The organism is Arthrobacter sp. 260 (assembly GCF_013116745.1).
Taxonomy (GTDB): domain Bacteria; phylum Actinomycetota; class Actinomycetes; order Actinomycetales; family Micrococcaceae; genus Arthrobacter_D.
On sequence record NZ_JABFOE010000004.1, the window covers coordinates 1 to 115,343 of the forward strand.

At 65.4% G+C, this 115,343-nt stretch carries 100 protein-coding genes; 50 read left to right on the forward strand and 50 right to left on the reverse strand.

The annotated features are described in order from the left end of the window. Positions 1-87: 87 nt before the first annotated feature. Positions 88-525 carry a VOC family protein gene (locus tag HMI57_RS06000; protein ID WP_171585040.1) on the reverse strand — a complete coding sequence of 146 codons (438 nt, stop codon included), beginning with the start codon at positions 523-525 and terminating at the stop codon, positions 88-90. A gap of 108 nt (positions 526-633) precedes the next feature. Between HMI57_RS06000 and HMI57_RS06005 the strand changes: the two genes are divergently transcribed. Continuing rightward, on the forward strand, positions 634-2,688 hold the full coding sequence (locus HMI57_RS06005) for a DNA/RNA non-specific endonuclease (RefSeq protein WP_171585041.1): 2,055 nt from the start codon (positions 634-636) through the stop codon (positions 2,686-2,688). A 46-nt stretch (positions 2,689-2,734) separates the two neighbouring features. Here HMI57_RS06005 and HMI57_RS06010 read toward each other — a convergent pair whose 3' ends face one another. The 7 genes from HMI57_RS06010 to nhaA (HMI57_RS06040) all read right to left on the reverse strand — a co-directional run bounded on the left by HMI57_RS06010 (position 2,735) and on the right by nhaA (HMI57_RS06040) (position 11,312). Then, positions 2,735-3,490 (reverse strand): ZIP family zinc transporter, encoded by a 756-nt coding sequence (locus HMI57_RS06010; RefSeq protein ID WP_171585042.1) that lies wholly within the window; start codon positions 3,488-3,490, stop codon positions 2,735-2,737. Positions 3,491-3,613: 123 nt separating this feature from the next. Then, positions 3,614-4,687 carry a DNA polymerase IV gene (locus tag HMI57_RS06015; protein ID WP_171585043.1) on the reverse strand — a complete coding sequence of 358 codons (1,074 nt, stop codon included), beginning with the start codon at positions 4,685-4,687 and terminating at the stop codon, positions 3,614-3,616. 61 nt (positions 4,688-4,748) lie between these two features. Beyond that, positions 4,749-5,462 carry a GAF and ANTAR domain-containing protein gene (locus tag HMI57_RS06020; protein WP_171585044.1) on the reverse strand — a complete coding sequence of 238 codons (714 nt, stop codon included), beginning with the start codon at positions 5,460-5,462 and terminating at the stop codon, positions 4,749-4,751. Between the two features lie 32 nt (positions 5,463-5,494). Continuing rightward, positions 5,495-6,169 carry an ANTAR domain-containing protein gene (locus HMI57_RS06025; RefSeq protein ID WP_171585045.1) on the reverse strand — a complete coding sequence of 225 codons (675 nt, stop codon included), beginning with the start codon at positions 6,167-6,169 and terminating at the stop codon, positions 5,495-5,497. Between the two features lie 227 nt (positions 6,170-6,396). Then, complete coding sequence (locus tag HMI57_RS06030; RefSeq protein ID WP_171585046.1) at positions 6,397-7,758, reverse strand: MFS transporter; 1,362 nt, start codon at positions 7,756-7,758, stop codon at positions 6,397-6,399. Between the two features lie 100 nt (positions 7,759-7,858). After that, positions 7,859-8,584 (reverse strand): hemerythrin domain-containing protein, encoded by a 726-nt coding sequence (locus tag HMI57_RS06035; protein ID WP_171585047.1) that lies wholly within the window; start codon positions 8,582-8,584, stop codon positions 7,859-7,861. Between the two features lie 97 nt (positions 8,585-8,681). Further along, entirely contained in the window at positions 8,682-11,312 is a 2,631-nt protein-coding gene (gene nhaA / locus HMI57_RS06040) for a Na+/H+ antiporter NhaA (protein ID WP_171585048.1), read from the reverse strand. A 144-nt stretch (positions 11,313-11,456) separates the two neighbouring features. Here nhaA (HMI57_RS06040) and HMI57_RS06045 point away from each other — a divergent pair, with 144 nt between their 5' ends. Next, positions 11,457-11,915: an SRPBCC family protein gene (locus HMI57_RS06045; RefSeq protein ID WP_171585049.1), complete on the forward strand. Its 459-nt coding sequence runs from the start codon at positions 11,457-11,459 to the stop codon at positions 11,913-11,915. 39 nt (positions 11,916-11,954) lie between these two features. Here the strand turns inward: HMI57_RS06045 and HMI57_RS06050 are convergent, their stop codons facing one another. After that, entirely contained in the window at positions 11,955-12,908 is a 954-nt protein-coding gene (locus tag HMI57_RS06050) for a nucleoside-diphosphate sugar epimerase (RefSeq protein WP_228720963.1), read from the reverse strand. A 268-nt stretch (positions 12,909-13,176) separates the two neighbouring features. Beyond that, on the reverse strand, positions 13,177-14,304 hold the full coding sequence (locus HMI57_RS19500; protein ID WP_171585051.1) for a nucleotide disphospho-sugar-binding domain-containing protein: 1,128 nt from the start codon (positions 14,302-14,304) through the stop codon (positions 13,177-13,179). 323 nt (positions 14,305-14,627) lie between these two features. Here HMI57_RS19500 and HMI57_RS06060 point away from each other — a divergent pair, with 323 nt between their 5' ends. Then, positions 14,628-15,386, forward strand: a complete 759-nt coding sequence (locus HMI57_RS06060) for a metallophosphoesterase family protein (protein ID WP_171585052.1) — start codon at positions 14,628-14,630, stop codon at positions 15,384-15,386. 24 nt (positions 15,387-15,410) lie between these two features. Here HMI57_RS06060 and HMI57_RS06065 read toward each other — a convergent pair whose 3' ends face one another. After that, positions 15,411-15,980 (reverse strand): DinB family protein, encoded by a 570-nt coding sequence (locus tag HMI57_RS06065; RefSeq protein WP_171585053.1) that lies wholly within the window; start codon positions 15,978-15,980, stop codon positions 15,411-15,413. A 54-nt stretch (positions 15,981-16,034) separates the two neighbouring features. Next, complete coding sequence (locus HMI57_RS06070) at positions 16,035-17,285, reverse strand: MFS transporter (RefSeq protein WP_171585054.1); 1,251 nt, start codon at positions 17,283-17,285, stop codon at positions 16,035-16,037. A 75-nt stretch (positions 17,286-17,360) separates the two neighbouring features. Here HMI57_RS06070 and HMI57_RS06075 point away from each other — a divergent pair, with 75 nt between their 5' ends. Next, positions 17,361-17,903, forward strand: coding sequence for a helix-turn-helix domain-containing protein (locus HMI57_RS06075; protein WP_171585055.1), 543 nt, complete (start codon positions 17,361-17,363; stop codon positions 17,901-17,903). 58 nt (positions 17,904-17,961) lie between these two features. Here HMI57_RS06075 and HMI57_RS06080 read toward each other — a convergent pair whose 3' ends face one another. Then, on the reverse strand, positions 17,962-18,606 hold the full coding sequence (locus tag HMI57_RS06080) for a hypothetical protein (protein ID WP_171585056.1): 645 nt from the start codon (positions 18,604-18,606) through the stop codon (positions 17,962-17,964). A 147-nt stretch (positions 18,607-18,753) separates the two neighbouring features. On the opposite strand from HMI57_RS06080, the gene HMI57_RS06085 reads away from it, so the two are divergent. The 3 genes from HMI57_RS06085 to HMI57_RS06095 are packed head-to-tail and all read left to right on the forward strand — an operon-like array spanning position 18,754 to position 21,237. Next, the gene (locus tag HMI57_RS06085; protein WP_171585057.1) at positions 18,754-20,049 is read left to right on the forward strand and encodes an FAD-dependent monooxygenase; all 1,296 of its coding nucleotides are present in this window, start codon (positions 18,754-18,756) and stop codon (positions 20,047-20,049) included. Between the two features lie 10 nt (positions 20,050-20,059). Further along, positions 20,060-20,566 carry a GNAT family N-acetyltransferase gene (locus HMI57_RS06090; RefSeq protein WP_171585058.1) on the forward strand — a complete coding sequence of 169 codons (507 nt, stop codon included), beginning with the start codon at positions 20,060-20,062 and terminating at the stop codon, positions 20,564-20,566. Positions 20,567-20,622: 56 nt separating this feature from the next. Next, positions 20,623-21,237 (forward strand): SRPBCC domain-containing protein, encoded by a 615-nt coding sequence (locus HMI57_RS06095; protein WP_171585059.1) that lies wholly within the window; start codon positions 20,623-20,625, stop codon positions 21,235-21,237. Positions 21,238-21,286: 49 nt separating this feature from the next. Here HMI57_RS06095 and HMI57_RS06100 read toward each other — a convergent pair whose 3' ends face one another. Then, a complete protein-coding gene (locus HMI57_RS06100; RefSeq protein WP_171585060.1) occupies positions 21,287-22,726 on the reverse strand; it encodes an APC family permease in 1,440 nt (479 codons plus the stop codon). Between the two features lie 183 nt (positions 22,727-22,909). Here HMI57_RS06100 and HMI57_RS06105 point away from each other — a divergent pair, with 183 nt between their 5' ends. From HMI57_RS06105 to HMI57_RS06115, 3 genes are all read left to right on the forward strand, one after another. Further along, a complete protein-coding gene (locus HMI57_RS06105) occupies positions 22,910-23,623 on the forward strand; it encodes a GNAT family N-acetyltransferase (protein WP_171585061.1) in 714 nt (237 codons plus the stop codon). After that, positions 23,556-24,578 carry an FAD-dependent monooxygenase gene (locus HMI57_RS06110; RefSeq protein ID WP_346655142.1) on the forward strand — a complete coding sequence of 341 codons (1,023 nt, stop codon included), beginning with the start codon at positions 23,556-23,558 and terminating at the stop codon, positions 24,576-24,578. The genes HMI57_RS06105 and HMI57_RS06110 overlap by 68 nt, the downstream gene beginning before the upstream one ends. 80 nt (positions 24,579-24,658) lie before the next feature. Then, positions 24,659-24,796: a hypothetical protein gene (locus HMI57_RS06115; protein WP_171585062.1), complete on the forward strand. Its 138-nt coding sequence runs from the start codon at positions 24,659-24,661 to the stop codon at positions 24,794-24,796. 352 nt (positions 24,797-25,148) lie between these two features. Here HMI57_RS06115 and HMI57_RS06120 read toward each other — a convergent pair whose 3' ends face one another. Further along, positions 25,149-25,358, reverse strand: coding sequence for a hypothetical protein (locus HMI57_RS06120; RefSeq protein ID WP_171585063.1), 210 nt, complete (start codon positions 25,356-25,358; stop codon positions 25,149-25,151). A gap of 231 nt (positions 25,359-25,589) precedes the next feature. Here HMI57_RS06120 and HMI57_RS06125 point away from each other — a divergent pair, with 231 nt between their 5' ends. Next, entirely contained in the window at positions 25,590-27,983 is a 2,394-nt protein-coding gene (locus tag HMI57_RS06125) for an HAD-IC family P-type ATPase (RefSeq protein WP_171585064.1), read from the forward strand. On the opposite strand, the gene HMI57_RS06130 is transcribed toward HMI57_RS06125, so the two are convergent. After that, positions 27,965-28,360 carry a hypothetical protein gene (locus HMI57_RS06130; RefSeq protein WP_346655143.1) on the reverse strand — a complete coding sequence of 132 codons (396 nt, stop codon included), beginning with the start codon at positions 28,358-28,360 and terminating at the stop codon, positions 27,965-27,967. The genes HMI57_RS06125 and HMI57_RS06130 overlap by 19 nt on opposite strands. A gap of 134 nt (positions 28,361-28,494) precedes the next feature. Then, positions 28,495-28,848, reverse strand: coding sequence for a MerR family transcriptional regulator (locus HMI57_RS06135; RefSeq protein ID WP_171585245.1), 354 nt, complete (start codon positions 28,846-28,848; stop codon positions 28,495-28,497). Between the two features lie 236 nt (positions 28,849-29,084). On the opposite strand from HMI57_RS06135, the gene HMI57_RS06140 reads away from it, so the two are divergent. Further along, positions 29,085-30,608, forward strand: a complete 1,524-nt coding sequence (locus HMI57_RS06140; protein ID WP_171585065.1) for a SulP family inorganic anion transporter — start codon at positions 29,085-29,087, stop codon at positions 30,606-30,608. 95 nt (positions 30,609-30,703) lie between these two features. On the opposite strand, the gene nhaA (HMI57_RS06145) is transcribed toward HMI57_RS06140, so the two are convergent. Together nhaA (HMI57_RS06145) and HMI57_RS06150 are read right to left on the reverse strand one after the other, a co-directional pair. Further along, positions 30,704-32,119: a Na+/H+ antiporter NhaA gene (gene nhaA, locus HMI57_RS06145; RefSeq protein ID WP_171585066.1), complete on the reverse strand. Its 1,416-nt coding sequence runs from the start codon at positions 32,117-32,119 to the stop codon at positions 30,704-30,706. 341 nt (positions 32,120-32,460) lie between these two features. Next, positions 32,461-33,921 (reverse strand): DUF4389 domain-containing protein, encoded by a 1,461-nt coding sequence (locus tag HMI57_RS06150; protein WP_171585067.1) that lies wholly within the window; start codon positions 33,919-33,921, stop codon positions 32,461-32,463. 187 nt (positions 33,922-34,108) lie between these two features. Between HMI57_RS06150 and HMI57_RS06155 the strand changes: the two genes are divergently transcribed. Further along, on the forward strand, positions 34,109-36,025 hold the full coding sequence (locus tag HMI57_RS06155) for a heavy metal translocating P-type ATPase (protein ID WP_171585068.1): 1,917 nt from the start codon (positions 34,109-34,111) through the stop codon (positions 36,023-36,025). Here HMI57_RS06155 and HMI57_RS06160 read toward each other — a convergent pair. After that, positions 35,970-36,392: a pyridoxamine 5'-phosphate oxidase family protein gene (locus HMI57_RS06160; protein ID WP_171585069.1), complete on the reverse strand. Its 423-nt coding sequence runs from the start codon at positions 36,390-36,392 to the stop codon at positions 35,970-35,972. The two genes, HMI57_RS06155 and HMI57_RS06160, sit on opposite strands and share 56 nt — an antisense overlap. A 221-nt stretch (positions 36,393-36,613) precedes the next feature. Here HMI57_RS06160 and HMI57_RS06165 point away from each other — a divergent pair, with 221 nt between their 5' ends. Both HMI57_RS06165 and HMI57_RS06170 read left to right on the forward strand, forming a co-directional pair. After that, the gene (locus tag HMI57_RS06165) at positions 36,614-36,886 is read left to right on the forward strand and encodes a hypothetical protein (RefSeq protein ID WP_171585070.1); all 273 of its coding nucleotides are present in this window, start codon (positions 36,614-36,616) and stop codon (positions 36,884-36,886) included. After that, positions 36,883-37,533 carry a universal stress protein gene (locus HMI57_RS06170; RefSeq protein WP_171585071.1) on the forward strand — a complete coding sequence of 217 codons (651 nt, stop codon included), beginning with the start codon at positions 36,883-36,885 and terminating at the stop codon, positions 37,531-37,533. The genes HMI57_RS06165 and HMI57_RS06170 overlap by 4 nt, the downstream gene beginning before the upstream one ends. A 12-nt stretch (positions 37,534-37,545) precedes the next feature. On the opposite strand, the gene HMI57_RS06175 is transcribed toward HMI57_RS06170, so the two are convergent. Together HMI57_RS06175 and HMI57_RS06180 are read right to left on the reverse strand one after the other, a co-directional pair. Beyond that, complete coding sequence (locus tag HMI57_RS06175) at positions 37,546-40,155, reverse strand: DUF4153 domain-containing protein (protein ID WP_171585072.1); 2,610 nt, start codon at positions 40,153-40,155, stop codon at positions 37,546-37,548. Positions 40,156-40,157: 2 nt separating this feature from the next. Beyond that, positions 40,158-40,853: a response regulator transcription factor gene (locus HMI57_RS06180; RefSeq protein WP_171585073.1), complete on the reverse strand. Its 696-nt coding sequence runs from the start codon at positions 40,851-40,853 to the stop codon at positions 40,158-40,160. A gap of 227 nt (positions 40,854-41,080) precedes the next feature. On the opposite strand from HMI57_RS06180, the gene HMI57_RS06185 reads away from it, so the two are divergent. The 3 genes from HMI57_RS06185 to cydD all read left to right on the forward strand — a co-directional run bounded on the left by HMI57_RS06185 (position 41,081) and on the right by cydD (position 47,177). Continuing rightward, positions 41,081-42,676, forward strand: a complete 1,596-nt coding sequence (locus tag HMI57_RS06185; protein ID WP_171585074.1) for a cytochrome ubiquinol oxidase subunit I — start codon at positions 41,081-41,083, stop codon at positions 42,674-42,676. 101 nt (positions 42,677-42,777) lie between these two features. After that, positions 42,778-43,797, forward strand: coding sequence for a cytochrome d ubiquinol oxidase subunit II (gene cydB, locus HMI57_RS06190; RefSeq protein ID WP_171585075.1), 1,020 nt, complete (start codon positions 42,778-42,780; stop codon positions 43,795-43,797). Then, the gene (cydD, locus tag HMI57_RS06195; protein ID WP_171585076.1) at positions 43,794-47,177 is read left to right on the forward strand and encodes a thiol reductant ABC exporter subunit CydD; all 3,384 of its coding nucleotides are present in this window, start codon (positions 43,794-43,796) and stop codon (positions 47,175-47,177) included. Before cydB ends, cydD begins: the two co-directional genes overlap by 4 nt. Here cydD and HMI57_RS06200 read toward each other — a convergent pair. Together HMI57_RS06200 and HMI57_RS06205 are read right to left on the reverse strand one after the other, a co-directional pair. Further along, the gene (locus HMI57_RS06200) at positions 47,174-47,575 is read right to left on the reverse strand and encodes a DUF1304 domain-containing protein (RefSeq protein WP_171585077.1); all 402 of its coding nucleotides are present in this window, start codon (positions 47,573-47,575) and stop codon (positions 47,174-47,176) included. The genes cydD and HMI57_RS06200 overlap by 4 nt on opposite strands. Further along, positions 47,572-48,027 (reverse strand): cupin domain-containing protein, encoded by a 456-nt coding sequence (locus tag HMI57_RS06205; protein ID WP_171585078.1) that lies wholly within the window; start codon positions 48,025-48,027, stop codon positions 47,572-47,574. Before HMI57_RS06205 ends, HMI57_RS06200 begins: the two co-directional genes overlap by 4 nt. Before the next feature lie 86 nt (positions 48,028-48,113). On the opposite strand from HMI57_RS06205, the gene HMI57_RS19505 reads away from it, so the two are divergent. Both HMI57_RS19505 and HMI57_RS06215 read left to right on the forward strand, forming a co-directional pair. Further along, the gene (locus HMI57_RS19505; RefSeq protein WP_171585079.1) at positions 48,114-49,187 is read left to right on the forward strand and encodes a helix-turn-helix transcriptional regulator; all 1,074 of its coding nucleotides are present in this window, start codon (positions 48,114-48,116) and stop codon (positions 49,185-49,187) included. 30 nt (positions 49,188-49,217) lie between these two features. Then, on the forward strand, positions 49,218-50,660 hold the full coding sequence (locus HMI57_RS06215; RefSeq protein ID WP_216607179.1) for an APC family permease: 1,443 nt from the start codon (positions 49,218-49,220) through the stop codon (positions 50,658-50,660). An 11-nt stretch (positions 50,661-50,671) separates the two neighbouring features. On the opposite strand, the gene HMI57_RS06220 is transcribed toward HMI57_RS06215, so the two are convergent. Further along, positions 50,672-52,015, reverse strand: coding sequence for a Y-family DNA polymerase (locus HMI57_RS06220; protein ID WP_171585080.1), 1,344 nt, complete (start codon positions 52,013-52,015; stop codon positions 50,672-50,674). Between the two features lie 8 nt (positions 52,016-52,023). After that, on the reverse strand, positions 52,024-52,455 hold the full coding sequence (gene umuD, locus HMI57_RS06225) for a translesion error-prone DNA polymerase V autoproteolytic subunit (RefSeq protein WP_318779266.1): 432 nt from the start codon (positions 52,453-52,455) through the stop codon (positions 52,024-52,026). A 149-nt stretch (positions 52,456-52,604) separates the two neighbouring features. Between umuD and HMI57_RS06230 the strand changes: the two genes are divergently transcribed. Then, positions 52,605-53,042 carry a hypothetical protein gene (locus tag HMI57_RS06230; protein WP_171585081.1) on the forward strand — a complete coding sequence of 146 codons (438 nt, stop codon included), beginning with the start codon at positions 52,605-52,607 and terminating at the stop codon, positions 53,040-53,042. Positions 53,043-53,060: 18 nt separating this feature from the next. On the opposite strand, the gene HMI57_RS06235 is transcribed toward HMI57_RS06230, so the two are convergent. From HMI57_RS06235 to HMI57_RS06245, 3 genes are read right to left on the reverse strand one after another with little or no spacing between them, the layout of a single operon-like run. Further along, a complete protein-coding gene (locus tag HMI57_RS06235) occupies positions 53,061-53,627 on the reverse strand; it encodes a GNAT family N-acetyltransferase (protein ID WP_171585082.1) in 567 nt (188 codons plus the stop codon). A gap of 7 nt (positions 53,628-53,634) precedes the next feature. Further along, a complete protein-coding gene (locus HMI57_RS06240; RefSeq protein ID WP_171585083.1) occupies positions 53,635-55,158 on the reverse strand; it encodes a CYTH and CHAD domain-containing protein in 1,524 nt (507 codons plus the stop codon). A 54-nt stretch (positions 55,159-55,212) separates the two neighbouring features. Continuing rightward, entirely contained in the window at positions 55,213-55,833 is a 621-nt protein-coding gene (locus tag HMI57_RS06245; RefSeq protein WP_171585084.1) for an L-threonylcarbamoyladenylate synthase, read from the reverse strand. A gap of 234 nt (positions 55,834-56,067) precedes the next feature. Between HMI57_RS06245 and HMI57_RS06250 the strand changes: the two genes are divergently transcribed. Together HMI57_RS06250 and HMI57_RS06255 are read left to right on the forward strand one after the other, a co-directional pair. Beyond that, positions 56,068-57,279, forward strand: coding sequence for a S8 family serine peptidase (locus tag HMI57_RS06250; RefSeq protein ID WP_171585085.1), 1,212 nt, complete (start codon positions 56,068-56,070; stop codon positions 57,277-57,279). Between the two features lie 20 nt (positions 57,280-57,299). Then, positions 57,300-57,530 (forward strand): ketohydroxyglutarate aldolase, encoded by a 231-nt coding sequence (locus tag HMI57_RS06255; protein ID WP_171585086.1) that lies wholly within the window; start codon positions 57,300-57,302, stop codon positions 57,528-57,530. 10 nt (positions 57,531-57,540) lie between these two features. On the opposite strand, the gene HMI57_RS06260 is transcribed toward HMI57_RS06255, so the two are convergent. From HMI57_RS06260 to HMI57_RS06270, 3 genes are all read right to left on the reverse strand, one after another. Next, entirely contained in the window at positions 57,541-58,581 is a 1,041-nt protein-coding gene (locus HMI57_RS06260; RefSeq protein WP_171585087.1) for a hypothetical protein, read from the reverse strand. Between the two features lie 8 nt (positions 58,582-58,589). Beyond that, complete coding sequence (locus HMI57_RS06265; RefSeq protein WP_171585088.1) at positions 58,590-59,360, reverse strand: BTAD domain-containing putative transcriptional regulator; 771 nt, start codon at positions 59,358-59,360, stop codon at positions 58,590-58,592. A 183-nt stretch (positions 59,361-59,543) separates the two neighbouring features. Continuing rightward, positions 59,544-60,032, reverse strand: coding sequence for a hotdog fold thioesterase (locus HMI57_RS06270; protein WP_171585089.1), 489 nt, complete (start codon positions 60,030-60,032; stop codon positions 59,544-59,546). A 19-nt stretch (positions 60,033-60,051) separates the two neighbouring features. Here HMI57_RS06270 and polA point away from each other — a divergent pair, with 19 nt between their 5' ends. The 3 genes from polA (at position 60,052) to rpsA (ending at position 65,908) form a co-directional block, all read left to right on the forward strand. After that, the gene (gene polA, locus HMI57_RS06275) at positions 60,052-62,808 is read left to right on the forward strand and encodes a DNA polymerase I (protein ID WP_171585090.1); all 2,757 of its coding nucleotides are present in this window, start codon (positions 60,052-60,054) and stop codon (positions 62,806-62,808) included. 47 nt (positions 62,809-62,855) lie between these two features. Next, a complete protein-coding gene (locus HMI57_RS06280; RefSeq protein ID WP_171585091.1) occupies positions 62,856-64,181 on the forward strand; it encodes a GNAT family N-acetyltransferase in 1,326 nt (441 codons plus the stop codon). A gap of 224 nt (positions 64,182-64,405) precedes the next feature. Continuing rightward, a complete protein-coding gene (rpsA, locus tag HMI57_RS06285) occupies positions 64,406-65,908 on the forward strand; it encodes a 30S ribosomal protein S1 (protein WP_171585092.1) in 1,503 nt (500 codons plus the stop codon). Between the two features lie 152 nt (positions 65,909-66,060). Here the strand turns inward: rpsA and HMI57_RS06290 are convergent, their stop codons facing one another. From HMI57_RS06290 to HMI57_RS06305, 4 genes are read right to left on the reverse strand one after another with little or no spacing between them, the layout of a single operon-like run. After that, positions 66,061-66,807: a hypothetical protein gene (locus HMI57_RS06290; RefSeq protein ID WP_171585093.1), complete on the reverse strand. Its 747-nt coding sequence runs from the start codon at positions 66,805-66,807 to the stop codon at positions 66,061-66,063. Positions 66,808-66,810: 3 nt separating this feature from the next. Then, positions 66,811-68,166 carry an APC family permease gene (locus HMI57_RS06295; RefSeq protein WP_171585094.1) on the reverse strand — a complete coding sequence of 452 codons (1,356 nt, stop codon included), beginning with the start codon at positions 68,164-68,166 and terminating at the stop codon, positions 66,811-66,813. 59 nt (positions 68,167-68,225) lie between these two features. Next, positions 68,226-69,353, reverse strand: coding sequence for a methyltransferase (locus tag HMI57_RS06300; protein WP_171585095.1), 1,128 nt, complete (start codon positions 69,351-69,353; stop codon positions 68,226-68,228). Continuing rightward, positions 69,346-70,017, reverse strand: a complete 672-nt coding sequence (locus HMI57_RS06305) for a YigZ family protein (protein ID WP_171585096.1) — start codon at positions 70,015-70,017, stop codon at positions 69,346-69,348. The genes HMI57_RS06300 and HMI57_RS06305 overlap by 8 nt, the downstream gene beginning before the upstream one ends. A gap of 58 nt (positions 70,018-70,075) precedes the next feature. Here HMI57_RS06305 and coaE point away from each other — a divergent pair, with 58 nt between their 5' ends. The 4 genes from coaE (at position 70,076) to HMI57_RS06325 (ending at position 76,533) form a co-directional block, all read left to right on the forward strand. Next, positions 70,076-71,293 carry a dephospho-CoA kinase gene (coaE, locus tag HMI57_RS06310; RefSeq protein ID WP_171585097.1) on the forward strand — a complete coding sequence of 406 codons (1,218 nt, stop codon included), beginning with the start codon at positions 70,076-70,078 and terminating at the stop codon, positions 71,291-71,293. Positions 71,294-71,344: 51 nt separating this feature from the next. Beyond that, positions 71,345-73,435: an excinuclease ABC subunit UvrB gene (gene uvrB, locus HMI57_RS06315; protein ID WP_171585098.1), complete on the forward strand. Its 2,091-nt coding sequence runs from the start codon at positions 71,345-71,347 to the stop codon at positions 73,433-73,435. A 5-nt stretch (positions 73,436-73,440) separates the two neighbouring features. Beyond that, entirely contained in the window at positions 73,441-75,333 is a 1,893-nt protein-coding gene (locus HMI57_RS06320) for a hypothetical protein (RefSeq protein WP_171585099.1), read from the forward strand. A gap of 150 nt (positions 75,334-75,483) precedes the next feature. Beyond that, positions 75,484-76,533 carry a TerC family protein gene (locus tag HMI57_RS06325; protein ID WP_171585100.1) on the forward strand — a complete coding sequence of 350 codons (1,050 nt, stop codon included), beginning with the start codon at positions 75,484-75,486 and terminating at the stop codon, positions 76,531-76,533. 116 nt (positions 76,534-76,649) lie between these two features. Here the strand turns inward: HMI57_RS06325 and HMI57_RS06330 are convergent, their stop codons facing one another. Beyond that, positions 76,650-77,921, reverse strand: coding sequence for an alpha/beta fold hydrolase (locus HMI57_RS06330; protein WP_228720973.1), 1,272 nt, complete (start codon positions 77,919-77,921; stop codon positions 76,650-76,652). Positions 77,922-77,974: 53 nt separating this feature from the next. Beyond that, positions 77,975-78,457, reverse strand: a complete 483-nt coding sequence (locus tag HMI57_RS06335; protein WP_171585102.1) for a GNAT family N-acetyltransferase — start codon at positions 78,455-78,457, stop codon at positions 77,975-77,977. Between the two features lie 75 nt (positions 78,458-78,532). Here HMI57_RS06335 and HMI57_RS06340 point away from each other — a divergent pair, with 75 nt between their 5' ends. Both HMI57_RS06340 and HMI57_RS06345 read left to right on the forward strand, forming a co-directional pair. Then, positions 78,533-78,850: a hypothetical protein gene (locus HMI57_RS06340; RefSeq protein WP_171585103.1), complete on the forward strand. Its 318-nt coding sequence runs from the start codon at positions 78,533-78,535 to the stop codon at positions 78,848-78,850. Between the two features lie 755 nt (positions 78,851-79,605). Further along, positions 79,606-80,079, forward strand: a complete 474-nt coding sequence (locus HMI57_RS06345) for a DUF222 domain-containing protein (protein WP_346655144.1) — start codon at positions 79,606-79,608, stop codon at positions 80,077-80,079. A gap of 22 nt (positions 80,080-80,101) precedes the next feature. Here the strand turns inward: HMI57_RS06345 and HMI57_RS06350 are convergent, their stop codons facing one another. Then, complete coding sequence (locus HMI57_RS06350; RefSeq protein ID WP_171585104.1) at positions 80,102-81,454, reverse strand: IS256 family transposase; 1,353 nt, start codon at positions 81,452-81,454, stop codon at positions 80,102-80,104. A gap of 80 nt (positions 81,455-81,534) precedes the next feature. Between HMI57_RS06350 and HMI57_RS06355 the strand changes: the two genes are divergently transcribed. Continuing rightward, the gene (locus HMI57_RS06355; RefSeq protein ID WP_346655150.1) at positions 81,535-82,548 is read left to right on the forward strand and encodes a DUF222 domain-containing protein; all 1,014 of its coding nucleotides are present in this window, start codon (positions 81,535-81,537) and stop codon (positions 82,546-82,548) included. Positions 82,549-82,965: 417 nt separating this feature from the next. On the opposite strand, the gene HMI57_RS06360 is transcribed toward HMI57_RS06355, so the two are convergent. Further along, the gene (locus HMI57_RS06360) at positions 82,966-85,488 is read right to left on the reverse strand and encodes a DEAD/DEAH box helicase (RefSeq protein WP_171585105.1); all 2,523 of its coding nucleotides are present in this window, start codon (positions 85,486-85,488) and stop codon (positions 82,966-82,968) included. Positions 85,489-85,562: 74 nt separating this feature from the next. On the opposite strand from HMI57_RS06360, the gene HMI57_RS06365 reads away from it, so the two are divergent. Then, positions 85,563-86,348 carry a trans-aconitate 2-methyltransferase gene (locus HMI57_RS06365; protein WP_171585106.1) on the forward strand — a complete coding sequence of 262 codons (786 nt, stop codon included), beginning with the start codon at positions 85,563-85,565 and terminating at the stop codon, positions 86,346-86,348. A gap of 235 nt (positions 86,349-86,583) precedes the next feature. Here HMI57_RS06365 and HMI57_RS06370 read toward each other — a convergent pair whose 3' ends face one another. After that, complete coding sequence (locus tag HMI57_RS06370; RefSeq protein WP_171585107.1) at positions 86,584-87,222, reverse strand: MBL fold metallo-hydrolase; 639 nt, start codon at positions 87,220-87,222, stop codon at positions 86,584-86,586. Positions 87,223-87,358: 136 nt separating this feature from the next. Here HMI57_RS06370 and HMI57_RS06375 point away from each other — a divergent pair, with 136 nt between their 5' ends. The 14 genes from HMI57_RS06375 (at position 87,359) to HMI57_RS06440 (ending at position 101,942) form a co-directional block, all read left to right on the forward strand. Then, complete coding sequence (locus tag HMI57_RS06375; RefSeq protein ID WP_171585108.1) at positions 87,359-87,754, forward strand: GntR family transcriptional regulator; 396 nt, start codon at positions 87,359-87,361, stop codon at positions 87,752-87,754. A gap of 130 nt (positions 87,755-87,884) precedes the next feature. Continuing rightward, positions 87,885-90,740: an excinuclease ABC subunit UvrA gene (gene uvrA / locus HMI57_RS06380; protein ID WP_171585249.1), complete on the forward strand. Its 2,856-nt coding sequence runs from the start codon at positions 87,885-87,887 to the stop codon at positions 90,738-90,740. 73 nt (positions 90,741-90,813) lie between these two features. Beyond that, entirely contained in the window at positions 90,814-91,506 is a 693-nt protein-coding gene (locus tag HMI57_RS06385; protein WP_228720974.1) for an HAD hydrolase-like protein, read from the forward strand. Then, a complete protein-coding gene (locus HMI57_RS06390; RefSeq protein ID WP_171585110.1) occupies positions 91,493-92,161 on the forward strand; it encodes a lysophospholipid acyltransferase family protein in 669 nt (222 codons plus the stop codon). The genes HMI57_RS06385 and HMI57_RS06390 overlap by 14 nt, the downstream gene beginning before the upstream one ends. Further along, positions 92,161-94,167: an excinuclease ABC subunit UvrC gene (uvrC, locus tag HMI57_RS06395; RefSeq protein WP_171585111.1), complete on the forward strand. Its 2,007-nt coding sequence runs from the start codon at positions 92,161-92,163 to the stop codon at positions 94,165-94,167. Before HMI57_RS06390 ends, uvrC begins: the two co-directional genes overlap by 1 nt. A 63-nt stretch (positions 94,168-94,230) precedes the next feature. Continuing rightward, positions 94,231-95,133, forward strand: coding sequence for an RNase adapter RapZ (gene rapZ, locus HMI57_RS06400; RefSeq protein WP_171585112.1), 903 nt, complete (start codon positions 94,231-94,233; stop codon positions 95,131-95,133). After that, a complete protein-coding gene (gene yvcK / locus HMI57_RS06405; protein WP_171585113.1) occupies positions 95,133-96,164 on the forward strand; it encodes a uridine diphosphate-N-acetylglucosamine-binding protein YvcK in 1,032 nt (343 codons plus the stop codon). Before rapZ ends, yvcK begins: the two co-directional genes overlap by 1 nt. 19 nt (positions 96,165-96,183) lie before the next feature. Beyond that, a complete protein-coding gene (gene whiA, locus HMI57_RS06410; protein WP_171585114.1) occupies positions 96,184-97,164 on the forward strand; it encodes a DNA-binding protein WhiA in 981 nt (326 codons plus the stop codon). A gap of 136 nt (positions 97,165-97,300) precedes the next feature. Next, the gene (locus HMI57_RS06415) at positions 97,301-97,927 is read left to right on the forward strand and encodes a superoxide dismutase (RefSeq protein WP_171585115.1); all 627 of its coding nucleotides are present in this window, start codon (positions 97,301-97,303) and stop codon (positions 97,925-97,927) included. Between the two features lie 98 nt (positions 97,928-98,025). After that, entirely contained in the window at positions 98,026-99,036 is a 1,011-nt protein-coding gene (gene gap / locus HMI57_RS06420; RefSeq protein ID WP_171585116.1) for a type I glyceraldehyde-3-phosphate dehydrogenase, read from the forward strand. Between the two features lie 15 nt (positions 99,037-99,051). Next, positions 99,052-100,296, forward strand: coding sequence for a phosphoglycerate kinase (locus HMI57_RS06425; RefSeq protein WP_171585117.1), 1,245 nt, complete (start codon positions 99,052-99,054; stop codon positions 100,294-100,296). A 9-nt stretch (positions 100,297-100,305) separates the two neighbouring features. Further along, on the forward strand, positions 100,306-101,121 hold the full coding sequence (gene tpiA, locus HMI57_RS06430) for a triose-phosphate isomerase (RefSeq protein WP_171585118.1): 816 nt from the start codon (positions 100,306-100,308) through the stop codon (positions 101,119-101,121). 55 nt (positions 101,122-101,176) lie between these two features. Next, a complete protein-coding gene (secG, locus tag HMI57_RS06435) occupies positions 101,177-101,422 on the forward strand; it encodes a preprotein translocase subunit SecG (RefSeq protein WP_171585119.1) in 246 nt (81 codons plus the stop codon). 133 nt (positions 101,423-101,555) lie between these two features. After that, entirely contained in the window at positions 101,556-101,942 is a 387-nt protein-coding gene (locus HMI57_RS06440) for an RNA polymerase-binding protein RbpA (RefSeq protein ID WP_171585120.1), read from the forward strand. Positions 101,943-101,954: 12 nt separating this feature from the next. Here the strand turns inward: HMI57_RS06440 and pgl are convergent, their stop codons facing one another. Genes pgl through tkt form a run of 6 tightly spaced genes read right to left on the reverse strand, consistent with a single transcriptional unit; the run spans position 101,955 to position 110,255 of the window. Beyond that, positions 101,955-102,803 (reverse strand): 6-phosphogluconolactonase, encoded by an 849-nt coding sequence (pgl, locus tag HMI57_RS06445; RefSeq protein ID WP_171585121.1) that lies wholly within the window; start codon positions 102,801-102,803, stop codon positions 101,955-101,957. Next, a complete protein-coding gene (locus HMI57_RS06450) occupies positions 102,793-103,734 on the reverse strand; it encodes a glucose-6-phosphate dehydrogenase assembly protein OpcA (protein ID WP_171585251.1) in 942 nt (313 codons plus the stop codon). Before HMI57_RS06450 ends, pgl begins: the two co-directional genes overlap by 11 nt. Then, on the reverse strand, positions 103,731-105,275 hold the full coding sequence (gene zwf / locus HMI57_RS06455) for a glucose-6-phosphate dehydrogenase (protein ID WP_346655145.1): 1,545 nt from the start codon (positions 105,273-105,275) through the stop codon (positions 103,731-103,733). The genes HMI57_RS06450 and zwf overlap by 4 nt, the downstream gene beginning before the upstream one ends. Next, positions 105,275-106,930 carry a glucose-6-phosphate isomerase gene (locus HMI57_RS06460; protein ID WP_171585122.1) on the reverse strand — a complete coding sequence of 552 codons (1,656 nt, stop codon included), beginning with the start codon at positions 106,928-106,930 and terminating at the stop codon, positions 105,275-105,277. Before HMI57_RS06460 ends, zwf begins: the two co-directional genes overlap by 1 nt. Before the next feature lie 5 nt (positions 106,931-106,935). Continuing rightward, entirely contained in the window at positions 106,936-108,048 is a 1,113-nt protein-coding gene (gene tal, locus HMI57_RS06465; RefSeq protein ID WP_171585123.1) for a transaldolase, read from the reverse strand. 26 nt (positions 108,049-108,074) lie between these two features. Beyond that, positions 108,075-110,255 carry a transketolase gene (gene tkt / locus HMI57_RS06470; protein ID WP_171585124.1) on the reverse strand — a complete coding sequence of 727 codons (2,181 nt, stop codon included), beginning with the start codon at positions 110,253-110,255 and terminating at the stop codon, positions 108,075-108,077. Between the two features lie 366 nt (positions 110,256-110,621). Between tkt and HMI57_RS06475 the strand changes: the two genes are divergently transcribed. Together HMI57_RS06475 and HMI57_RS06480 are read left to right on the forward strand one after the other, a co-directional pair. Next, a complete protein-coding gene (locus HMI57_RS06475; protein ID WP_171585125.1) occupies positions 110,622-111,566 on the forward strand; it encodes a heme o synthase in 945 nt (314 codons plus the stop codon). Between the two features lie 63 nt (positions 111,567-111,629). Then, complete coding sequence (locus HMI57_RS06480) at positions 111,630-112,535, forward strand: dihydrodipicolinate synthase family protein (RefSeq protein ID WP_171585126.1); 906 nt, start codon at positions 111,630-111,632, stop codon at positions 112,533-112,535. Here HMI57_RS06480 and HMI57_RS06485 read toward each other — a convergent pair. Genes HMI57_RS06485 through HMI57_RS06495 form a run of 3 tightly spaced genes read right to left on the reverse strand, consistent with a single transcriptional unit; the run spans position 112,519 to position 115,215 of the window. Next, complete coding sequence (locus HMI57_RS06485; RefSeq protein ID WP_171585127.1) at positions 112,519-113,520, reverse strand: COX15/CtaA family protein; 1,002 nt, start codon at positions 113,518-113,520, stop codon at positions 112,519-112,521. The genes HMI57_RS06480 and HMI57_RS06485 overlap by 17 nt on opposite strands. A gap of 4 nt (positions 113,521-113,524) precedes the next feature. Continuing rightward, positions 113,525-114,268 carry an ABC transporter permease gene (locus tag HMI57_RS06490; RefSeq protein ID WP_171585128.1) on the reverse strand — a complete coding sequence of 248 codons (744 nt, stop codon included), beginning with the start codon at positions 114,266-114,268 and terminating at the stop codon, positions 113,525-113,527. Next, entirely contained in the window at positions 114,265-115,215 is a 951-nt protein-coding gene (locus HMI57_RS06495) for an ATP-binding cassette domain-containing protein (RefSeq protein WP_171585129.1), read from the reverse strand. Before HMI57_RS06495 ends, HMI57_RS06490 begins: the two co-directional genes overlap by 4 nt. Positions 115,216-115,343: the final 128 nt, after the last annotated feature.

The following is a 115,343-nucleotide window of genomic DNA, read 5'->3' on the forward strand; positions in this document are numbered from 1 at the left end:
GAAATACCTCGTCAAAGGCATCGCCACCACCGGCGGCAAATAACCCCACCGCACGAGAAAGGTGTGTTCCCGGCAGCGGCGGATCAGTCAGTCAGTCGCCAGTTTCTCGGCCAGCATCACGATGATGTCGCTGGGTCCTCGCAGATAGGTGAGCTTGTACTCGGCGCCGTACGTCGCCACACCGCGCAGCGGGTAACAGCCATGCTTCGCGGCCACCGCAAGCGCAGAGTCGATGTCATCGACGGAAAAGGCCACCCGGTGCATGCCGATATCGTTGGGTCGCGTCGGATCCGACTCGATCGCTGCGGGATGGATGTACTCGAAGAGCTCAAGTTGACCATGTCCATCGGGGGTCTGAAGCATCGCGATGTGGGCGTGGTTGCCATCCAGCCCTACGGCGGTATCTGCCCACTCGCCGCTGACGGTGTCACGGCCAATGACGGTAAGCCCCAGCTCGGTGAAGAAGGCGATTGCTGCCTCCAGGTCGCGAACGGCGATACCGATATTTTCCAGTTTGATCGTCATGCGGCGAACCTACCATCCCCCGAAGATCGGACCTCAGTAACGCCGCTATAACGGGAGTTGCGGCATTATTGGGGCAGTTGTTCGTTAGCCTGAAGTGAAAGAAAGCACGTGGCAGAGCTCCTTAGCCGCCTCAGGGCGGCTAATGCCCAGATGGAACGCCGGGATTCTCTCCTTGGTGAGGAACTGCTCGAACGACGGGCGGCACAGGCTTCGCGGGTAGGCTCCACCGTTCGCGGCGTCGATGGTGACCGATCCGATTCCAGCCCATTAACCGACGTCGGACGATCAGTTGACCGCAGCGCCCTAGCGCAGGAAACAATCGTCTTGCGGACCGGGCGGCCGGTGCTGGCCGTGGTCGGTGACGAAACGCAGCTGGTGTTCTCCGATCCCGAGAGCAGTGTCTGGGCGGCGCGGCTGAAAGCTGCCTCGGCCTTCCTCGTGAGCGCTGCCCGCTCGGTCGGCCGGATCGAAGTTGAGGGCCACGACCTGGCCTGGGTCGGCACGGGATGGCTGGTGAGACCCGATGTGGTGGTGACTAACCGCCATGTGGCGGCAGAATTTGCCCGCAGCGACGGCGGATCCTTCGTCTTCCGACGCGGCGCCGGGGGTGCCAAGATGACAGCGTCGATCGACTTTCTGGAGGAGATGGGAAGCACCTCCGAAAAGGCGTTCCGGCTGGAACGTATCCTCCATATCGAGGACTCGAGCGCACCCGACCTGGCGTTCCTCCAACTCTCCTCGGAAGGGACCAGCCCACCCGCCGGTCCCGTTGCGCTCTCCGCTCAAGCTGACGAGGACGAACTGGTGGCGGTGATCGGCTACCCCGCCAGGGATAGCCGCGTGCCGGATCGACAGCTGATGGATGAGATCTTTGGGGACGTCTACGACAAGAAGCGGCTCGCGCCCGGACAGGTGACCGGATCGGATTCCACGACGATCCGGCATGACTGTTCGACCCTGGGCGGCAACTCCGGCTCGGTGGTGGTGTCGCTCATCACGGGGGAGGCGGTGGGCCTGCATTTCGCCGGGCGTTTCCTCAGCGCGAACTTCGCGGTGCCGAGCTGGATCGTGGGGGAGCGGCTCGACGAAATCCTCAGCCATCACCCTCGACCGAAGGCCCAGCGGCCTCTCCCGGACCGCCGGATACCAAGGGTTGAGCGGCCGCTACCGGCTGCGGGGCGGGATCCCGGATTCTCGTTCGTGGTTCCGCTCCGGGTGACCGTGATGGCTGGGACCCCGTACCTGGAGGAACTCTCCCCACCGGGTCGGACGCAAGATGTGCCGCCGGCGGCCGCCGACCCCGATGGCGAGGTTTCCACTGAGGCCCTTCCGGCCGACTACCGCGACCGGCACGGGTACGACGAGACCTTTCTGGGGCCACCCGTGCCGTTGCCCACGCTCACGCGGGGGGTCGACGATGTGCTTACCTTTGCCATCGACAATGCCGACGACGCCACCGAGGATGTGCTGCGGTACGAGCACTTCTCGGTGCAGATGAGCCGGAGCCGACGACTGTGCCTGTTCAGCGCTGCCAACATCGACGGGCTGCATTCCCTGTTGATGCCACGCGTGGGCTGGCGCACTGACCCCCGCATTCCGCGCGAAGCCCAGATCATCAAGGAATGCTATGGCGCCGAACCCAGGTTCTCTCGCGGTCACATGACCCGCCGGGAAGACCCGGTGTGGGGTCCGCAGGACGTCGCGTCAACGGCCAACGCCGACTCCATGCACGTCACCAATGCCGTCCCGCAGATGCAGCCTTTCAACGGGGGAGTATGGCTTGAGTTGGAGAACTACGCCCTGCAGAACGCACGGAGGGATGACATGAAAATCTCGGTGTTTACCGGTCCGTTCCTGACCGCCGAGGACCCCGTGAGGTTCGGCGTTCAGATACCCACCGAATTCTGGAAGGTCATCGCCTTCATCCACGATGAGACAGGGCAGCTCTGTGCCACCGGGTACACCATGTCTCAGGAGGATTTCCTGCGGGACGAAGAGTTCGTCTTTGGGAGACACAAGACTGCGCAGCGTTCGATCACGTCGATCGAACACCGCACCGGGTTCTCGTTCGGACCCCTCGCCGGGCTCGACCCCTTCGAGGAGACCGAAGGAATGGATTCCGAGCTGACCGACGTCCGTCAGATCCGGTTCATCGGGCGGTAGCACTGACCAGGAAGGCGTTCATCACATGAGGAACGGCTCGTGGCGCTTATCCGCCGAGGTGGCTGATGATGAACGCGGTCAGGAACCCAACGGCTGTCACCAGTCCGGTCAACAGGTGATGTTCCTCGAAAGCTTCGGGGATCATGGTGTCCGCGATCATCGCGAGTATCGCGCCGGCTGCCACAGCCGTGATCCCGGCGACCAGGCTATCTGGCGCCCCTTGCAACGCCACGTATCCGATCAGCGCGGAGACCCCTGACAGTACTGCGATTCCTCCCCAGACCCCGAAGACATAGGCCGCGCTTCGGCCCGCCCGCTTCATGCCGGCCGCACTGGACAGTCCCTCGGGGAAGTTCGAAATGAAGACTGCTGCGAGCATCGCCGGGTTGACGGCACCAACAGTCGCAATTCCCACGCCGAGGACCACCGATTCGGGGACGCCGTCGAGCAGCGCGCCCACAGCGATAGCTGTCCCGCTACCTGTTTGTTGCTGCTCGGACGGCTGGCGACCTCCTGAGCGTTTACGATGTCTGGCACCGGCCCGTGTGAGGAGGGCATTGGCTCCCACATAGGCCACGGCGCCCGCCAGGAACCCGGTCATGGATGGAAGCAGGCCTCCCACTGTCACTGCTTCGTCCATCAGGTCGAAGGACAGTGCCGAGATCAGCACGCCCGCACCGAAGGCCATGATCGAGGAGATGATCTTGGGTGGGATGGTCCATTTCCAGGCGACGGTGCATCCGACCACCAGGGCCGCGCCACCAAAGGTTCCCCAGATCAGGGCCGTGAGCCACAATGGCATGTCTGTCTTCCTTCATCCGTTTGACGACGCGGCCGACGCCAGGACCTATTCTCGCGGATCCGGCGGCCTTTCAACGATCTCCGTCGGTGGGCACCACCATGGGAGCGAATGCCAGGCAATGACCTACCAGCCACCGCGCGTCGGGGTGTGCCCAGTGCGGGCGTCGTCGGGCATCGCCATCTCGGCTCGGAGGCCGAGCAGACGGATGGGTCGACCCACCTCGATAGCGGCGGCGAGGTCGCGGGCCCGGGACAGCACCTCGTTCCGGTCGAAGGTCTCTGGGATCTTCCGCGCGTGGGTTTTCGTGAAGAACGGCGCGTAGCGGACCTTGAGCGTCAGCCCAACCACCGGACGGCCTTCGGCCTCGACGTCATCTAGGACCCGCGTTGCCAGCTCCCGGATGGCCTCATCCACCTGTGCGGGCTGAGTGAGATCCTGTTGGAAGGTGGTCTCCCGGCTGTGCCCCCGTGCCACCCACGGCGTGTCGTCAACAACGCGGGCGCCGTCGCCGCGCCCCAGTTCCGCGTACCACGGCCCCATTCTCGGACCGAACTCCGGGACCAGATCTGTGGGGTCGCAAGCGGCGAGCTCCGCCACCGAATGGATGCCGAGCTTCGCCAACCGGGCCGACACCCTGGACCCCACACCCCACAGGTCCTTCGTGGGGCGGCTGCCCATCACCTCAAGCCAATTCGCTTCGGTCAGACGAAAGACGCCGGCTGGCTTGCCAAACCCTGTGGCCACTTTGGCCCGGACCAGCGTGTCGCCGATACCGACGCTGCAATGCAACAATGTTTCGCCAAGGACGGCGGCCTGCACTTGCCGCGCGTATGCTTCCGGGTTCTCGGTTTCGACGCCGACAAACGCCTCATCCCACCCAAGCACCTGCACCGTGGAGCCTGGCTGTGCCCGCAGGCATCCCATCACCTGCTCGGACGCCTCGAGGTACGCTTCCTGATCGACGGGCAGGATCACAGCATCGGGCACCTTGCGGGCCGCGATGCGCAGTGGCATGCCGGACCCGACGCCGAATGCCCTCGCCTCGTACGAGGCGGTCGACACGACGGCCCGTTCGGTGGGATCGCCCCGACCTCCGACGATGATCGGTTTACCGGCCAATTCCGGCCGTCGAAGAACCTCGACCGCAGCGATGAACTGGTCGAGATCGACGTGCAGTACCCAGGGGATTCCGCTCACAGCTCCAGTCTGCCCCAAAGTTCCGGCGCAGGCATCAGGTAGCTCCTGATCCCGTTGGTGGCTACACCTTCAATGACCGGTTCAATACCGCCTCCGCGGTATCCCGGAGGTTCTGGTTGGTGGATCGGGCATGGCTGCGCAGCCGCTGGAAAGCTTCGTTTGTGTCAATGTTGTCGATCTGCGCGATCATTCCCTTCGCCTGTTCGATCAGGATCCTGCTGTTCAGGGCGTCCTGCAGTTGCTGATTGACGACGGCGGATTCCGAGGCCGTCCGCTTCTGCAGGATGCTGATGGTGGATACGTCCGCCAACGCCTGCCCGACGGCGATCGCCTCCTCGGAAAGTTCACCGGTTTCGGTTCGGAACAGGTTCATTGCCCCAATCGTCCGGCCCCGCACCCGCATGGGGAACGCATGGACAGAGCGGAAACCCTGTGCGGTCGCTGCATTCTTGAACTGGGCCCACCGGTCGCCAGTTCCGGCAATGTCACGGACAGTCACAGGTAGGCCGGTGACGTAGCAATCTACGCAGGGGCCAGCTCCGGATTCCTGCTGAAGCGCCTCCACCAGCTGGCTTTCCTCACTGGTGGAGGCAAGGACCTGCAGATTGCCGTCGGCGCCAGCCAACATCAGTCCGGCCGCGGCGGCGTCGAGCAGGTCAACTGATTCCTCGACAAGGGTGTGCAACAATTCCAACACGTCGTAATCGCCGACCAGAGTATCTGCGATTTTTACAAACGCCGCACTGACCCGAATGGAACGGGCCCCCATTTCCATGGGGACATGCTAGCAAACCCGACACTTATTGCTTAGCCCCTATCGGAACCAAAATCCAGCGTTCGGGCGAGCACTGCGTCGCACGTTTCGCGGAGGGTCAGCCCGTTCGCGAAGGCATGTGCGCGAAGCATGAGCAACGCGTCGGCGGCGGATCCGCCGGTCTGCGCCAGCACCATCCCTGTCGCCTGATGGATCTCCCGACGGGACAGCACCGAGTCGGACTCTCCCGAACCGTCGACGGAGCCCAGAGCCAACATGCTGCCCAGGAGCGACCACGCCGCACGGTCACTCAAGCCGCGGGCGGTCACGAGATCCGCCGGACTGAGCGGGCCCTCGAGGGCACGATAGAGTTCCACCACTCCCACATCGACGGCGCCGACAACCAGCGGAAAAACAAACAGCGCCTGCGCGTTCGTTTCCAGCAGGGCCTTCCCGAACACCGGCCAGCGTTCGTGAGAGGCGTCGTGTACCCCCGGGATGAGGACGGGGGAGCGGGAGCGAATGGCGGCCCACCGTGGGCCCTCGCCGAGATCGAACTGCAGCTCGTCCAGTCGGCCAGCCAAGGCATCGGTCGCCCACAGGGTGGTCTCCTGAAGGGATCCTCCGAGTGCTGACAAAGCTGCCCCGGTCACTGGTAGTGCGTCGAGGTATGAGGCGCACATCTTCGCAGCGAGTATTTCCAGTTCGGGCACTGTCTTGTTAGCCATGGCCCGAACATCCTATGCCCGAAAGAGCGGAGGACAGCATCTTCATACCCTTCCCCCGGCCGCCACCATTCTGGGGGTAACTGGCCGGTATGAACTGGCAGTTTCCGCTTCATTCTAATCCGGAAGCGCAGTACATTCCCAGCAACAATTCTGTACTGCAGCTTCCGTGAGCCAACTGATCCGACGTCGCGCCTCAGCTGCTCAAGGCAAGGCACGACGAGGCCGGCTCAGGGCTTCTGAGCCTCCTCGTCGGAAAGTTGGTCGATCTCCACGTTGGCGCTCCTGAAACCGGACGACCACAGAATAACGGCCGAGAGCAGCATTATTGCGGCGGCTGCCCAGAGCGCGATGGGCGAACTGGTGAGGAGGGCCAGCGCTCCTCCGAGCGGTGCGCCGAGGACAATCATCGCGCGGTTCATTGAACGCTTTGTGGCGCTCATGCGGGCAATCATCCGTTCCGGTGTGACCGCCTGCTGGTATCCCATCTCCAACGGTCCTTCGACCCCCATGGAGAGCCAGAACAGGAACTGTCCTCCCGCAGCCACAGCAAAGGCAGCCCAGACAGCTACCGGCCAAGCGGTGGGCAAGCCACCCGCGTGGTCATCCAATGCTCCAATCGCCAGAGCCGACCCCACAGCGGGGGACAAGGCGATCACTGCGAGCGCTACCGGTTGAATCAGGCGAGCGACGAGCATCGTTGTGCCGGTACCCCAGCGCTCCCCGAGCCTGATCGACAGGAGGGTCCCGACGACGGATCCGATCCCCGCACCGCTCAGCACCAGGCCAAGCCCCAGCGGCCCCAGCCGGAGATCGTTCAGCACGAGTGCCGGAAGGACTGCTCCCATCATGGCCGAACCAACGAACCACAGATGGCTTGACCAGGACAGTGGCCCCAGCCGCGGATGGCCGTACACCCAGTGCAGCCCCTCACCGATCTGTTGTGGGAGGGAGCCACCGGCAGGGCGGGGCGGACGGTTGGTGGCTGTGTCCTTGAGTGAGACCAGGACTGCCCCTGACAGGAAGTGGGTCAGGGCGCCCACGAGGAGGGCGAATGGTGCGGTCACGAGCGCGACCAGTCCGCCCGCAATCGCGCTACCTGCGGTCTGCGCAACTGTGTCGCTCTGCTGAAGGCGTGCGTTCGCCCGGGTGAGGAGCGGCCGGGGGACGAACTGCGGCAGGAACGATTGATAGGCCGCATCACTCATCAGCGCCAACGTGCCGAAGGAAAACATCAACAGCATCACGGTGGGAACGCTGAGGACACCCGCTGCGCCGAGCACGCAGAGCAGCATCAGGACCACACCCCGACCAACGTCGCCCACGATCAGGACAGTACGGCGTCGGAAGCGGTCCACCCAGATTCCGGCGAGCAGGCCGAACAGAAGGTAGGGGGCCCACCGGGCGGCATTGACCAGCCCCTGATCCAACGCCGTACCATCCAGTGACACCAGGACCAGCACCGACAGAGCCACCGTCGTGATGTACGTGCCAAAATCGGACACGGTTGAGGAGGCCCAGAACCGGACGAACGCCTGGTTGTCCCGGAGTTTTGACGGGCGAGCTGGGAACGAACCCGGTTCTGTTCCCACCGAGACCGCCCCTCCCGCCGCGCGTGTAGGTCACGTCTTACCGGTCGTATGCCTCACATAGTACCGACCGGCAGATGGGCCACCGAGTGTTCGCCCATGGCTACAGGGTGTCGGGAACTACCCGCTCGGGGAACAGCGTCGCATACTGTTTCCGGTACATCGCCCGACCCACGACCCGGTAGGCAAGCCGGACGGGCAAGGGAATGTCCTTGATCATTTCCCTCTGGTCAGCCGGCGGATTCGAAGCCAGCACCATTCCGAGGTAGGCGACCAGAAACTTCTTGTCGAACTGTTTGATCCCGTGCTCGCCCACCATCTGGGCCTCCGCTGCTGTCAGAACCCGATCCACGACCGGCATCACCTCGGTGACCTCGCGGCGCAGGTGCACCTTGAGGACAGCGGAGAGATGCTCGTACCGTTCAGCCAGTTCATCTCCTATGTCTCCCTCGGCAGTCTTCATCCAACGGCGTCGGACCGGTTCTATTCCCTCCAGCAACTCGCCAACCTGTCGGTGCTGCTCAAGCATCTGCGCCACATGCAATGCGCAGGCTGGTGCTCGTTCCGCGAGAGGCGGGTACATGAGCTGGTCCTCACCCTCGTGGTGCATGTGCAGGACCTTGTCGAAGTTCCCAAGCACCACACCCACATACGGGGCGCGTTCGGTGTCACCGGGCCGCGCGGAACGGACAAGTCCCGGTGCCTCGTCGTAAGCCCAGAGGAAGAATCGATGGATGCGCCGCATTGACGCGGACCCGGTACAAAGGACTGGCCCCGGTGGCAGCGGGGCTGCAGTTTCCCCGGGTCGCATAGTGAAGAAGTCGGTCATTTGAGGTGCTCCTAACGGACGAAGCGAGACCACAGCTCCTCCCCGGCAGCATCCTATTGGCTGGCAACACCTGGCACAACGGGTTGGTCCACCCTCCCTACGTGGGTGGATCGGACCGCTGGGGTAGCTCCCGATCCAGCTCGGCATCATCGGGGTTGTAGAGGACCCGGCCGGTACGCGATACCACGACAGGAAGGTCGGATTCGGTGGCTCCCAGGTCGGCCAGCAGGCGGTGGCCGTCGTCGTCCGCTCCCAGTTCGACGACGTCGGTGGTGAGCCGTCGCGCCCTCGCATAGGCCAGGAGCCTCGGGAGGTCTGGGGAGCCCACCCGGCCAAGAATGCGCAGGTCTGCGGTGCTCTCCAATCGCATAGCGCGGCGCACGAGAAAAGCGCGGAGCACCTCCTCCCGAAATGCCTGGTCCTGCCTGAAGACGCCCCGGAGCTGCTCAAGGGTAAGCCGAAGGACTTCGCCGTCGCGGATCACCTGCGCGGTCCGCGACACCGGCTGGACGCTGAACAAATCCAGTTCACCAAGAAACCGCCGTCCTTCGTGGACTCTGATGATCGGGCGGTACCCGGCCGCCAGCTGGCCGAAGACGGCCACGGCCCCCGACAACACCACATGGAAGTCATACCCCGGATCACCCGGTCGGTAAAGAATATCGCCGCGGGACACGGCCAGGCGCGTGCCGGCCCGTTCGAGACGGATCAACTGGTCGTCGGTGAGACGCGGGTGGTCGCCCCCGCGGTCCGGGGTTTCCGGGAGCGACGACGGCGGCACCGGTTTGACCGTTGACCGGTCCTGCCCGGGATGGTCCTGAACAAGGCGTAGCAGGGGTAGTGCTCCGCCACCGGTCATCCTGCGGGGTTCGGGCACGGCGTCCATTCCGGCAGCGGCGAGTAGTGCTCGGGCGAGGGAGCCGGCGTCGAAGGGGCCGGAGTGGAGCAGCCCGCCAATGAAGAAGGTGGGCGTCCCGCTGACCCCGCTGGCCTGGGCGGACTCAAGGTCGTCCTGCACCCGACGGGTATACCTGCCGCTTCCGAGATCCCGCGCGAAACGTTGAACGTCCAGGTTGAGGGCGGCGGCGTGGTCGAGGAGGTCGGTGGACGACAGCTGGTCCTGCGCGGCGAACAGCCTGTCATGCAGCTCCCAGAACTGGCCCTGCGCTGCGGCCGCTTCGGCGGCCTCGGCGGCCAGCTGGGCGTGAGGATGAAACTGGGGTAGCGGTGAGTGCCGGAATACGTACCTGAACTGGTCGCCAAACCGGTCGTGCAAATCCTGCACAGCACCCGTGGCGCGGCTGCAGAAGGGGCATTCGAAGTCCCCATATTCGACCAGGGTCAGGGGAGCGTCCAGGGGACCCCGGATGTGGTCACGCTCGGGGTCGACTGGCGGGTCAAGTACGTTCGACTGGTCATCGCCGCCGTGCTGCCGACGCGCGACAAGGCGGAGGACAACACACCCGAGGAGGGTTGCCAGTACCGAAGCGGTAAGCACTCCCACCCGGGCCTGATCCGCCGAGGCTTCATCATCGAAGGCCAGGTCCACGATAAACAGCGAAATGGTGAACCCGATTCCGGACAGGGCCGCTCCGCCCGCCAGCTGACCCCAGCCAAGGCCGGGCGCGAGATCTCCCAGCCGCAACCGCACAGCTAGTGTGGCACCAAGCAGGATGCCAGTGAGTTTGCCGAGGACCAGTCCCGCCACCACCCCCAGGGTAATCGGCGAGACCACAGCGGCCCGGAGCGTATCGCCGGTCAAGGGGACGCCTGCGTTGGCCAGGGCGAACAGCGGGACAATGACCATGCTGGTCCACGGGCGCCACAGCTGTTGTAAGCGTTCACCGGGAGGGACGGATCGCGCGATCGACAACCGCGCGGCGTCGGCAAATTCAGGGCTGGGGGACTGCAGGTAGGCACGCGCCCGCTGGGCGGCGGTGTCCACTTCCTGGCGACGTGGTGCGTAGGCGGGGGTGATGAGCGCGATCGTAACGCCGAGCAGGGTTGCATGCACCCCGGATGCATAGAGGGCAACCCACGAAAAGACGGCCAGCACCAGGTATGCCGGGCCGCGCCACACCTTCAGCCACCGTAGGGCCAGCATCAACAGCACGCCTGCAACAGCCAGCGCCAACGGACCAAAGGACAGATCTTCGGTGTAGAAGAGGGCGATGACGGTCAGTGCCCCGACGTCGTCAGTGATGGCGAGGGCCAGAAGGAAGACGCGTAACTGGGGAGGACAGGCGGAGCCAAGCAGCGCCAGGACCCCGATCAGGAAGGCTGTGTCGGTAGAGATGACGACTGCCCAGGCGGATGCCGCCTCGTCGCCGAGGTTGAACCCGATATACACCAGGGCGGGCAGCGCGAGACCGGCGAGCGCGGCCAGGAGTGGAACGGCGGCCCTGCGCCGGTCGGCGAGTCCGCCGAGGACCAGTTCACGCTTCACTTCCAGGCCCACCACAAAGAAGAACAGGGCCATCAGCCCATCGTTTACCCAGTGCTGTAGGTCCAGCGCGAGTTCGCTTCCACCCACCTGTACCGAAAGCTCGGTGCCCCAGAAAGCTTGGTAACTGGAGCCCCAGGGCGAATTGGCCCAGGCCAGGGCGAGTATCGTGGCAGCCAGAAGCAGGCCGGCGCCCCCGGCCTCGGAGCGAAGTCGTCTCCCCATGGGTGCCGCACGGGCAAACCAGCCCGGCTCATCCTCGGTTGATCGATCGACAAAAGCCATTGGAAAGCTCCTTACCTCGCGCTGTCAAGAAAGCTCCTTACCTCGCGCTGTCAAGAAAGCTACTACAGCGCGCAGCGATGGGGGAGTGCCATGGATCGACGAGATGTCCCACAGGATTGAACCTCACGGACTAGGCTCAAGGACATGGACCACACCGTCAGCCTGACCCAGCACATCAACGCTTCCGGGGAGGAGGTGTGGGCTGTCATCTCTGACATCCCCGGTTCGGCTTCGACCCTTTCGGGCGTTCAATCAGTCCAGATGCTCAGCGAAGGACCCTACGGGGTGGGAACCCGCTGGAAAGAGACACGCACCATGATGGGCAGGACCGAGACCGTCGAGATGTGGGTGGCCCAGTCCGACGCGCCCCACAGCACCACTGTGAAGGCGCTGCAGGACGGCGCCGACTACACCTCCCGCATGACACTGGTCGAGCGCGACGGCGGCACCGACCTCACCATGACCTTCGGAGCGGAACTGGCCAACCCCTCGCGGCTGACCAGGCTGGGAATGGCAATCTTCGGCCGGCTCGGATTGCGAATGACCCGCAAGGCTCTAGCGAAGGACCTCGCGGAAATAGCGGCGAAGGCCGAATCGCTTTAGCAACCGGTCAACCGCGCCACGGGTTTCCGCTACGCCAGGCTAGGCCTGGCGACCCCTGACGAGCTGCCCGACCACCCAGTCGATTTCGTCGTGGAGGAGCTCCACACCGGTACCGACCGGCTGGTAGCCGAGGCGTTCGGAGGCCCCGGTGTCCAGCACGATGGGGTGAGGGGTGAACCACGGGTGTGCACCCGGGCCAGGGTCCGAAGATTCTGCCTGGAGATCCAGGGAACCGGTCCATCCCAACCGGGTGGCTATCACCCGAACAATCTGCTCCGCCGTCGGCGCGTCGGGATCGGCACTGTTCAGTACACGTGCTTCGGGTGCGACGGCGACGGCAGTTATAAGAGCGGCGGTGTTCGTGGCCGCCGTCAGATGGTCCACTGTGGCACCTCGATGGGCGAGCGCGATGGAGCCGTCGCCGCGCAGCATACGCTCGATGAAGAACCGGGTACGCGGGTTCCTCGCCCAGCGTCCGTGCACTTTCGATGGCCGGATCACGGTGAACGGTAGTCCGCTGTTCAGCGCCACCAGCTCAGCGGCGACCTTGGATGGCGCATATCCCTCACGAGTGAAGGGATCGACGCCGTCGCCAGCAGCCGGCAGCGTCGGCGTCTGCTCGCTGATCGGACCTGCGAAGCGTGGAGGGACGTCGCCATTGAGGTGCCTGCCGGCCGGGTCGACGTAGACAGCCCGGCCGGAAATCAGGACGGGGCACGCAACGGACGAGAGCGCGGGCAGCAGCGCGTCGACGTCGGCACCCCGGTAGGCGAGCAGATCCACCAGAACCTCGGCCCCAGTGCCGACGAGCCGTTCAATGGCATTCACATCGCTTCGGTGAACCGAGTGGAAACGGACCCCCGCTGCGGCGAGCTCGTCCGGCATTGATGCCTGATCCCGCCCGGTCACGTCAACGTCCCAACCGTCGGCAGCAAACCGTGCCGCCGCGGCACCTCCGATTGCACCGGTACCACCGAGAATAATGGCCCGCACCAGCACTCCTTCAGGGTCAAGGCCCGATCGGTCACCGCGAACCGGTTTGCGGGCAGCTCCGACACTACCCCCCCGCCGCCCCTTGGTGAGAAAGGATCTCGGCTGCTGGCTCGTCGCGATTGAGGTCTGGACTGCCTGCCACCCGCGCCGTCGGCGCGCCGAATCCTCACGAGGTCAATAGTGCCTTCGAGCAAGCGTTTCGATCATGGCTGCTCGATGGGGCGGCATCATACGACCAGTGGACCGACACCCGGATGCGCGGGTCCAACTACTTACGGGAAGCCACAACACGCTCGACGACGGCCGCGACGGCCGCGGCGCCATTCTCTCCGGCGTAGGCGCGCTTGACACGGTCGGCAGCGTCCCGCATAGCCGGGTCTTCAAGAGTCCGCCGAACTGCCCGGCCAAAGAGTGGGGCGCCGATCTGACGGGGACGAATACTGATCGCATTGCCAAGACGCTCACACACGCTCACGTTCCACCGCTGCTCAGGCTGCAATCCCATTCCGACAAAAGGAATGCCGGTTGCACACGCTGTCTGGACGGTTCCTTGACCACCGTGAAGCACTGCCGCATCGACGAATTTCCCCAGCTGGTGTGCCGGTAGGAGACCGGTGACGGTGACGTTCCCCGGAAGTTCCTTCAGATCCTCATTGGTCAGGTAATGACGAAGCGGAGCAACCACATTGACTGGCAGGGATCCGAGGGAATGAATGGCGGACACCGTCAGGCGTCTACTGGCGGACGAACCCAGAGCGAGATAAACCAGAGGACGTGGCGAGGACGCCAACTCATGGATCCAGTCCGGCACGTCCCCGGGCAGCTGTGCGTAGATGGGGCCGACCCGCTCATACCCGGCCGGCAAAGAGTAGGCGTCCAGCTCCCACTGCATGACGGTGAGGAGATTGTGATCAGCCTCAAACATCGAGGCCATGCTGCGGAGCGGGGTCACTCCGTTTTCCCGTGCAACGACGGTGAAGGCCCGCGGAACCAGGGGAGCAAAGTTGTAGAGCGTCCTGAACACGGACATGAACGTGGGCTCGATCCGTCGTGGAACGGCCAACAGACCGGTCCGGGTTTGGCTTACGTGGGGGCGGGTCAACGCAAAAGGCACCGGGTAGAAGAGTGGTACCTTCTCGGCACGGGAAGAAATTAGGGAGGTGAGATTCGTTCCGTGAATCACTGCTACCGCCCCCGTATCACGGATCAGCTGGCGCTCGGCGGACACCCTGCGGCGCACCAGCTCGAGCGTGAACGGGTTCCGTACGCCGCGTCCCTGATCCAGCGCCAGCGCACGTGCCTTCTCCACGTCACTCCACACCGGTTCCAGCGGGTAAAGGCGGAACCCGGCAGCGGTGATCAGGTGGAAAAAATCGGGTTCGTAGCCGAGGAACACGCACTTGTGGTTTTTCCGGAGGACCTTGGCACCTCGATCATGCGTGTTGTCTCAGCGAGGTTAAAGGTGACAGGGGCGAAGAGAAGTACAGCCACGGTAGGACCTCCCGGGTAGCTTCAAATGTGATTGGACCCTTCGATGGCATCCGCCCTAGAGCGAGCCTACTAAATCCTCGATTAAACACCGGGGATGAGCGTGGATTGCTCGGGAATGCGGAATAGGATCGAACCGTGGGTGACCGAGGCAAAGGAACTGACCTCTTGACCGAAGCCCCCACTGGAGCAAGGGTTTCCGAAAGCGGCGGGGGCGGGCATACTCGGCAAATGATCCGAACTGTTGCAGTCCTGTCCGATATCCACGGGGTGCTGCCGGTGCTCGAGGCGGTCCTCACTGAGCCGGCGGTAGCGTCAGCCGATCTCATTGTTGTCACCGGTGACCATGCGTCCGGCCCGCAGCCGACCCAGGTGCTTGATCGGCTGGCCGCTCTCGGAGACCAGATAGTCCTCGTTTGCGGAAACGCCGACCGTGAGTTGGTTGCCGCTGCAAAGAACCCGCCTGTTGACGGAACCGACGACGTCACGCTCTGGGCTGCCGCGCAGCTTTCAACCGACCAAGTGGCGATCCTCGCCGGCCTGCCCCACCCCGTGACGATCGACGTCGAAGGGTTTGGCCCTGTCCTGTTCTGTCACGGTTCGCCGCGCGATGACGATGAAGTGGTGCTGGTCGACACTCGATTGGAACGGTGGGCAGAAGTGTTCGCCGGGCTGCCTCCCGCTGTGCAGACAGTCGTGTGCGGGCACACCCACATGCCGTTCATTCGGTTGGTCGACCGACGGCAGGTCATCAATCCCGGCAGTATCGGCATGCCCTATGGCGGGTCTGGAGGGCACTGGGCGCTGCTCCACGGTGGGTCGGTCACGTTGCACCGCGTCAACGTCGACGTCGAACAGGCAATAGCGCAGGTGGTCGCTGGATCCGATTACCCGAACCGCCAGGAGTGGGCCGAGTACTACCTTCGATCGGCCGCAAGCGACGCCGAGGCCCTGGCCACCTTCGGTCCCCGCGATGGGAGACCCACCTGACCCAGGGTGAGGATTGACGATCAGTCACTGACCGACGCGACCGTCAATGCATTCCCTCAGCAAATCCGCGTGCCCGCAATGCCTCGCGTACTCCTCAATTCGGTGAACGAGCAACTCCCTGACCGCGATACCGTCGCTGCCTAACCGCTCACCCAGGTCCAGATGAGCGGCAAGCTCTTCATCGGTGGCGGCCTGCTCGCGAGCGAGATCAGCATAGGCGGCATCAACCATTGATTGTTCGGGGAGAACCCCTTCGAAGTCGGTGTCCCGCGGGCCATAAAGCTTTGACAGCGGGGCACCGGGTGCAATCCAGTTGCGCCAGTCGCGTTCCACCTCAGCCAGATGGCGGAGGAGGCCCAGAAGCGACATGGTCGACGGCGGCACCGACCGTTGCGCCAGCTGCTCCGGGGTCAGGCCGTCGCACTTCATCCTGAGGGTGAGACGATAATCCGACAGGTAGTCCTGGAGCGTCGCCAGCTCGCCGTCGCGGCTGACCCCCGCCGAATTGCGGGGATCGTCGTCGGGATTGACCCACATATCGGGGTAGACGATGGCCTTGGTCCATCGCTTGATCTGTTTTTCCACACTGGTCATCCTTGCCTACTGATCATCCGTACGCCAGAAAAATGTTCGGGAAACTACCCGAGGCTACGATTCGACGTCGGCCGCGTCGATTGCCTTGTCCGTGAGGATTGGCATCAGTCCGAGGAGCGCAACGGTCAGGAGGCCCATGATGCCGAACATAGCCTGCAGTCCGAACCAGTGAGCCAGCAGCCCCCCGGTGGCCGCACCCAGAGGCATCGTCCCCCACGCCAGGAGACGGTAGGCGCTGTTGACCCTCCCCAGCAGGCGGTTCGGGGCGATGCGCTGGCGAAGGGACACCGTGATCACGTTCCAGAGCATGATGAGCATTCCGCCCACGAAGAAGATGCCGCCCAGAACATAGGGGTTATCGGTGATGGCGGGCGCGCCGACAAACAGCGCGCCGCCAGCAATGGTCAGCGCCAACGACCTCGACCTGCCCAGCCGGGACTCCGCCCACTCGGAGATGAACGAGCCCGCGAACGCGCCGAGAGCCGATGCTGTCAGGAGCACACCGAATCCCACCTCGGACAGCCCCATCACCGACGCAGGCCCGACAGCGAACAGGACGAAAACGGCAAAAGCGGCGCTGGCTGCAAAGTTGAACACCCCAGTCATGACTGCCAGAGTCCGCAGGATCTTTTGGTTCCATAGGAACCGCAGACCTTCAGCAACATCGAATCGCAGCGTCGTCTTTTGCTCACGTTCGATGCGGAAACTGCCCGGCACCAGGAAGAGTGCGCCGACAGCGAGCAGCCACAGGGCGGCCGGCACGATGAAACCGAGGGCTACGCCGGCTGCCACCAACAGGCCACCAAGCGGGGGACCGACGAACTGATTGGCGGTGAGCTCGACGGCGTAGAGCCGGCCATTGGCGCGCGACAGCTGATCCCGCCGCACAATCTGGGGCATGATCGATTGCGCTGACGTGTCGTAGAGAGTTTCGGTGACCCCAACCAGGAGGGCGATCACGTAGAGCCCCCACAGTGCACCAAGATCCAGCAGGATGATCGCCGTCAAAATGGCCAGCAACGCCGAACGGGTGAGGTTGGCCGTGAGCATGAGCTTGCGCCGATCCAACCGGTCAGCCAACGCACCTGCCGTCAGCGCGAACAGCAGCCAGGGAAGTGAGGCGGCGACGGCGAGCCCGGCGATCAGCGTGGGGGATTGGGTGAACTGGATCGCGAGCAAGGGCAGCGCGATCTTGAAGACACCGTCGGCGAGGTTGGACAGACCTGTCGAGGTCCACAGTCTCCAATATGATGCGCCCAGGGGTACCCGGCTTCGCTCCTGCACCTGCTCTTTGTTTCTGGACATGTGTGAACGATGTCACGGTGATGTAGAAAACTCAAGGCGATTCTATTTCTATACATCACCAGATATGCTGGCTGAATGACTGAAGGGTCCCCGGCGGCCAGGGCCGCCATGAATCCCGCGGCGAGCGCCCGCGAAATTAAAGCGTTAGCCCACCCACTGCGGCTGAGAATTCTGCGTCTGTGCGGACTCAATGAGCTGACCAACAAACAACTCGCTGACCGTTTGGGCCAGGACCCGGGCACCATGCTGTACCACGTTCGGCAGTTGGTTTCGACGGGCTTCCTGGAACCGGGAGAAGTCCGCACAGGGGAGAGCGGTGCGCTGGAAAAGCCTTATCGCTCAACGGGACGATCCTGGCATCTGGACACCGCGCTGGACGAGGCCGGTTCCAACGGTCCGCTGGCACCAATCGACGCCTTACGTGAGGAACTGGCGGAATCCGGACCGCATGCACTCGCCAGCCTTTCACGCTTTGTCCTGCATCTGTCGAAAGCCGATGCCGATGACCTCATCTCCAGGATTTACGGCGTCCTGAAGGAATACACCGCGACTGATACCTCGCGTGCGGGTGAGCCCACCTATGGCGGAATGTTCGTGCTTCACCGCTCACCGGACTAGGAACCCGCTCTATTGGCTGCGGGTCGAACGCGCCCAACCGAGGATCGGCATGTGGTCGTCACTGATGGTCGTCGGTTTTGAGCGCCGGCCCGTCCTCGGTCTCGCGAAGGAATTGGCCGGCTGACCGAAACTCGCGGATGACCTGGACGGCAGCGATCAAAGAAAACGGGATAGCTGACGCAACCAGCCACCACAGACCGCCCGAAACGGCGAACAGGTTTGACGTAACGCAAAATAGCAGCATCGGCAGGATCATCAGCGAGGTGGCTAGGCTTTTCCGTAGTTGTACTGCGGCCGCCCTGCTGACCGCCAGCTGCGTTGTTTCGGGGAGAATCTTGCGCAGTATCTGCCGGCGTACTTTTTTCTGCTCGTCGCTTTCAAGCGCCATCAGCACGCTGAGGGTCCCCACCTCGGCGGCCGGGCGGATTCGATAGGCGTTGTAGACCAACCCGAGGATCAGGGTTCCGATGCCGGCCAGAAGAAATCCGAGCTGGAAGCTCGTGGGATCATTCCACGCAAGTCCGAAAATCAGCGACGAGGCTACCGCGCCTCCAGCCATCAGGACCAACAGGATGGCTGGAAAGTACAGCGTGAAGTAGCGGGTCAGGGCTTTCCCGAGACCGTGGTCGGCTATCCCTCGCGCACGACGTTCCGCTTTCGCCCACCGGGCAGCTTCAGCGGTACTGCTGTTGACCTCGTGCACAGTTTCCCCCTCGGATCCCGCATCCCGGGGCTGACGTCCCGGCCACCACTCCTGATGCTAGCGTCCCGTTTCTACTGCAGGCGAAAGGCCAGAACCCGGGCGCACCCCATCACTGTACGATCAAGCAAACCGACTGAGGGTGGGATTGTGCGGGTAATTGTCATTGGCGGCGGCATTGGCGGGTTGGCGCTTGCCCAGGGCCTGATGCGATACGGCCTGGATGTAATCGTCGTCGAACGCGATCAGGACCTTGCCGATACGGGCGGATACAAGCTACATCTGGGTGAGCCGTCGATCGATGCGCTACGAAAACTGCTCGTGCCGGAATCCGTGGAACTCCTCCACGGATCGGCGGTGGGCACCCTGGGCTTCAGCCTCGCAGTGCGAGACCACCGGGGCAGGCTCCTGATTCGAGCCGACGACGGGTCCGGCGGGCTATCCCTCGACGTGGACCGTGTGACCTTGCGGCTGGTGCTTGCCGAGGGCCTGGGAGCGCGGCTACTCACCGGCAGGTCGTGTCTGAAATGGTCAGCGGAAGAGGACTCGGTCAGGGTGGAGCTCGACAACGGCCAGTCCCTCACCGGGGACCTCCTTGTTCTCGCCGATGGGCCGAACTCGCGCCTGGTCCGACAACTGGCCACACGCCCGACGACGTTCCCCACCGGATTGGTAGGTGTGGCGGGACGAACCCAGTGGAAGGACCTGTCTCCCGCGAGCAGGAAATTGCTCGAGCGATGGCCGATGCTGGCAATTGGCCCCGGCGGAACAGGGCTGTTCGCCACAGCCCACGACCCGGTAGGTCGTCCAGCGCTTCGGGCCCGACGCAATCTGGCAGCCTCCCGTGAACCACTCGCCATCTGGGGTCTGATGACCGTTGAAGGAACCATCCCGCTCCGCCCCGATCCGTCCGCGCCTGTTGACCTGAGCGGCGCGGCAGCAGACCTCCTTCGTCAACGCGGCTGGACAGCGGCCGCCGTCGATATTGTCAGGCATTCGGTGAAAGATTCGGTGGGAGCTTTTCGGCTTTACGGATCGGACCCGGACCGGCTGGCCCCGTGGCCCGCCAGCCGGGTGACTGCCCTCGGCGACGCCGTGCACGCTATGCCGCCCACGGGAGGACAGGGCGCTGCAACAGCAATCCTCGACGCGGCGGCCCTGGCCGATCGGCTCGGCGCAGCCGCGCGTGGCGGAACGACCACGGTCATGGCTATCCACGATTATGAGGCAGCGATGCGCGGCTATGCAGCGGAGGCGGTGCGTGAATCGCTGCAACCGGTCCGGTGGATTCTCGGTACCGCATCACCTGCCGGATCCCAGCTGACCCGGCTGGCGCTACCCGCCGTCGCAGCCGCCGCCCGGCTGGGCCGGGTCGTACGGCCCTACAGGCGCGAGGGGAGAAAGAAGTTGGCGGACAGACGGAATAACTTCAGCGGGGTTCGGTAGCGTTAGGCGGATGATCGAACTACCCGTTCCCGCAACCCTCAGTCCACCGTCCACCCGGGTCAGGACGTCCTACCTCGTCGGTGAGCAAGCCGACATGATCGATCGCGGCACCTCCACCGACTGGCTCCGGGACGCCAGCCTGGACTTCGAGGCTTTCGTCAACGAGCGGACAGGCGTCCGCGACCGTTGGGGTGTTCCGTCCGAGCTGTTCTGGTACACGTCGGATGAGTACTATTTGGGATCGCTCGTGATCAGGCACCAGCTGACCGAGGATGAAGGTGGCGGTCATATTGGATACCACGTTGTCTACCCCTGGCAGCGACAGGGTCACGCCACCCACATGCTGCAACACGCTCTCGCGAAGTGCAAGGTGTTGGGGCTGGAGCGCATTCTCCTGACCGTCTCACCCGACAATGAGGCCTCACTCACCGTTGTCCGCCGCAATGATGGGATTCCGGACGGAGTCAATCACGAAGGCGAGCTCCGCTTCTGGATTGATATCACCGAGGCACGCTAGCGAACGCTCACATCTAAAAGGCCCCCACGAAAGTCCCATCCCGAAGCGGAGTACCGATGAAGATTGACGACCAGCTCAATGCAGTCACTCGCCGGGTGGCGTCCTCCACCGCATCCCACAGTGTGATTCTCGAGCAGACCTTTACAACTACCTTGGGTGAGCTTTGGGCAGCCTGTACCGATCCTGCGCTCCTCGTCCGCTGGTTTGAGCCAGTGGAAGGGGAGTTGCGCCAGGGCGGGAGATATCGCCTGTCTGACAGCTCCACCGAAGGGACAATCACTCAGTGCGAACCACCCACGAGCCTCCGGATCACCTGGGAGTACGAAGGGGACATCAGCGAGGTTGTGGTGAAGATGAGGGACTCCGGGGGGCAGGTGACCCTGGTCCTCGAGCATCTGATGGCTGACAGCGAACACTGGCGGGTCTTTGGGCCCGGCGCAGCCGGCGCCGGCTGGGACGAGAGCTTTTTCGCGCTGGCCCTGTTCCTGGCTGGTGATCCGCAATCAACCCCTGAAGAAATGGCGCAGGTCAACGCCACGCCAGAAGGAAAACAGTTCCTCCTCGACACCACAGCCGCCTGGGCGACGGCGCACATCGCCTCCGGGGCAGACCCCCGCGCTGCTGAGGAAGCATCACAGCGGACCCGGACTGCTTATGGCGCCCAGACCTGACACACAGGAGCGGTGGGTGGTGGCGGGCTGACCTGGAAGCGGGCTGCTCCTAGCTTTTCTTCCGGGCCAGTTTGGCGAGGAGATCCTCTTCAGCGTCCGCTCCGGGCTTGATACCGGTAGGGATTCTGGACAGGAAGAGCATTCCGAGGACCCACCACAAACCAAACAGGATCCACGGCGGTGGGGTGAGCGACGCGGGCATCCCCGGCATGTACAGGCTGAGCAGTCCGACGCAAAGCACCACAGCCGCGAAACCGATAATTACGCCACCGTTACCGGTTCCGCCAATGCGCAGCGGCCGGTCCATCGCTGGCTCTTTCCGACGAAGGATGATGAACACGATTGCCACCAGGAGGTAAGCGATCACAATGCTTGGTGCGCCCGAGTCGACCAGCCACACCAGCATTGCCTCACCGAAGAAGGGAGCGAGGAAGGATAGTCCGCCAATGAACAGGAGCGCGTTCGATGGGGTGCGGTACTTCGGGTGCAGCTTGCCGAACCAGCTGGGCAACATACCGGAGCGGGCCATTGAGTACATCAGGCGGGAAGCTCCGAGCAGCAGCGAGTTCCAGGACGTGAGAATGCCCGCGATGCCTCCGGCAATCAACACCTTGGCCATGATATCGGTGCCAAACAGTGCGCCCATCGCATCCGCCGTCGCGATGTCGGCCTGAGCGATCTCGTTAGCCGGCATGGCTGACGACGTCGTCAGCACGGTCATGACATACCAAATGGTCGCGAGAATCACCGCGATGACCACCAGACGGCCGATCTGGCGCGCCGGGATATTCACTTCCTCGGCCGACTGCGGAATGACGTCAAACCCGACGAAGAGGAACGGCACCACCACCAGGACGGCGAAGTACCCACCCATGCCCCCGGTGAAGAAGGGTTCCATGTTCTCGGTCGAGCCACCCGTGAACGAACCGAAGATCAGCATCAGTCCGATGATCAGGAGCAGTAACACAACGAAAGTCTGTGCCACTCCGGCAAGTTTTACGCCCAGGATGTTGACGCCGGTAATGACGACGGCGGCCACGGCGCCGACGAGAGCCCATGTCAGGTGGACCTGACTTCCCGCAACCTCCCAGAGCGGCACCTGATTGAGGTTAGGAAAAAGGTAAAGCGCGGTGCGGGGGAGAGCTACGGCTTCGAACGCGACAATCGTGACGTAGCCGCCGGTAATTGCCCACGATCCGATGAAGGACCAGCGCGGGCCCATTCCCCGGAGCAGAAAGTTGTGCTCGCCACCGGCCTTCGGCATCGCCGCTGTGAGCTCGGCATAGGTCAGGCCGACCACGCCCATGATGACACCACCGGTGATCATTGCCAGGGTGGCCCCCATGGTGCCCGCGTCAGCGATCCAGCCACCGGTCAGGACTACCCAGCCGAACCCGATCATCGCGCCGAAGCCCAGTGCGAGGGCGTCCCAGTTGCCCAGAACCTTCAGCAGGGAGGTGTCGGTCGGTGTTGATGATTCAGTAGCCATGGGAGCCTCTCCTTGGTGCTTGTCTGATGGCGATTACGATCAGAGTAGTGCCGGAGGGAGCTACCGGCCCCAAGGAAGCCCCACATTTCTTGGCGCCGGCGGATGAGTTGCAGAATGAGGCTTTGCTGGTTATATTCCCGGACGCCTTTCCCAGGTCCGACCCTGAGGTGGGAAACTGTTCGCATGAGTTTTGCCCGCGCCCGTGAGCATGACCCCAATCCCGACGATAGCCCTCACGATGACACCGACGCTGACACAGCTGCGGAGGCGTTGTCCCCAGTTTCTGTGCCCTGGCCGTCACAGGACCCAGTCCATGGCCGGATTCGGCTCCGTCGATTCATCGACCAGGATGCCGACATGGCGATAGAACTTTCGCAGGACGACTACATCCCCCGTATCGGAAGCCTGCCACACTGCAGCTCCCCGGAGGAGGGACTGGCATGGGTGCACCGGCAGCGTGAACGCCATGCGAACGGATCCGGGTTCTCGTTTGCCATCGTTGACGAGGAAGCGGGCCGGTCGGTGGGGAACATAGGTTTGTGGATCAAAGAGCTGGCCGAGGGGAGGGCCCAGGCCGGGTACGGGATCATCCCCAGCGCGCGGGGACGGCGGAACGCGGCAGACGCCCTGACAGCCCTGCTGAAATTCGCCTGGACCATCCCAAACCTGCACCGGGTGGAACTCCATATTGAGCCGTGGAACGTGGCCTCCGTAAGAACTGCCGAGCTGGCCGGGTTCGAGGAGGAAGGTCTGCTTCGAAGCCATCAGGCGATCTCCGGCAGAAGGGTCGACATGCTGGTCTTCTCCGCGGTCCGGGAACACGGTTCAAGTGGAGCACAGCCCATCCCAGCCCTCCCGCTGGGTGGACCAGGCGGGCTGGACCTTCACCATGGCTAGCGGTGACGACACCCGCGTGCCGGCCAGCACAACCTGCGCGATTGTTGGCGGCGGACCGGCAGGACTGGTGCTGGGTCTGCTCCTTGCCCGCGCGGGTATCCGGGTGACCGTTCTGGAAAAACACGCTGATTTCCTCCGCGACTTCCGTGGGGACACAGTCCACCCGAGTACCCTCAGCCTCCTCGACGACCTCGGCTTGTTCGAGCGGTTCAATGCGCTCCAGCAGTCGCACCTGACCCGGGTATCAGTCCCCGGCGCCGACGGTGGGCAGGTAGTGCTCGCAGACTTCGGCCGCCTTCCCCTCCGACACCCTTATATTGCGATGGTCCCTCAATGGGACCTCCTCAACCTTCTTGCTGACGCCGCGGGTACTGAACCGGGCTTCACCCTTCTCAAGGAACACGCGGTGACACGAATTGTTCGCGACGGCAACCGGGTCGCTGGCGTCGACTATGACTCTCCCGAACTGCTTCCCGACCTGGCGGCAGGCCTCACCGGCCTGTTGTCGATGGATGACGTGAAACACCTCGACGTGCGCGTCGATCGGCTACGGCGCTGGTACGCGCCGGGGGTACTCTGCATCGGCGACGCCGCGCACGCCATGTCGCCGGTCGGTGGGGTCGGCATCAACCTTGCCGTTCAGGATGCGGTAGCTGCAGCCCGATTGCTGGCACAGCCACTTCGAGAAGGCAGACTGGGCCGCAGACACGGCACTCGTTACCTGGCCCGTGTCCAGCACAGGCGGATGATTCCGGCCGCGGTGCTGCAACGCCTGCAGCGGGCTATTCACACGCTGGTCATCATGCGCGTCCTGCGTGGAGAGGTCACCACGCCACCGCCACTGCTCGGCAGGGTGCTTGAGCGTGTCCCAGCCCTCACCGCGATTCCGGCGTTCCTGATCGGCGTCGGGCCCCGCCCCGAGAGGGCTCCGGGGTGGGCGCGGCGATCGGCCTAACCAGCTGAATCCCTATCTGTAGGGTGGAAGGCCCAGCCAGCTACGGACCAATAGGGATCAGCTCAGATCCGGGCGGCACGGTGAGCTTCTGGTCCCTAGGAGTGGGAATCCTGCTGTTGGCGATCTCGGCTGGGTTCCGATATGTGGAGCAGATTGAAGCGGCCGGAGCGGGCGTCCCGACCGGCCGCAGCACCTCAACCCCTGAGGTGCGTCAGTAAGCCAAGGACCGGAAACGGACGAGCCAAGACGCTGTGCCCGGAGCATTTCGTTGCTGGTGAGTAAACTTCCGTGCCGCGTGGCGTCCTTCCTTCTCCAAAATGTCGGAAGGTGGTGGCATAATTCCGGTAATGCGGCGGTACCCTCCGTCGCCGTTCACCATGGGGGAAACATGGATCACAGTCTGAGTTCCGCTACGCCTGGCCACTCTGAGGAGTCCATCCGGGACGACAACAGACCGCCGCAAGATCAGCAGGGGCAGGTCGCGAAGGTCCCGGATGTGCCTCCTTATGCGCCGGATTTCCAGCGTCAATACTGGCCCTGATCCCACTACCGGTCCCGGACCTGGGACGGCTAGGTTGGACGTCCCTTTGACCGACGGTGGATTGCGATTGACCCGATGACAATGAGTGCGTTCGCCGCAACGAAAATCCACCATCGACTCCACATCTGCTGCACCAGAATCCAGTAGAGCGTGAGAAAGAGGAAGGTAATTCCAGCTGCCAGGAAGCACCAGCCAATCAGGGCAACCCATCCCGGCGCGGGCTCACTTTTGTCTGGCACCGCTGAGCCCTCCTTCCGGGTGATGCGTGCATGACCTGGGTTGGTCTTGCCCTCTGGCGTGTGATGGCTGCTGCAACCCATGTTCCTCCAGTTCCTCCCGCTCGACCAGCAGGGTGACCCGGCGCCCTTAAGAAAGTGCTACGGAACCGGTATCGTAGGCTCACGCACCCCTGATCTGCCGAGATTCTGGGTCCTCGTACGGTGCTCGTATCGCATCTGGGGGTAGATGGAATGAATGTTGCTTCTGGCCAGGGACTAAGCGCTTCTGAGGTTGCGACGCGGATAGCCGACGGGCGAACCAATGCGTTTGTCCAGGACACGAGCCGCAGCGTGCGGAGCATCATCCGGGCCAATGTGCTGACCCTGTTCAACGGCATCATTCTCGCCTGTTTCCTGGTGCTGTTCGCGATCGGGCGATGGCAGGATGCCCTGTTTGGCTTTAGTGCCATCGCGAACGCGGTCATCGGCAGTGTCCAGGAATACCGTGCTAAACGTGCACTCGACCGTCTGGCTCTGCTCAACGCGCCGACAGCACGGGTGGTACGCGACTCCGGCGAAGCCGAGATTGACGTGGCACAGGTGGTGATGGATGACCTGCTCGTCCTGCGGGCAGGAGACCAGGTTCCCGCGGACGCAATTGTCGTTGGCTCCGGCGGGCTTCAGCTGGACGAATCGATGCTGACCGGCGAATCGGACGCGGTCGACAAGGTGCAGGGGGACCGAGTGCTCTCCGGATCAGTGGTCGTCGGCGGGGAAGGAACGGCCACCGTGGACCGGGTGGGCGCGGAGTCGTTCGCGAACTCGCTGGCCGCCGAAGCCAAGCGGTTTTCCCTGGTGGCCTCCGAACTGCGCTCCTCAATTGACCGGGTCCTTAAATGGGTGAGCTGGATCATCGGGCCGGTCACCCTGCTGGTGCTGAACGCCCAGATGGCGGCGTTGGGTGGGTGGGACCAAGCCCTGTCGACTGGTGCATGGCGGGACGCGGCCACCGCCAGCATCGCCTCCGTGGTTGCCATGGTGCCGCTTGGTCTGGTCCTGATGACCAGCATCACCTTCGCTGTGGGCGCGGTGAAGCTGGGGCGGCAGCAGGTGCTGGTCCAGGAACTACCCGCCGTGGAAGGGCTGGCGCGGGTGGACATGATCTGCCTCGACAAGACCGGGACCCTGACCCAGGGGGACATCGTCTTCGATGAGGCGCACCTGTTGACGGCAGCGCCGGGGTGGGAGCGGGTCCTGGCTTGGTATGGAAGGCAGAATGACGCCAACGCGACCGCCCGCAGTCTCGCGTCCCGTTTCACCACGCCGCCCGACGAGCTCGCCCTCGGGCGGGTCCCCTTCTCCTCCGACCGCAAATGGAGCGCCGTCGTCTTCGCTGACGGCATGTGGGTTCTCGGCGGACCCGAGATGGTCTTTCCGGCGCAGCGCTTTACCGGTCCCCGCTATACCCACCTCGCAGCGCAGGCCACCGATCTCGCGGCGACGGGCCGACGCACCCTGATCCTTGCCCGTGGAACCCCGACCGGCGACGAGACGGTCCCGGCCGATGCGGTTCCGGTTGTTCTACTCACCTTCCGGGAGAACATCCGGCCGGACGCAGCCGACACCCTGTCCTTCTTCGCCGCCCAGGAGGTCAGCGTCCGGATCATCTCCGGCGACAACCCGCAGACGGTCGCCGCGATTGCCCGCGATGTGGGGCTCGACGACGCCCTCGGTTTCGATGCCCGCGATTTTCCCGACGACGACGGCGAGTTCCTCCGCACCCTGAACGAGCACGTTGTCTTTGGGAGGGTCACACCCGACCAGAAGCGCCGAATCGTCGTCGCGCTGAAGTCCGCTGGCCAGACCGTGGCGATGACCGGCGACGGCGTCAACGATGCGCTGGCCATCAAGGAAGCCGACATTGGCGTCGCCATGAACTCGGGGTCGGCGGCAACCAAAGCCGTCGCGCGGCTGGTGCTGCTGGACAACCGGTTTTCCCACCTGCCGAGCGTCGTGGCCGAAGGCCGCCAGGTGATCGCGAACATTGAGCGGGTTTCGATGCTCTTCCTGACCAAGACCGCCTACGCCACCTTCCTCGCGATAACGTTCGGGTTGCTGCTCCTCCCCTTCCCCTTCCTGCCCCGGCAACTCTCGGTTACCGACGGCTTGACGATCGGAATCCCGGCCTTCTTCCTGGCTCTCCTGCCCAACGCGCAGCGATACGTGCCAGGTTTCCTCAGACGCTCCCTCACCTTCGCGATCCCGGCCGGCGCCGCTGTCACCCTGGGTCTGGGGTGCTACGCGTTCCTCGCCGCGGAGCAGGGGATACCGGAGCCGGAAATCCGCAGCGGGTCGACCCTGATACTCACCATTGTCGGGCTCTGGATCCTGATCGTCCTGTCCCGCCCGGTCACACGGTTCAAGGGCCTGGTGATCGGAACGATGATGATCGGCCTTGTGGTGATTTACTCATTGTCGGTTACCCGAGATTTCCTCCAGCTGGTCGACCCGACGATGCCTACAGCGGTGCTGGTGCTTGGCGCGTCGCTGACCTCGATCGGCCTCATCGAGGTGGTGCGCTTCGTCCACCGGAGACTCGCCCGCCGCGACGCCGGTCGGGTGGCCGTTCAGTCGACGGCGAAGTAGCGCCGTCCCGCTCCCACCCAGAGCGGAACGGTGACAGCTACCGCGAACACGGTCTGGCTGACGACGCCGATCCAGTCGCCGTCGTCGGCCGCCACCAGATCCACCACCATCACGGCCAGCCCCAGCAGCATCACCGTCGTCGCACCCAGCCTGGAGGTAGCGCTGCCGCGGGCGACGCCCGAGGCAAGCGCGATCACGAACAGGCCAAAAAGCACCATTCCCGCGCCGGCGAGGGTGACGGCGAAGGCGATGCCCTCGGCCACTACCACCGGCGCATACCTGAGGAACATCGTGAGAACGCCGAGGGCGATTTGGGCGATTCCGCTCACGTACATGAGGACCACCGCGAAGGTCACCATGCCCGGTCTCGGGGGCACCTCAGTCCTCATGCCGGTCTCGATGGGTGAGCCATGCGACCAGAGTAGCCACGCCCAACCTCCTCGGCAAACAACCCGGATCCGGTCGCAGCTCCTCTCCCCGCCCCCTGAGCGCAAGCCGCAGGGAGCAGCGACTACCGGGTCTGCAGGGAGTGAATGAACTCATCCGCCTGGCGGAGGTTCCGGGCAAGCTTCTCCCTCTTGGCCTTCGCTTCGCTGATATAGCTGACAAGCAGTGCCTCATCACCCGGGGAGGGATCCACGCCGTCCAGGCGGCCGAGGGCATCGAGGAGTTCAGCCATCTCCTCCAGGGTGAAGCCCAGGGGCTTCATGGACCGGATCACCAAGAGCCGCGCAAGGTCGGCCTCCGTATAGACGCGGAAACCCCCCTCGGTCCGGGAGGTGGCCGGAAGCAGACCGACGTCGTCGTAATGGCGAATGGTCCGCAGCGACAGGCCCGTTTCCTCGGCCAGTTCCCCGATGTGCATGGTCCGGAGGGCTGTTGCAGCAAGGTCTTTGGATGTCGTCAAAGCTTCTCGTTTCGATACCGATTCAAACCCGACCCTCACGTTAGGGTAGGGTTTCCAATTGTACGGGGTGTTGCAGCCGGAATTTTCTCCGCCGCACCCCGATTCCCTTGCCGTTACGGTACCCGCGCAGTGCTGCGCCGCCAACTTCCTACCGAAGGCCCGCCGTCGGCCTTGACCCAGTGAACGGAGCCAGCATGGCTATGAAAACGTCCCCGGCCGAACCAGCTCTGACCCCGGAGCAGCGCCAATCGGTTCGTGCGACCTTGAGATCCCCCCGGCGCCTGAAGACTGAGGTGCTGGCAGGCCTGGTGGTCGCGCTGGCCCTGATCCCGGAAGCGATCGCGTTCTCGATCATCGCCGGAGTCGATCCCCGGCTGGGACTCTTCGCTTCCTTCACCATGGCCGTCTCGATTGCGTTCCTGGGCGGCCGGCCAGCGATGATCAGCGCCGCTACCGGGGCCATCGCTCTGGTGATCGCGCCCCTGGTGGCCAGCCACGGTGTGGACTACTTCATCGCGGCAGTGATACTTGCCGGCATCCTCCAAATTGTGCTTGGCCTATCAGGGGTGGCGAGGCTGATGCGCTTCATTCCCCGCTCGGTGATGGTCGGGTTCGTCAACGCCCTCGCGATCCTTATCTTCATGTCGCAGGTGCCGGAGCTCATCGGGGTCCCGTGGCTCGTGTACCCGTTGGTGATTCTGGGTCTCGTCATTGTCTTCGGGTTGCCCAGGCTGACCAGGGCCGTGCCAGCGCCACTGGTGGCGATCGTTGCGTTGACCCTGATCACCGTTCTCGCCGCCGTCGCCGTGCCCACGGTCGGCGACAAGGGAGAGTTGCCCGACAGTCTCCCGTCCCTATTCTTTCCGAATGTTCCGCTGACGCTTGAGACACTCCAGGTCATCGCGCCGTTCGCGCTGGCCATGGCGTTCGTCGGGCTGCTGGAATCGCTGATGACGGCCAAGCTCGTGGATGACGTAACGGACACCCGGTCGAATAAGACCCGTGAGTCCTGGGGCCAGGGCGCGGCCAACATCATCACCGGGTTCTTCGGGGGGATGGGCGGGTGCGCGATGATCGGGCAAACCATGATCAACGTCAAAGCCTCCGGTGCCCGGACCCGAATTTCCACGTTCCTTGCCGGGGTCTTTTTATTGATCCTCGTGGTAGTGCTGGGTGACATTGTCGCCCTGATTCCCATGGCGGCCCTGGTAGCGGTGATGATCTTCGTGTCAGTGGCGACATTCGACTGGCACAGTATCCGACCCGCCACCCTGCGGATCATGCCCAAGAGCGAAACCTCCGTCATGGTGTCCACAGTGGTGGTGGTTGTTGCCACCCACAACCTGGCCATCGGCGTCGGGGTGGGCGTACTTGTCGCAATGGTGCTGTTCGCGCGTCGGGTGGCGCACTTCGTCACCGTCGAACGTCAGGTGACCGGGCCCGACGGCGCCCAGGTCGCCACCTACAAGGTCACCGGCGAATTGTTCTTCGCCTCTTCCAATGACCTCTACACCCAGTTCGATTACGCACTGGACCCGGCGAAGGTGGTCATCGACATGAGCGGTTCCCACCTGTGGGATGCGTCGACGATCGCCTCGCTGGACGCAATCACTGAGAAGTACCACCGGCACGGGACCCAGGTTGAGGTGACAGGTCTCAACGATGCCAGTGTCCTCATGCGGGACCGCCTCGGAGGCAGGTTGGGGGCGGGTCACTGACGGGGCGGTCACTGAACCAGGAGTAAAAAAAGAGCCAACCCCCGCGCGGTCACCGCGCGGGGGTTGGCTCTTTTGAGGTCTCAGCTCTGCTTTCTTTAGCGTGGTCCCTGAGCGCCAGCTCCCGGCACTGCATCATCGGGGTCCGGAGCGGTGACTGTTTCGTCTGCGTGGTTTCCTGGTTCCTGGTAGACGTCGGGGATCCCGTCGCCGTCGGCGTCGACCCTCTCCTCCGCCTCAATGGTGCGGTAATGCTTGTTGCGTGCCCGCAGGATCACTGAGGCAATCAGTGCGGCCAGGATGGACGCCATCAGGATTCCCACCTTGGCGTGATCATTGGTGGTGCCGTCGGGCGTGAAACTGAGGTCGGCGATCAGGAGGGAGACGGTGAAACCGATTCCGGCCAGCAACGCCACCCCGATCAGGTCAACCCAGCGCAGCGCCGGGTCCAGGTTCACCTTGGTGAGCTTGGTGAGGAGCCAGGTGGTGCCCACGATGCCGATTGGCTTGCCCAGCACGAGGCCGAGGATGATGCCCAGAGCGACGGGATCGGTGACTGCCGAGACGAAGCCGCTCCAGCCGCCGACGGTGACACCGGCCGAGAAGAAGGCGAAGACGGGGACAGCGAACCCGGCGGACAGCGGGCGGATGCGGTGTTCGAAGAGCTCGGCCAGTCCGGGCCCGGCATCCGGTCCGGCGACGGCCTTTCGGTGCAGCACGGGAACGGCGAATCCGAGAAGGACGCCTGCAACGGTCGCATGGATTCCGCTGGCATGGACCAGCGCCCAGACCACGAAACCGATCGGCAGCAGGATGAACCAGGCGGCAGCAGGCTTCAGGTGGAAGAACTGGCGGTACTTCTGCGCCAGGATTGTGTACAGGGCCAGCGGGATCAGCGCCAGGAGCAGGGGCGTGACCTGGATGTCGTCGGAGTAGAAAATGGCGATGATCGAGATGGCGATCAGGTCGTCGACCACTGCGAGAGTGAGGAGGAAGATCCGGAGCGCGCTCGGCAGATGTGAACCGACAATGGCGAGGACCGCGACGGCGAACGCGATGTCGGTCGCCGTGGGAATGGCCCAACCACGCAGGGTCTCGGGGCTGAAGATGTTGATGCCAACGTACACCAGGGCCGGAACGGCGACGCCGCCCACTGCAGCAGCGACCGGGACGATCGCCTTGGCGGGATTGCGCAGGTCACCGGCAACGAACTCACGTTTGAGCTCAAGGCCCACGAGGAAAAAGAAGATCGCTAGCAGGCCGTCCGCTGCCCAGGCTCCCAGGCTCAGCTCCAGGTGCCACGGCTCGTACCCGAAGGTGAAGTCCCGCAAGGCGAAGTAGCTGTCGGACGCGGGGGAGTTGGCCCAGATGATTGCGGCGGCCGCGGTGATGACCAGCAGGATGCCGCCGACGGTCTCCTTGCGGAGAATTTCGCCGACTCTCAGCGACTCGGAATAGGTGCCGCGGCCCAGTACGCCTGATTTCGGCTTGGGCTCGGTTGATGGTTCTGCCATGAAGAAGTCTCCTGGATTGGGCTCGACAATTTACTGCCGACCAGTCTTCCCGGCTCACCTTTTGCTCCAGTCTACCGGCCACGAGGCTGTTCGGGTCCAGCCGGGCTGCCCGGTGGCGCGCCGGTGCGGCTCGGATGATCCGCCGGACGGTCCCGGATCAGCGCTGGTGGCTGTTCCGTCTTGCAGTGAAGCGCCGCACCAGATCGGCGGCGGCCAGGACCGCGACGGCGATAGACAGGGCAATCAGCGCCGCGAGGTCGCGACGATGCCGTTGATTTTGTCCATGCCAAATAGTGCGCTGCGCGGGTGGAGCAAGGCGGCGGGGACACGTATCGGCTCGGTCACGTTTCGGTGTCCTGATCCAGCCGGAACGGCGGGTACTCGTCGCGCATCAGCGCGCCGTACACCAGTACCCGGGTGGTCCACCGGTTCAGTCCCATGATGAAGGCGAAGAGAGGGCGCGGATAGCTGCCAGTGAATAGCAGGGTCACGACGGCGATCAGCACCAGCAGTCCCAGCAGCGACAGCCCACCAGTGCCGTCATACTCACCTCGCTGCACCTGCCATCCCCAGGTGGCCGACCCGGTGATGGCCGCCACGATGAGCAGATGGGGGATGAGGAGAAGCCAGGACTTGATGAGCACCAGGCCGCGGGAAAGCCGATCCGGGTAATCAACGACGACGTCGGCCGGGTAGTCGGCGCGCGCGAGGGTGAAGGGTGGATACCGGTCGGTGCCCGCGGCAGCGTAGGCATAGAACGCCACCCGCCAGTTCCAGCGGATCACTCCCACATTGAAGTTGAAGAGTGAGCGCGGGTAATGACCGGTGAACAGAATGGCGAACCAGGCGACGATGGTGGTGACCGCGAAGGCGAACCACAGGAAGAACAGGACGAAATAGTGGGGTATCGCCAGGAACCATTTCACCAGCCACAGCCAGCGGGACAGTCCCGGGTCCAGCCGGCCGATGATCTCGGCGGGGTAGTGCTCGGCCGGGTAGTGCTCGGCCGCGGTGGCGGGGGTGGCCAGCCCCGCGGCGGGGGTGGCAAGAACCGGTGCACCGCCTTGGCCGGTGGACGCGGGGAAAGGGGGAAGACCAGTGGCCGGCGTGGGTTGCCGGGGTTCGTGGGCCGCGCGTCCCAACCCGATCGCGCCCAGAACCAGGAGTGGTACCCCGACCGCGAGTATCACGAGACCGATTATCAGGATGGCTGTCCCGGCCGGTTGGATGAGCTCCGAGCGGAAGCCTGCCTGCAGGTCCGCGGAGATGCCGGGTGAGGCATCGGCGTTCATCACCACCACCGTCCAGTTTCCCGGGGCGATGTTCCAGGTGACTTCCTGTTCTCCGGGTCCGGAGGCTGCTGCAGCCCAGAACTCCTGGGATTCCGGCGTCTCGGGAGTCGTTGATCCCGAAATGTTGCGGTACACGGGTCGGAACGGGGTGAAGTCCACGTCACGCAGCTCGGTCCGGTCGACACCGTCCAGGTAGTCCTCCACTGCGTCCTGCGGGGCGAGGCCGATGAAGATCTCGTCCGCGGGATCCGCTGCGGTGACACGGATCCTGAGAGTGCCGACGTCGAACGGTAGCCGTTCGGCGGTTCCTTCGCCGAAGGTTTCCAGTCGGGGAGAGACGAGGGCCTGGGAGGCGACGGCGTAACGCTCTGTGGGGGAGGTGAAGTAGCCGTCATCCCGCTGATCGGATGCCAGGACTGCCACAGCCAGGCCGCCGGCGGCCAACGAAGCGCCGATGAGGGACAGGATGATGCCGATGATGAGCATTGCGATGGAGCTGGCCCTGTTCATGGATAACATCCCTCCTGCCGGGCGGCGGCACTACAGCCTGCCTTCCTGCCAAGGATGCAGTGGTACGACTGGGGCCGATAGGGCCGAAAGTCACATCCTGCCCCAGCAGCACCGGCACGGGATGTGCCCTTCCGATGGGGTCGAAAGGCACTTCCCGGCCGCAGGGGCGGTCGGGTCAGATGGGTAAATGCACCTTGTCAGCCGTTTCCCCCTGGTCACCGCCACCCTGATCGCTGGAGCGTGCACCGCCGCGCTCATCGTCGCCGGACATCCGGGTGCGGCGCAGCTCCTCGCAAGTAGCTTTGCCCTGGCGATAGCCGTCTACCGCTCCGTGGCGATGATCAAGGGACTACTGCAGGGTCAGCTCGGCATCGACCTCCTGGCAGTGGCCGCCATCGGTTCGACGGTCGCGGTGGGTGAATATGTTGCGTCGCTGATTATCGTGCTGATGCTGACCGGGGGACAGGCGCTGGAGGACTTTGCCCAGGGGAGGGCAACCAGAGAGCTGCGGGCGCTCCTTGACCGTTCGCCACGGGTCGCACATCGCGAAGTCGCCGGCGGATCGCCCGAAGAAGTCCTGGTGGAGGCCGTCCTCCCCGGGGAGATTCTCGTGGTGAAGCCCGCCGAGCTGGTCCCGGTGGACGGCACGCTGCTCTCGGCTGCAGGAACCTTTGATGAGGCGGCCCTCACCGGTGAGAGCCTTCCAGTGGATCGGGTTCAGGGCGAAGCTCTGCTCAGTGGGACGGTTAACGGGGCTGAAGCGGTGCGGATGGTCGCGACCGCGACCGCCGCCGCCTCCCAGTACAGCCAGATTGTGGCACTCGTCCGGGAGGCATCAGCCAGCCGTGCGCCGATGGTGAGGATGGCCGACCGGTACGCGGTGCCCTTCACGGTCCTTGCGTTCATCCTGGCCGGGCTCGGCTGGTTCGTCAGCGGGGACCCGGGCCGCTTTGCCGAGGTGTTGGTGGTTGCAACTCCCTGCCCCTTGCTGATCGCCGCTCCCGTCGCCTTCCTGGCCGGCACGAGCCGGGCCGCACGCGCGGGCATCATCATCAAGAATGCCGGAACCTTGGAACGCCTGAGCAGGGTCCGGACTGCTGTCTTCGACAAAACCGGCACACTCACGTCGGGGCGTCCAACGTTGTCCCGTGTGCGGGTTGCTGCCGGGGCCGCGACCAGGATGACTCCCGACCGGGTGCTGCAACTGGCGGCCTCGGCTGAACAGTATTCCTCGCACGTCTTGGCGGCGTCGGTCATTGAGGCGGCTGGGGAGCGCGGGCTGGCGCTCCTGCCTGCCACGAACGCGAGCGAACACGCAACCGAAGGTGTGAGCGCAGTGTGCAGCGCTGGCACGGTGGTGGTTGGCAAGCCCGGCTTCGTGCGGTCCCGCACCACGGGCTTCGAGCCGGCAACCCTCCTCGGCGGACAGCTTGGCATCTACGTGGGAGTCGACGGCGTGTTCGCGGGGTCACTGATCATGAGCGACCCACTGCGGTTGAACGCACCGCACACCCTGGCCGAGCTGAAACGGCTCGGGGTGACCGAAACGGTCCTCCTGACGGGGGACACCTCACTGACCGCCGGTCACATTGCCAGGGAGGCGGCGATCACGCGCGTCGTCGCCGATTGTCTGCCGGGCGACAAGGTGCGAATCGTCGCATCGCTCCCGTCGCGACCGGTGCTGATGGTGGGCGACGGTGTGAACGACGCGCCGGTCCTGGCCTCGGCCGACGTCGGCATTGCCCTGGGCGCCAAGGGTGCAACCGCGGCGAGTGAATCAGCGGACGTGGTGCTCCTGGTCGATGACCTGTCCCGGGTCGCCACTGCCGTAACGATCGGTCAGCACACTGTCCGGGTTGCGCGCACCAGCATCTGGACGGGGATCGTCCTCAGCGTTGGGCTGATGGTTGCGGCAGTGTTCGGAACCATCCCCGCCGTTACCGGGGCCCTGCTCCAGGAGCTGGTCGACCTCGCAGCAATCCTCAACGCGCTGAGGGCGCTGGGTGCCGGACGATCAGCGCGGACCCTGCCGGCGAAAGGTGAACCGGTCAGTAACGGTCAGGCTCCCCGCCCAGTTCAAAGTGGCGGCCGTGGACCGCTGTAGGGACGATCTCGACGTAGGTGTACTTCCGGGTGCCAGTCCACGGCTTGAGTGGGAGCCGATCGACGACGTCGACCTCGGACTGGGTGTCGATCACCCGAGCCACCCCCTTGACCACCACGCTCCGTGCTTCCGAGTCACCAATCTCGTCCACCTCAAAGGCCACGCGGTTGTTCACGGTGAGTTCCGCCAGCTTGGTACCCGGGTTGGTCCGAAAAAGAAGACGGTTGTCGTGGGCGAGGAAGTTGATCGGATAAATGTCGGGTGCGCCAAGCACGCTCACCGCCAGTCGACCGTGCTGGTTACGTTCAAGGACCCGCCAGGAGTCTTCGGCAGACAGGACAGTTCCAGGTCGCTCGTCATTCACCATCGGGTTCTCCTTTTGCAGCTATCCGACACACCAGGTTCGCGATCTTTGTGCTTCCAGCCTGCACCCGGGTGCAGGCGCACACTAGGGCCGAAGGGCACGGATCAGTGAATTTCTGCCGCCGACGGCGGGTACCGGGAGGGTGCTGGGCGGATCCGCAGGACGGCTCCGCCGGGACCAAGGACCCTAGGGCAGACCCGGCAGGGTTGAAAGAATTGGGGCAGATGCCGGGCCAGCGAGGAGGTGAATTCCGGCATGAGTGCATCCTCGGGATCACGATCAATCGTGTTGGCGTGGACCCGTCCGGGCCGATCAACGGTGCCCTGGACTGGGCGGCCGCACGTGCCTCCCGGATGAGGAGACCCCTGATCCTGGTGCACACCCTCGATGACTACTGGGTAGGACCGGAGTACGCCTACTATGACGACCTGATGCACCACGCCGTGATCTGCTGGAGAAGGCCGCGGACCGGGTACTGGAACGGGAGCCGGCGGTGAAGGTGTCCACCCGGCTGCTGATGGGCGAGACAGCGAATATCCTCTCTGACCTGTCCGAAAAGTCCAGTCTGGTGGTGGTTGGAACCCATGAGCTCGGTCAGTTCGAAGGGAACATTTTTGGAACCGTCAGTCTCCACGTGGCGGCGGCAGCCCTGTCGCCCGTGGCGGTAATCCCGGATGTCCCGCCGGAAGGACGATCCGGTGTGGTGGTGGGCCTCGACGGGTCTTCGCATTCCATCGCCTCGGTCGCCTATGCGGCGGCCGAGGCGGACCGCCTGGGCGAGGACCTGCGCGCCGTTTACGCAAGCGAATCCCCCAACCCCCGGCTGAGGGGTGCCATTCCGCAGGACGCGCTCACCCAGCGGATCCAGCAGGAGGAACAGGTCATCCTGGCGGAGTCGGTTGCGGGTCTGGCTGAGCAGTACCCCGACCTGACGGTGCATCAGCAGTTGGAACTCGCAGCCCCTCCCGCCGAGGCGCTGGTTGCTGCCGCCTCGTCGGCGAAGCTGCTGGTCGTGGGCCGACGGGGACGAGGGAAGCTGAAGCGGCTCCTGCTGGGATCGGTCACCCGCAACGTGCTGTTTCACATCAAGTGCCCCACGATCGTCACCCCGAACAGCGCCGCCGTCGACTTCCCCTACCGCTAGGCCGGACCCACGTCAGGGGCCGATCTGCTCCGCGCAGGTCGCCGGAGGGTTCACCCTGAGCGGCTCGACAATTTCAGCGGCGCGGTCCCGGCCCAGGTTCCACCCCAGCCAATCGTCGGACGCCTCGGTGGTTGGCTGCAGAGCGACCACACACTGCGCCACCCCCCTGGGCAGCCCCTCAACGACCGCGGGAATGGCGTCGGCGCCGAGGGTGGCGAGGTAGGCGACATCCAGCTTGCCGGTGAGCTCGTACCGCTCGATGTTCTGTTCCGCCACCCACGCCTCCGGGTTGGCCAGACCAAGGGCGAGTAGCAGGGCCGCGCCGGTGGCCAGCGCTGCGCGGGGGAGCCACCGTCCCGACAACCGCACCCCGGCGATCATCACCAGCACCACCAGCACGCCGAGCCACACTTCGAATGCGTCCACGAGCACGCGCAGCACAGTGAACCCGTAGGCTTGCTGATAGACGGACATGCGGTAGAGCGCCGACGCCACCACCACCAGGGTGAGCACCGACAACGCGCCGAGCATCACCCGCAGCAGGGTCCGGTCCCGGACGGTGGTCTGGGGCGCCTTGCGGACTGCGAGCGCAATCGTGGCCAGGGTCAGTGCCGTGGCGATGGTCAATTGGGCGAAACCCTGGTGGACGTAATCCGCGTAGCTCAAACCGGTGGTGCTCCGCACAAACGCGTGGCCTCCCCACATTGCCGAGGCCTGCGCGACGACGAACGCCAGGAACACGGTGACGACCACACCGACCGGAACCAGCCACTCCCACGGACGGGTGACAGGTTTCCCGGGTCGCAGGGCGAACTTCTCCACGAGGGGCGGGTTGAGGGCCAGGTAGCAGGCGGCGAGGACTACCCCGCCGACGACGAACCAGACGAAGGCACGCAGCACGAGGGTATCGGCAACCTGCACGTCGGGAAGGAGCGTCCGTACCCAGGAGCCAAAGACCGCGTCGCCGGAGGCGAACAGCCCCCCAAAGACGACCAGCGCGACCAGCGAGATGGCCCCGGTCCGCAGGATCGGCCAGAGCGCGCGCCGGTTGGTGGTGGCGGCCATGGTGCGGCCCAGCAGTGGGAGGCCCCGGATTCCGCTCAGCACCCAGGCGGCACCACCGGCGCACATTGGCAGGAAACGCCTCGCGTCGGTCAGTGTGGTGGTGACGAGGATCCCTGCTGACAGTACGGCCAAGACGGCCAGCCATTCGGCGTCGCGCAGGATAACGAGTGAACCCAGTCCCAGGCAGAGCGCAGCGGCCAGTCCGGTCCAGGGGCGGCGACGGTGGATGGACAGGGCCAGAACCAGCCCCCCGGAAACCAGGAGAACCAGCAGCGTGCCGAGGCCCAGCTGGCGGTTGGGCAGGACGACGGCGGCCAGCGCCCCGATCGCGAGTGAGGCGTACACCGGAAGCGGCGCGGTCAGCAGTCTGCGTTCCGGCCAGAACCGGTCCACCACCGTCTCCGGGGGGACAGACGCCGCCGGGTTCGTCGTCGCCCCGGCCGGCGACTCCGGGGGCGGGGCGGACGGTGGGTGGCCAACAGGGTTCATGGGTTTCTCCTCAGGGTGGGTCGCAGTGATCGGTTCCTCGGGACGGGGGCTGGGGGTGCGCGGGAACCGGGCCACGACCCGGGCTCCAGGTGTTCCGGGTGCGGCGGGGAGGGCAGCGATCGACCCACCATGAAGCTGCGCAATCCAGCTGGCGATAGCGAGGCCCAGGCCGGTGCCGCCGCTGCTGTCGTCGCCGACACCAAAACGGGTGAACACCCGCTGCGCCCGCTCCACCGGTATCCCCGGCCCCTCATCGGTGACTTCCAGGGACCATGAATCACCCGCCTCGACGGTGGCGCGGAGGGTGACCGTCCCGTTGCTGGGGCTGTGCCGCACAGCGTTGTCGAGGAGGTTGGAAACCACCTGGGCCAGGCGCGCGGCGTCGGCGGTCACCACCAGGCCGGCCGGTTCAACCGCGGTCGCCAAATTGACTGCCCGGCCCCCCACCGAGGCCTCGCTGACCGCCTGGTTCAGGAGATCAGCTACCCGGACCGGTGCCAGGTCCAGGGAGGTCGCGCCGCCGTCGACCCGGCTGACGTCGAGGAGGTCGGTGACCAGCCTGCTGAGCCGTTCGGATTGGGCGAGAGCCGATTGCAGGACGGCGTCATCAGGCTTCACCACCCCATCGACCAGGTTCTCGAGGAGGGCCCGCTGCGCTGCGAGCGGCGTGCGAAGCTCGTGGGAGACCGTGGCGATCAGTTGTCGGCGTTGCTGCTCATCGGTGGCAAGATCCGCGGCCATCGTGTTGAACGCCCGGGCCAGGATCCCCACCTCATCGGCCGAGGTCGCGGTGACACGGGCCGAATAGTCACCGGTGGCCATCCTGCCGGCCGCCCGTGTCATCTCCCGCAGCGGCGACGTCATCCCGCGCGCCAGCCACTGGGTCATCCCGAGCGCCGCGGCAAGCGTCGCGGGGAGGGTCAGCCAGCCGGGCACGCCGGCCCGGATGCCTACCTGCAGGACCACCACCGCGGCAATGATGCTCAATGCCACCAGAAGGCCGATCTTGACCTTGATGGACGCGACCGGGTCCAGGGGACGGCGGGGGCGCGAGGGGTTGACCGGCATGGTCACTGCTCCAACGCGTAGCCGACGCCGTGCACGGTGCGGACCCGGGCGGCACCCACCTTGGCACGCAGGGATTTCACATGGCTGTCGAGGGTGCGGGTGCCCCGGGCGTCCGCCCAGCCCCAGACCTCGGTCATCAGCGCCTCCCGGGTACGGACGGTGCCCGGCTGTTCGGCGAGCATCGCGAGGAGGTCGAACTCTAGGGGAGTGAGGTGGATTTCGACGGCGGCAAGCTGCACCTTCCGGGTGTCGCGGTGCAGGACCAGGTCACCGACCGTCAGCTCGGGTTCCCTGGCGGCGGCCAACTGGGCGGCACGGTCAACCCGCCTCAGCAGCGCCCGGACCCGCGCGACCACCTCCCGCATGCGGAACGGCTTGAGCACATAGTCGTCAGCCCCAACGCCGAGGCCAATCAGCAGGTCGGTTTCCTCGACCTTTGCGGTGAGCATCAGGACGGGGATGGGCCGCAGGGCCTGGATCCGTCGGCACACCTCAAGGCCGTCGTAACCCGGGAGCATGACGTCGAGGATGACCAGCTGTGGGTCGTGGTCGGTGTAGGCGGCGAGGGCCCCCGGCCCGTCGAAGGCGCTGACAGTACTGAACCCTTCGGCCGCGAGCCGGTCGGCGAGCGCCTGGTTGATGGTCGGATCATCTTCGACGATCAACACTGTGTGGGTTGTTTCGCTGCCGTTTGTCATGGTCCTGAGCCTACAAGCGTGGATCTGGACACGGTTGGGATGACATGTGGAGAACCTGTGAAGCTCCCGGATGTCCGATCGCCTCCCGGTTTCGCCACTATCTGACAGTTGTTCTACACTGTGTAGAAGTCAGCTTTTCTACACAGTGTAGAAACCACTGCGGTGGACCTCTGTGTGGAAACCCTGGATCGGTGGGCGGTAGCCCTGAATGGTTCAAAGGAAGTTGTATGGAAGCCCTGGAGCTTGCCCGATGGCAGTTCGGTATTACCACCGTTTACCACTTTCTGATGGTGCCCCTCACCATCGGGCTGGGGCTGCTGGTGGCCATCATGCAAACCATGTGGGTCCGCACCGGCAAGGCCCAGTACCTGAGAATGACCAAGTTCTGGGGAAAGCTGTTCCTCATCAACTTCATCATGGGGGTGGCGACCGGGCTGGTGCAGGAATTCCAGTTCGGCATGGCGTGGAGCGAGTACTCGCGGTTCGTGGGCGACGTCTTCGGCGCCCCGCTGGCGATGGAGGCGCTACTCGCGTTCTTCGTTGAGTCGGTCTTCCTCGGGCTCTGGATCTTCGGCTGGGACCGCCTCCCAAAGAAACTGCACCTGGCCACCATCTGGGGTGCCAGCACCGCGTCGATCCTCTCGGCCTACTTCATCCTCGCCGCCAACTCCTGGATGCAGCACCCCGTGGGCGTGGAAATGGTGGACGGACGCCCCGTCCTCGTGGACATCTGGGCGGTCCTGACCAACAACACCCTGCTGGTCGCATTCCCGCACACCATCCTGGGCGCGTTCTCGGTGGCCGGCGGGTTCCTGCTCGGCATCAGCTGGTACCACCTGTGGAAACGCCGCCGCGACGGCATCGACACCGTCGGCCCCGACGGCAAGGTGCTTGTCGGAAGCGTAGCGAAGACCGGACGGGATACCGCCGACCACCAGGTCTGGCTCCGCTCTCTCCGGATCGGCGCCCTCGTCGCCGTCGTCTCGTTCGCTGGCGTCGCCGTCACCGGCGACCTGCAGGCCAAGCTGATGTTCGAACAGCAGCCCATGAAGATGGCAGCGGCAGAAGCGGCCTGCCACGACGGGACCGGCTTCTCAGTGCTGTCGGTCGGCAACCTCGGCTCGCAGAACTGTGATGACATCGTGGCGGTCATCGAGGTCCCCGGCATGCTCTCCTTCATGGCGAACGGTGACTTTGCCACCGAGGTGCAGGGCGTGAACTCCCTGGTGCCGCAGTACCAGGAACAGTACGGAACCCACCTCCCGGATGACCCCATGTATGGGGAACGCGCCGGCATGGAAATCGACTATGTGCCGGTCATGGAAGTCACCTACTGGGGTTTCCGGATGATGATCACGTTCGGCGCGATGGCAGCGTTCGCCGCGGCGGTTGCCCTGTTCCTGACCCGCAAGGGGACGGTCCCGGAATCCAAACGGATCATGCAGCTCGCGGTCCTGGGGATCCTTGCCCCCTTTGGCGCCAACGCCGCCGGCTGGATCTTCACCGAAATGGGCCGCCAGCCGTTTGTGGTGGCACCCAACCCCGACCCCAACGGCATCGACAACGTATTCATGTTCACGGCCGCCGCCGTGTCACCCGGCGTCTCCGCCACTGAGCTCGCCATCTCCCTCATTGCTTTCACCGTCGTCTACAGCGTGTTGCTGGTGGTCGAGGTCAAGCTGCTCGTCAAGTACGTGCGCGGCGGCGTGCCCTCGGCCATGCCCGAACTCCTGCCGCACGATGACGGGCCCGACGACGATTCCGCCGGGGGAGACCCCACCCGGAAGAAGGGCGACGGCGATGTGCTGGCCTTCGCGTACTAGCCCCGTGTCCGTCAGCCCGATGTCCGCTACCCCGGTGCCGACTACCCCTGTGCTTCCCGCCGCGAACGCGGTGGTCCTGATCGATCGTCTGGAGACCTGAGATGGAATTTCTCCCCACCCTGTGGTTCGTCATCATCGCGTACCTCTGGACCGGGTACCTCCTCCTGGAGGGTTTCGATCTGGGTGTTGGCATGCTGATGAAGCTGTTCGCCCGCACCGACCAGGACCGGCGGGTACTACTGAATACGGTGGGACCGGTCTGGGACGGCAACGAGGTCTGGCTGATCACAGCCGGAGCGGCAACCTTCGCTGCCTTCCCCCTCTGGTACGCCTCACTGTTCTCTACCCTGTACCTTCCCCTGCTGCTCGTCCTGATGGGGCTGATCTTCCGTGCCGTGGGCTTCGAGTACCGGGGGAAGGGCAACAACGACGCATGGCGCACCCGGTGGGACTGGGCCATCGCGCTCGGATCGCTGGTCTCAGCCTTCGGCATCGGCGCGGCCCTGGCGCTGACGACGACGGGCCTGCCCATCAACGACAACGGTGACCGGGTGGGAGGGGCTTTCGCCTGGTTCAACGGGTACGCGGTCCTCGGCGGATCGGCCGTGGTGCTGTTCAGCCTGGTCCATGCCCTCGGATTCCTGGTACTCAAGACCGACGGCGAGATCCGTGAGCGTGCACGGCGGCAGTTCCTCCGGTGGATGCCACTGGGTGTGCTGCCGATGGCAGTCTGGGCGATTGTGGTGCACTCCTCGGGTGGCAAGACCGTGACCTGGTTCACGCTCCTGCTGGCCGTCGGGGGCGCCGCCTTTGCCTGGATCATGGCCCGCAGGCACCGCGACGGGTGGAGCTTTGTGGGGATGGCAGCCTTCCTTGCTGCAGGAACCACCACGATCTTTACCGCTGCGTTCCCAGTGGTCCTCCCGTCCACGCTCGACGCGGCGTTCGACCTGACCGTCGCCAACGCCTCCTCCTCGGGCTACACCCTGTCGGTGATGAGTGTCGTCGCGCTGGTGGGTCTGCCCGGTGTGCTGGTGTACCAGGGCTGGACCTACTGGGTCTTCCGCAAACGGGTCAGCCGGAGCCACATCCCAGCCGCCCACACCGTGAGAGCCCAGTGAGGCCGACGCTGCCGGTGGGCTCCGCCGGTCGACGGGCGCTCTACCTCCTCGGCCTGCTCGCCGCACTAAAAGCTGCGGGCCTGGTCCTCATCGCCCAGGCCGTGGCTACCGGTGTTGCCTCCCTCGCCGGGAGCGACCCGAGCGTCGACTTCCCGACCGTCCTCCAGCAGGGGGTGGCAGGGGCGGTCCTCCGCGCGTTGGCGACCTGGTGGCAGGAATCGGTGGCGCAGCGGGCCGCAGCAGGCTCGAAGGAGGAACTGCGCACCGCGATCGCCACCCGTGTCATGAACGACGGCGGCACCTCCGCTGACGCCGGGACGGGTGCCCTCAGCGTCCTGGTTACCCGAGGGCTCGACGGACTCGACAACTACTACACCAAGTACCTGCCGGCACTGGTCACTTGCGCAGTCGTTCCCCTCCTGATCGGTGCGCGTATTCTTGCCGCCGACTGGCTCAGCGCTGCCATCATCGTGGTGACCGTGCCTCTGGTGCCCGTCTTCATGATCCTGATCGGGCAACACACCCAAGACAAGGTACGGGAGGCCTCGGCGTCGCTCAACCGGCTGTCCGACCATCTCCTCGAACTGTCCCGTGGACTGCCCGTGCTGGTGGGGCTGGGCCGGGCAGGCGTCCAGACCGGGGCCCTCCGCGAGGTCGCCGGTCAATACCGGACCAGAACCCTTGAAACACTGAGGGTCGCGTTTCTGTCCTCCCTGGCCCTGGAACTTATCGCCACCATTTCGGTCGCGCTCGTGGCCGTGGTGATCGGGGTCCGGCTCATCGGGGGAGACCTGAGCCTCGAGATCGGACTCCTCGCGATCATCCTCGCTCCCGAGTGCTTCGCTCCGCTCCGGGACCTGGGTGCCGCTCACCACGCGAGTGAGGATGGCGTCGACGCGTTGGAACGGTCCCGCCGCGTCATCGATGCCCCACCCATCCGCAGCCTGCTGCCCTCGGGAGGGCACCGGACGGAACGGACGTCAATTACTGTCAGGGATCTGCGCGTCGGCTATGAGGGCCGCACGGGAAACGTCGTGGACGGTATCGATCTCACGCTGCCCCACGGAACCATCACCGCCCTCACCGGACCTAGCGGAACAGGAAAAACCTCGGTTCTCGAAGTACTCGCCGGCCTGCGCGGTGACGGAGCAGGCACCCGGGTGTCCGGCACCATCACCGGGATTACCCGGCCCCAGATCGCGTGGATTCCGCAACACCCGGTCCTCACCATGCCCACCGTTGCCGAGGAAATCGGCCTCTACTCGGGGCTGTCCGGTCCGGTGGAACGGCGGGCTGCGGCGGTACGCTCCCTCGCCTGCCTGGACAGCCTCGACCTGCTGGACGCCAGCAGCGGCGACCTGAGCCCGGGCGAGCTGCGCCGGGTTGCGGTAGCGCGGGCGCTCGCCAGGATCGAGCACACCGACGTCGCGTTGCTGCTCGCGGATGAGCCCACCGCCCATCTGGATGCACACGCCGCCCGGTCCGTGGAGACCGCGCTCGCAGCACTGCGTGGCCACACCACCGTCCTCTTGGTGGCCCACAATCCCGCGACCGCGTCGCTGGCGGACCAGGTGGTCACTGCCGGAGGCGGATCGGTGGGACGGGGCGATGGAGCCTCCCCCTCTAGAGCGACCCCGGTGGCCGCTCCGCTGCCGGTCAGCGAAGCTGTCCCGCGCCGTCGACCCGGCAGCGAACCGCTGACCCGGGCAGGAAGGGTCGCCCTGGCGCGCAATATCTCTATGGTTCAGCCGTGGCGCCCACGGTTTGTCTCCGCCCTGCTGTTCGGAACGGGAGCCACCCTGTTCGCCGTGGCGCTGACCGCCACCTCGGGGTGGATGATCGTGCGGGCCTCCGAACAGATTCCGATTCTCTACCTCCTCACCGCGATAGTGGGAGTGCGCTTCTTCGGGATTGGACGCTCGGTGCTGCGCTACTGTGAGCGACTCCGCCTCCATGACGCCATTTTCGAAAGCACCAACACGCTGCGGCTGCGGCTGTGGAATGGCTTGCTGGACCGTCCTGCCGCCTGGCGGAAACTCGCCCGCGGCGGCAAGGTCCTCGAACAGCTGGTCGGTGACGTCGACGAGCTGCGCGACCTGTCGCCGCGGGCGATCTTCGCGCCGCTGGTCGGCGTCCTCACGGCCCTCGCCGCGACAATCACGACCACCGTGCTGCTTCCAGCAGGCGTGGTCTGGCAGCTGGTGCTGCTCACCCTCTGCCTGGTGGTGGCGCCGGCGCTGGTCCTTGCCGCCGACCGCTCCTCGCGGCGCGCCGCGGTGGGGCTCAAGGCAGAAATTCTCGACACCACCTCGCGGATGTTCGCTGCGGCACCGGACCTGAGCGCCAACGCAGCCGACGGGGTGCTGCGCGCCGACGTCGCCCGGCTGGAAACGGCACTGTCGGCCAGGCTTGATCGCAGCGCCTGGGCCCAGGGGCTGGCCAACGGGTTGACAGTGCTCGCCTGTTCGCTGGGCGCCCTGGCCATGGTGGGCTCCGCCGCGGGGGTGGACCCGGCCGTGGCCGCCGTCGTCGTCCTGATGCAGTTGGCACTGATCGAGCCGTTCATCGCGGTCAACACGGCCGTCCACCAGTTCGGTGCGTGGCGGGCAATCGGCGATCGGGTACTGCCCGATCTGGGGTCGGCCGACATCCGGATGGAGAGGACCGCAGGGATCCCGGTCGACTCGCTCGAGCTCCGTGGTGCCACCTACACTTACCCGGCCCAGTCAACCCCCGCCTTCACTGGCGTGTCCCTGGACCTGAAGCGGGGCGAGTGGACGGCGGTGACGGGACCATCAGGCAGCGGGAAATCGACACTGCTGGGAGTGCTCCTCGGCTTCCTTCCGCTCAGCGGTGGCAGCTACCTCATCAATGGTGCACCAACCGGAACTGGTGAACAGACCCTAGCCGGTGAACCGAGCGGAACCCCGACCCCGTGCATCGCGTGGTGCCCGCAGGAGGCGCACCTGTTCCAGTCCAGTATCCGGGCCAATCTGGCCCTGGCCCGGGATTTGACGCAGCCACCGTCCGACGGCGAGCTTTATGCCGCCCTGGACCGTTCCGGACTGGGGGACTTTGTCAGGGCGCTCCCGGCAGGGCTGGACACGCAGGTGGGTCCAGGCGGCGCCTGGCTCTCGGGAGGGCAGATGCAGCGCCTCGCCGTCGGCCGTGCCCTGCTGACCCGGGCCGACGTCGTGTTGCTCGACGAACCCACCGCACACCTTGACCCGGAGGCCTCCCGCGACCTGCTGACTGACCTGCGCCGTGGTCTGGCGGACAAATTCGTGGTGATGGTGACCCACAGTCAGGATGAGGCTGCGCGATGCGAGACAGAGCTTGAGTTGACGCTTCAGCAGGAACTGGTGGAGGCCGCCCGCTAGAGTGCCGCGCCGATCAGGGCGATCAGGGGAGGCAGCCCCTGGCCAAGTGCCCCGCCCAGCCCGGTCCCCTTCGGACGTCCCAAGGCCATCCGGTCGGCGATGAACAGGACGACTCCGGAGAGGAACATGAACCAGCAGACATAGATCACCAGGGTGCCGCCGACGGTTTCATTACCCGTTGCCCACAGCGCCACGCCCACCAGGATGCCCGCGGCGAGGAACAGGTTGTAGAAACCCACGCCAAATGCCCACAGCCGGACCGCTGGAACATCGGCGGTGGCCGTGAGGAAGATCCGGTGATGCACCCCTGGACGTTCGAAGAGCACTGCTTCCCAGAGGAAGACCACGATGTGGGTGAGTGCTGCGATCAGTGCGAAGGTCCACACGATCCCGGTCATGGCAGGCCCTCCACCGTGACGGCATGCCTGGCCAGGACCTCGCGAAGGTCACCGGCCGCGTCTTCCAGCGATCGCCCCCGGGGAATAGCGGCGTCGAGGTCCGCGTGAAACCGGCCCATCGATCCGGTCAGGCTGATGACCAGGAAAGTGGCCGACGGCGTCAGCACCGTGAACGTGTGGAGTGTGTTTGCGGGGATGGACAGGGAACTCCCCGGCCCCAGGTCGTACGCCTCATCCGTCACCTGGACGATCATTCGACCCTGCAGCAAATAGTAGGTTTTGTCCCAACCGGTGCGGTGCAGCGGCGTCGTGGGCCCCCGGGGCGCCGACACCTCGAACAGTTCATACTGATCGGCCGTGTGGGCAGCGCCTACCTTGATGGTCAGCACCGCGTCGGGGGCTGTGAGTTCTGTGCCGTCGCCGGCGGCCGTGTACTGGACTGTGGTTTCCATGCGCCCACGGTAGGCTCACCGGTGCCGGGGGTCGATCCCAGAATTGTGGGGATGTGGTGCTGGCCCAGCAGTGCCATAATTCTGGTGTGTGGGACGAACGTGCCTCCCGCCTCCGCCGGGAGATCACCCAGCTCGCGGCCGCCGGACTGGGCGCCAGCGAGCTCCACGCCGCGGCCATTGAACTGGTGGGCAGGACCGTCAGCTCAGAACTCACCTGTTGGGCGACCATCGACCCGGAAACGCGGGTGATCAGTTCGATGGTCAGCGGCGAGAACCGGATCCCGCCCGAATACGAGCCACGGCTGGCGGAGGCGGAGTATTCCAGCGACGAACCGCACAGTTTCGCCACGCTGGCCCGTGACGGGGTGACCCTGGCCCGGCTGTCCGAACTATCGGCCGCCGACCGGCGCCGCAGCACCCGGCTGCACACGATCTGGCGCCCGCTCGGGCTGGATGAGGAACTCCGTGTCATGTTCCGCGCCGACGGCGTGTGCTGGGCTGCCGCAGGAATGGTCCGTGCCGGTGCCGACTTCACGGCGCGCGAGACGGAGTTCCTGACGGCGGTCGCCCCGGCCATCGGGTCGGCGACCCGGCTCGCGGTCCGCGCAGAAGCGCGAGGCGGTGCGGGCCCCGGCCGGCCGGCGGTCGTGATCATCGGGTCGGACGGCCGCCTCCAGGGCGTCACCCCCGACGCGCGGGAATGGCAGGACAGGTTGGAAGCAATAGCCCCCGGCAGGTTCAGGGTGATGATGCAGGTCATGGCATCGGGTTCCCGGTCCTCGGAGTCCGGATACTTCAGGGCACGGCTACGGGACGCTGACGGCCAGTGGGCCATCCTCCAGGCCAGTACGCTCCTTGGTGGCGAGGATCATCAGGTGGCAGTGGCCATCGAACCGGTCACCGGAGACCAATTGGTGGGGCTGATGCTGGTGGCGTATGAGCTGAGCGCCCGGGAACGGGAGATCTGCCGCGAGGTGATCGGCGGGCACCCCACCACGGAAATTGCCAACCATCTGTTCATTTCGGTCCACACGGTGCAAGATCATCTCAAGTCGGTGTTCGCGAAGGTGGGGGTCCGCAGTCGTGGCGAGCTTGTCGCGCGGTTGCGCCCCGACAATCCCGAGGCTTTCACCACCGATCGGCAGTTCGCTCGGCTCTGACCAGATAGACCCCCAGCGCGGAGGTGAAGGATGAGCACCGCTTCTGACCCCAGTTCGAACCACCCAGGAACGGCTACAGCGCGCGACAGCGACCAGACCACCCTCAAACGGGTCCTGGGCCCGAAGCTGCTGCTGCTGTTCATCGTCGGCGACATCCTCGGTGCGGGCGTCTACGCGGTCACCGGCACCATGGCGGGAACCGTCGGCGGGATTGTCTGGTTGCCGTTCCTGCTGGCTTTCGTCGTGGCGACGATGACCGCCTTCTCCTACCTGGAACTGGTCACCCAGTACCCGCAGGCAGCTGGCGCCGCCCTGTACACCCACAAGGCGTTCGGCATTCACTTCGTCACCTTCCTGGTGGCCTTCGCCGTCGTCTGTTCGGGCATCACCAGCGCTTCCACGTCCGCCAACGTGCTGTCCCAGAACTTCTTCGGCGGACTCGAGGTCAACGGCTGGCTGGAAGTGCCCGGACAGGGCGTGATCACCGCCGTCGCCATGGGGTTCATGATCCTGCTGGCAGTGATCAACCTCCGTGGGGTGGGGGAGAGCGTGAAATTCAACGTGGTGCTCACCCTGGTGGAAATGATCGCGCTGTGCATGGTCATTGGTGTGGGGTTCTTCGTGATGACGCAGGGGACAGGGAACATCGAGCAGGTCTTTGTCTTCACCGATTACCAGGACAAGGGATTGTTCCTGGCCGTCACCGCCGCGACATCGATCGCCTTCTTCGCGATGGTCGGGTTCGAGGACTCAGTCAACATGGTCGAAGAGACGAAGGACCCCGAACGCATCTTCCCCCGCGCGATGCTGACCGGTCTGGGCGTGGCAGTGATTCTGTACATGCTCGTGGCAGTGTCGGTTGTGAGCGTCCTTTCACCCACCGAGATCGAGGGCATCCGGGAGGCGGAGGGCGCGGCGCTCCTTGAGGTGGTGGCCAAGGGCTCACCAGACTTCCCTATCGACCGGATCTTTCCCTTCCTCGCTGTCTTCGCCGTAGCGAACACCGCCCTGATCAATATGCTGATGGCCAGCCGCCTGATCTACGGGCTGGCCCGCCAGTCTGTCCTACCGAAGCCTCTGGGAGCTGTCCTGCCAGGGCGCCGCACTCCCTGGGCCGGCATTGCCTTCTCCACCCTCCTGGCTCTCGGGCTGATCTGGTACGTCACCAGCGATCCGGACAGCAACATCGTGGCGAACCTGTCAGGGACCACCGCATTCCTGCTGCTGTGCGTCTTCACGGTAGTGAACGTGGCCTGCGTGGTCCTGCGCAGCAAGCGGGACAGGAACCGCAAAGTGTTCTTCACGTCGCCAGGGCAGCTGCCCCTCGTCGCGGCGGTCCTCTGCGCCTTCCTGGCCGGGCCGTGGGTGGACCGGGACGCGGTTCAATACCAGATTGCCGGTGGCCTGATGCTGATCGGGGTCGCCCTCTGGTTTGTCACCTGGCTGATCAACCGCAGGACCAACGCGAGCTAGCCAGCCCTGAACTAGCCAGCCCTGACAATGGCCAGTTCGTCCCATTCGGTGGTGTACCGCGGGGAGGAGTAGCGGCGGCTCATCGTCCAGTCGGCCGGCGCGCTGATGCCGGCCCGTCCCAGTCCGATACTGGTGGCACCGTATCTGTCGGTCACCTGCCCCAGGAGGGCTCCGATGTTGCGCCGCTCATGCACCGAGACGAAGGCGTCGAACTGCGGCTGGTAGCCGGCGGGGGAGAGATCGGTGAGCATCACGCCGGCCCGCGCGTACGGCGCGCCCTCAATAAACGGCCCGTCGAGGGCGCCGACGGCGGCGCGGGTCAGTACCAGCGGATCGGCTGTCGGAGCGGCCAACCGGAGCGCCACCGAGGGAAAGGAGGAGGCGGTGTGGTGGAACGGCGACGTCCCCGCGAACACCGTCATGCTCTTGGCCAGCTGGTTCGCCCGGGACAGACGGATGGCCGCTGACTGGGCATAGAGGCTCATCACCTGGTGCATGCCCTCCAGCGTGGTGACCGGCGTCGAGAAGGACCGCGAGAAGATCATCTGCCGTTTGTCGGCGCGCTCCGTTTCCAACTCGATGCAGGGGATCCCACGCAACTCCAGGATGGTCCGCTGCATGAGAACCGAGAACTTCCGCCGCATCAGGACCGGATCCGCTGCGCGCAGGTCGGCGATGGTGAAGACCCCAATCGCGTTGAGCCGTTTCCCTAGCCTGCCCGCGATACCCCAGATGCCGGTCACCGGTACCCGGGACATGATGTGGTCGATATGGGCGTCGGGCATGAGGTCCAGGTTGCACACCCCAGCCATTGCGGGGTTCTGTTTCGCCACCCGGTTGGCGAACTTGGCGAGCGTTTTCGTGGGCGCTATTCCCACGCACACCGGGAGGCCCGTGTGCAGGGCCATCGCCGTCCGGATCGCTGTTCCCTGCTCCTGTAACTCCCGCGGGGACCCCGACAGGCCGAGGAACGACTCATCGATTGAATACACCTCCTGCCACGCCGCAAAACGTCCCATCAGCTCCATCGCCCGGGCACTCAGGTCGCCGTATAGTTCGTAGTTGCTGGACCGTTGGATCAGCCCCCACCCGCGGGCCTGGGCTGCGATCTTGAACCAGGGCTCGCCGAGGGGGACGCCCAGTGCCTTCGCCTCGTTGGAGCGTGCCACCACGCAGCCGTCGTTGTTGGACAGGACGACGACGGGCACGCCCGCCAGCCGGGGGTCGAAGACCCGTTCGCAGCTGACGTAGAAGCTATTGACATCCACCAGCGCTATCCGGGAGGTTCCGGTTCGCCCCGCCGCCGCAGCCGAGGGGTGGTGACCGGGGTTGTCCCGCGGGGTACGGTCAGCCATGGTGGTGCCTAGACGTAGTGGAGGCAGCGGGTCACGACACCCCACACCGTCAGGTCAGAAAGTTCGGCCACCGTGATGTCGGGGTAGTCCCGGTTGTCGGCTTTGAGAATGACCCCGGCGGCCCCAAGGTGCAACCGCTTGATCGTCAGTTCACCGTCGAGGATCGCCACCACCACCGACCCGTGGAGGGGAGTGAGGGAGCGGTCGACAATCAGTTCGTCGCCGTCGTTGATGCCGGCGCCGGACATGCTGTCCCCAGAGACCCTCACAATGAACGTGCACGTGGTGTCCTTGATGAGGTGCTTGTTGAGGTCGATCCCGCCGTCGTAGTAGTCCTGAGCCGGTGACGGGAAGCCCGCCGGAACGGAGACCGGACTGACGTCGGTCAACTGCCCGGGCGGGGTTCCCTGCAAAGGGGCAATCTGGGCTACGACTGTCACGGGATCCCTTTTACTAGAACATATCTTCGAACTTAATCAGGGTAGCACTCGGTGGCCCCCCGGATGCTAGATTTCACGAGGACGCGGCAACGCTACGGGGGCGATTTGCCGGCCGGGCTGCCGCCTGTACATGAAGTAGGACACGAGTAATGGACTGGATCTTGATCCCCGTGCTGGCCGTCGTCGCGGCTGGCTTTGGCTTCGCCGGTGGATGGGCGGCCCTGATGGTCGACCGCAAGCGGAGCACCCCGCCGGCCCCACCGGCCCGTGAGGTCGAGCCTGCCGAAGCGCCGCGGGTGAGAGAAGCCGATTGGGCCGTGTATTGGCAGAAGGACAACATCTGGGTGCTGACCAACACCGGTTCCGCCAAGGCCACGGGGGTGGATGTGCAGTTCGAGCAGTTCGCTGTCGACTCATCGCACCTGCGGAGCACCATGCAGACCTCCGGGGAAGCCACCTTCAGTGGGTACCTTCGGGGCAAGAAGCCAGCAGTCCTGATTTCCTGGACCACCGAGGACGGCGAGCAGCGTGGGCCGTTCCGTCGGGCGATTCCCCTGCAGGGCAACCGCCGCTGGCAGGACTGGTGACCCCGGCCGTCGTCGGACTCACACCGGGTCGAGTACCCGGCCAACAATCCAGGCGTGCTTGCCCACCTGACGGTGGCGGGTAAAGCCACAGTCCTCGAACAACTCGACGGTGGCGCTGAACAGGAAATGGCCGTGCGCGGTCCGGCCGGCCGTCACCTCGGGGATCGCCTCCACCAGGCCGCCTCCCCGCCGCGCGATCAGGTCCAGTGCCCCCTCGAGTGCCGCCCGGGCAATACCCTGCCCCCGGTGCTTCTTGTCGACGTAGAAGCAGGTGATCCGCCAGTCCGGGATCGGCGGCTCGTCCTTGAGATACTCCCGTTTGTGTTTGATCCGGGTGAGCTCACGGGGACTACCGAACTGGCACCAGCCCTGCGCCTTGCCGTCGTCGTCGAATACCAGCGCAGCGTGCGCGCGGTCGGAGAACACCCGTTCCCGTTTGGCCTCACGGTGGTCGAGGCCCCGTTCGGCACCTTCCGGATGGAACCCAATGCACCAGCAGCCACCGAACACGCCGTTGTTGCGTTCCATCAGTTCAGCGAAGGCGTCCCAGGTCGATGGGTCGAGGGGGCGGACGGTGTGGGGCATGGTCAGCTCACTTTGAGTTCAATTGCTTGATCATCTTTCGAAATCGGGCTTCAGCGGCTCGTTGGATTGAACTTTCAGCCTCGAAGAGGACACCGTAGGAGAACGAGTTCTCCCGGGCCCGATGCGCAGCCCGGCCTGATTTGAGAACATACTGCTGGAACAAGACGCTGTCGCGGTGGATGCCCAAGGTGTTCTGGATTTTCTCCGATGCCTTCATTGATTTACCCAACGTGCGGCCGAAACTGAATCCGGATGCCCCGGCGACCGCCCTGATCGCGTATCGCAGCCGCTTTGACCTCTTCCGCACATCATGCAGCAACTCCAACTGCGCGTCCAGATCGGCTTCACGGTTGGCTCGGCGGGCTGATTTCACCACACGCGTTTGCTGATCTTCGACCGCCCGTGGCAGCCGCGACCTGGCCTTGCCACCGTTGCTCTTGCCCTCGGCCAACGGGAGCCTGGAAGCGAAATCGTCGAGGGCGTCAAGCATTCTGAAGTACTCGGCCGAATTCAGCTCCCGGAGCACCCTGGCAAACGCTTTTTCATAGTCGGCGGCGGCAGTCCCCTCCAGTCGCCTGATGGCGTGCCTGGCGATGGTTCCCTGCGGCTGACGCGCGATGCCCTCACGAATGAGATCCTGCATTACCTCCGCGTCCCGGGCAGCGCCCAGATTCCTGCCCAACGACTGGAGCCGTCCTTCGAGGTCAGACGTCTGGTCCTTGTCCAGCAGGTGCCCGTAGGTCTTGAGCATGCTCCTCAAGGTCCTGGTGCGGACCCGCAACTGATGAAGGGCGCCTTCCTGGTGCCGGCGCACCCGGAGGTCGCAGGTCTTCAGCTCCGCGGTCACCTCGCGGAAGGAAGCGGAAAGGACATGACGAACTGACCCCGGTTTGCCGTCGAGTGGAGCCATCTCCGGTACGCCGCCCATCGCCCGGGCCAACTTCGGTTCACCGCTGGCCGGTGACGCGTTGGCGTTCAGGACGAGATGCTCTACGGCGTCGAGCAGTGCCGTTTGCTTCTTGGTCGAGAGCCGCTCAACGCCCACCGCTTCGGCTTCCCACTCCCGCCACGAGCGTTCGACACCGGTGGTCAGGTCCTGGGCATCCACGACGTCGTCGCTGAGCTCGATCAACACGTTGCCTGTCGGGTCGATCAGGTTCGTGATGGTGCAGGTGGTCGTGAGGCGGGCCACTGGTGTGAGGTTTTGATCTCGGACATGGACGCGCACCAGGTCGATCACCTCGGCAGGTGGGGCCTCGTCGGCGCCCGGAAGCGGCACCAGCACTTCGAGTCGGTGCTGCCCTGCGGGGAACTTGGTGTGCCAGCCTTCGTCCTTGCCGCCGCGGCGGCGCCGCAGGGTGATCCCGTGCCGCAGGAGCGCCCGGTCTTCGAGATCGTAGTAAACGGCTTCCAGCACCACCGTTCCCCCGTCCACCCCTATCACTCCGTCGAGACCGGAGAAGTCGGGTACCACCTCCGCTGGGCCGACGTCGTACTTGCGTTCGATCTCGAGAGTTTCGGTGTGTGCCATGAGCCCATTATTGCGCGGCGCTCCAGAGGGCGACTACGCACCAGGCTTTCCCGGTTACTCGAAGCGGGAGGGGTCACCCATTCCGTGCCGGACTACCTCAGCAACACCGCTGGAGTAGTCAATGACGGTGGTCGGCTCGGCACCGCAGTCCCCGGAATCGATAACGGCGTCCACCTGGTGGTCGAGTTCCTCCTTGATTTCCCAGCCCTGCGTCAGGGGTGTTTCCTGGTCGGGGAGCAGGAGGGTGCTCGACAGGAGCGGTTCGCCCAGCTCGGCGAGGAGTGCCTGAACCATCCGGTGATCAGGGATGCGAACCCCCACGGTCTTCTTCTTGGGGTGCAGCAGCCGGCGTGGCACTTCCTTGGTGGCGGGCAGGATGAAGGTGTAGCTTCCCGGTGTCACCGCCTTGATACTGCGGAACACGTCATTGTCGATGTGCACAAACTGGCCCAGCTGGGAAAAGTCCTTGCAGACCAGGGTGAAGTGGTGCTTGCTGTCGAGCTTCCGGATGGACCTGATGCGATCCAGCGCGTCCTTGTTTCCCAACTGGGCGCCCAGTGCATAACAGGAGTCGGTGGGGTACGCGATCAGCCCACCGGACCGGACGACGTCGACTATCTGGGCGATCGCTCGTGGCTGCGGGTCCTGCGGGTGCACATCGAAGAATTTGGCCATGCCAAGAGCATACGTCGGGCTGCGGCCCCCGAGTCATACCTGGAGGTGCACTGGCGGGAGCAAACCTGCGGGGCGCGATAACACGGAAGTAACACGGCGGGCGCTACCTTGGCGGTGTTCCGGGGATAGTGCGTCAGGTCGTTTGCCTCGGGGCCTTGTCCGCGCCGATTGATCCAGGGAAGCTTTTCTCCGAGAAGCCTTTATCCCCCAGAACCCCAGAGGTAGAGTGCCACAATGATTGAATCTGAGTCCTCCGGCAGCCGCTCCCGCGGACAGGAACCGGAAACCACCGGTCGTTTCATCGTCGTCTTCGCCGATGCGGAACAGGATGCACCAGGTTTCCTGAGGTCCGCAGGGATGGCCAGCGTGGCCGACTCCCGCGAGTTCGGGTCCCGCGCAGCGACGCCCGACCAGACCGAGGGCGCTGACGCCACCGTCTTCTCCCGGCTGGGGGTGGCAGTGGTATCGGCGGACCCGCAGCAGGCACGGGCGCTGCGCTCCTCGTCCGACGAAGGCACGATCATCTCGGTGTCGCCCGAGCTGATCCACCACGTGCTGACCGAGTCACCGGGGGAGCCTTCGACTCTGTTCCAGGACACTGACGAACTGACGTGGGGACTGCAGGCGGTCGCAGCCGACACCTCACCGTGGAGTGGGGCGGGCATCCGGGTGGCGGTCCTGGACACGGGGTTCGACTCCAGTCACCCCGATTTCGCCGGACGGCAGATCACCACCGAATCGTTTGTGCCAGGGGAAACGTCCCAGGACGGCCACGGCCACGGAACCCACTGCATCGGCACGTCCTGTGGACCGCGCTCGCCGGAGGAGGGGCCAGCCTACGGGGTGGCGTTCGAAGCGGAAATCTTCGCCGGGAAGGTCCTCGGTGATTCGGGGTCCGGCAGCGACAGCGGGATCATCGCCGGCATTGACTGGGCGATGGCCAACGAATGCGCGGTCATCTCCATGTCACTCGGAGCCGACATTGCGCAGGTCCACCCGCCCTACACTGCAGTGGGGCAGCGGGCCCTGGATCAGGGGTCGCTGATCATTGCGGCCGCGGGAAACAACGCCGACCGGCGGCAGAACGATTTTGGGTTCGTGGGTGCGCCAGCCAACAGTCCGTTCATTCTGGCGGTCGGAGCGCTCGATCAGCAGCTTGAGATGGCGTTCTTCTCCGCCCGCACGCTGCCGGTCCGCGGTGGGCAAGTGGACGTGGCGGGCCCCGGATTCCAGGTCTATTCGTCCTGGCTGATGCCAGACCGGTACCGGAGCATCAGCGGAACGTCGATGGCCACGCCCCACGCGGCCGGCATCGCCGCGCTCTGGGCACAGGCCACGGGCTACCGGGGTCGGGAACTGTGGTCGCTCCTGGCGCAGGAGAGCCAACGCCTCCTGCTGCCCTCGGTCGACGTCGGCTCCGGCCTCGTGTTGGCGCCGCAGGACTAGCGACGGACGGTCCACGACAGATGAACTTCACCGTCACGGTGCAGGACTCGCACCGTTCCGAAATCCAGGACGTCGCTGAACGGTTGCGGGCCCGCGGGCTGGAGGTCGATCGTGTCCTGGAAGCCGTCGGCATGATCACCGGTTCCGCACCCGAGGACCGCCAGGCGGAGCTTGAGGCAGTGGACGGAGTGTCGTCAGTGGACGGCGAGGTGCGGTTCCTGCTGCCTCCGCCGGACAGCGACATCCAGTAGCTCCGGCGGACTACTGGCCGTTCCCGTCGGCCGTCGAACCGGTCTTGCCGCCGACGTCGTCGAGCACGTTCTGCGCCTGGCGGTCCACCAACCCGGTGAACAGTTGCTGCGCTGCGCCGAACGTGATGGCCCAGGCGACTATCTGGGCCGGGTTGTCGAGGTCACTGAGACCCGGGACAAAGCCGCCCCGCATCAGCTGCAGCCCCAGGACAGCGGTCAGCGCGCCGGCCGGCAGCTTCAGGATCGCGAGGGCCAGCGGCAGTCCGTAGGGAGTCGAGGTCCCCCGGACGTTCCTGAGCGACGCGGCACCCGAGACGGCCGCGGCGATCAGCCCGAACGCCTCAATGAAGAAAACGTCCCACGGACGGGGACGGTCGCCGGTGGGGCAGGCGGACCCTCCGGACGGCTCGAAGCACAACCGCAGCTCCTCGGGGCGGAACCAGCCGGCGACGGCGAGCGCCACTGCCAGGATCGTCAGCACCAGTGCGCCCATGAAGAGCACATTGCGGAAGCTGCGGACCCGTGAGAACTCCTCCCGGGACTCCAGACATGAGGCCCTGAACGCGGCCACCAGTGTCATCCGTGCCGACTCGTCGAGCGGGGCTCCTGCTGCGGCTTCCACCACCTTCTCAACGGCGACCCGGTGCGGATCCAGCCGCGGCAGATGCCGCCGCACGTGGGCCTGGATGCCCGGCAGCTGCGACTGGACGTAGCTCAGCGGGGCCCTGAGCAACAGCGCCACCTGCGCGGCATCCAACTGGCTGAGGACCCGTTCCACCACCGCCCCGTTGAAGGAGGTCTGGATGGCGGGCGACCGTTCCGATGCCACGGCTGTGGCCGCGTTCAGATGCCACAGGATCGCGTGATCGAGGGCGGTCTTCGCGCTGGCCTGACCGGGGCTCAGCCCGACGGGCGGGTCCGTCAGGCTGATCCATTCGGCGAGGGTCCGCAGTTGGGCGGCCGTGGTGATCGACTGTTCCCGCCAGGTGCGGTTGGTCGGCGGTCCCAGTGGGGGTGGCAACAGCGGCTGGGATGTGACGGGCTCAGACATGACACCCCCTAGTCGAACGAGGGGTGGAGGCTGACACCGTAGCCCGGTGCCGGGTCCCGCAGGGTCGGTTCCTGGGCCTGTTGCAACGGTCTGATCAGTTCGGTGATCCGCGCGGACGGGCGCACCCCGCACTCACGCTTCAGGGTGGCCAGGTAGGTGCGGTAGCTGCGCATCGCTGAACCGTTGTTCCCGGCGGCCAGATGGATGCGCAGCAGGGAGCGCTGGGCGCTTTCCAGCAGGGGATCGAGCGCCACCGCAGCGGTGGCGGCGTCCAGGGCTGCTGGCAGCTGTCCGCTGGCCAGGTACGTGTCCGCGAGGGTTTCCAGGGCGGCAAGGCGCTGCCGGAAGATCCGGTCCTGGTCGGGCAGCAGCCAGTCCTCGTCCCACCCCGGCAGCAGGTCGGCGCTCCGCAGCTCAGCCGCGAATCCCTGCGGGACGGTCGCCCCCGCGTCCACGAGGTCGATCTTGCCCAGCAGCTCGTCCACGTCGATGGTGATGCCGGGGGCGAGGGCCAGCGGGTCGCTGACCGGGTGCAGCAGCCCGGGGAGCTGGTGTGCAATGTTCCACAGGCAGGCCCGCAGGCTCCCCGAGGCCTGGGCATCGGTCCGGTTGGGCCACAGGAGGCCGGCAATGTAGCTTCGTCGTCGACCGCCGCGAAGCGCGAGTGCCGCGATCAGGCGCTGCTGCCGGAAGGCCACGGTGACTGGCTGGTGATCCCGTTCAAGGCACCAGTACCCCAACATCTTCAAGTTCCACTGGACCGGAGTGTTCGATGACATGCCCCGTCCCCACTTCCTGCTTCATCGGGGAGAGGCGTCCCCTATCCGCTGAAACGGTTGACCGCTGTCAGTGCTAGCATCCTCAGACTTCAGAACCTTGTCAATGCTTCAGATGGGAGTTCACCCGTAGAGGATTACCCCCGTATTGGCCACGGATTCCGGGCGCCGAAGGACCGCAATAAATCAGCGTTTGTCGCGGATGATGTTGGTGATCCGGGCGGTCGACAGGCGGCGGCCGTCCTCGTCGGTCATCACCACCTCGTGGGTGGTCAGGGTACGGCCCAGGTGGACGGCGGTGGCGGTGCCGGTGACCATCCCCGACGATGCCGACCGGTGGTGCGTCGCGCTGATCTCAATGCCCATCGCCTGCCGTTCGCGCCCCGCGTGGAGGCCGGCGGCGAAGGAGCCCAGGGTCTCCGCGAGGACCAGGTGGGCCCCGCCGTGGAGGATACCCGCCACCTGTTCGTTCCCCTCGACCGGCATGGTGGCGACCAGGCGTTCCGGCGTCATCTCCGTGAACACGATCCCCATCTTCGCGGCCAGACGCCCGATACCGTGACCGCTGAGCCACTCGTGCATCTCTTCCGGCACACCAGCAGCGGTGAGCTCGGCTGCATAGGGGTTGGCGGTCGGTTCCTGTCCGGACGGCTCCGGAGTGTAATTATGGGTCATGGCAACTAGGCTGGCACCTGTGAGTCAAACAACCAAACCCGATGTTCCCCCGGCCGCTGCGACTCTGACGGACGCTCCTCCGACGGCCACCGGGCCCGCTGACGGATCCCGCAAACGCCTGCTGGTGATCGACGGCCACTCGATGGCCTACCGCGCGTTCTACGCGTTGCCTGCCGAGAACTTTTCCACCGACACTGGACAGCACACCAATGCCGTCTACGGGTTCACCGCGATGCTGATCAACCTGATCAGGGACCAGAAGCCCACCCATGTGGCGGTGGCGCTCGATCTGAGCACCCCGACGTTCCGTACCGAGGAGTACACCGAGTACAAGGCCGGCCGTGCCAAGACGCCGACGGAATTCCACGGCCAGGTGGACCTGATCATCAAGGTGATGCAGGCGATGCACATCCCCACCCTGTCGATGGAGGGCTACGAGGCCGACGACATCATCGCCACCCTCTCCGTCCGGGCCGCAGCCGAAGGCTGGGACGTGCAGGTGGTCAGTGGTGACCGCGACGCCTTCCAGCTGGTCAACGACCGCGTGACGGTGCTGTACCCGAAGCAGGGCGTCACCAACATCCCGCAGATGGATGCGCAGGCGGTGGAGGAAAAGTACCTCGTCCCGCCCAACCAGTACTCGGATCTGGCAGCCCTGGTGGGGGAGACCGCCGACAACCTCCCGGGGGTTCCCGGGGTCGGACCGAAGACCGCCGCCAAGTGGATCAAGCTCTACGGCGGGCTGGACGGCATCCTCGAGAACCTCGACGCCATCAAGGGGAAGGTGGGTGACTCACTCAGGGAGAACATCGAGCTGGTCAAGCGCAACCGCCGCCTGAACCAGCTGCACCTTGACCTGGAGCTGCCGGTGGAACTGGACACCATGGTGTCCCGGACCCCCGACCGTCCGGCCGTGGAGGAACTGTTCGATTCCCTCCAGTTCAACGTCCTCCGCAAGCGCCTGTTCGACCTGTTCGGTGAGGAGGACTCCGCTGAGTCGCACGACGAAATGACCCCTCCCGAGCATGTGGTCCTCACCGATGCTGCTGCGCTGACCTCCTGGCTTAACGCCACGAACCAGGCCATCGCCGCCGTCCAGCTGGTGACCCAGGCGACCACGGGGGACGACGACGTCGTAGGGCTGGCCATCGTCACCTCGACAGACGCGGCGTACGTTGACCTGGAAACGCTCGACGCCGAAGCGGATCAGGTGCTCTCCACGTGGCTGGCCGACCTGAGCGCTCCGAAGGTGGCCCACGATTTCAAGGCCGCCTACAAGCTGCTCGCCGCCCGCGGACTGAAACTCGCGGGGGTCGTCGACGACACCGCCATTTCCGGCTACCTGATCCAGCCCGACCGCCGCGCCTACGACCTCGGCGATCTCAGCCAGTCACACCTGAAAATGTCGATAGCACCCCCGGCAGAGTCTACGGGCGGTCAGCTCGCACTCCAGCTGGAGGAGGAGGACGTCGCCTCACCCGCCATCGCCCGCGCCTTCGCGGCCCTGCAGCTCAGTGAATACTTCGCCGGCCAGCTGGTGGAACGCGGCGCCAACCAGCTGCTGGGCGGGCTTGAACTGCCACTGGCCCAGGTGCTCGCCGAAATGGAACTCACCGGCGTCCCCGTGGCCATGGACCGGCTCGACCAGCTGTTCGACGACTTCTCGGCGACCATGAGCACCACCAGCGCCGAGGCGTTCAGGATCATCGGCAAGGAGATCAACCTGGGCTCACCGAAGCAGCTCCAGGCGGTCCTGTTCGACGAACTGGAACTCCCCAAGACCAAGAAGATCAAGACCGGCTACTCCACCGACGCCGACGCGCTGACGGACCTGATCGTCAAGACCGGGCACCCATTCCTGGAACAGCTCCTTGCGCACCGCGACGCCTCCAAGCTCCGCCAGACGGTGGAGGGGCTCCGGAAGTCGGTCGCCGACGACGGGCGGATCCACACCACCTACGTCCAGACCATCGCGGCGACCGGGCGGCTGTCCTCCACGAACCCGAACCTCCAGAACATCCCGGTCCGCTCGGACGAGGGTCGGCGCATCCGCGAGGTGTTCGTCGTCGGTGATGGGTTCGACTGCCTGATGACGGCCGACTATTCGCAGATCGAAATGCGGATCATGGCTCACCTCTCCGGCGACGAGGGGCTGATCCAGGCGTTCCGCGACGGCGAGGACCTGCACCGGTTCGTCGGCGCGCACATCTTCAGCGTTGCACCCGAGGATGTCACCAATGCCATGCGGTCCAAGGTGAAGGCCATGTCCTACGGCCTGGTCTACGGCCTCAGCTCGTTTGGCCTGTCCAAGCAGCTGGCCATCTCGGTGGATGAGGCACGCACCCTGATGGGCGACTACTTTGACCGGTTCGGGGCCGTCCGGGACTACCTGCGCGGCGTGGTGGAACAGGCACGCATCGACGGTTTCACCTCCACCATCGAGGGACGACGCCGGTACCTGCCCGATCTCTCCAGCGACAACCGGCAGCTCCGCGAAATGGCCGAACGCGCCGCGCTGAACGCCCCCATCCAGGGGTCGGCGGCCGACATCATCAAGAAGGCGATGCTCGGCGTCGATGCCGAGCTACGTCGGCAGGGCCTGGCATCCCGGATGCTCCTGCAGGTCCACGATGAACTGGTCCTGGAGATCGCGCCGGGCGAGAAGGACACCGTGGAACTGCTGGTGCGGGAGCAGATGGGTTCGGCCGCTGACCTGACCGTGCCCCTTGACGTCTCCGTCGGTGTGGGAGCGAGCTGGCACGAGGCCGCCCACTGACCCAAGGTGCTGGTGTGCGGGGTGCTGCGGCACTAGGCTGATGGATCGTGACTGCTTCCCAGGACCCCGCCGCCCCCGCTCCGCTACGCATCGACACCTTCACGGTGACCGCCGAAACCGATTGCACGGCCGACAGCCCCCTCGCACACTGGTTTGAGGCGATCCGGTTCGGGTTCCACGAGACCCGGACCGAACCGGAGGACCTGCCAACGTACGCCGGCGCCTTCGCCTCCGACGGGCGCACCCTCTGGGGAGCCTATGACGACGCCGCAGGCACCCACGCCTGGGATCCCCGGATCCCGGTCGCCACCTACGGCACCATGGTCAACTCCCTCAATGTGGGCAACGGCCAGCTGATCGACGCGCATCTGATCACTGCCGTGACCGTGCGTCCCACCCACCGCCGGCGTGGTTTGCTCCGCCGGATGATGACCGCAGACCTCGACGGGGCGGCGGCCAAGGGGTTCGCTGTCGCGGCGCTGACCGCGTCCGAGGCGACCATTTACGGTAGGTTCGGTTTCGGCACCGCCACGTTCACCCGCAACATCGAGGTCGACGTGAAGGAACGGTTCGCCCTCCGTCCGCCTGCCTACGGCGCCACCGAGGTGGTGTCCCCGGCGTCCGCCGCTGCCCTGTCGGAGCAGATCTTCGGCCGGTTCCACCACGTCACCACCGGGTCCCTCGGCCGCCAGTTCTCCTACCCGCAGCGCGCCTCGGGGCGGTGGGGTGAGGAACGGCCCGTCGAGGACAAGGGAGTGCGGACCGCCGTCCACTACGACGACGACGGTCGCCCCGACGGCTACGTCTCCTACAAGTTCTCCGGCTGGGGCACCACTCCCTACACGATGAAGATCATCGACCTGGTCGCCGCCTCGGGCGCCGCCTACCTGGAACTGTGGCGGTACCTGGGATCAATCGACCTGATCGAGCGGATCACCTTCAACCTCGCCCCCGTGAACGATCCGTTGCCCTGGGCGCTGGCGGACCGCCGCTGCTACAAACTGACCGGCGACGAGGACGTGCTCTGGCTGCGGATTCTTGATCCAGTGAAGGCGCTTGCCGCCCGCGGCTACCAGGGCGCCGGCACGGTCACCCTGGAGATCGTCGACCCGCTCGGCTACGCCGCTGGCCGGTACCGGTTGTCCGCCGCGGACGGAACGGGTGAGCTGACGCGCCTGGACGACGACGCCGACACCGAGTTGCGGGTCGATGTTGCCGCGCTCGGATCGCTCTACCTCGGGGGCGTCCCCGCGCACACCCTGGCCGCGGTCGGTCACATCGTCGAGCAGGGACCTGACGGAGAGGGCAGCATCGACCGCCTCGACCGGATCTTCCAGACGCCGTCGGACCCCTACTGCATCACCCACTTCTAGATGCTCTCCGACCAGCCGTCGCCCTTTTGACCTGTGTTGTCGCAGACGGCTAGACTAGACGGGCGTGTAATGCGCACTGCGAAACGGGTTTTCTGACTGTTCCTGGTCGGCCGTTTCCTCTCCAAAAGTCCACTTCCGGACGGGTTCCACTCGAATCAGCAGGGTTTCCTGTTGTCTTGGCGCCCGCCGGATCAACTAATCATCCACAACGGAGTCCCAACTACATGACCATCACCACCACCGAGAAGCCAGGTGCACCGCAGGTCGCGATCAACGACATCGGCACCGCTGAGGACTTCCTCGCAGCCATTGACGCCACCATCAAGTACTTCAACGACGGAGACCTCGTTGAAGGAACGGTCGTCAAGGTTGACCGCGACGAAGTTCTGCTCGACATCGGTTACAAGACCGAGGGTGTCATCCCTTCCCGTGAGCTGTCCATCAAGCATGACGTTGATCCCGGAGACGTTGTCTCCGTTGGCGATCAGGTCGAAGCCCTGGTGCTCACCAAAGAGGACAAAGAAGGCCGCCTGATTCTCTCCAAGAAGCGCGCTCAGTACGAGCGTGCCTGGGGCGACATCGAGAAGGTCAAGGAAGAAGACGGCGTCGTCACCGGTACGGTCATCGAGGTTGTCAAGGGTGGACTCATCCTGGACATCGGCCTCCGCGGCTTCCTGCCTGCGTCCCTGGTCGAAATGCGTCGTGTACGCGACCTGGCTCCGTACATCGGCCAGAAGATCGAAGCGAAAATCATCGAGCTGGACAAGAACCGCAACAACGTAGTCCTGTCCCGCCGTGCATGGCTCGAGCAGACCCAGTCCGAGGTGCGTTCCACGTTCCTCAACAAGCTGGAAAAGGGCCAGGTTCGTCCCGGCGTTGTCTCCTCGATCGTCAACTTCGGTGCCTTCGTGGACCTCGGCGGCGTCGACGGACTCGTTCACGTTTCCGAGCTGTCCTGGAAGCACATCGACCACCCATCCGAGGTTGTCGAAGTTGGCCAGGAAGTCACCGTTGAGGTGCTTGAGGTCGATCTGGACCGCGAGCGCGTCTCACTGTCGCTCAAGGCCACCCAGGAAGATCCATGGCAGACCTTCGCCCGCACCCACGCCCTTGGGCAGGTTGTTCCGGGTAAGGTCACCAAGCTGGTTCCGTTCGGTGCGTTCGTTCGTGTCGAAGACGGCATCGAAGGCCTCGTTCACATCTCCGAGCTGGCTGTCCGCCACGTGGAGCTGGCAGAGCAGGTTGTCTCGGTTGGAGACGAACTGTTCGTCAAGGTCATCGACATCGACCTCGAGCGTCGCCGGATCTCGCTCTCCCTCAAGCAGGCCAACGAGGGCGTCGACGCCGACAGCACCGAGTTCGACCCAGCCCTGTACGGTATGGCTGCCGAGTACGACGAAGAAGGCAACTACAAGTACCCCGAGGGCTTCGACCCAGAGTCGAACGAATGGCTCGAGGGCTACGACACCCAGCGCGCCACCTGGGAAGCTCAGTACGCTGAGGCCCAGTCACGCTGGGAAGCACACAAGAAGCAGGTTGTGCAGCACGCATCTGACGATGCAGCTGCGGCCAACGAGCCTGTCGAGTCCAGCTCGACCAGCTACTCGTCCGAGCCAGGCGCTGCTGAGAGCAACAACAGCAGCAGCAACAACAGCAACGTCGGCACGGGTACGCTCGCGTCAGACGAAGCACTTGCTGCACTGCGCGAAAAGCTGACCGGCAACTAGGTCCAGCGCTAGTACCTGAAAAGGCCCCCACCGCGAGGTGGGGGCCTTTTCTGTGTCTGGAATGCCGGATGATGCTGCCTGTTCCACCCACCCTCCCACCGGCGGCGGGCCGTCAGTGGGATTGTCTAGACAGTCCCACTGACCGCCCGTGTTCAGTGGGACGGAGCGGTGGGTGCGGCAGGCTCTTCCTGGCCCGGGCGGCCCAGAGCGGAAGACTGCTCGGTGGCTCGCACCTCCCGTGCCTTGGTGTAGGAGGGCTCCCGCAGGGCGCGGGTCCAGGCATAGGTTTCCGACCCCGGCAGCGGATGCTGCACCGGGTCGAACCGGGTGCTCGCCTGTTCGGGGTCGTGGCGCAACCTCACCGTACCGAACCGGATCCAGGAGCCCATCGGCTGGCTGAAGCAGAGGGCCAGTTCCAGGGGACGCTTTGCCAGTCCTGCGCTGAGGCCCTCCGGTGTGGCGGCGAGGTTCCCGCTCGGGTCAAGTGGAAAGGCGCCCAGAAGCACAGCCGACTTTGGTCCGCGGTAGGGCAGCAGCGAGGTGAACTTGGCTGCCATCACGTTGCGCTGGGGGAGCAGCGCGAACCTGCCCGGAACTGAGGCGCCGGTTGAGGCCAGCAACACGTCAAAATGCCCCGAGCTGTGAGGAACCCGGAGGGCCAACCCCAGGATGTCTGGACTCCAGCGGGGGAGGCCCACTGAACGGGACAGCCGTGCGATGACCTCCACTTCGCCCAAGCCGTCGATCCAGGAAATGCCGCTCGGCATGGCTGGACCCGTCCGGGTCAGTGTCCCCGACAGCATCACGCCGTCCGGGTGGATGGGACGGCGCGGCCTGACAGTTTTCAGGCCGGCGAATACTCCGGCAAAGGCGGACCCGAGTGCTGAGGGAGGGCGCATGAACTAGTTCTCCACTGGGCTGGTTGAGCCGGTTTTGCGGCGTGAGGTGAGGTGCTGGAGGGCGTAGAGAGCCAGCCCGATTCCGACAAGTATTGCTGCCCGCAACCAGATGTCGGCGCTCTGCTGGGTCATCAACAGGATGCAGGAGGCGATGGCCAGGTACGGGAAAATTGCGGGGATGCGGAAGTGCTGGTGGTCGACGTGGTCCTTGCGGAGCACCAGGACGGCGATGTTGGTGCTGAGGAAGACGAACAGGAGGAGCACCACGACTGTTTCGGCCAGGGATTCCAGGTCGCCGGTGCTGGAGAGGATCATCGCTGCAGCAGTGGTGACAAGGATTGCTACCCATGGGGTCCGACGGTTGGGGAGCACCCGGCCGAGCACTGACGGAAGCAGGCCCTGCTCAGCCATTCCGAACGTCAGGCGGCTTGCCATGATCATGGTGAGCAACGAACCGTTGGCGACGGCGATCAGCGCCACCAGGCCGAAGATCCATTCAGGGATCCCGAACCCGGTGGCGTTGACGACGTCGAGCAGGGGAGAGGTGGAACCGGCAAGGTCCGCTGCGGGCACCGCGGCCGAGGCTGCCAACCCGATCAGCACGTACACCACGCCAGCGGTCAGCAGGGCCCCGAAGAGCGCCCGGGGGAACACCCGGCTCACATCCCTGACTTCCTCGGCGACATTCGCCGACACCTCGAACCCGACGAATGAGTAGTAGGCGATGAGGGTTCCGGCCAGCACTGCGGAGGCCGGTCCGACGCCGTCGGGGAACTGGGTCACCCGGCTGAGGTCCCCGTTTCCCTGGGCCAGGAACAGGCCGACGACGACGATCACGAGCACCAGGCCCGAGACCTCGACGACGGTCATCACCACGTTGGTGCGCACTGATTCCCGGATGCCGCGGGCGTTCAACGCGGCGACCAGCAGCAGGAAAACCAGCGACGCGGGAACGGGAGGGACGTCGATGAAGGCCGACAGGTAGGCGCCGGAGAAGGCTTGCGCCAGCCCGGCAGCGCTGGTGACCCCGGCCGCGAGCATGCAGAATCCGACCAGGAAGGACACAATCGGCTTCCTGTAGGCACGTTCAGCGAAGACGGCTGCTCCACCGGCTTTCGGGTACTTGGTCACCAGTTCGGCGTAGGATCCGGCGGTCAGCAGCGCCAGGCCCAGAGCGACGAGCAGCGGCACCCAGATCGCACCGCCTGCTTCGCCGGCAACCACACCCACCAGCACGTAGATTCCAGCACCCAGCACATCCCCGAGGATGAAGAGAAAGAGTAGGGGGCCGGTGATGCCCTGTTTGAGCTTGGACGCCGGTGCCGACTGTGGTGCTGAGTGCTGGGCTGTGGTGGACATGACGGAAGTATATTCCAGAAACTAAGGTTACTTAGCATGTCCGGTTTGTGGCAGCCTGATTAGGTTCGCGTTGACACCGTCACAGTGAATTTGGGGTTGCGGGCTGCCTGGCGGGTGGGGCCCACCAGCTGGGTCAGGGACGCCCGATACTGCAGGTGGCTGTTCCACACAGTCCAGAGTTCGCCGCCCGGACGCAGGACCCTCCCAGCGTCGGCGAACAGCTTCAGCGCGATCCCCGAGTGCACAGTTCCTTCCAGATGGAAGGGAGGGTTCAGGACGATCAGGTCGGCCGACGAGTCGGCCAGTGATGACAGCGCATCGTCGCGCACCACAGAGATCCGATCGCCCACGCCGTTGGCGTCGGCTGTCGCGCGGGACGATGCCACGGCCGACGCCGACTGGTCGGTTGCCGTGACCTGCAGGGTGGGCCGGGTCAGCGCCAGGTAGGCAGCGATGGTGCCGTTGCCCGACCCGAGGTCAATCGCGTGCCCGGCGACCCGGGCGTCGGAGAGGGCAGGAAGCAGATACCGGGTGCCCGCATCGAGCTTCGCCCCGCCGAAGGTGCTGCCATAGGCCCGCAGGATCAGCGGGGAGGGCAGGCCGACGTCGTGTCTTTCCTCAACGGGAAACCCGCTGTCGGCGGATTGCACCGGCCCGGACGCCGTCAGCACCCGGGACTTCTGGCGGGCCAGTCCCGCCGTAACGGTGCCGAAGTGGCGGCCGAGCACACCGTTCATGGCGGTGGTCATGTGCTTCACCCGGCCGCCCGCGAACACCTGGACGCCGGGTTCGGCATGGCGGGCGATTGTCCACGCGATCTCATCCAATGCGGCCAGTGAGCGGGGGAGTTGCAGCAGGACAATCCGGGCATCGGCCAACAGGGCACCGTTCAGTGAATGGTGGGCGAAGCGGTCGAGTAGACCCACCGCTTCCGCGTTCCGGGTCAGCGCGAGCTCGCCGGACAGCGGGTCCTGGTGGGTGCGGATCCCCGTCGCACCGTGCAGGGCGGCAGCTCGCAGGGTCAGCGCCCCATAGTGGTCACCGATCACGACGACGCCGGCCGGGTCGGCGGCGATGGCGTCGCCAGCGGTGTCCAGGAGCAGTCGGTCAGTGGCGTCGAACGCGAACAGGTTGGGGGCTTCCACGTCGGGAGCCCGCCGAAGGTCGTCGAAGGAAAAGTCAGTCACAATCCACCCATTTCAGGTCTTGCAGTTCGGCACCGGATTGCCCGGCGGTCAGGGAGGCGAGCCGTGCGGTGAAGCCCTCAACCGATGCATCCCCGGCGGGCACTGCCACCTGGATCAACGCACGGTCGGTGAGGTAGTCGGTACCCAGCACCTCGGTGCCGGCGGCTCGGAGGTCGTTCTCGACGCGGCCCGCGTCGGCGTGCGCCACCGGGACCGTCAACTGCTGCAGCAGCCGCCGCTGCACGGTGGGTGCCGCGTCCAGGGCCTGGGAGACAGCGTCGGAGTAGGCGCGGACCAGGCCGCCGGCGCCCAGGAGGACACCACCGAAGTATCTCACCACCACGACGGCGAGGTCGCTCAGATCGGTGGCACCCCCGGTGGTCACGCGTCTAAGGATGGCGTCCAGCATCGGCGCGCCGGCGGTGCCGGACGGCTCTCCGTCGTCGTTGGCCCGCTGGATGGAACGGTCCGGTCCGATGACAAATGCGCTGCAGTGGTGACGTGCGTCGTGGAATTCCCGCCGGAGGTCGGTGAGGAGCTGCCGCGCGCCATCCTCGGTGTCGACGCGCCGGACGACTGCGACAAAACGGGACCGGCGGACCTCGGTCTCGTGACGGTGTTCGCCCCGGACCGTCGTATAGCCGGTTATCTCACTGTCGCTCACCGGACAAGCTTACGGGCTTCCCGCGCACAGGGATTCGGGGGGTACTAGGGTGGAGGACATGCTCAGAATCGGCCTCACCGGCGGGATCGCCGCCGGTAAATCTCTCGTCGCTGCCCGCCTGGAAGAGCTCGGAGCGGTGCTGGTCGATGCGGATGTCCTGGCCCGGGAGGCCGTTGAACCGGGATCTGCGGGGCTCGCGGCGGTCGTCGCGGAGTTCGGTCCGGAGATGCTCCTGCCCGACGGCGGGCTGAACCGACCCGCGCTGGCGAAAGCCATCTTCGGAAACCCTTCGCGCCGGATGACGCTGAACTCGATCATCCATCCGCTGGTCCGCGACCGCGCCCGTGAGCTGACCGCCGCCGCTGCGCCGGACGCCGTCGTCGTGCAGGACATCCCCTTGCTGGTCGAGACCGGCCAGCAGAACCAGTTCCATCTGGTGGTAGTCGTCGACGCGTCCGATGAGGTGCGCGTGGGGCGGCTGACCACCCACCGCGGGATGAGCGACGCCGACGCGCGTGCCCGGCTCGCGGCGCAGGCGACGCGGGCCGAGCGGGCCGCCGCGGCCGACGTCGTCATCCCCAATGAGGGGACGGCCGAGGAACTGCTGGCCGCTGTGGACCGTTTGTGGCATCAGCGGGTGGTCCCGTTCAACACCAACCTGGTCAGCGGCGTGCGGGCGGGACGGACGGGTGGGCCGCAACTCGCCGCGTACCGGGATGACTGGCCAGCGCAGGCTGAGAGAATCATGGGACGGCTGCGGCTGGCGGATCCCCTGGTGCTCGGCGTGGACCATATCGGCTCGACGGCGGTTCCCGGCCTGCCAGCCAAGGACGTCATTGATCTACAGGTCACCGTCGCGACGCTTGAGGACGCTGACAGGATTGCCGGCAAGCTCACTGCCGCGGGCTTTCCCCTCGTCGAGGGCATTGTGCGGGATGAGCCGAAACCGGCCATCCCCGATCCGGACCGGTGGGCGAAACGCCTCCATGCCAACGCCGACCCGGGCCGCCCGGTGAACGTGCATGTCCGGGTTCAGGACTCCCCGGGGTGGCGTTACGCGCTGTCCTTCCGGGACTGGCTCCGGTCCGATCCCGGGGCCGTGGCCCTGTATCTGGCGGAGAAGGAACGCTGTGCGGCCGAGCACGCTGCCGACCAGGGAACCGACGGCTACGCGCAGTGCAAGGAAGCGTGGTTCACCGAGGTGGCCGACCCGCTGCTGAACCGGTGGATCGCCGACACCGGCTGGCAGCCGGGACCGCCTTCTGCCGTCGGCTAACTCTCTGACCTGAGGACAGTAATTGTCCGGGGGAGGGTCTAACGTATTTGTATGAGCCTTGCGCAGCAAATTAACCGGGTGGTCGCCCCGTTCGAAGTGATCAGTGATTTCAAACCAGCCGGTGACCAGCCAGCCGCGATCGCCGAACTGAGCGAACGGATCAAGGGCGGCGAGAAGGACGTGGTGCTCCTGGGCGCCACCGGCACCGGCAAGAGCGCGACGACGGCGTGGCTGATCGAGCAGGTCCAGCGCCCCACCCTCGTGATGGTGCAGAACAAGACCCTCGCCGCGCAGCTGGCCAACGAGTTTCGTGAACTGCTGCCCAACAACGCCGTCGAGTACTTCGTCTCCTATTACGACTACTACCAGCCCGAGGCGTACGTACCGCAGACGGATACCTTCATTGAGAAGGACTCGTCGGTGAACGAGGAGGTGGAGCGGCTCCGCCACTCGGCCACTAACGCCCTGCTGACCCGCCGGGACGTCATCGTGGTCGCCACCGTGTCCTGCATCTACGGCCTGGGCACCCCCGAGGAGTATGTGGCTGGAATGGTCACGCTGGAGACCGGCCAGCAGATGAACCGGGATGACCTGCTGCGGAAGTTTGTCTCCATGCAGTACACCCGCAACGACATTGACTTCCACCGTGGCACGTTCAGGGTGCGCGGCGACACCGTGGAGATCATCCCGATGTACGAGGAGCTGGCGATCCGCATCGAGTTCTTCGGCGACGAGGTCGAGAAGATCTACACGCTGCATCCCCTGACCGGTGAGATTGTCCGGGAAGAAACCGAGATGTATGTGTTCCCGGCGTCGCACTATGTTGCGGGTCCGGAACGGATGAACCGGGCGGTCAAGCAGATCGAGGACGAGCTGCAGGTCCGGCTCGACGAACTGGAGTCGCAGAACAAACTGGTCGAGGCGCAGCGCCTCCGGATGCGCACCACGTACGACCTGGAAATGATGCAGCAGATGGGGTTCTGCAACGGCATCGAGAACTACTCGCGCCACATCGACGGGCGCGGCCCGGGGTCGGCGTCCCACTGCCTCCTCGACTACTTCCCGGACGATTTCCTGCTCGTGGTGGATGAATCCCACGTGACCATCCCGCAGATCGGTGCCATGTACGAGGGGGACATGTCCCGGAAGCGTACCCTCGTGGACCACGGCTTCCGGTTGCCTTCCGCCATGGACAACAGGCCCCTGAAGTGGGATGAGTTCCTTGAGCGGATCGGCCAGACCGTCTACCTGTCGGCGACCCCGGGCAAGTACGAGCTCGGCAAGTCGGACGGGTTTGTGCAGCAGATCATCCGGCCGACCGGACTGATCGACCCGGAGGTGGTGGTCAAGCCGAGCAAGGGCCAGATCGACGACCTGCTGGGCGAGATCCGCACCAGGGTGGAACTCAACGAACGCGTCCTGGTCACCACGCTTACCAAACGGATGGCCGAGGACCTCACCGGTTATCTGCTGGAACACGGGGTGAAGGTGGAATACCTTCACTCCGACGTCGACACCCTGCGCCGGGTCGAGCTGCTGCGCGAGCTGCGGCTCGGCACCTTCGACGTGCTGGTGGGCATTAATCTGCTCCGTGAGGGCCTCGATCTCCCGGAGGTGTCGCTGGTCAGTATTCTCGACGCCGACAAGGAGGGGTTCCTGCGCAGTGCCACATCCCTGATCCAGACGATCGGCCGTGCCGCCCGTAACGTCTCGGGCGAGGTGCACATGTACGCGGACCGGATCACCGATTCGATGGCCAAAGCGATCGACGAAACGAACCGTCGCCGCGAAATCCAGGTCGCCTACAACCTCAAACACGGGGTGGACCCCCAGCCGCTGCGGAAGCGGATCGCCGACATCACCGATTCCATCGCGCAGGAAGACGCCGACACCCGGGCCCTGCTGGAGGAAACGGGCAGGAAACGCAAGGGCGGCAAGACGGCCAAGGGTGGGACCCCGGTCCGCCACGACGGCCTTGCGGCCGTGCCCGCGGAAGACCTGACCGATCTGATCAGCCAGCTCACCGACCAGATGCACTCCGCGGCAGCCGACCTGCACTTCGAACTGGCCGCCCGGTTGCGGGACGAGGTCGGTGACCTCAAGAAGGAACTGCGGCAGATGCAGACAGCCGGACACGCCTAAGCTCCATGACAGGTCGCCGTCCGCCCAGCACCGGTCCGTTCACCGAGATCCGGGTGCACGGGGTCGGAGACCACGACTACCTGAGCGCGCTGGGACGGCCCCCCGTCAGGCGGCTCAACTCGTGGGTTGAAACGGCCGACGCACCGGCGCTCCCACCGCACCGGCTGCGGATCGTCAACTGGTCCCGATCGAACCGCAGGAACACCGGATTCCTCTGGTACCTGGCGTTCCCTTTCACCCTGATCAACGTGGCTGGGCGCATGCACGGCGGCGGCGTAGCAGGAGCGGGCAGTGCAGTAGCGGGCGGTGCGCTGCTGCGGGCGTCCGTCGGACTGGTGGGACTCATCCTCACTGTCAGCCAGCTGGCCTGGCTGGTGGTGCTCGGCGAGACCGTGCTGCGCCACCTACCGGCGGAGGTCAGCGGATCGGCCGCGGGGAGGACGACGGCGATCGTCGCTGCTGTCGCCCTCGCCGCTTGGCTGCTGTACCGGTGGCGGACGGTCATCAGCCGCCAGGGGGACGCGGAACCGGGTGACACGCACCCAGATGGCACGCACCACGGTGACGCCCGGCGGGTTTTTACCCACCTGGGGCTGATCGTGGGGGCAGGGGTGGCCATCGCCTGGACACGTCCGGCGCAATTGGCCTACGGCGGGTGGCCCTCCGTCCCCACCCCCATGTCGGCCAGCGCGTCTGGGCCGGTCCCCACTGTGGAGCGGCTGGACGCGATGGCTCTCTGGATCGCGCTCAGCACGGGGGGTGCTGTCCTCGCCGCGGCACTTCTCGTGGTCCGGTACTGGGCGGGGCGTCCGGAGGCCCGCCCGAATCGTGCCCCGGAAGCCGCAGCCGGGGTACTGCTGGTGGCGGCGGTCCTGCTGCTGCACAGTGTGACCTCCCTGCTACGCATGGTGCTCGACAACATCCTGGCGTACATCACCGGCCTGTTCGGCGCGTCCGGTGCTGGTGGCTCCACTCCTGGCCGCAACACCAGCCATGCGATCCTGCTCGCCTACGACAGTACAGCCGAGGCAGGAGACAGCCGGCTCGATCTCTTCCCCTTCCTCGCGCTGATCGTCGTGGCGGCCGTCGCCCTCGCCGCCGCCGTCGTCCTTTCCCTCACCCGGACGCTGGGCCTCAGCCCGCTCTGGGGGACACCGGTTGTCCGCGCCCGCTGGCTGCACCGCCTGACCCGCGGCGCACCCACCCTGGTGCCCCGGATCATGCCCGTCGCAGGACTGGTGGCCACTGCCGGAATCGCCGCCGCGGTCGCCCTCGGGGAGGGACGGTTGGGCGGTCCGTGGCTCGCTCTGGCCATTCTTGCCCTTCATCTGGCGGGCGCCGCGGTCATCCTGGTGCTGTTGCTCGGCCAGCTCGCGCCGGTACGCAGCGTGCTCGGGAAAATCGCCGACATTGCCGGCTTTTGGCCCATCCGTGACCATCCACTCGCCGGAGTCTCCTACCGGGATGCAGTGGTGGAAGGAATCCGGGCCGAAACCCGGCGGGCCGACGTCGGGCAGGTGGTGTTGGTGGCGCACAGCCAAGGCTCGGTGATCTGCGCGTGGCTGCTGGCCCACACGCGGACATCGGAGGCTGGCAGGCTGTTCCTTGCCACCGCCGGTTCTCCACTTGCTTCCCTGTACGGTGCGTTTTTCCCTGCCTATTTCAACGGTGACCTCTTTCGCCGGGTCAGCGGCAATACCCCCGGCAACGGCTGGGTGAACCTGTGGCGGGACACCGACCCTATTGGAACTGCCGTCCCGTGTGCCGACAACCGGCAACTCGCTGACCCTGACCCGGCCGGGAGACTCCGCCGACACAGCGACTATTGGACGACTGCGGAGCTGACCGAGGAAATTGAAAGGTTACGGCAGTTATTTCCCGATCAGCTGAGTAGTTAGGCTACGATGATGCGGACGTAAGGGAGTATCCCGAAGCGCTACGAACGTCAACACGCAGGGCATCGTTGCCCTGCCGGGCGTAGCGGCCGACTGGCAGGTGCCGCGGCGGAGAGACTTGCGGACACCGCTGCACCCTCCGAAAGGTCCCTCATGCCCGAACCCACGCTGGAATTGCCGCTGGCTTTCGAGGTCGGCACATTCATTGTGCTTGGCCTCATCCTTCTCTTCGACCTGCTCCTGGTGGTCAAGCGCCCCCACGAGCCGTCCATGAAGGAAGCCGGCCTCTGGGTCACGTTCTACGTGTCCCTTGCCCTGGTCTTCGCCGTCCTGATGTTTATCTTCACCGGCCCGGACTACGGCGGCCAGTTCGTGGCGGGTTGGGTCACCGAGTACAGCCTCAGCATCGATAACCTGTTCGTGTTCATCATCATCATGGCCCGGTTCTCGGTACCCCGGAAGTACCAGCAGGAAGTGCTCATGGTGGGCATCATCATCGCGCTGGTGCTCCGCGGAATCTTCATCCTCCTGGGCGCTGCATTGATCAGCAACTTCAGCTGGATCTTCTACATCTTCGGCGTTTTCCTTCTCTACACGGCGTACCAGCAGGCCAAGGACACCGGTGGGGATGAGGAGCACGGCAGCGAGAACAAGCTGATCGGGAAGCTGCGCACCGTCCTGCCGATGACCGATAAGTACGACGGCAACAAGATCCGCACCGTCGTCGACGGCAGGAAGGTCTTCACCCCGATGCTCATCGTGTTCGTCACGATCGGCCTCACCGACCTGCTCTTCGCCGTCGACTCCATCCCCGCCATCTTCGGTCTGACCGAGAGCGCGTTCATCGTCTTCACTGCCAACATCTTCGCCCTGATGGGTCTGCGTCAGCTGTACTTCCTGCTTGGTGGTCTGATGACCCGTCTGATCTACCTGAAGCACGCACTTTCGGTGATCCTCGCGTTCATCGGCATCAAGCTGATCCTCCACGCCATGCACGAGAACGAGCTTCCGTTCATCAACGGCGGGCAGCACATCGAGTGGGCACCGATCATCCCCACGTTCGTCTCGCTGGGTATCATCCTCGGCACCATTGTGATCGCCGTCGTTCTGAGCCTGCTCAGCCCGAAGGCCAAGCAGGCTGCCATCGACGCCCAGCTGGAAGAGGACGCCCGCAAGGCCCGCGCGGCCGACGTCGACAACTAGCCAGTTCGGCTCTACCGCACCATCAGCGCGCCACCCCGGCCCGCCAGCACCGGATGACCGGTACTGGCGGGCCGGCTGCGTGTCGGGGAGAGCTATCCGGTCAGCGGGTTACCGGGTCAGGCTGGCCATCCGGTCAGGCGCAGCAGCCGGTTGAAGATCGCTTCGCCATCGTCGGAGATGCCGTCGTGGTGGAAGTCGGCTGTTTCCCACGCCTGTAGCCCGTTGACGGCCCGCGCGGTTTCCATCGACAGGTCGTGGTCCACGTAGATGTCCTCCTGGTATACGGCGGCCGCGGCGGGAACTGTGTTGCGCGCCAGCTGGTCGGCGTCGTACAGGCTACCCCAGTCGGTCCTGGTGGCCAGGAGGTCAGCGGTTTCCCGCAGGGGGACCAGCGCGGGGTCCTGCTGGAAGTACCAGGGGTACACCATCTCACCGGTGAGGAGCAGCTCGTCAGCTGTGGGGAGGAACTGGGGGTAGTCGGCCAGCACCCGGTCCGCGGACCATCCGGACGCCGCACCCTGACAGTAGATCGACTCATGCATCAGCGCGTACAGCGGGTTGGAGGACCGGCTGACCTGCGCCCATACCGCGTCGAGGAACACGTCGGAGAGTCGCTCGCCGTCGGGCGTCGTGATGAACGCGTCCTCCAGCAGGTAGTGGAGCGCGTCGACCCGGGTGTTGCCGCCGAGGAAGGAGCCGATCATCTGGAGGCGTTCGACGGTGAGCTGTTCGCCGGTGGGCAGCCGCTCGTCGACGGCGGCGACGTGTCGGGCGATCCGGGTGAGGATGTCGTGATCCCCGGGGTACTTGGCAAAGTACTCGCGGTTCCGTGCCTCGACCAGCTGGTAGGTCGCGGTGTAGACCCGGTCGGGTGACCCTTCGAGCGGAGCGAGCCCACCGGTGATCAGGGCACGGTCCATGCCTTCAGGGGCGAACGAGAGGTACGTCAGTGCGCAGAACCCCCCGAAGCTTTGCCCGAAGACCGTCCAGGGCGCTCCGACCAGCTGACGGCGGATCAGTTCGGCATCCGCCACGATCGAGTCGGCCCGGAAGTGGGTGAGGTACTCGGCCTGTGCTCCGGCGTCGCCGCGGACCGGCAGCGTCTTGGCATCCGCCGGAGTGGACAGGCCGGTGCCCCGCTGATCGAGCATCAGAATCCTGAAGTGCTTGGCTGCGGCTTTCATCCAGCCACCCAGCTGGGTGACTCTGGCGCCGCGTCCGCCTGGACCGCCCTGCAGGAACAATAGCCAGGGAAGCCCGGCAACGTCGTCGTCGTCGTGATCCAGGGAGCTGTACTCGCGGGCGAAGACGGTGATCGTTTCGCCGTCGGGCATTGAGTGGTCCAGCGGGACGGTGAAGTGGTGGCCGGTGGTGCGGGCGCCGTGCATCAGGTGGGTGGTACCGCGGTGGTGGGGGACGACGTCGGCCTCTGGCTGCCCGCTCATGTGGTGGCTCCGCTGGCGACGGCGGTGAGGGTCGGGCCGGTGAGACGGTAAGTGGTCCACTCGTCCTGGGGCAAGGCGCCGAGGCTGTCGTAGAAGCTGATGGACGGTTCGTTCCAGTTGAGGACCGACCATTCGACCCGGGCATAGCCGCGTTCGGCGGCGATGCGGGCCAGGTTCTGCAGGAGGGCCTTGCCGTGTCCTTCGCCCCGGGCCTCGGGGCGGACGTAGAGATCCTCAAGATAGATGCCGTTGACGCCCTCCCAGGTGGAATAGTTCAGGAACCAGAGTGCGAAACCCTGGATAGCACCGTCTGATTCGGCGACGTGGGCGAACACGCTCGGTGCATCGCCGAAGAGTGCCTGGTGAAGCTGCTCGGGTGTGTTCCGAACGGCGTCGGGTTCCTTCTCGTAGATGGCCAGGTCGTGGATGAGCTGGAGGATGGTGGGTACATCCTCCGGGCGGGCGTCTCGGATAGTCATGTCTTCAACCCTAGCGATTCCGTCTGCGACCGGTAGCCGGGGTGGCTTTGGTGGGTGTCTGGGGATGCTCGAGGTTTGTATCTGTCTGAACCGTTTACCTCGTTGGGGCGCCTCGGCGGAGCGCTGGTCTGGTCGTTCAACGATCTGCTGGACGGCTCCGGTTCACGGGTGGGTCGATGGCCCGCCCTGGGTGCCCCCGTTTGGCGGGTGGGTCGATGGCTCGCCCTGGCGGATTGTTGCGGTGGCCTGATGAGGGGCGACGGCTCGCGTTGGCGGGTGGGTCGATGGTTCGGGTTGGCGGATTGTGGCGGCGGCCTGATGTGGGGCGACGGCTCGCGTTGGCGGGTGGGCCGATGGTTCGGGTTGGCGAAGAGCTGGTCTGTCGTTCAATGATCTGCTGGACGGTTCCGGTTCACGGGTCTCTCGAAGACTCGCCCTGGCGGCCCCGGTTGGCGGGTGGGTCGATAGCTCGCCTCGGCGGATTGTGGCGGTGGCCTGAAGTGGGGCGACGCTTCGCGTTTGCGGGTGGGTTGACGGCTCGCCTTGGCGGATTGTCGAGGTGGCACGATGTGTGGGTTGTTTTGAGACGCGCATGTGCGCCACTTGAGGGCTGCTGGAACAGTAACAACTGCTCAGAAAAAAGTTCGAAAAAGTTTCTTGAGCATCTCTGATCTGCCCCTTATTTTGTCAGTGGCGGGTGATCGAATAGAGGTATGAAAGGCAGTGAAGCTTCTTCTACCCGACCGGTGATTCCTCCCGGATCCGGCGCGGATCCCGCTTCTAATACCGGGACCGCGGACGCGTCCGCGGAGACCGCCGCCGATACATCTACGGAGGCGCCCACCGGGTCTTCTTCTGGGTATGGGTCGGCTGGTCCGTTGGGTGTTGAGTCGGTGTGGACTGCTCCGGTCGTGGACCCGCCGGAGCCCGCCTCTGACACAGACTCGGCTGAGGATGCCGCTGATCCGAACAATGCAGAACCGGCTAAGTCCGGCCCGGACGATCCAGATTCTCCGGAGTCCGACTCAACAGGACCCGATGCAGCGGGACCGGAATCGACGGAGCCAGATTCGGGCGGTTCTGGTTCTGAGTGGTTGTTTTCTGAAGCGTGGGAACTCTTTCACTTCGGGGATGACCCGGATGTGCGGGTGCGCTCCAGTAGTGAGCCTCCCGCACTGACTGGGCAGTTGCAGATGGCTCCTGTGGGCGGTTTGGACGCGGCTCAGGTGTTGGACACGTTGAAGGACATCGACGAGGCACGGTCCTGGCTGGACGCCCAGGAAGCCAAGGTCGTGACCCGGGCCCTTGACCTGCAAACCGAACACACCCGCCACGATCCGAGGGACTGGGGGTACGAGAAAACCGTCACCGCGTCCGAGGTCAGCGCAGCCCTGCACATACCGGAACGCACGGCGGGGTTCCTCGTCGAGCACAGCACCCTGTTGACCCGGTACTGCCCGGCGACGCTGGAAGCGTTGGAGGCCGGGAAGCTCAGTAAACGGCATGCGTGGGCTGTGGTCGAGGAAGCGACCAGCATCCCCGACACTGACCCTGCGGTGACGGCTGATTTTGAGGCCCGGCTCATTGACATGGCGTTGGAGCCTGTCAAGTTGTTTGTGTAAGCGGGTGGCCGCTGGATGGTTTTCATAGGTGGGGGTTGATGCGGTCGGGGTAAGCGAGGGCGAGCTGGGCGAGGGCTTGTTTCCAGTTGGTGGTGACTTGGCCTTCGACGAGGCGTCCGTCGGCTTTGCGTTTAGCGTCATGGCCGAGACCGCGTTCTTTGGCTCGTTCGCGGGCGCGTTTGTCTTCGATGTTGCAGATTGCCAGCCAGAGCAGTTTCACAACTGCGTCGTCGGAGGGGAAATGGCCGCGGTTTTTGATGATTTTTCGGAGCTGGAAGTTCAAAGACTCGATCGCGTTGGTGGTGTAAATGACCCTGCGCAGCATCGGCGGGAAGGCTAGGAACGGGGTGAATCGGTCCCATGCGTCTTCGAAGGCCCGGACGGTGTTCGGGTTTTTCTTGCCTAGCTCTGAGGCCGCGAATTCCTCCAGCGCGGCCCGCGCCGCGGTCTCGTTCGGGGCCTGGTAGACGGCTTTCAGAGCAGCCGCGACGGCTTTGCGCTGCCCGTAGGACACGAACCGCATCGAGGCCCGGATCAGGTGCACCACGCAGGTCTGCACGAGCGAATCGGGCCAGGTTGCTTCGATCGCTTCGGGGAACCCGGTGAGCCCATCGCAGCACACGATCAGCACGTCCTTCACACCCCGGTTGGCCAGCTCGGCGCAGACACCGGCCCAGAACTTCGCGCCCTCGGTGGCTTGGACCCAGATGCCCAGGACGTGCTTGATTCCTTCCATGTCGACCCCGACGGCTATGTGGGCGGCTTTGTTGCGTACGTGTGCTCCGTCGCGGACCTTGACCACAATCGCGTCGAGGTAAATGACCGGGTAGAAGGCCTCCAGCGGCCGTCGCTGCCAGGCGGTGACTTCCTCGAGGACTTCATCGGTGATTTTCGAGATCGTTTCGCGGCTGATCTCCGTGCCGATCGTGGACACGAGGTGATGTTCGATGTCACGCACTGTCATCCCGCCGGCATAAAGGCTCACGATCATCTCATCGAGCCCGCCCAAGCGCCTGGAGCCTTTCGGGACCAGGGACGGGGTGAACGTGCCGTCCCGATCCCGCGGGATCGCCAATTCAACGTCCCCGACAGCGGTCCCGACGGTTTTGGGGAAGGCACCATTGCGTGAGTTCGGGAACAAAGCCGCGTCTGGGTCGCCCTTGTCATACCCGAGGTGGTCACCGAGCTCGGCCTGCAGACCCCGTTCCAGACCCGCCTTGATCAGCCGTTGGATCAGACCGTCCTTGCCTTCGAGCTCGACCTGGCCGGAATCGATCATGGAATACAACTCATTCAGGGCACCCGAGGCCTCCAACGCCTCCACACCCTCACGCTGAGAACGTCTGCGCTCCTCACGAGCTTCCTTATCAATCATGGACATCAGTATCTCGGCTTCCTGCTAAGGGTCACCCTGCCCTTACACAAAATATTTGACACCCTCCGTCGTTGACGACGGTGGCGAAGTTCCGGCAGCAAGCGAACCGGCTCCGCGAAGAACTCCACCCCGAAACCATCACCGTCAGGCGTAAGAGGGCGGTGAAGGAACGCGGGGTGTTCCTGACCCCCAGCTACGACGGGATGGCCTGGCTCGAAGCCTACCTACCCGTCGATCAGGCTGCCGGGATTTTCCACCGCGTCGACACCGCCGCCCGCAACCTCCAAGGCCCCGACGAACCACGCACCCTCACCCAGCTACGCGCCGACGTCCTCGCAGACGTCCTGACCAGTGCCGGTGCCACCGGACACATGACGGACAGCCAAGGGCCCACCACCGTAGATCCCAGCGCTGTAGAACCCACCGCTGGCGATCCCTCCACCGACGGTCGAACCGCCGTTGACGCTACCGGAGGCAGGACCGGCAGAACCAGCGAGACGCGCGGGATGATCGAATCGGATGGGACGGAAGGACCTGATAGCCCGGAAGTATCGGATGGGTCGGTCGGCCGCAGTGGTGCAGGTGCCTTCTGGGGTGTGCAGGCGAAGGTATTCGTCACCGTCCCGGTAATGACCCTCCTGGGCGGGGACGCACCGGGAGAGTTGGAAGGGTACGGTCCGATTGACCCCGACACCGCCCGGAGACTCGCCGGACATGCCCCATCGTTCACCCGGATTCTTACCCACCCGTTCACCGGGGCGAGGCTTGGGGCCGATGCCACCACGTATCGGGTGCCGAAGGACCTCCAGGACGCGGTCAGGGTCAGGGATCGGACGTGTAGGCATCCGGGGTGTAACCGGTTGGCGGTGTTCTGCGAACTCGACCACACGAAACCTTGGTCGCTGGGCGGGAGAACCAGCTATTCGAATCTGGCGGCGTTGTGTAAACGGCACCACAAGCTCAAATCCGAGGGCTACTGGCACTACCGACAACCCGAACCCGGAATGATCATCGCCATCTCACCCGCCGGCGAAACCTACCTCACCCGACCAGACCAACCACCGGCACCAAAGGAAGACCCACCACCCTTCTAAGCACAACCCCTTCTACGCCGTGCACCGCTCGGTCGTGCAGCACCCGGAAGTCCCTGCATGCGGATGGTTTTCTGCTGACCTGCTGACCTGCTGACCGAACCTGGAGGCTGACCATGCCTAGAGAAGGCAAGCCGAAAGGGCAGCGGAGAAGGGCTAGAAGGAGCGTGGATGAAGGGCTAGGTCAAGCTCAACGGGCCGATCGAAGGGAGAGTCGTCGGGAGGCCGGTGGCCGGCGGAACCCAGCGAGGAGGCCCAACCCCTGTCAGGTCAACCCGGCCTGGGCGCCCCGCTACAACTCGCCAAACTCCGCTCGCGCGAGCCCGCTACCAGTCGCCTCATTCGGGGCGCCTCAAGCCGCTAGCGCGACCCGTTTCCAGTCGCTGGACGCCGGAACGGCCGGACATGCCCAAGACCGAGCTAGGGAGCCCCGACTCCGGTCACCGTGACAACTGGGACACCGGCTTCGTCGGAGGCAGCAAGGTCGATGACTGCGTTGATGCCCCAGTCATGGTTACCGAACGGGTCCTTGAAGATCTGGCGGACTTTCCAGCTGCCGGGCACCTTCTCGATGATGAGCAGGGCTGGACCGCGAGCCTCGGGGCCGTCGTCGATATCTTCGTAATCGCCGAAGTAGCCGTCGAGGGCTTCAGTCCATCGGTCGGTGTCCCAGCCGGAGCCGCCGTCGAGGGCGCCCAGCGCCACATCGTCTTCGTCGGCGAAAAGCTTGACCCGCTGGAACATCTCGTTGCGGACCATCACCCGGAAGGCACGCTCGTTGGAGGTCACCGAGTCCGGTTCCGGCGGCAGGTCGACAGTGGTGTCGCCGTCGGGACGCCCGCCAGCAGCCAACAGCTCCCACTCCTCAAGCAGGCTGGAGTCGACCTGGCGGATCAGTTCACCAAGCCACTCGATGATGTCGGTGAGGTCCTCCCGGAGGGCCTCGGTGGGAACAGTCTGGCGCAGTGCCTTGTAGCAGTCCGCAAGGTAGCGCAGCAGGATGCCCTCGGACCGGGTGAGGGAGTAGAACGCAATGTACTCGCCGAAGTTCATGGCCCGCTCGTACATGTCCCGGACCACCGACTTCGGGGTCAGCTCAAAGTCGCCCAGCCAGGGTGCGCCACTGCGGTACACGTCGAACGCCTGGAACAGCAGCTCCGCCATCGGCTGCGGGTAGGTGACTTCCTCAAGGAGCGCCATCCGCTGGTCATACTCGATGCCGTCCGCCTTCATGGCACCGATTGCCTCGCCGCGGGCCTTTTTCTCCTGGGCGTTGAGGACCTGGCGTGGTTTCTCCAGCGTTGCCTCGATCACCGAGACGACGTCGAGCGCGTAGGTGGGACTTTCGGGGTCGAGCAGCTCCAGGCTGGCCAGCGCAAACGGGGACAGTGGCTGGTTCAGTGCGAAGTTGGCCTGCAGGTGCACTTTCAGGCGGATGGAGCGCCCGTCGGCGTCGGGCTCGGGAAGCCGCTCGACAATACCCGCGGTAACCAGCGACCGGTAGATACCGATCGCCTTTCGGGTCAGCTGCAGCTGGGAGGCGCGGGTCTCATGGTTTTCATTGAGCAGCCGCTGGGCCGCCGAGAACGGGTTCCCGGGACGTTCCAGCAGGTTCAGCAGCATCGAGTGACTGACGGCGAAGCTCGACGTCAGCGGCTCGGGGGTGCCAGCTGCCAACCGCTCATAGGTGGGTTTCCCCCACGAGACGAAACCGGTGGGCGGCTTCTTCCGGACCACCTGGCGGAGCTTCTTCTGGTCGTCACCGAACTTGCCGACGGCTTTGGCCATCGCCCGGGTGTTCTCGACCACGTGATCCGGTGCCTGGACGACGACGGTTCCCGCCGTGTCATAGCCGGCCCGCCCGGCACGGCCGGCGATCTGATGGAACTCGCGGGCGTTGAGCAGGCGGGTGCGGACGCCGTCGTACTTGCTCAGGGCCGTCAACAGGACGGTGCGGATGGGGACGTTGATGCCCACACCCAGCGTGTCGGTCCCGCAGATGACCTTCAGCAGCCCGGCCTGCGCCAGTTGCTCGACCAAGCGGCGGTACTTGGGCAGCATGCCCGCGTGGTGGACCCCGATACCATGCCGGACCAGCCGGTTCAGTGTCTTCCCGAAGCCGGAGGAGAACCGGAACGTGGCGATCAGGTCGGCGATCCTGTCCTTCTCCTCCCGGGAGCAGACGTTGACGCTCATCAGGTTCTGCGCGCGTTCGATGGCTTCGGCCTGGCTGAAATGCACCACATACACCGGTGCCTGCCGGGTACTCAGCAGCTCCTCCAGGGATTCCTGCACGGTCGTCTCGACGTAGTAGAAGTGCAGGGGGATGGGGCGTTCGGCGCTGCTGATAGTGGTGCTGGCGCGGCCGGTGAGCGAGGTGAGCGCCTCCTCGAAACGGGTCATGTCGCCCAGGGTCGCCGACATCAGCAGGAACTGGGCCTGCGGCAGCTCCAACAGAGGGACTTGCCACGCCCAGCCGCGCTGCGGGTCCGAGTAGAAGTGGAACTCGTCCATGATGACGGTGCCGACGTCGGCCTGCGCACCCTCACGGAGGGCAATGTTCGCCAGAATCTCGGCCGTGCAGCAGATGATCGGGGCATCCTGGTTTACGCCGGAATCGCCGGTGATCATGCCGACGTTCTCGGCGCCGAACGTCTCGCAGAGGGCGAAGAACTTTTCGGACACCAGCGCCTTGATCGGCGCGGTGTAGTAGCTGCGCTTGCCCCGGGCAATGGCGTCGAAGTGCGCTGCAACGGCCACCAGTGACTTTCCCGAGCCGGTGGGCGTCGCGAGGATCACGTTGTTGCCCGAGACCAGCTCAAGCACTGCCTCGTCCTGCGCCGGGTACAGGTTCATTCCCTCGCTGGTGGTCCACGCGAGGAACGCGCTGTAGACATCGTCGGCCTGGTCCGTGCCTGCGGGGAGGTGTTCCTGAATTCTCATAGGACTCCAGCCTATCTGCTGCCGCCTTACCGGGGCGCTGGCTGGCCCATTCGGCGGCCCGATACGCTGGAGGCATGCAATGGGATCCCACACAGTACTCACTGTTCTCCGACCACCGCGGCCGGCCGTTCCTCGACCTGGTCGGTCGGATCAACCATGCCGCTCCAAGGGTCGTCGTCGACCTCGGATGCGGGCCGGGGGACCTCACCCGGCTGCTGGCTGAACGCTGGCCCGACGCCGGGGTGCTGGGCATCGACTCGTCGGCCGACATGGTGGGGCGCGCCAATGAGCAATCCGATCCGCCGCCACATCTGCAGTTCGAGACCGGTGATATCCGGGACTTCTCGCCCGCTGACGACGTCGACGTCGTCGTCACCAACGCCGTCCTGCAGTGGGTGCCCGGTCAGGCCGAGCTGGTGCAGAAGTGGGCGCGAGCGCTTCGCCCCGGTGCCTGGCTGGCCCTCCAGGTCCCCGGCAACTTCGGATCCCCGGCGCACACCCTGATGCGCGAACTCGCCGGATCGAACGCCTGGCGGGACAAGCTCGGGGGAGTGCTGCGGCATACCGACGTCGTGTCGGAGCCGGAGGAGTACCTGCGGATGCTCAGCGAGGCGGGCATGACCGCCGACGTCTGGGAGACCACTTACCAGCACGTCCTCGCGGGACCCGATCCGGTCCTGCAATGGCTCACGGGCACCGGACTACGCCCGGTACTGCATGCGCTATCCGACGACGACGCCGCGGCCTTCGTGGACCAGTACACCGCCCTGCTGCGCGGGGCCTACCCCGAGGAACCATGGGGGACAGTCTTCGGGTTCCGCCGGATCTTCGCGGTCGGCGTGAAGAACCGCGAGGACTAGGCTCCCACCAGGACTGGCTCCACCGGTCGCGCGCTTCGGAGAGGACTCTAAGGGAGGCCACTAAGGTTGACCTCCGAGGTCTGGCCGATGCCTTGTGCAGCTGTGGTGGGTCCCGTCACTCTCTTGTGCAGTTGTGGTGGGTCGGGGCGTGTCCCACCCACCACAGGTGCCCAAAAGATCGCGAGGATCGAGGCGCGCGGGCCGATCACTCGCCACAGGTGCCCATAGGCCGCTGCTACCAGCCGCGGGCGCGCCACTCGTCGAGGTGCGGCCGCTCGGCTCCGAGGGTGGTGCCCTTCCCATGGCCGGGATGCACGATGGTGTCGTCCGGCAAATAATCAAAGATCCGCTCGGACACGTCGTTCATCAGCGATTCGAACCGGGCGGCGTCGCCCTGCGTGTTTCCCACACCCCCTGGGAACAGGGAGTCTCCGGTGAACAGGTGCGCGGGGCCCTGCGGGTCCCGGTACAGCAACGCCACACTGCCCGGTGTGTGCCCGCGCAGCTTGATCGCCTCAAGGTCAAAGCCCTCGAAGTTGCCGATATCGCCGTGGGCGAGGGAAACGTCGGTGGGAACTGAGATATCCGGAACGTCCTCGGTCCCGGCGGCGGTCCGCGCCTTCGTCTGCCCGACGACGTCGGCCAGCGCCCGCACATGGTCCCAGTGCGAGTGGGTGGTGATGATCAACGCCAGCTTGGTGTCGGCCGTGCTGTCGGCGGCGGCATCCTGCAGCAACTGCCCGATGGCGGCCGCGTCGTCGGCAGCGTCGATCAGCACCTGGGCACCGGTCGACTTGGAGGTGAGCAGGTACACGTTGTTGTCCATCTCGCTGACGGAAATGGAGCGGATGGTGAGGTCCTGGAGATTATGCATGGGCCAAGTCTAGGCACGCCGGGAAGCGGGTGGGTCTATCGGGCGTAATCAACGCGTGGAACAATGGCTGCATCTGCACTGCGCCCGAAAAGCGGGAGGACAGCGCACTGAAGAGTCCGAAGACCGAAAGGCAACAGTGAATCCTGGCGCAACAGGCAGCACCGACGTCACCGGCTGGCTGCGCATCGACCAGGCAAGCTCGGTTCCCCCGTATGAACAACTCCGCGTCCAGATCCTGGACGCTGCGAACGACGGGACGCTGCCCGTGGGCACCCGGCTGCCACCGGTGCGAACCCTCGCCGGCCACTTGGGCGTCGCAGTCAACACCGTCGCGCGGGCCTACCGGGAACTGGAACAGGCAAACATCGTCGTCACCCGGTCCCGGGCTGGCACTGTCGTTGCGGCAGCCGGGGACGAAGCGCGCCAGCGAGCCGCCGAAGCGGCTGACGGCTACGCCGATGTGATCAAGGCCAACGGCCTGACAGAGGACGAAGCTGTCGCGTATTTACGGGCTGCTCTGCGCCGTCGGTGAACATCCCGGCGCAACCCGCCGACGACACGCTGAAAACACGGTGATCGAACATGTATTCGAACGTAGTTTCAATTAGAGTAGTTGGGTGTCTATTGCAACCTCGCTTGAATCAGAGTTTTCCGACCCCCGCATGACCCAGGATCTGTCACGCCTGGTCGTCAAGGGGGCGCGAGAGCACAACCTCCGCAACGTCGACCTGGACCTGCCCCGGGATGCCATGATCGTGTTTACCGGTCTGTCCGGGTCCGGTAAGTCGTCCCTTGCCTTCGACACCATCTTCGCCGAAGGTCAGCGCCGCTACGTGGAGTCCCTCTCCGCTTACGCACGGCAGTTCCTCGGCCAGGTGGACAAGCCCGACGTCGACTTCATCGAGGGTCTCTCGCCGGCGGTGTCCATCGACCAGAAGTCCACCAACAAGAACCCTCGGTCCACAGTCGGCACCATCACCGAGATCTACGACTACATGCGGCTGCTCTGGGCCCGCGTGGGACGCCCGCACTGCCCCACCTGTGGTGAGCCGGTAGCCAAGCAGACCCCCCAGCAGATTGTCGACCAGCTGCTCGAGCTTGAGGAGGGCACCCGCTTCCAGGTCCTCGCCCCCGTAGTTCGCGGACGCAAGGGCGAGTTCGTCGATCTGTTCCAGGAACTCACCGCCAAGGGCTACGCCCGGGCCCGGGTGGACGGTGACGTCATCCAGCTGTCCGACCCACCGAAGCTCGGCAAGCAGTACAAGCACACCATCGAGGTGATCGTCGACCGCCTGGTGGTCAAGGACGGCATCCGCCAGCGTCTCACCGACTCGGTGGAAACCGCGCTCAAGCTCGCCGACGGCCGTGTCCTCGCCGACTTCGTCGACCTCCCCGAGAAGGACGCCAAGCGCATCAGGGCCTTCTCCGAGCACCTCGCCTGCCCCAACGAGCACCCGCTGGCGATCGACGAGATCGAGCCACGCTCCTTCTCCTTCAACAACCCCTTCGGCGCCTGCCCGGCCTGCACCGGCATCGGCACCAAGCTGGAGGTTGACGAGGAACTGGTGGTCCCCAACCCCGACCTGACCCTTGCGGAAGGCGCCATCGCCCCCTGGTCGCTGGGCACCGCGACCCTCGAATACTGGACCCGGCTCCTCGAAGGCCTGTCCAAGGAACTGAACTTCAGGATGGACGTGCCCTGGCGGAAGCTGCCGGACCGCGCCCGCGAAGCCGCCCTGTACGGCAAGGACCACAAGGTGGTAGTCCAGTACAAGAACCGCTTCGGACGCGAACGGAAGTACAGCACCGGCTTTGAAGGCGCAGTGCAGTACATCCACCGCAAGCACCTGGAAACCGAGTCGGATCATGCCCGTGACCGCTACGAGGAGTACATGCGGCAGATCCCGTGCCCCACGTGTGGGGGAGCCCGGCTGAACCCCGCGTCCCTGTCGGTGCTGATCAACGGCAAGTCGATCGCCTCGGTCGCGGCAATGCCCATGCGTGACTGCAGCGACTTCCTGAACAACCTGGTCCTGACCGGCCGGGAAGCCCAGATCGCATCCCAGGTGCTCAAGGAGATCCAGGCGCGCCTGCAGTTCCTGCTCGACGTCGGCCTGGAGTACCTGAACCTTGAACGGTCCTCCGGTACCCTCTCCGGTGGCGAAGCCCAGCGGATCCGGCTTGCCACCCAGATTGGCTCAGGCCTGGTCGGAGTGCTTTACGTCCTCGACGAGCCCTCCATCGGCCTGCACCAGCGGGACAACCGCCGCCTGATCGAAACCCTCGCCCGGCTCCGCAACCTGGGTAATACCCTGATCGTGGTCGAGCACGACGAGGACACCATCCAGGAAGCCGACTGGATTGTCGACATCGGTCCGGGCGCGGGGGAGCACGGCGGCGAGGTGGTCCACTCGGGGCTGCTCGAAGACCTGCTCACCAACGAGCGCTCGATCACCGGTGACTACCTGTCGGGGCGACGGAAGATCGAGATCCCCAAGAAACGCCGGAAAATCGATAAGTCACGCCAGCTCAAGGTGATCGGGGCGCGTGAACACAACTTGACCTCGTTCGACATCGCATTCCCCCTGGGGGTGCTGACCGCCGTGACCGGTGTCAGTGGATCGGGAAAGTCGACCCTGGTCAACGAGATCCTCTACAAGGTCCTCGCCAACAAGCTGAACGGCGCCAAGCAGGTAGCCGGCCGGCACAAGCGGATCGACGGTCTGGAGCACCTCGACAAGGTGGTCCACGTCGACCAGAGCCCGATCGGCCGGACGCCGCGCTCCAACCCCGCCACCTACACCGGCGTCTTCGACAACATCAGGAAGCTCTTCGCCGAGACCACCGAGGCGAAGGTGCGCGGCTACCTTCCCGGCAGGTTCTCGTTCAATGTGAAGGGTGGCCGCTGCGAAGCCTGCTCCGGGGACGGCACCCTGAAGATCGAAATGAACTTCCTCCCCGACGTCTATGTACCGTGCGAGGTCTGTCACGGACAGCGCTACAACCGGGAAACCCTTGAGGTCCACTACAAGGGCAAGACCATCGCCGACGTGCTGAACATGCCGATCGAGGAGGGGGCAGAGTTCTTCGCCGCCTTCAGCCCGATCGCCAGGCACCTCAACACGCTGGTGGAGGTGGGCCTGGGCTACGTGCGGCTGGGTCAGCCAGCTACCACCCTGTCCGGTGGCGAGGCTCAGCGCGTGAAGCTGGCCAGCGAGCTGCAGAAGCGGTCCAACGGACGCAGCATCTACGTACTCGATGAGCCGACCACTGGTCTGCACTTCGAGGACATCCGCAAGCTCCTGCTCGTCCTCCAGGGACTCGTCGACAAGGGGAACACGGTGATCACCATCGAGCACAACCTCGACGTGATCAAGAGCGCCGACTGGGTGATCGACCTCGGGCCCGACGGCGGATCCGGCGGCGGCCAGATCATCGCGACCGGTACCCCCGAGCAGGTGGCCAAGTCGACGAAGAGCTACACCGGCACCTTCCTCGCCGAAACCCTCGGACGATAGGAAACGGCCGATATATTCCGTGGAGGGAATGCAGTTTTCCACTGGGGACCGGCTGTGGGAAACTTGGCCGGTGATGAACTACCGCCTGCTCGTACTCTTTGACCTCGATGGAACTCTCGTCGACCCCGCAGGCGCCATCACCGGTGGAATCACCGCGTCGCTGCAGGCCCACGGGCTTCCTGAGGCGTCGGAAGACCAGCTGCGCGCCATGGTGGGGCCACCTTTGGTGACCTCCCTGCGCGAAATCGCAGGGGTTCCGGAGCAGCTCCTGGACCCGGTCATCGCCCACTACCGGGAGGGCTACCGCCGGCATGGCATGGCCGGTAGCAGGCCCTACCCGGGAGTCATTGAGGTGGTGGAACGGCTGCGTGCCGCCGGACATCTGGTGGCGGTCGCCACCCAGAAGCCGCAGGGGCTGGCGGGCGAGCTGCTCCGCGTCCAGCAGATGGACGGGCTCTTCGAATCCATCAACGGGTCGACAGACGAGGAACAGGCTCCGGGTCCGGGCGGCAAGACCCCCATCATCGCCGCGGCACTCGCCCGCCATGAGGGCAGGTACGACGACGCCGTCATGGTTGGTGACCGGTCGCACGACATCAGCGGTGCGGCAGCCAACGGGCTCGACTGCATTCCGGTGGGCTGGGGCTTTGGCTCACCCGAGGAGTTCAGTGCCGCGGGCGCCACCGAAACGGCCGAGACAGCAGAGGCTCTGCTGGACCTGATCCTTGCACGGGTGCCGCAGGAGGTGCGCCATGGGCATCTATGACCTCACCCGCAGCAGCACCCGGGGACTCATCGCCGGGCTCTGCCGGCCCACTGTCGAAGGCCTGGCCAACGTCCCGGCGGACGGCCCGCTGATTGTCGCGGCCAACCACCTGTCTTTCCTTGACAGCGTCCTGATCCAGGCCCTGATGCCCCGGCCGGTCGCGTTCTTCGCCAAGGCCGAGTACTTCACAGGCCGCGGCCTGAAGGGCAAGGCCATGCGCTCCTTCTTCGAGGGGGTCGGCTCGATCCCGGTGGAACGCGGTCAGCAGGCGGCAAGCGTGCAGGCGCTGAAAACCCTTCACGAACTGTTGGAGGGCGGCAACGGGATCGGCATCTACCCGGAGGGCACCCGGTCCCGGGACGGGCTGCTGTACCGGGGGCGGACCGGAGTCGGCTGGCTCGCGCTCACCACCGGCGCGCCAGTGCTTCCCGTCGGACTCATCGGCACCGAGAACCTGCAGCCAGCGGGCCAGAAACGGATCAAACCGCAACACTTCACCATGAGGATCGGTGTGCCCCTGTACTTTGAGAAAACCGGCCCCGGGCATTCACTGCCCGCCCGCCGGCAGGTCACTGATACCATCATGGATTCGATTGCCCACCTGAGCGGCCAGCAACGTTCGGCCAGCTACAACCAGAGCCCGGTCCTCGACTAATGGCAGATCCCCGCAGCTACCGCCCGCAGACCGGAGAAATCCCGGTGGATCCGGGCGTCTACCGGTTCCGTGACGAACACTCACGGGTGGTCTACGTCGGCAAGGCCAAGAACCTGCGCTCCCGGCTGAACTCCTACTTCGCCAACCCCCAGGGCCTGCTGCCCCGTACCCGGGCGATGGTGTTCACCGCTGCAAGCGTCGAGTGGACGGTCGTCGGCAGCGAGCTCGAAGCGTTGCAGCTCGAGTACACCTGGATCAAGGAGTTCAACCCCCGCTTCAACGTCATGTTCCGTGACGACAAGTCCTACCCCTACCTGGCCGTCACGATGGGTGAGAAATACCCGCGCGTCCAGGTCATGCGCGGCGACCGGCGGAAGGACACGCGCTACTTCGGCCCCTTCTACCCCGCCAAGGCGATCCGCGAAACGGTCGACACCCTGCTCCGTGTCTTCCCCGTCCGTACCTGCAGCAGCGGCGTCTTCAAACGGGCCGAGCGCACGGGCAGGCCCTGCCTGCTCGGGTACATCGACAAGTGCTCGGCACCCTGCGTCGGACGCATCAGCCCCGAGGACCACAAGGAGCTGGCCGCCCAGTTCTGTGATTTCATGGGCGGGCAGGCCACCCGGTTCATCGTCGACCTGGAGAAGCGGATGGCTGCCGCCGTCGCCGACCTGGACTACGAGTCCGCGGCAAGGATCCGTGACGATATCGCCGCCCTGAAACGGGTCTTTGAACGCAACACGGTGGTGCTGTCCGAGGACACCGATGCCGACATCTTTGCCCTGAAGGAGGATGAGCTGGAGGCGGCGGTCCAGGTCTTCCACGTGCGCGGCGGCAGGATCCGTGGCCAGCGCGGCTGGATGGTCGAGAAGGTCGAGGACATGACCACCGCCGACCTGGTGGAGCACCTCCTGCAGCAGGTCTACGGCGACGGCAGCAGCAGCAACAACCAGATCCCCCGTGAGGTGCTCGTCCCCGAGCTGCCCAGCAACGCGGACGAGATGTCCGTCTGGCTCGCCGGTCTCCGGGGCGCCAAGGTGGACCTCCGGGTCCCGCGGCGCGGTGACAAGGCCACCCTGCTCGGCACCGTGGAGCAGAACGCCGCCGACGCCCTCCGGCTGCACAAGAGCCGCCGCGCCGGCGACCTCACCACCCGGTCGGCCGCCCTCCAGGAATTGCAGGAGGCACTGGACCTGCCCCAGCCCCTCATGCGCATCGAGTGCTTCGACATCTCCCACGTGCAGGGCACCAATGTGGTCGCATCGATGGTGGTGGTCGAGGACGGGTTGCCGCGCAAGGCCGACTACCGTCGGTTCTCCATCACGGGCGACGCCGCCCGGGACGACACCGCCTCGATGTACGACGTGATCCAGCGCCGCTTCCGCAACTACCTGGCGGAGAAGGCTGCACCCGCACTCCCGCCCGCCAGCATCGGCGACGGCGGTGCGCCGCCGGTCCCGCTGGCCGACACCACCACCGCCCCCACGCGCCAGAAGTTCGCCTACCCACCCAATCTGGTGGTGGTCGACGGCGGCCAGCCGCAGGTGCACGCCGCCGCGCGGGCCCTGAAGGACCTGGGGATCGACGACGTGTTTGTGATCGGCCTCGCGAAACGGCTGGAGGAGGTCTGGCTCCCGGACAGCGACTTCCCGGTCATCCTGCCCCGCGCCTCCGAGGGTCTCTTCCTGCTGCAACGGATCCGCGACGAAGCACACCGGTTTGCCATCGCTTTCCACCGGCAGAAGCGGGGCAAGTCGATGACGGCCTCGGCGCTGGACGCGATCCCGGGCCTGGGCCCGGCGAAGCGAAAGGCCCTGCTGGCCCACTTCGGGTCGGTGAAGAAGGTGCGCGCCGCCTCGGTCGAGGAGCTCCAGGCCGTGCCCGGGGTGGGACCGTCCCTCGCCGAAACGGTGCAGCGCGCCCTGGCCGCCGCGACGGCCGACGGCTCCACCAACGCACCGGCCCCGGCCGTGAATATGGCCACCGGCGAAATCCTTGATTCTTAGCTAGGGTAGAGCGTGGGGGAAATCCGCAAGAACCGCTAAAACCTGCCGGGATGGAACACGCAAATGACTGAGGGCGAAGCCACCCTGACTCCGATCAAACCTGCCGAATCGGAACTGCTGGTGGTGACCGGCATGTCCGGTGCCGGCAGGAGCACTGCCGCCAACGCGCTGGAAGACCACGGCTGGTACGTGGTGGAAAACCTTCCACCCCAGATGCTGGGCACCCTGACCGATCTGGTCGCCCGCATGCCCCAGTCCATCCCCAAGCTCGCCGTCGTCGTCGACGTCCGCAGCCAGGAGCTGTTCCACGACATCCGCAGTTCCCTTGACGCCCTCCGCGTCTCGGGCGTCAACTATCGGGTCCTCTTCCTCGATGCCAACGATGACACCCTCGTCCGCCGGTTCGAACAGGGCCGGCGCCCCCACCCGTTGCAGGACGAGGGCCGGATCCTCGACGGCATCGCCGCAGAGCGGGAAATCCTCAAGGAACTCAAGGAAGCCGCCGAGCTGGTGGTCGACACCTCGGAATTGAACGTGCACGCCCTGGCCACCGCCATCACCGAGCTGTTCTCCGAGTCGGGCCCGATCGTCCTGCGGATCAACGTCATGAGCTTCGGCTTCAAGTACGGCCTCCCGGTCGACTCCAACTATGTGGCGGATGTGCGCTTCATCCCCAACCCGCACTGGGTCCCCGTCCTCCGGCCGCAGACCGGACTGGACCAGCCGGTCCGCGACTACGTACTGGGAGCCACCGGCGCGGCCGAGTTCGTCAACCGGTACGTGCACGCGCTCGAACCTGTGCTTGACGGTTACCGACGTGAGAATAAGCACTATGCGACGATCGCGATTGGCTGCACCGGCGGCAAGCACCGTTCGGTAGCGGTCACCGAGGAGATCGCCAAACGCCTGGCCCAGTACCCCCATCTGCAGGTGACTGCCCACCACCGTGACCTGGGCAGGGAATAGTGGCACTCCTCACCGGGTCCCTGCCGCTGCTCCCCGCTGCGGCGGCCAGCCGGCGCGGCTCCGGCCCGCAGGAGAACGCCCCCTCGGTGGTGGCGCTCGGCGGCGGGCACGGCCTGTCGTCGTCGCTGTCGGCGTTGCGGCTGCTCACCTCCGAACTCACGGCCATCGTCACCGTGGCCGACGACGGCGGCTCGTCCGGCAAGCTGCGCAAGGAACTCGGGGTACTGCCACCCGGTGACCTGAGGATGGCCCTGGCCGCGCTCTGCGATGACACGGACTGGGGCAGGACCTGGCGCGACGTCATGCAGCACCGCTTCACGTCCAAAGAGGGAGTCGACGGATCCCTGGACAACCACGCGCTCGGCAACCTGCTGATCGTGACCCTCTGGGAGCTGCTGGGAGACCCCGTGGCCGGCCTGCAGTGGGCCGGTGCACTGCTCGGCGCGCGGGGCCGGGTCCTCCCGATGGCCAGCGTTCCGTTGACCATCGAGGGTGACGTGCTCACCGAGGAGAACGGCTCGCTGCGGCTGCGAACCGTCAGTGGGCAATCCCAGCTGGCCGTGGCGGGCAGCGCGGCGAACGTCAACAATGTCCGTCTGCTCCCGGCCGGCGCCCCCGCCTGTGTTGACGCGCTCACCGCCGTGGAGCTTGCCGACTGGGTTATCCTCGGTCCCGGCTCCTGGTACACCTCGGTGCTGCCGCACCTGCTGCTGCCGGAACTGCGGGATGCCCTCTGCAGCACTACCGCCAAGCGGTGCCTCACCATGAACCTGAGCAATGAGACCAAGGAAACCGCCGGCATGTCGGCGGTCGACCATCTTGAAGTCATCAAGCGGTACGCCCCCGATTTCACCGTCGACGTCGTCATCGCCGATCCCGCAGTCATCGGCAACCGCGAGCAGTTCATCGCTGCCGTCGCCGAGATGGGAGGTCGTGCCGTGTTGGGTAAGGTAGGTTCTTCAACGGGCAAACCTGTTCATGATCCCCTGCGCCTCGCAACGGCGTTCCATGACATGTTTGGTGAAAACTAATCGATCTGAGGTTGTATTTGTGGCGCTGACTGCGGACGTGAAAGAGGAGCTGTCGCACCTCTCTGTCAAGAAGTCATCGGTGCGCAAAGCCGAGGTGTCGGCCCTGCTGCGATTCGCGGGGGGCCTGCACATCATTTCCGGCCGGATTGTCATCGAAGCGGAGGTTGACCTCGCGTCGACCGCGCGTCGGCTGCGCACCACCATCGCCGAAGTGTATGGGCACAACAGCGAGATCATCGTCGTCTCCGGCGGCGGACTGCGCCGCGGCAACCGGTATGTGGTCCGGGTGGTGCGCGACGGCGAATCCCTCGCCCGGCAGACCGGCCTCCTCGACAACCGTGGGCGGCCCGTCCGCGGACTGCCCTCGGCCGTGGTGAACGGGTCAACTGCCGACGCTGAAGCGGTGTGGCGCGGCGCCTTTCTCGCCCACGGCTCCCTGACCGAACCGGGGCGCTCCTCGTCCCTCGAGGTCACCTGTCCCGGCCCGGAGTCCGCGCTGGCCCTGGTGGGCGCCGCACGCCGCCTCGGCATCGCTGCCAAAGCACGCGAGGTCAGGGGAGTGGACCGGGTGGTCATCCGGGACGGGGACACCATCGCCGCCCTGCTGACCCGCATGGGAGCGCACGACGCGCTGATGGTCTGGGAGGAACGCAGGATGCGCAAGGAAGTGCGCGCAACAGCGAACCGCCTCGCCAACTTCGACGACGCCAACCTCCGCAGGTCCGCGCAGGCGGCGGTTGCTGCGGGCGCGCGGGTGGAGCGTGCCATCGAAATCCTGGGGGAGGGTGTACCCGACCATCTCAAATACGCGGGTGAGCTGCGGGTCGCCCACAAGCAGGCCAGCCTCGACGAGCTGGGCAGCCTGGCCAACCCCCCGATGACCAAGGACGCGATCGCTGGACGCATCCGCCGGCTGCTCGCAATGGCCGACAAGCGTGCCATAGAGATTGGAATACCGGGAACCGAAGCCAATGTGACAGCCGACATGTTGGACGAGTGAATCTCTGCATAGGATGGAAGAGGCACGGGAATACCACCGACTACGGCGGGGTTCCCTGCAATATTGAACCAACTACGGTGTCTGACCGGTTGCGGTGCCAAATCACCCGCTGTGTCGGACCGACCTGGAGGAATTCGTGAGCGAGTACGTACTGCCCGAACTGAACTATGACTATGCTGCCCTGGAGCCGCACATCTCCGCACGCATCATGGAGCTCCACCACAGCAAGCACCACGCTGCCTACGTCAAGGGCGCCAACGACGCCATGGCCCAGCTGGCCGAGGCCCGTGAGAAGGGTGACTTCGGAAACATCTCGAAGCTCTCCAAGGACCTTGCCTTCCACACTGGCGGCCACATCAACCACTCAGTCTTCTGGAACAACCTGTCCCCGGACGGCGGCGACTCTCCCGAGGGTGAGCTTGCCGCAGCCATCGACGACGCCTTCGGCTCGTTCGACAAGTTCCGCGCCCAGTTCAGCGCGGCCGCCCTCGCCCTGCAGGGCTCCGGGTGGGCGTTCCTCGCCTACGAGCCCATCGGTGGCAACCTGGTCATCGAGCAGCTCTACGATCAGCAGGGCAACGTCGCGGTGGGCACCACCCCGCTGCTCATGCTGGACATGTGGGAGCACGCCTTCTACCTGGACTACGTCAACGTCAAGGCTGACTACGTCAAGGCCTTCTGGAACATCGTGAACTGGGCCGACGTCGCCAAGCGCTTCGCCGCTGCCCGCACGTCAGCCACCTCGCTGATCGTCGTCGGCTAGTCACACCAGGCACAGCGCCCTCTGGGCGTACCCGGGACGCCGCCCCCGCGGCGGCGTCCCGGACCTTACCAGCAACACAGTTCAAGGAGATAGAACGAATGACTACTCGTGTAGGAATCAACGGCTTCGGTCGAATCGGGCGCAATTTCTTCCGCGCCGCACTGGAGCAGGGTGCTGACCTGGAAATCGTCGCCGTCAACGACCTGACCAGCCCCGAGGCCCTGGCCCACCTGCTGAAGTATGACTCCGTCACGGGTCGCCTGGCAGCCACCGTCGAGGTCAACGACGGCAACATCGTGGTGGACGGCAAGTCCATCAAGGTCCTCGCGGAGCGCGACCCCGCCAACCTGCCGTGGAAAGACCTCGGAGTGGACATCGTCATCGAATCCACCGGGTTCTTTACCAAGGCCTCCGACGCGCAGAAGCACATCGACGCCGGCGCCAAGAAGGTCATCATCTCGGCTCCAGCCACCGATGAGGACTTCACCGTTGTACTGGGCGTCAACGACGACCAGTACGATCCCGAGACCCACAACATCATCTCCAACGCCTCCTGCACCACCAACTGCCTTGGGCCGCTGGCCAAGGTACTCAACGACAGCTTCGGCGTCGAGCGTGGCCTGATGACCACCATCCACGCCTACACCGCAGACCAGAACCTGCAGGACGGCCCCCACAAGGACTTGCGCCGCGCCCGCGCCGCAGCCCTGAACATGGTGCCCACCTCCACTGGTGCTGCCAAGGCCATCGGCCTGGTGCTGCCGGAACTGAAGGGCAAGCTGGATGGCTACGCCATCCGGGTTCCGGTCCCCACCGGCTCGGCCACCGACCTGACCGTCACGGTGTCCCGCGAGGTCACCGTCGAGGAAGTCAACGCCGCCTTCAAGGCAGCCGCGTCAGAGGGCAAGATGAAGGGCTACCTCACCTACACTGACGCGCCGATCGTGTCCTCGGACATCGTGGGCGATCCGTCGTCCTCCATCTTCGACTCGGGTCTGACCAAGGTCATCGGCAACCAGGTGAAGGTTGTGGGCTGGTACGACAACGAGTGGGGCTACTCCAGCCGTCTCGTCGACCTGACCAGCATCGTCGCCTCCAAGCTCTCCTAGCACCGAAGGACCGAAGTGGCCTCCTCCCTTGATGACCTCCTGCAGCTCGGCGTCCGTGGACGCACCGTCCTGGTCCGGTCGGACCTGAACGTCCCGCTCGACACCTCGGGGTCCGCCCCGCGGGTGACCGATGATGGCCGGCTCAGGGCCTCCCTGCCGGTGCTGCAGAAGCTCACCCAGGAGGGGGCCGCGGTGATCGTGATGGCCCATCTGGGGCGCCCGAAGGGTGCACCCGATGAACGCTATTCGCTGAAGCCAGCGGTCGACCGGCTGGCTGACCTGGCGGATTTCCCCGTCACGCTCGCCACTGACACCACCGGGGAGAACGCCAGGGAGCAGGCCGCAGGGCTTGCCTCCGGCAGCGTACTGGTCCTGGAGAACGTGCGGTTCGATGCACGGGAGACCAGCAAGGACGACGGCGAACGGCAGGCCTTCGCGGCCGAGCTGGCAGCACTGACCGGCGACGACGGCGCCTACGTGAACGACGCCTTCGGCGCGGTCCACCGGAAACACGCGAGCGTCTACGACATCGCTGCGATCCTCCCGTCCTACCAGGGTGACCTGGTCAGGACCGAGGTGGAAGTGCTGCAGCGCCTCACCGGCGAACCGGTTGCTCCCTTCGTGGTGGTACTCGGCGGTTCCAAGGTGTCCGACAAGCTTGCGGTGATCGAAAACCTGCTGGGCACCGCAGACCGCATCCTCGTGGGCGGCGGCATGGTGTTCACCTTCCTCGCCGCGCAGGGCCACAAGGTGGGAGCGAGCCTCCTGGAGGAAGACCAGCTCGACGTGGTCAGGAGCTACCTCGAACGGGCGCAGCAGGCCGGCACCGAGTTCGTGCTCCCCACCGACATCGTGGTGGCCGCGAAATTCGCTGCCGACGCCGAACACGAGACCGTCGCAGCGGATGCCATTGAAGGAAGCTCCTTCGGCTCCGACGGCATCGGCCTCGACATCGGGCCCGCATCGGGCGCAGCATTTGCCGAGTCCATCGCGACCGCAGGGACTGTGTTCTGGAACGGCCCCATGGGCGTATTCGAGTTCGACGCGTTCGCGGGCGGGACCAAAGCCGTGGCGCAGGCCCTCACCGAAGCGACCACCCGCGGGGCACTGACAGTGGTCGGCGGTGGCGACTCCGCCGCAGCGGTCCGCTCACTTGGTTTCACCGACGACCAGTTTGGCCATATTTCGACCGGCGGAGGTGCCAGCCTCGAGTACCTCGAAGGCAAGGAACTCCCCGGACTGACCGCCCTCGGGCAGTAGGAGCAGCACATGACTTCCTCGACCAACGGCAAGTACGACCGCCGTCCCCTGATCGCCGGCAACTGGAAGATGAACCTGGACCATGTCCAGGGGATCACGCTCCTCCAGAAGCTTGCCTGGACCCTCGACGATGCGGGGCACGACTACCAGCGCACCGAAGTGGCAGTCTTCCCACCGTTCACTGACCTCCGCGGGGTACAGACCCTCGTCCGCGGCGACGACCTGCAGGTCGTGTACGGCGGCCAGGATCTGTCCCCACACGACTCAGGGGCCTACACCGGCGACATTTCCGGCCAGTTCCTGGACAAGCTCGATTGCACCTATGTCCTCGTCGGCCACTCCGAGCGGCGTGCCATCCACCACGAGACCGACGAGCTGCTCGCCAGCAAGGTCAAGGCCGCCTTCCGGCACAACCTGACCCCTATCCTCTGCGCCGGCGAAGGCCTTGAGGTGCGGCAGGCGGGCAACCATTTGGAGCACACCCTCAGCCAGCTGCGGAACGGAATCGAAGGACTCAGCGCCGCCCAGGTCGCCGAACTCGTCGTCGCCTACGAGCCGGTCTGGGCCATCGGCACCGGCGAAGTTGCCGGACCCGAGGATGCCCAGGAGATGTGCGCCGCCCTGCGTGCTGAACTGACCACCCTGTACGACGCGGAAACTGCCGGGAAGGTGCGCCTGCTCTACGGCGGATCCGTCAAGGCCGCAAACGCGGGCTCCATCCTCAAGGGCCGCGACGTCGACGGCTTGCTGGTCGGTGGTGCCAGCCTGGACGCTGCCGAGTTTGCTAGTATTGTCAGGTTCGAACATCTTCTGGTCACTGACTAAGAACGCTTCCTGCTGTCGGCCGATCGCGCACGTCAGTTACCCCTGAAAGGCCACTGTGGACATTCTCCGAATCATCTTGTTGGTTCTCCTTGCCATCACGAGCATGCTGCTCGTTCTGCTGATCCTGCTGCACAAGGGCCGCGGCGGTGGCATGTCCGACATGTTCGGCGGCGGTATGACCACGAGCATGGGCTCATCAGGCGTCGCTGAGCGGAACCTCAACCGTTTCACCGTGGCGCTGGGCCTGACCTGGGGCATTGTCATCGTGGCCCTGGGACTGCTGCAGCGGTTCGCCGCCTGACCTCTCCACCCGGCCGCCGGAGTCTGTCTCCGGAGCCAAAAGTTTTCAGCTTTCCCGCGTTGACCATCATTTCCTGGCCACTTCATTGGGCGTAGACTGACCCTGTTGTCGGAGCCTAGTCCAGGAGCAATCCATGGTTAACGCGGGAAACGCATTTAAGGGCACACGAATCGGAACTGACTCATACGGGGGAATGGCTGGCTGGCAAGCCGAATCCGGACGGAGTCCTGCTGTCGTGGACCGAACGGTGGTGAGCTATTGGTGCATCCAGAACCACGAGACCAAACCGACCTTTGCCAAACTGCATGAGGACGAGATTCCCGAAGTCTGGGAATGCGGGACGTGCGGTCGTGCCGCAGGCAGGTTGCCGGGGGTGGAGCCCCTGGTGGATGGCGTCGAACCGTTCAAAAGCCACCTGCAGTATGCGAAAGAGCGCCGCACCGAAGCCGAGGCCGCAGTCGTCCTGGAGCAGGCGCTCTGCAACCTGCGGGCGCGGCGGTCAGGTCTCCGGCTTACCTAGCCGGGCGCGTCCTCAGACAGCCTCGTCGTCGGGTTCTTCATCTCCGGAGTCGATCAGCCGGCCCGGGAGCTGGGCTGCCGCCTCCTGGTCGATGAGCCACAGCGTTTTGCGCTGTCCGCGCGCACCGGACGCGGGGACCTGCACCGTCCCGGCACCTGCCAGGGCTAGTCCCACAGCTCCTGCTTTGTCCTGACCGCCCGCGGCGATCCAGATCTCCTGCGCCGAGTTCAGTGCCTCAAGGGTCAGGGAGATACGCAACGGAGGAGGTTTCGGCGCGTCGGCCACCCCCACGACAGTCTGCTCCTTGGTCCTGATGCCGGACATCTCCGGGAACAGGGACGCTATGTGGGCGTCGGGCCCCACCCCCAGGAGCAGGACATCGAACCGGGGGAGTCGGGGATCCTGGCTGTCTCCCGCACGGTCGCCATCGTCCCCCTCGTTGGCGAGGGCCCGTTCGGCGTCGGCGGCGTCCTGCAGCCGCGCGGCATAGTCGGCGGCAGCGGCGTCCTGGTCTGCGAAATCATCGCTCGACCCGAATTCGTGGACCTGGGACTCGGCGAGGCCCAGCTTCCCGAGGAGGGCCTGACGCGCCTGGACCGCATTGCGGTCTGGGTCGCTGGCACTGAGGAAGCGCTCATCTCCCCACCAGAAGTCGACCCGGCTCCAGTCCACGGCCGAGCAGGCTGGCGAATCGGCGACGGCGGCTAGCGCCGCGGTGCCAAGGGCCCCGCCGGTGAGTACCACTGTCGCTGATCCGCGCTCGTTCTGCACGTCGACCAGCCGGGTGATCAGCCGGGCAGCGACGGTGGCTGCGAGCAACGACGAATCCGGATGGATACTTACTTTAGGTTCAGCGTTCACTAGGACGCACGCTCCTTAGGTTGGTCCGCGCGAGCCCCTCCATGATCACCTCGCCGAATACCTCATCCGGGTCGAGACGGCGGAGCTCTTCTGCGAGACAGTCTTGCAGGCTCCGCCGCGGCAAGGAAATTCGCTGCACGGGCTGACCCGGCTGGTAAAGCTCGGCGACCGCCTGGTGCGGCCGGTTCAGTTCGACGTCGCCAGCGGGCCGGGACAACCTCACCCGCCGCAGTCCGGTGCCCGCGGGACCGGCAGCGATGGTGACCGGTGCGTCCAGCGCCAGGGTGAGCCAGGCGGCGAGCAACACGGTGCTGGGTGAATCGACTGCTCCCTCTACCGTGACTGCGGTAATCGGTGAGTCGTCCAATTGGTCGAGGACAGCGGCGAGCTGGATCCGCCAGTTCGTCAGCCGGGTCCAGGCCAGGTCGGTGTCACCGGCCGCGTAGGTACCACGGATCGTCGACAGGGCCGCCACTGGGTCCGGCTCGTTGGCTGCGTCGGTGATCCGCCGGTGGGCAATACTGCCGATGGACGTCCGGGATGCGTTCTCCGGCGCCCCGTGAGGCCACCAGGCCACAATGGGGGCATCAGGGAGCAACAGCGCCGACACGAGTGACTCGTTTTCCTCGGCGAGCTGCCCGTAGCCCTTGAGCACGATCACATCGGAGGCACCGGCGTCACCGCCCACCCGGATCTGCGCGTCCAGCCGGGTCTCTTCCTCAGCGGAGCCGAGGGCGAGCACGATGATCCGGCAGGGGTGCTCGCGGCTCGCGAGGTTCGCGGCGAGGATCGCTTCCTCCTCATGGCCGGACGAGGTGATCACCACCAGGGTGAGCACCCGCCCCAGTGCGACGACGCCGCCCTTGTCGCGCAGGGTCATGATTTCCTTGGACACCTTCGAGGTGGTGGTGTCGGGCAGTTCGACGATCATGGCCTGCGCCACGTCCTTCCATCACGGGCGAGGAGCTCGTCAGCGGAGGCCGGGCCCCAGCTTCCCGGCACGTACTTCTCCGGCTGGTCGCCGAGGGACGCCCAGTATTCCTCGAAGGGATCAAGAATCTTCCAGGACAGTTCCACCTCTTCGTGCCGGGGGAACAGCGGCGGTTCGCCCAGCAGCACGTCGAGGATCAGCCGCTCATAGGCTTCGGGGCTCGATTCGGTGAACGAGTGACCGTAGCCGAAGTCCATGGTGACGTCCCGGACTTCCATCTGGGTGCCGGGCACCTTGGAACCGAACCTGATGGTCGCACCCTCGTCCGGCTGCACGCGGATGACGACGGCGTTCTGACCGAAGTCGTCCTCACCGTGGTCGCGGAACAGGAGGTTCGGCGCACGCTTGAAAACGACGGCGATCTCGGTCACCCGGCGGCCCAACCGTTTGCCCGCCCGGAGGTAGAAGGGCACGCCGCTCCACCTGCGGGTATGGATGTCGAGGCGGAGGGCGGCGAAGCTTTCGGAGGTGGACTGTGGCGGGATTCCCTCTTCCTCCAGGAAGCCCCTGACGTGCTCGCCGCCCTGCCAGCCGGCGTCGTACTGGCCACGGGCGGAGGACTTGGAGAGGTCATCGGGCAGTTTCACCGCGGCGAGGACCTTCTCCTTCTCCGCCCGGAGGTCGTTGGCGTTGAAGGAGATGGGTTCTTCCATAGCGGTCAGCGCCAGGAGCTGCAGCAGGTGGTTCTGGATCACGTCGCGGGCCGCTCCGACCCCGTCGTAGTATCCGGCCCGACTGCCAATGCCGATGTCCTCGGCCATGGTGATCTGGACGTGGTCCACATAGTTGGCGTTCCACAGCGGCTCGAAGAGCTGGTTCGCGAACCGGAGGGCCAGGATGTTCTGGACGGTTTCCTTGCCCAGATAGTGGTCGATCCGGAATACGGCGTCCGGAGGAAAGACCTGTTCCACCACGGCGTTGAGCTCGCGGGCCGACTGCAGGTTGTGCCCGAAGGGCTTTTCGATGACCACCCGCCGCCACTGGCCCTCATTGGGCTGGGCGAGTCCGTGCTCCGAGAGCTTCTGGCAGACCAGTTCGAAGTCCTTCGGCGGGATGGACAGGTAGAACGCGTGGTTCCCCCGGGTCCCGCGGCTGGAGTCCAGCTCCTGGAGGGTGACTTCCAGCCGCCCGAAGGCGTCGTCGTCGTCGAAGTTTCCCTGCACGAACCGGATCCCGGCGGAGAGCTGTTCCCAGACGGTCTCATCGAACGGGGTCCGCGAGTGCGCGGTGACAGACTCGCGCACCTCCTCGACGAACCTCTCGTCGTCCCAGTTCCGCCGGCCGAACCCGATCAGGGCGAAGCTCGGCGGCAGCAGCCCCCGGTTCGCCAGATCGTAGATTGCCGGCATCAGCTTCTTGCGCGCCAGGTCGCCGGTGACCCCGAAGAGCACCAGCGACGACGGCCCGGCGATCCGGCTGAGCCGGCGGTCGCGCGGGTCCCGCAGCGGGTTGGCAGGGCGCGCGTCGGTTGAGTCGGGCACTATACGGTGCCGTTCTCGTTGGAGGCCCGCTGGCCTGCGGCACCGCTGAGCAGGTGCGTAACCACCTGGACGAGCTGGTCCAGGCCGGCCGCCCGGTCTGTCAAATGGAGGCGGAGCACCGGTCGTCCCTTGCCTGCAAGGACCTGGGCGTCGCCGGCCGCCTGGGCGGTGATCAGTTCACCGAAGGTGAAGGGACGCTCGGGGATGTCCAGGTCTTCGGCCGCTGCACCGGTGATGGTGAGGAACACGCCCTGCGCCGGACCGCCCTTGTGGAACTGGCCGGTGGAGTGCAGGAACCTGGGGCCCCAGCCAAACGTGACGGGACGCCCCGTCAGGGACGCGAGGGGTGACCTGATGTCCTCCAACCGCGACTGCACCGACCGGTCCAGGTAGGCCTGGACTGCCAGGTACCCGTTGGGCTCAAGGGTAGCGAAAAGCTGCTGCAGGGCGTCGCCCAGCGTACTGGCGTCGCCGAGCAGTCCATCGTCGGCGCGGATTTCGACGGCACCGTCGACGAAGTTCGCGGGGGTGGACTCGGGTTGTGCGTCGAGCAGACCTCGGGCGGCCGTCTTGGCGGCCTCCACATCGGGCTGGTCGAAGGGGTTGATGCCCAGGAGGCGACCGGCGACCGCGGTGGCGAACTCCCAGACGAGCAGTTGGCTGCCGAGGCTGCCGCTGACGGTGACCTGGTTCCCCACCGGCTCAATATCGGCGTCCGGCGCGGTCAGCCGGACGGCGAGGACGTCGCCGTCGCCAGCAAGGATTTCCGGAGCGCCTTCCTCGGCGACCACCGGGAGTACACCGGTGCCCAGCTTGCCGGTCGATTCGGCGATCAACTGCTCAGCCCAGTCGGCGAGCCCGGGGATCCCCGAGGCCTCATCGGCAAAGACAATCTTGTCCCGCAGGGGGCTCGTGCCGCCCAGCACCGCTCCCAGGCGTAACCCGATGTTCGTCGGATCGTCTTCACCGAGGAACTCGGCGGTCTCCTCCGCGTCGTCCAGCAGGGCGTCGAGGTCGACTCCCGCAAGACCGGAGGGGACCAGGCCGAACGCGGTCAGCGCCGAGTACCTGCCGCCGACGTTGGGGTCAGCGTTGAACACGGCGCGGTAACCGGCCTCACGGGCTGAGGCGTCCAGCGGAGACCCCGGGTCAGTGACAATGACCACCCGGCTCAGCGGGTCGATACCCGCCGCGGTGAACGCAGCCTCGAAGATCCGGCGCTGGGAGTCGGTTTCGACGGTCGACCCCGACTTCGAGGAGACCACCACTGCCGTCTCCGCCACCCGGTCCTCGACCGTCCGGCGGACCTGGTCCGGGTCGGTGGAGTCAAGCACCGTCAGCTCCACTCCGGCGGTCCGGGTGATCACTTCGGGCGCCAGGGAGGAACCTCCCATGCCGCACAGGACGATCCGGCTCACGCCGTCCGCCCGCAGGGAATCCCGCAGTTCCATGATGCCCGGGACGAGGCCGCGGGACGCGTCGACGAGGTCAACCCAGCCCAGCCGGACCGCTGCCTCCGCCTCGGCGTCGTGACCCCACAGGGTGGGGTCCTTGGCCATCAGCCGCGATGCCACCCGGTCCTCGACGAGGGTGCCGGTGACGCGGTCGATGGCTTCCAGGGCGGCGCCAGCCGCCGCGAGCGTCATGGAACTCATCTGGTTTAGCCCTTCGCCTTGTCCAATGCGGTCTGGACGGTTTCGAGGAGCTCGTTCCAGCTCACTACGAACTTGTCCAGGCCTTCGATTTCCAGCTGTTCAACCACTTCGACGTAGGAAACGCCGATGTTCTCGAGATTGTTGAGGACCGTGTTCGCGTCCTCGTAGGACCCGGTGATGGTGTCCCCGGTGATGACGCCGTGGTCAGCCGTGGCCTCCAGGGTCTTTTCGGGCATCGTGTTGACGACGCCGGGTGCCACCAGCTCGGTGACGTACAGGGTGTCCGGCAGTGCCGGATCCTTCACACCGGTCGAGGCCCATAGGGGGCGCTGCCGACGGGCACCTGCTGCCGCAAGCACTTCCCACCGCTCGGTGCCGAACAGCTCCTCGTACACCTGGTAGGCCAGGCGTGCGTTGGCGAGCCCTGCCTTGCCCTTGAGTGCTGCCGCCTCGTCAGTGCCAATGGCGTCCAGGCGCTTGTCCACTTCACTGTCCACGCGGGACACGAAGAAGGAGGCGACCGAGTGGATGGTGGACAGGTCGAACCCGTTCTCCTTGGCCTGCTCGATGCCCAGCATGAAGGCGTTGATGACGGCACGGTAGCGTTCCAGCGAGAAGATGAGCGTCACGTTGACGCTGATCCCCTCGGCGATCGTCGCCGCGATGGCCTCGAGCCCCTCCACCGTGGCGGGGATCTTGATGAGGACGTTGGAGCGCTGCACCTTGGCGTGGAGCCGTTTCGCCTCCGCGATCGTGCCCTCGGTGTCCTTGGACAGGCGTGGGTCCACCTCGATGGACACCCGTCCGTCAACGCCGTCGGTGCTCTTCGCCTCGGCCGCGAAAATGTCGCAGGCCTGGGCGACGTCGTGGGTGGTGATGTCAAAGACGGCGTCGTTGACGGGGATGTTGGCGGCTGCGAGGGCCTCAATCTGGGTGGCGTACGAGTCGCCCTGCTGCAGTGCGGCAGCGAAGATGCTCGGGTTGGTGGTCACACCAACCACGTTGCGCTCCTCGATCAGGTGCTTGAAGGCGCCCGAGTTGATGCGCTCCCGGGAGAGGTCGTCGAGCCAGATGGAAACGCCTGCGGCGGAAAGGTCCGCCGTGGGGGTGGAAGTCATTGTGGATCTCCTTGAATTGTCGACTGTTACTGCTGGTCGCCGGTTTCGGATGACATGGGGCCGGACCAGGCCGGCGTGCCGTTCGGCGCCCGGTGGTTCCCTGCGGCGGCGATGGAGTCGCGGGCGGCCTGGGTCACGGCGTCGGCGGTGATGCCGAACTCGTTGAACAGGCGCTTGTAGTCGGCTGACGCACCGAAGTGCTCCAGCGAGACCGACCGGCCGGCATCGCCGATGAGTTCACGCCAGCCCAGGGCCACGCCGGCCTCGACCGACACCCGTGCCAGGACGTTGCCGGGCAGTACCGACTCGCGGTACGCCTCGTCCTGCCGGTTGAACCACTCGAGGCTCGGCATCGACACCACGCGGGCCGCGATGCCTTCGGCCTGAAGCGTTGCGCGCGCCTCAACAGCCAGCTGGACCTCCGACCCGGTGCCGATCAGGATGACCTCGGGGGTACCCCCCGCTGCTTCGGCCAGGATGTACGCGCCCCGGGCAGCGCCCTCGGCGGAACCGAAGGTGTCGCCGTCGGCTGCGCCCTCGCCCCGCTCGTACGTCGGGATGTTCTGCCGGGTCAGCACAATACCGGCCGGGTTTTCGGTATTCTCCAGGATGGTGCGCCACGCGACGGCAACCTCGTTGGCGTCACCCGGGCGGACGACGTCGAGACCCGGGATCGCCCGGAGTGCCGCGAGCTGTTCCACGGGCTGGTGGGTGGGGCCGTCCTCGCCCAGGCCGATCGAATCGTGGGTCCACACGTAGATGGATGGAACGCCCATCAGCGCGCCCAACCGGACGGCGGGTCGCTGGTAGTCGCTGAAGATGAGGAAGGTGCCGGAGAAGGCGCGGGTGCTGCTGTGCATGACAATGCCGTTGACGATCGCGGCTGCCGCGTGCTCCCGGATGCCGAAGTGCAGCACCCGGCCGTACGGGTTGCCCTGCCAGGCGTCTGTCTGCTTGCCGACGGGGACGAACGACGGCGATCCCTCGATAGTGGTGTTGTTCGATTCCGCGAGGTCAGCTGAGCCGCCCCACAGTTCGGGAAGGACCGGGCCGATTGCCGAGAGCACCTTGCCCGACGCCGCACGTGTTGACATGTCTTTGCCGGCCTCGAAGGTGGGGAGGGCATCGTCCCAGTTATCGGGAAGCTTGCGGGAAGCGATCCGGTCCAGGAGCTTCGCGTTGTCCGGGTTGGCCTGCTGCCAGGCGGTGAACGACTGCTCCCACTCGGTCCGCAGCGCCTTGCCGCGGTCTCCGACCTGCCGTGCATGATCCAGCACCTCCGCGGCCACGTCGAAGTGCTTGGCCGGGTCGAGGCCGAGCGTCTCCTTCAGGGCTGCCACCTCATCGGCGCCGAGAGCGGAGCCGTGGATCTTGCCGGTGTTCTGCTTGGTGGGGGCGGGCCAGCCGATGATGGTGCGCAGGGACACGATCGACGGCTTCGAGGTCTCTGCCCGTGCAGCCGTGAGGGCCCTGTGGAGCTCTTCGATGTCTTCGACGTACTCGCCGGTCTTGGTCCAGTCGACGCGCTGGACGTGCCAGCCGTACGCCTCGTACCGGCCCAGCACGTTCTCGGTGAACGCGATGTCGGTGTCGTCCTCAATCGAGATGTGGTTCTCGTCATAGAGCACCACCAGGTTACCGAGTTCCTGGTGCCCGGCGAGGGAGGAGGCTTCGGCAGTGACACCCTCCTGCAGGTCGCCGTCGGAAGCGATGACCCAGATGGTGTGGTCGAACGGGCTCTCGCCCACTGCGGCGTCGGGGTCCATCATGCCGCGCATGCGGCGCTGGGCGTAGGCGAAGCCCACCGCTGAGGCCAGGCCCTGGCCGAGTGGCCCGGTGGTGATCTCAACGCCGGGCGTGTGCCGGTACTCCGGGTGGCCCGGGGTCTTGGAGCCCCAGGTGCGCAGGGACTGCAGGTCCTCAAGCTCCAGGCCGTAGCCGGAGAGGAAGAGCTGGATGTAGAGGGTGAGCGAGGTGTGGCCGGGGGAGAGGACGAAACGGTCCCTGCCGGTCCATTCGGGCTGCGAAGGGTCGTGCCTGATCAGCTTCTGGAAGAGCAGGTAGGCGGCGGGCGCCAGGCTCATCGCCGTGCCGGGGTGGCCGTTTCCCACCTTCTCCACCGCGTCGGCTGCCAGTACCCGCACGGCATCCACCGCACGGTTGTCCAGGTCAGTCCAGGTCAGTTCTTGCGTATCAAGCTGCGGCACGAAACCTCAGCCCCTCTCTGTGCTCCACGGCCAGCACCACGGCGCCTCAAGTGGGACTGGCGATTGCCGTCCTCTAGCACCGGACCAGCTGGCCGTTCACCGTTGAAAATCTGCATTGTCTGAAAATCTGCATGTCGCTGCCCACGCTCCGCTCAACCGGCAAAATACACCAGCTGAAACGGCCCGGGCGTTACCATCAACCCTATCGCTTTGGGCTGCCAATCAAATTCATTGTCCACATAGTGACGCAGGGAGTCACGCGCCGTCGACCTGGGCCGATACTTCTACACGCTGTAAAATCTGGGATCGGCGGGGCAGTATGATGAGAGAGGACTTTCCCCCCAGCAGAAACGGCAGTGTTACCTCGTGAAGACCGAGCAGGATCCGCGCCTTGCCAGTACAACGGGCAGCAGTACGGGTTTCAAACGCAAGGCGAAGGCCTATCTCGCTCTGACCAAACCGCGGGTCATTGAGCTGCTGCTGGTCACCACGCTCCCGACCATGATCTTCGCCCAGGGCGGCCTGCCCGGTCTCTGGCTGATCATCTCCACCATGGTGGGCGGGGCCCTGGCGGCAGGCAGCGCCGGCTCGTTCAACTGCTACATCGACCGCGACATCGACAAGGTGATGCACCGCACCGAGAAGCGCCCGCTCGTCACCGGAGAGGTGTCCCCACGGGAGGCGCTGATCTTCTCCTGGGTCCTCGGCATAGCCGCCATCACCGTGCTGTGGTTCGGCGCGAACCCGCTGGCGGCCGCGCTGGGCGTCGCGGCGATCTTCTTCTACGTGGTCGTGTACTCGCTGATCCTCAAGCGCCGCACCTCGCAGAACATCGTGTGGGGCGGCGCCGCGGGCTGCATGCCGGTGCTGATCGCCTGGGCCGCGGTGACCAACACCGTTGAGTGGCCCGCCGTCGTCCTCTTCCTCATCATCTTCCTGTGGACGCCGCCGCACTACTGGCCGCTGTCCATGAAATACAGCGACGACTACAACGCGGCAAAGGTGCCCATGCTGGGAGCCATCGCCGGGGCCCGCGTGGTCTCCGTCCAGGTGGTCCTGTACGCCTACGCCACCGTTGCCTGCTCCCTGCTGCTGATCCCCGTGGGCGGTGCCGGCTGGGTGTTCACCGTGGCCGCCATCGCCTCCGGAATCTGGTTCCTGTCGGAAACGCACAAGCTCCACGCCTCGGCCGTCCGCGGGACCGTCACCGACAAGGGCTCGATGAAGGTCTTCCACGGCTCCATCAGCTACCTCACCGTGGTGTTCCTGGCACTGGCCATCGACCCCTTCATCGGCGGCCCGGTCTTCTAACGCTGCCGCCCGTCATCTTCTAACGCTGCCGCCCGTCAAGGGCAATACAGCTAGCATGAGCACATGGTGTTCAACGGTCTTATCGCGTATCCGGTCACTCCCTTCCACGAGAACGGTGACGTCAACTTCCCCGAGCTGTCCTCGCTGGTGACGTCCCTGGCGTCCTCGGGAGTTGATGCGATAGCGGTGCTGGGGTCATCAGGCAGTTTCGCCTACCTGAACGCCGGGGAACGGTCCCGGGTTGCGGCGACCGCCGTCGACGCCGTCAGCGCATCCGACGCTGACGTCCCGGTGGTCGTGGGGATCAGTTCGGTGGGCACCCGGGAGGTGCTGGATGCCGCCCGCGACGCGGAGCGCGTCGGCGCCTCGGGGGTGGTGCTGTCACCGGTCTCCTACGTGCCGCTGAACAATGACGAGGTAGCAGCGCAGACCGCAGCCGTCTGCGATGTGACCGACCTGCCGATCTGCCTGTACAACAACCCGGGTACCACCCAGTTCCACTACGACCTGGAGTTGGTGGCCGAACTCCTTGACCTGCCCAACGTCGTCGCCTTCAAGGACACCGCCGCCGACGTCGTCACCTTCAGGCAGCGCTACGACCGGTTGCGGTCCCTGACCGGCCAGCCGGTGAGTCACGGGCTCAGCGGGGACCTGCTGATTGCGTCGGGCGACGTCGCGGCCGACGCCTGGCACACCGGACCGGCCGCACTGCTCCCCGTCGCCTACACCGAGTTCCGCGCGGCTGTCCTCAGCGGTGATACCGCCCGCATCGACGAGTCGCGGAAACTTCTGCTCCCCGTGGTCCAGGCGGTCCTGCGGTTGCGGAAACTGAGCGGGCTCCACTCGCTGGCGAAGGCGTGCGGCGTGAACGCCGGCGAACCCCGGCTACCCGTCCTGCCTGTCCCGGGCAGCGAGCAGCGCGACCTTGCCCGCCTGGTCGACGCGCTGGAGGTTACCGGGCGTCTCTGAGGTCCGCGGGCTGGGCTTCGACGCGAGGGGTGCCCAAGTCCAGAGTGGCGTGCTCCTGGCGGCTCACCGCGAGGTACAGGCTGTTCGCCATCGCGGCTGTCAGGACCGAGGCCCCCAGCATGTGCAGGGCCACCAGGGCTACTGGGAGGTGCAGGAAATGCTGCAGGTAGCCGACGGCGCCCTGCGCCAGCACCACGGCGGCGAGGAGTACCACCGATTTCCTCAGCCGCGGTGCTGTGGACTCGCGGTAGACCAGCACCAGCGCGACGGCGACCGTCAGCACCAGCAGGTAGACCGGCGCCGCGTGGATGCGGGTCATCAGGTCCGGGTCAAGGTTGTTCCGGGCGGCGCCGGCGTCGCCCGCGTGGGGTCCGGAACCGGTGACGATGACCCCGAGGAAGACGGTGACAGCGGTGAGCACCGCTGCGGCGCTCAGGATCTGGCGCAGCAGCCGCGACCCGAGCGGAGCGGCCGATCTTGCCGCCTGCGCGGTGCTGAGCCGGACCCGGTTGACCAGCACCGTTGCCAGCACGATCAGGACCATCGAGACGATGAAGTGCCAGCCCACCACCCAGGGGTTGAGCTGGGTCAGGACGGTGATACCGCCGAGGATGGCCTGGGCCGGGATGCCTGCGGCCAGGGCGATCGCCAGCCGGAACAGGTCCTTGCGTTCCTTGCGGAGGTTCCAGAGTGAGACCACCATGGCAATGGCGATGGCCGTCAGGACGAAAGTGAGCAGCCGGTTCCCGAACTCGATCACTCCGTGGATCCCCATTTCCGGGGTATTCACTATCGAGGTGGCCGTGCACCGGGGCCATTCGGGGCACCCCAGGCCCGAGGCAGTGAGCCGGACGGCGCCCCCGGTGACCACAATCAGGATCTGGGAGATCAGCGACGCCAGGGCCAGCCGACGGACGAGCCGGGAGGTGGTGCGGGGGAGCTTTGCCGTGACGCGGCTCCAGCCGGTGGGTGCGGGGTGTGTCATGAAACTAACTCCATTTGAACCAGCGGATTGCGGCAAGGCTGGACAGGACTGCCCAGGCCGCGAGAATGAGCAGGGCGGGGAGGTTGAACGCCCCGTCGATGAGCGCCGAGCGTAGTCCGTCGCCAAGTGCCGCTGACGGCAGGATATCGACAAACGGTCGGATCGCGTCGGGCAGCAGGGTCCCCGGCAGGACGATGCCGCCGCCGACCGCCAGCAGGATCCACAGCAGGTTGGTCACCGCCAGGGTGGCCTCGGGGCGGAGCGTCCCAGCCACCAGGAGGCCCAGGGCCGTGAACGCGGCAGCGCCCAGGATCAGCTGCACCAGCCCGATGAGCAGGCCGGTGGGGTCGGGCCGCCACCCCAGGAGTGCCGCGGCCGTGCCGATCACCACCAGTTGCACCGCCAGCACCACGACGACGCCGAGCGCCTTGCCCAGGATCAACCCAGGTTTGCCCAGGGGAGTGGTCGAGAGGAACCGCAACACCCCGTACCGCCGGTCGAACCCGGTGGCGATGCCCTGTCCGGTGAACGCTGTTGACATGGCGCACAGCGCGATGATGCCCGGTGTTGCGGCGTCGATCCGGCTCGATGCCATCCCGTCGAGGAACGGGGTGAGGACCAGGACCACGAGCCCCAGCAGCGGCAGGGCAATGGCGAGGACCAGCTGCTCGCCATTGCGGAGCATCGCCAGTGCCTCATAGCGGCCCTGCAGGAGGATTCGTTTGGTCAGCGGAGCGGCGGTACTCATCGGATGTCCCGTCCGGAAATGTCGAGGAAGACGTCTTCCAGGGAGCGTGGCTCCATGGTGATGGCAACCGGCAGGATTCCGGCCTCTTCCCACCACCGCGCCAGCGACGTCAGATCGGCAGGGGTGAAGCAGCCGGCCACCGAGTATCGTCCCGGCTCGGTTTCCCGCAGGGTGAGGGCAGGAAAGGCTGCTGCCGGGAGGTCCAGGTTGGGGGCGGCCTGGAACCGCAGGTCACGGTAGGTATCGCCGGCGTCGTCGGCGGTCAGGTCGGCGACGGTGCCGTGGGTGACCGTCCGGCCGCCGTCGAGAATGTAGACGTAGTCGGCGAGCTTCTGGGCGTCGTCGAGCAGGTGGGTGGTGAGGATGATCGCCAGCCCCTCGGCGCGGAGTTCGCGGATCAGGTCGAAGACGATGGTGCGTGACTGTGGGTCCAGGCCGGCGCTTGGCTCATCAAGGAAAAGGACTTCGGGGTTGCCGATCAGCGCGCAGGCCAGAGCGAGGCGCTGCTTCTGGCCGCCGGACAGCCGCCGGATGCCGGTACCGGCGTAGGAGTTGATGCCCAGCCGGTCGGCCAGTTCGGCGACGGGCCGCGGGGAGCCGTACATGGCCGCGACGTGGTGCAGCAAAGCCAGCGGCCGCGCCGACGGCGGCAGCCCGCCTTCCTGCAGCATGACTCCCACCCTGCTGCGCAGTGCCGCCCCGGCGTTGAACGGGTCTTCTCCCAGCAATCTGACGGACCCACCGTTGGGGCGCTGCAGACCCTGAGCGCATTCAAGGGTGGTGGTCTTGCCGGCACCGTTAGCGCCCAGCAGGACCGTCACCTGTCCGGGGTAGGCTCGAAGGTGGACGCCGTCGAGCACCCTGACCATCTTGCCGTCGAGCGAGGAAACGGGTCCAAAGTCCTTGACGAGCGCTGTGACTTCAAGCGCGGGAGACGGGTTTGGCACTCGATTATTCTACGCCATGTAGTACAGGTGCCCTCCCTGGCGATGGTGCGCTGGATAGCCTCACCTTACTGGCACCAAGGAACAGATTAGGACATGATTGTGTTGTCTATTCAATGGACGTGAAAACT

Coding starts and splice junctions, on each gene's coding strand:
- HMI57_RS06200 (WP_171585077.1), bottom strand. CDS start 47,575: ATGACCGGGATCGTGTGGACCTTCGCACTGATCGCAGCACTCACCCAC.
- HMI57_RS06165 (WP_171585070.1), top strand. CDS start 36,614: ATGCCGGGCCAGCGAGGAGGTGAATTCCGGCATGAGTGCATCCTCGGG.
- HMI57_RS06035 (WP_171585047.1), bottom strand. CDS start 8,584: ATGACCGACTTCTTCACTATGCGACCCGGGGAAACTGCAGCCCCGCTG.
- HMI57_RS06215 (WP_216607179.1), top strand. CDS start 49,218: ATGAGCACCGCTTCTGACCCCAGTTCGAACCACCCAGGAACGGCTACA.
- HMI57_RS06220 (WP_171585080.1), bottom strand. CDS start 52,015: ATGGCTGACCGTACCCCGCGGGACAACCCCGGTCACCACCCCTCGGCT.
- HMI57_RS06160 (WP_171585069.1), bottom strand. CDS start 36,392: ATGGTGAATGACGAGCGACCTGGAACTGTCCTGTCTGCCGAAGACTCC.
- cydB (WP_171585075.1), top strand. CDS start 42,778: ATGGAATTTCTCCCCACCCTGTGGTTCGTCATCATCGCGTACCTCTGG.
- HMI57_RS06320 (WP_171585099.1), top strand. CDS start 73,441: ATGACAGGTCGCCGTCCGCCCAGCACCGGTCCGTTCACCGAGATCCGG.
- HMI57_RS06185 (WP_171585074.1), top strand. CDS start 41,081: ATGGAAGCCCTGGAGCTTGCCCGATGGCAGTTCGGTATTACCACCGTT.
- HMI57_RS06250 (WP_171585085.1), top strand. CDS start 56,068: ATGATTGAATCTGAGTCCTCCGGCAGCCGCTCCCGCGGACAGGAACCG.
- nhaA (WP_171585066.1), bottom strand. CDS start 32,119: ATGGCAGAACCATCAACCGAGCCCAAGCCGAAATCAGGCGTACTGGGC.
- HMI57_RS06360 (WP_171585105.1), bottom strand. CDS start 85,488: ATGAGAATTCAGGAACACCTCCCCGCAGGCACGGACCAGGCCGACGAT.
- HMI57_RS06295 (WP_171585094.1), bottom strand. CDS start 68,166: ATGTCCACCACAGCCCAGCACTCAGCACCACAGTCGGCACCGGCGTCC.
- HMI57_RS06140 (WP_171585065.1), top strand. CDS start 29,085: ATGGCTATGAAAACGTCCCCGGCCGAACCAGCTCTGACCCCGGAGCAG.
- HMI57_RS06350 (WP_171585104.1), bottom strand. CDS start 81,454: ATGATTGATAAGGAAGCTCGTGAGGAGCGCAGACGTTCTCAGCGTGAG.
- HMI57_RS06065 (WP_171585053.1), bottom strand. CDS start 15,980: ATGACCAGTGTGGAAAAACAGATCAAGCGATGGACCAAGGCCATCGTC.
- HMI57_RS06325 (WP_171585100.1), top strand. CDS start 75,484: ATGCCCGAACCCACGCTGGAATTGCCGCTGGCTTTCGAGGTCGGCACA.
- HMI57_RS06490 (WP_171585128.1), bottom strand. CDS start 114,268: ATGAGTACCGCCGCTCCGCTGACCAAACGAATCCTCCTGCAGGGCCGC.
- HMI57_RS06270 (WP_171585089.1), bottom strand. CDS start 60,032: ATGACCCATAATTACACTCCGGAGCCGTCCGGACAGGAACCGACCGCC.
- HMI57_RS06260 (WP_171585087.1), bottom strand. CDS start 58,581: ATGTCTGAGCCCGTCACATCCCAGCCGCTGTTGCCACCCCCACTGGGA.
- tpiA (WP_171585118.1), top strand. CDS start 100,306: ATGACTTCCTCGACCAACGGCAAGTACGACCGCCGTCCCCTGATCGCC.
- HMI57_RS06010 (WP_171585042.1), bottom strand. CDS start 3,490: ATGCCATTGTGGCTCACGGCCCTGATCTGGGGAACCTTTGGTGGCGCG.
- tal (WP_171585123.1), bottom strand. CDS start 108,048: ATGACTTCCACCCCCACGGCGGACCTTTCCGCCGCAGGCGTTTCCATC.
- HMI57_RS06175 (WP_171585072.1), bottom strand. CDS start 40,155: ATGCCGGTCAACCCCTCGCGCCCCCGCCGTCCCCTGGACCCGGTCGCG.
- HMI57_RS06100 (WP_171585060.1), bottom strand. CDS start 22,726: ATGGCTACTGAATCATCAACACCGACCGACACCTCCCTGCTGAAGGTT.
- HMI57_RS06390 (WP_171585110.1), top strand. CDS start 91,493: ATGGGCATCTATGACCTCACCCGCAGCAGCACCCGGGGACTCATCGCC.
- HMI57_RS06335 (WP_171585102.1), bottom strand. CDS start 78,457: ATGACTATCCGAGACGCCCGCCCGGAGGATGTACCCACCATCCTCCAG.
- HMI57_RS06450 (WP_171585251.1), bottom strand. CDS start 103,734: ATGATCGTCGAACTGCCCGACACCACCACCTCGAAGGTGTCCAAGGAA.
- HMI57_RS06135 (WP_171585245.1), bottom strand. CDS start 28,848: ATGCACATCGGGGAACTGGCCGAGGAAACGGGCCTGTCGCTGCGGACC.
- HMI57_RS06365 (WP_171585106.1), top strand. CDS start 85,563: ATGCAATGGGATCCCACACAGTACTCACTGTTCTCCGACCACCGCGGC.
- HMI57_RS06230 (WP_171585081.1), top strand. CDS start 52,605: ATGGACTGGATCTTGATCCCCGTGCTGGCCGTCGTCGCGGCTGGCTTT.
- HMI57_RS06155 (WP_171585068.1), top strand. CDS start 34,109: ATGCACCTTGTCAGCCGTTTCCCCCTGGTCACCGCCACCCTGATCGCT.
- coaE (WP_171585097.1), top strand. CDS start 70,076: ATGCTCAGAATCGGCCTCACCGGCGGGATCGCCGCCGGTAAATCTCTC.
- HMI57_RS06240 (WP_171585083.1), bottom strand. CDS start 55,158: ATGGCACACACCGAAACTCTCGAGATCGAACGCAAGTACGACGTCGGC.
- HMI57_RS06095 (WP_171585059.1), top strand. CDS start 20,623: ATGAAGATTGACGACCAGCTCAATGCAGTCACTCGCCGGGTGGCGTCC.
- uvrB (WP_171585098.1), top strand. CDS start 71,345: ATGAGCCTTGCGCAGCAAATTAACCGGGTGGTCGCCCCGTTCGAAGTG.
- HMI57_RS06440 (WP_171585120.1), top strand. CDS start 101,556: ATGGTTAACGCGGGAAACGCATTTAAGGGCACACGAATCGGAACTGAC.
- HMI57_RS06485 (WP_171585127.1), bottom strand. CDS start 113,520: ATGACACACCCCGCACCCACCGGCTGGAGCCGCGTCACGGCAAAGCTC.
- HMI57_RS06460 (WP_171585122.1), bottom strand. CDS start 106,930: ATGAGTTCCATGACGCTCGCGGCGGCTGGCGCCGCCCTGGAAGCCATC.
- uvrC (WP_171585111.1), top strand. CDS start 92,161: ATGGCAGATCCCCGCAGCTACCGCCCGCAGACCGGAGAAATCCCGGTG.
- HMI57_RS06290 (WP_171585093.1), bottom strand. CDS start 66,807: ATGCGCCCTCCCTCAGCACTCGGGTCCGCCTTTGCCGGAGTATTCGCC.
- HMI57_RS06025 (WP_171585045.1), bottom strand. CDS start 6,169: ATGGCTAACAAGACAGTGCCCGAACTGGAAATACTCGCTGCGAAGATG.
- HMI57_RS06255 (WP_171585086.1), top strand. CDS start 57,300: ATGAACTTCACCGTCACGGTGCAGGACTCGCACCGTTCCGAAATCCAG.
- HMI57_RS06480 (WP_171585126.1), top strand. CDS start 111,630: ATGGTGTTCAACGGTCTTATCGCGTATCCGGTCACTCCCTTCCACGAG.
- HMI57_RS06205 (WP_171585078.1), bottom strand. CDS start 48,027: ATGGAAACCACAGTCCAGTACACGGCCGCCGGCGACGGCACAGAACTC.
- HMI57_RS06090 (WP_171585058.1), top strand. CDS start 20,060: ATGATCGAACTACCCGTTCCCGCAACCCTCAGTCCACCGTCCACCCGG.
- HMI57_RS06045 (WP_171585049.1), top strand. CDS start 11,457: ATGGACCACACCGTCAGCCTGACCCAGCACATCAACGCTTCCGGGGAG.
- HMI57_RS06385 (WP_228720974.1), top strand. CDS start 90,814: ATGAACTACCGCCTGCTCGTACTCTTTGACCTCGATGGAACTCTCGTC.
- HMI57_RS06060 (WP_171585052.1), top strand. CDS start 14,628: ATGATCCGAACTGTTGCAGTCCTGTCCGATATCCACGGGGTGCTGCCG.
- HMI57_RS06105 (WP_171585061.1), top strand. CDS start 22,910: ATGAGTTTTGCCCGCGCCCGTGAGCATGACCCCAATCCCGACGATAGC.
- HMI57_RS06370 (WP_171585107.1), bottom strand. CDS start 87,222: ATGCATAATCTCCAGGACCTCACCATCCGCTCCATTTCCGTCAGCGAG.
- HMI57_RS06330 (WP_228720973.1), bottom strand. CDS start 77,921: ATGCACGGCGCCCGCACCACCGGCCACCACTTCACCGTCCCGCTGGAC.
- HMI57_RS06020 (WP_171585044.1), bottom strand. CDS start 5,462: ATGGAAATGGGGGCCCGTTCCATTCGGGTCAGTGCGGCGTTTGTAAAA.
- HMI57_RS06180 (WP_171585073.1), bottom strand. CDS start 40,853: ATGACAAACGGCAGCGAAACAACCCACACAGTGTTGATCGTCGAAGAT.
- HMI57_RS06000 (WP_171585040.1), bottom strand. CDS start 525: ATGACGATCAAACTGGAAAATATCGGTATCGCCGTTCGCGACCTGGAG.
- HMI57_RS06075 (WP_171585055.1), top strand. CDS start 17,361: ATGACTGAAGGGTCCCCGGCGGCCAGGGCCGCCATGAATCCCGCGGCG.
- rapZ (WP_171585112.1), top strand. CDS start 94,231: ATGACTGAGGGCGAAGCCACCCTGACTCCGATCAAACCTGCCGAATCG.
- HMI57_RS06150 (WP_171585067.1), bottom strand. CDS start 33,921: ATGAACAGGGCCAGCTCCATCGCAATGCTCATCATCGGCATCATCCTG.
- gap (WP_171585116.1), top strand. CDS start 98,026: ATGACTACTCGTGTAGGAATCAACGGCTTCGGTCGAATCGGGCGCAAT.
- uvrA (WP_171585249.1), top strand. CDS start 87,885: ATGACCCAGGATCTGTCACGCCTGGTCGTCAAGGGGGCGCGAGAGCAC.
- HMI57_RS06235 (WP_171585082.1), bottom strand. CDS start 53,627: ATGCCCCACACCGTCCGCCCCCTCGACCCATCGACCTGGGACGCCTTC.
- HMI57_RS06265 (WP_171585088.1), bottom strand. CDS start 59,360: ATGTCATCGAACACTCCGGTCCAGTGGAACTTGAAGATGTTGGGGTAC.
- HMI57_RS06125 (WP_171585064.1), top strand. CDS start 25,590: ATGAATGTTGCTTCTGGCCAGGGACTAAGCGCTTCTGAGGTTGCGACG.
- rpsA (WP_171585092.1), top strand. CDS start 64,406: ATGACCATCACCACCACCGAGAAGCCAGGTGCACCGCAGGTCGCGATC.
- HMI57_RS06245 (WP_171585084.1), bottom strand. CDS start 55,833: ATGGCCAAATTCTTCGATGTGCACCCGCAGGACCCGCAGCCACGAGCG.
- nhaA (WP_171585048.1), bottom strand. CDS start 11,312: ATGGCTTTTGTCGATCGATCAACCGAGGATGAGCCGGGCTGGTTTGCC.
- HMI57_RS06070 (WP_171585054.1), bottom strand. CDS start 17,285: ATGTCCAGAAACAAAGAGCAGGTGCAGGAGCGAAGCCGGGTACCCCTG.